Origin of the sequence: Streptomyces sp. NPDC006294 (genome assembly GCF_042870895.1) — a bacterium.
Taxonomy (GTDB): Bacteria; Actinomycetota; Actinomycetes; order Streptomycetales; family Streptomycetaceae; genus Streptomyces.
This window is the reverse complement of the sequence record NZ_JBIAHV010000002.1, coordinates 281569-394803: the sequence shown is the minus strand read 5'-3', so window position 1 is coordinate 394803 and position 113235 is coordinate 281569. Positions and strand designations below refer to the sequence as shown.

Here is a 113235-nt window from a genome sequence, read left to right as displayed (position 1 = left end):
GGCCCTGACCCGCGCCGCCCGCAACGGTCAGGCCGACCGGATCAGCATCCGCCACGCCGAACTGCCCGACGGGATCGAGGACCTGGGCGAGGCGGACCTCATCTGGGCGTCGGGGGCCGTTCACCACCTCGGCGACCAGCGCGCCGCGACCGGCGCGCTCGCCCGGCTGCTGCGGCCCGGCGGGATGCTCGCCCTCCTCGAGGGCGGACTGCCCGCCCGGCACCTGCCGCGCGACATCGGCCTCGGCAGGCCCGGCCTGGAGAGCCGGATCGGCGCGGCCGTCGACGAGTGGTTCGCCCGGATGCGGGCGGAGCTGCCGGGCGCGAAGGACGAGGGCGAGGACTGGCGCGCGATGCTTGCCGCCGCGGGGCTCACCCCGAGCGGTACGCGCTCCTTCCTCCTCGACATCCCGGCGCCCCTGCCGGCCGCGGTGCGCGAGCAGTTGGTGTCCGGCTTCGCGTGGCAGCGCCGCATGGTGGAGGAGGTGCTGCCGGCCGACGATCTCGCGGTCCTGGACCGGCTGCTGGACCCCGAGGACCCGGAGGGGCTGCTGCGGCGCCCGGACGCGTACTTCCTCACCGCGCGCACGGTGTTCACGGCGCGCAAGGACTGACCGGACGCGGGCGGCGGGCGGGTCCGGGCTCCTGTCCCGGCCCCGCCCGTCAGCCGCCCTCCGTGCCCGCGGCCACCGGCTCCAGCCGCCACCACTGGTTGGGGGAGTCGGTGTCCTCCCACTGCCGTACATTCGCCCCGTCGGCGGTGGACGAATCGGCCACCTCCAGCAGCAGCCCGCTGATGAAGCTGACGACCGTCACCGTGCCCGGCGAGTCGAGATGACGCTCGACGATCCACTCCTGGGCGCCGAAGTTGTTCGGCTTCCACTGCTGGACGTTGGCGCCGTTGTCCACCGCCGCGTTCGCCACATCGAGGCGTTTGCCGCTCGCCGCGTTGACGAAGTGGTACAGCCCGTTGCCGTTCGGCACCGGGGCGATGTGCCACCGCTGGGCCGGCGCGCCCGTCTCCATGCCCTGCTGGACGTTGGCCCCGCTGCCCCTGCCGCCGCCGTACACCTCGAGCAGCAGTCCGCTGCCGACGTTCCGCACCAAATAGAGCCCCGGCTCGAGTGGCCCGTTCACTGTCCCCGCCTTGTCCCCGTGTCCGCCCGGCTCCTCCGGGCGACCGACGCGATCATCGTCGCATCCGCCACTGACAACGACTCCGGTGCTTCGACGTGTCCGCTGTGCACGCCGGGCCAGGGACGGGATTCTGGGGGCGGTCCACCCGACGAGGACGGCGGAGGCGCCATGGAGCGGGAACAGGTGTGGCAGGCCGTCGACGGCGCCCGGCTGGGCGTGGCCGAACTGCTCGAGCAGTTGTCCGACGACGAATGGCGCCACGACTCGCTCTGCCGGGGCTGGACGGTCCGCGACGTCGCCGCGCACCTGACGCTGCAGCAGCTGAGCGTCGGCACGGCGGTCGTGGCGATGATCCGGGCCCGCGGGGACGTCGACCGGCTGATCCACGACATGGCCCGCCGGCGGGCGGCGCTCCCCACGCAGCGGCTGATCGCCGAGATCCGCGGCACGGTGGGCTCCCGGCGTCACAACCCGGGCGTCACGCACCTGGAGACGCTCATAAACATCCTCGTGCACGGCCAGGACATCGCCGTGCCCCTCGGGCGCCGGCTGGAGATGCCCGTGGACGCGGCCGCGACGGCCGCGTCCCGAGTGTGGGAGCTGGGCCGGCCCTTCCACGCGAAGAAGAAGACGGCCGGATTCGCGCTCACCGCGACCGACACGGCGTGGTCCGTCGGCGAGGGCCCCGAGGTCCGGGCGCCGATCGGGGACCTTCTGCTGCTGCTCACCGGCCGTACGGTCGTCCTGCCGCGGCTGGCGGGCGACGGAGCGGCCGGCCTCTCGGCGCGGCTGCGGGGCACGGCGGACGGCGCCGGCTGACCGGCCGGCATGCAGACGGCGCAGCCGCGGTGTCCGCTGCTGCGCCGTACCGGTGCCGGCGCGCCCGTGGCCGCCGTCCGGGTCAGGAGTCGACGTCGGCCCAGGAGTCGCTCGGGCGGCGCCGACGCCCGGTCAGGAGTTGACGTCCGCCGGCTCCGGGCCGAGGCGCTTGCCCTCGTCGAGGGCCGCCAGGGCGGCCATGTCGTCGGCGTCCAGCTCGAAGTCGAACACGTCGATGTTCTCCCGGATCCGCGACGGCGTCGAGGACTTGGGGATCACCACGTTGCCCACCTGGAGGTGCCAGCGCAGCACCACCTGGGCGGGGGTGCGGTCGTGCTTGCGGGCCACCGCGACGATCGTGGGCGCCTGGAGCAGGTCCTTGCCCTGGCCGAGCGGGGACCAGGCCTCCGTGGCGATGTTGTGCCGCGCGTGGAAGTCGCGGAGCGCGGACTGCTGGAGCTGCGGGTGCAGTTCGATCTGGTTGACCGCCGGGACGACCGACGTCTCGCCGATGAGGCGCTCGAGGTCCTCGGTCCGGAAGTTGGACACACCGATCGCCTTCGCGCGGCCGTCCGCGTGGATCTTCTCCAGGGCGCGGTACGTGTCCACGTACGTGCCCCTGGCCGGCATCGGCCAGTGGATCAGATACAGGTCGACGTGGTCGAGGCCGAGCTTCCCGAGGGAGGTGTCGAAGGCGCGCAGCGCGGCGTCGTAACCCTGGTCGGAGTTCCACACCTTGGTGGTGACGAACAGGTCCTCGCGGGCGATCCCGGAGCCGTTGACGGCCTTTCCGGTGCCCGACTCGTTCCCGTAGATGGCCGCGGTGTCGATGCTGCGGTAGCCGGCCTCCAGGGCCGCGGTGACCGTCTGCTCCGCCTCGTCGTCGGGCACCTGCCAGACACCGAAACCGAGCTGCGGCATCGCGACGCCGTTGTGGAGGGTGGTGAAGGGGACCTTGCTCACGAGCGGTCGATCCTTACGTCGTCGGTTGAGGTACTCCCAGCGTCAACGATCATCGCGCGCCGTGCATTCCCCGCGCCGCGGGGCGCGCCGCTCACCGGTACAGGGCTTCCACCTCGGCCGCGTACGCGTTCTCGATCGCCTTCCGCTTCAGCTTCAGCGACGGTGTGAGCAGCCCGTGCTCCTCGCTGAAGGGGTGCGCCAGGATCCGGAACGTACGGATCGACTCGGACTTGGAGACCAGGGTGTTGGCGGTGACCACGGCGCGGCGGATCTCCATCTCCAGCTCCCGGTCGCGGACCATCTCCGCGGGCGGCAGCGGCGGTCTGCCCTGGATGGCCAGCCAGTGGTCGACCGCCTCCGGGTCGAGGGTGACGAGCGCCGCGATGTACGGCCGGTCGTTGCCGACGACGATGCACTGCGCCACCAGCGGATGCGACCGCACCCGCTCCTCCAGGCCCGCGGGGGACACGCTCTTGCCGCCCGAGGTCACCAGGGTCTCCTTCTTGCGCCCGGTGATCGTCAGATAGCCGTCCTCGTCGAGCGCGCCCAGGTCGCCGGTGGCCAGCCAGCCGTCGTGCAGCACGGCGTCGGTGGCCTTCCGGTCGCCCAGGTACCCCTGGAAGATGTTCGCCCCGTGCAGCCACACCTCGCCGTCCTCCGCGATGTGCACCGTGGTGCCGGGGATCGGCAGCCCGACGGTGCCGTAGCGGGTGCGCTCCGGCGGGTTCGCGGTGGCGGCGGCCGTCGACTCGGTCAGCCCGTAGCCCTCGAAGACGGTGACGCCGGCGCCCTCGAAGAACAGCCCGAGCTGCCGGTCCATGCCGGAGCCGCCGGACATCGCGTGCCGCACCCGGCCGCCCATCGCGTCGCGGACCTTCGCGTACACCAGCTTCTCGAACAGCTGGTGCTGCATCCGCAGTCCGGCGGACGGGCCGGGGCCCAGGCCGAAGGCCCGGTGCTCCATGGCCTCCGCGTACCGCACGGCGACGTCGGCCGCCTTGTCGAAGGCGCCGAGTCTGCCGGCGCTCTCGGCCTTGCGGCGGGCGCTGTTGAAGACCTTCTCGAAGATGTACGGCACGGCCAGGATGAACGTCGGCCGGAACGCGACCAGATCGGGCAGCAGGGCGCTCGCCTGGAGCACCGGCTGGTGGCCGATCTTGACCCTGCCGCGGATCCCCGCGACCTCGACCATCCGGCCGAAGACGTGCGACAGCGGGAGGAACAGCAGGGTCGACGCCTCGTCGCCCGGCTTGGAGCGGAACACCGGCTCCCAGCGGCGGACCATCGTGTCCGCCTCGAACATGAAGTTCGAATGGGTGATGACGCAGCCCTTGGGGCGACCCGTGGTGCCCGACGTGTAGATGATCGTGGCGACCGAGTCGGGGGTGACCGCCCGCCGGTGCCGGTGCACCACCTCGTCGTCGATGTGCGCGCCCGCCTCGACGAGCTGTTCGACGGCGCCCGCGTCGAGCTGCCACAGCCGTTTCATCAGCGGCAGCCGGTCGATCACGGAACCGATCGTCATGGCGTGGTCCTCGTGCTCCACCATGCAGGCGGTGACCTCGGAGTCGTGCAGCATCCAGAAGACCTGCTCGACGGAGGAGGTCGGATACAGCGGCACGGATTGGGCCCCGACCGTCCACAGCGCGAAGTCGAACAGCGTCCACTCGTAGCGCGTGCGGCACATCAGGGCGACCCGGTCGCCGAACCGCACCCCGTGCGCCAGCAGCCCCTTCGCCAGCGCCAGGACCTCGTCGCGGAACTGTCCGGACGTCACGTCCTGCCATCGGCCCGCGCCGTCCTTGCGGCCGAGCGCGACGCGGTCGGGGTCGTCGAGGGCATGGTCGAAGACCGCGTCCGCAAGTCCGCCGACCTGAGGCGCTGCGGCCATGGGTGGGACAGTGAACTCGCGCAATGGCTGCTCCTTGTGGCGCTCCGCACAGCGCCGAGACCGTACCCCAGGATCCCGTCCGGCGGGAGGGTCTTCGTGAACCGTGGACGAATGGCGTAGACACAGGTCAGGGGCGGTGGTCGGGACGTGGAACGGACCGTGGGGCCCGATACCTGACTCGTCGGTAAGTAGTCCGGTGCGCAATCTCCACCGAATCTGTACGGCCCGATCACCTGGCCGTCGCTCCGCCCGGCGCGGACGTGGTCGAAGCCGGTGTGCGGCCCCGTGGCCGGGGCCGGGCGACCGGGGGCGCGGCCCCGCGGTCACGCCCCGGCCCCCGTCAGCCCGGCACCGGCGCGTGCAGCCGGTCGCCGGCCGCGAGCAGGGCGCCCGCCAGCGCCTCGGCGGCCTCCTTCGCCGCATCCCTGCGCCGGCCGTGCAGCAGGACGAAGTCGACGGAGCCCAGCTCGGGCAGGCCCGCCCGCTCAGGTACCGCGACCAGACCGGGCGGGATCAGCCCGCGGGTGTGCGCCATCACGCCCAGACCGGCGCGGGCCGCGGCCACCAGACCGCTGAGGCTGCCGCTCGTACAGGCGATCCGCCAGGACCGGCCCGTCTGCTCCAGCACCTCCAGGGCGCGGGCGCGGGTCAGGGCCGGCGGCGGGAACAGGATCAGCGGCAGCGGGCGGTCCGGGTCCACCCGCAGCCCCTCCGCCGAGATCCACACCATCCGGTCCCGCCACACCAACTCGCCGAGCGTCGCCCCCGGCCCCCGCTTCGCGAGCACCAGGTCCAGCCGGCCCGCCTCCAGCCGCTTGTGCAGGGTGCCGGACAGCTCCACGGTGAGCTCCAGGTCCACCTCGGGATGGTCGCGGCGGAACGCCTCCAGGATCTCGGGGAGCCTCGTCAGCACGAAGTCCTCCGACGCGCCGAACCGCAGCCGGCCGCGCAGCCGCGTACCCGTGAAGTAGGCGGTGGCGCGCTCGTGCGCCTGCAGGATGGTGCGGGCGAAGCCGAGCATCGCCTCGCCGTCCTCCGTCAGCTCCACGCCGTGGGTGTCACGGCTGAACAGCGGCCGGCCGGCGGCGTCCTCGAGCCGGCGCACATGCTGGCTGACCGTCGACTGGCCCAGCCCGAGCCGGCGCGCGGCCTGCGTGAAGTTCAGCGTCTGTGCCACCGCGAGAAAGGTGCGCAGCTGGGTGGGGTCGTACACCGCGCCGATCCTACGCCGCCATCGTGAATCGTGATGGCAGTCAGTGCGGTGTACGGGATTCCCGATCAGCCGGCGCGGCAGGAACATGGGGAGGGCACGACCCTGACCGAGAGCGAGTGGAGCACATGAGCCGCCGCCGTACCCCGCGCCTGCCGTCCTGGCTGCCGATCGACCCGTACATCCTGGCGCTCCTCGGGACGGTGGCCCTCGCGGCGCTGCTGCCCGCGTCCGGAGCGGCGGCCGACGTCGCGGGCGGCGCGTCGACCGCCGCGGTGGCGCTGCTGTTCTTCCTCTACGGCGCGCGGCTCTCGACGCGCGAGACGCTGGACGGACTACGGCACTGGCGGCTGCACGTCACCGTGCTCGCGGCCACCTTCGTCGTCTTCCCGCTGCTGGGGCTCGCGGGGCGGCTGCTCGAACCGGCGGTGCTGACACCCGAGCTCTCCACCGGACTGCTCTTCCTGTGCCTGGTGCCGTCGACGATCCAGTCCTCCATCGCCTTCACCTCGATGGCCCGCGGCAACGTGCCCGCCGCGATCTGCGCCGGCTCCTTCTCCAGCCTCGCCGGCATCGTGCTCACCCCGCTGCTCGCGGCCCTGCTGCTGGGCGGCGCGGCGGGCGGCTTCTCGGCCGACTCGCTGCTGCGGATCGTCCTCCAACTGCTCGCGCCGTTCCTGGCGGGCCAACTGCTGCGCCGCTGGGTCGCGGGCTTCCTGGCCCGCCACAAGAAGGTGCTCGGGTACGTCGACCGCGGCTCGATCCTGCTCGTCGTCCACACGGCCTTCAGCGAAGGCATGGCCGCCGGCGTCTGGCAGCGGGTCACCCCGGTGCGGCTCGGCGCGCTGCTCGCCGTCGAGGCGGTGCTGCTGGCGGCGATGCTGACCCTCACCTGGTTCGGCGCGAAGCGCCTCGGCTTCGACCGGGCGGACCGGATCGCGATCCAGTTCGCCGGCTCGAAGAAGAGCCTGGCGGCCGGACTGCCCATGGCGACCGTGCTGTTCGGCGCGCAGGCGAGCCTGGCGGTGCTGCCGTTGATGCTCTTCCACCAGATGCAGCTGATGGTCTGCGCGGTGATCGCGAAGCGCCGCGCCCACGACCCCCCGTGTGCCGCGGACCGGACGGAACGAGCCGGTCCGCCGCCCACCGCGCTGCGAACCCGGTGAGGCGCTCGCCGCCCGCCACACCCCCTCGGCCGGGGCCCACCCGCCGTGGGAAGATCGCCGGGTGACGACGTATCCGATACGACCCTTCGGGGCCCGGCCCTGCACGTTGGTCGTCTGCCGCGGCTGCTGCTGCGGTGACGCGCGGAAGAACCCCGGCACCGACCACGCCGGGCAGCTCGCCAGGCTGCGGGACGCCGCCGCCGCGTCCGGGGGGCGGCTCGCGGTGCGGACCAGTGACTGTCTCGGGCCGTGCGGGCAGGCCAACGTGATCGTCGTGCAGCCTTCCACCGAGGGCCGACGGCGTGGGGCGCGTGCGGCGTGGATCGGGTGGGCGCTCGACGACGACGCCACCGACGACGTGCTGGCGTGGGTCGCGGCCGGCGGGCCGGGGGTCGCGGAGGCTCCGGCGACGCTCACGCTTCAGATGATTCCGCCGCCGTCCGACGCCCGGCGCCGCGTCGGCCGCTGAGCGGCCGCGGACACGGAAGGACCCGGCCGGCGCAGGGGGTGCTCCCCGCCGGCCGGGTCCGTATCGGGGCGCCTCACACCTCAGTGCCGAGCGCGATGCGCTCGTCGCCCGCGTACACGTTCATGTTGGCGCCGCGCAGAAAGCCGACCAGGGTCAGACCGGTCTCCGCGGCCAGGTCCACCGCCAGTGAGGACGGCGCGGAGACGGCCGCCAGGACCGGGATGCCCGCCATCACCGCCTTCTGCGCCAGCTCGAACGACGCCCGCCCCGAGACCAGCAGGACCGCCCGGGACAGCGGCAGCCGGTCGTCCGTCAGCGCCCGGCCGACGAGCTTGTCGACGGCGTTGTGCCGGCCGACGTCCTCGCGGACGTCGAGCAGTTCGCCCTCCGGCGAGAACAGCGCCGCCGCGTGCAGGCCCCCGGTCCGGTCGAAGACCCGTTGCGCCGCCCGCAGGCGGTCGGGGAGGCCGGCGAGCAGAGCGGGCGTGACCCGCACCGGGGGATTGTCGGCGATCGGGTGGTGCGCGGTGGTGCGTACGGCGTCCAGGCTGGCCTTGCCGCACAGCCCGCACGACGACGTCGTGTAGACGTTGCGCTCCAGGGTGATGTCCGGCACCGTCACACCCGGCGCGAGGACCACGTCCACCACGTTGTACGTGTTGCCGCCGTCCTCCTGGGCGCCCGCGCAGTACACGATCGACCGCACCTGCGCCCCCGAGTGGATCACGCCCTCGCTGACCAGGAACCCCGCGGCCAGCGCGAAGTCGTCGCCCGGGGTGCGCATGGTGACGGCGAGGGGCTTGCCGTTCAGCCGGATCTCCAGCGGCTCCTCCGCCACCAGGGTGTCGGGACGGGCCGACACCACCCCGTCCCGGATACGGATGGTGCGGCGGCGCTCGGTGACCCGTCCCATGAGCTCAGACCCGATTCTGTACGTTTTGGTATGTATTGGTGTGCATTGGCGGCCGAAACGGCCCTTGGTGCGGAGGTGACCTCGACGATCTCATTCTCCTGCACCCGCACAGTGAGGTTGCGGCCGACGCCGCAGGGTCCGATCCGACGGAAGGCTCCAAAGTCCTGGCCCGGACGCTGTGGGATCACTTGCCGTCGTACCGGCCGGTAGCAGCCAAGACTGTGTGGTTCCTGACTTCTGATCGAGGAGAAGCCATCCATGACCGGCACACGTGTCGTCGCGCTCGGGCACTACCAGCCCGCAAAAGTGCTCACCAACGACGACCTGGCGGCCATGGTCGACACCAGCGACGAATGGATCCGCAGCCGCGTCGGGATCAGAACCCGCCATGTGGCGGGCCCCGACGAGCCGGTCGACGAGCTGGCCGCGCACGCCGCGGCCAAGGCGCTGGCCGCGGCCGGGCTCACGCCCGCCGACATCGACCTGGTCCTCGTCGCGACGTCCACCGCCGTCGACCGGTCGCCCAACACCGCCGCCCGGGTCGCGGCGCGCCTCGGCATGGGCTCGCCCGCGGTGATGGACCTCAATGTGGTCTGCGCCGGCTTCACCCACGCGCTCGCCACCGCGGACCACACCCTGCGGGCGGGAGCCGCCACCCGGGCCCTGGTCATCGGGGCGGACAAGATGGCCGACATCGTGGACTGGACCGACCGCTCGACCTGCGTCCTCGTCGGCGACGGCGCCGGTGCGGCCGTGGTGGAGACCGTCCCCGACGGGCAGGAGCCGGGGATCGGCCCGGTGCTGTGGGGATCGGTGCCCGAGATGGGGCACGCCGTACGGATCGAGGGCACCCCGCCGCGCTTCGCGCAGGAGGGCCAGGCCGTCTACCGGTGGGCCACCACCCAGCTCCCGCCGATCGCCCGCAAGGTCTGCGAGCGTGCGGGCCTCACCCCCGAGGACCTCGCGGCGGTGGTCCTGCATCAGGCCAATCTGCGGATCATCGAGCCGCTCGCGCAGAAGATCGGCGCCGTGAACGCCGTCGTCGCCCGTGACGTCGTCGAGTCCGGCAACACCTCGGCCGGGTCGATCCCGATGGCCCTGTCCAAGCTGGTCGAACGCGGCGACGTCACGTCGGGCGACCCGGTGCTGCTCTTCGGGTTCGGCGGGAACCTCTCGTACGCGGGCCAGGTCGTCCGCTGCCCCTGACGCCCCGGCCAGGTCATCTGCCGCCGGCGACCCGGGGCTGTCGTTCGCGGCCCCTGACGATCCGGCGCGGCACACTGAACGGCATGGTGACGAAGCGAAGCGCCGGGCTGCTGCTGTGGCGGCGCGGGGAGGCCGGTGTCGAGGTCCTCATCGCGCACATGGGCGGCCCGTTCTGGCAGGCGCGCGACGAGGCTGCATGGTCGGTCCCGAAGGGTGAGTACACCCCTGAGGAGGAGCCGATGGCCGCGGCGCGGCGGGAGTTCGAGGAGGAGCTCGGACTTCAGGCCCCGGACGGCGAGTGGCATCCGCTCGGTGAGGCGCGCCAGTCGAGCGGCAAGATCGTGACGGTCTGGGCGATGGAGGGCGATCTGGACACGTCGCTCGTCGTGCCGGGGACCTTCACCATGGAGTGGCCGCGGGGATCGGGTGAGCTCAGGGAGTTCCCGGAGGTCGACCGGGCGGAGTGGTACGGGCTGGAGGAGGCGCGGCCGAAGCTGCTCAGTGGCCAGCGGGTCTTCCTGGATCGGCTGATTCCGCTTGTCCGGCAGGACGGTTGAGGCGACTGGATCAAGGCGCCCGACGTGACCGGCGTCTCGGCGTCGGCGACGATCGCGCTCGGTGAACTGTAGACGATAGCCAATTTCGTGATCACTGTCGTCGTCCGTTGCTCGTCCGCACCATCGCCCGGAAGGGACCGCCGATGCTGTCCGCAGGACTGCCGCAGGGAACCGTGCCCAGTCGTGGATCGAGCACCGCGAGCTGATCGCGGCCATCTCCGCCCGCGACGAGCAGCGGGCCACTCAGGTCATGCGGGCCCACACGGAGCACAGCCGCAGGACCTGCCACCAGCACGAGCGCTCCTGACCCGGCGCCCGATCGGGCGGACGGCCGCATGTCGCCGCGCCCCGGTCTCCGTATCGGCGGTAGCACTGACTGCGCCGACGAAGGAGACCGTCATGGGAAGAATCGTGATCGGCGAGAACGTCTCACTCGACGGAGTCGTCCAGGACCCGACCGGTGACGAGGGCTTCGAGCGCGGCGGCTGGTTCGCCCGGATCGGGGACAAGGACCGCGCGGAGTGGGCGAAGGCCGGGTACGAAGAGGCGCTGCGCGCCGAGGCCCTGCTGCTCGGGCGGCGGAGCCACGAGTGGTTCGCCGCGTGGTGGCCGACCCGGAGCGGCGAGTGGGCGGACAGGCTCAAGAGCCTGCCCAAGTACGTCGTGTCCTGACCCTGGACGATCCCGGCCGGAACAACTCCTCGGTCCTGCGGGGCGACGTGGTGGCAGAGGTCTCGAAGCTCAGGCGGGAGCTGGACGGGGAGATCGTCGTCTACGGCAGCCGCCGGCTCGCGCACACGCTGATCGAGCACGACCTGGCGGACGAGCTGCGGCTGATGGCCCACCCGGTCGTCCTCGGCGCCGGCGAGCGGGTCTTCGGCGGGACCAGCGACGGGAAGGCCGTCCGCCTCCTCGGCAACCGGACCGTCGGTGACGGCCTCGCCTGCCTCACGTACGAACTCGTCCGGGACGCCTGACGCCCTGCCGTCGTCCGTATCGGCAGTCGCAAGGGCGCGTCGGGGCGGGCACGTTGGGGCGGCCTCACCGTGCGAGGCCCGAGCTGAGGAACCGGCGAGCGACCCTTTGTCCCGAGTGTGGAGAAAGTTGGCCCGGATCTGTGCGCAAGTTCTTCCCAGTTCGGTAAAGCGCTGCTACGTTCCCCTCCAAAGCCCGACGGAGACGGCCGACCGGGTCCCCAGCCGAAGGCCAGGGGAGGGGAGGGGCACGTGAGACGGATGACCGCTCGACCTGCGAACGCGCACCAGGCGCGACTGCTTCGCCTGTTGCGTGACGGCGGGCCCAACTCCCGTGCCCAGCTGGGCGATCAGGTGGACCTGTCCCGTTCCAAGCTCGCCGTCGAGGTGGACCGGCTGCTGGAGACCGGGCTCGTCGTCGCCGACGGGCTCGCCGCCTCCAGGGGCGGGCGCCGCTCGCACAACATCCGGCTCGCGCCCGCGCTCCGGTTCCTGGGCGTCGATATCGGCGCCACCTCGATCGACGTCGCCGTGACCAACGCGGAGCTGGAGGTCCTGGGGCATCTCAACCACCCCATGGACGTCCGCGAAGGTCCCGTCGCGGTCTTCGAGCAGGTGCTGTCGATGGCCGAGAAGCTCAAGGTGTCCGGTCTCGCTGAGGGGTTCGACGGCGCCGGCATCGGCGTCCCCGGCCCCGTTCGCTACCCGGAGGGCGTGCCCGTCGCGCCCCCGATCATGCCCGGCTGGGACGGCTTCCCCGTACGGGAGGCGCTCAGCCAGGACCTCGGCTGCCCGGTCATGGTCGACAACGATGTGAACCTGATGGCGATGGGGGAGCAGCACGCGGGCGTCGCACGCTCCGTCGGCGACTTCCTCTGCGTCAAGATCGGCACCGGCATCGGCTGCGGGATCGTGGTCGGCGGCGGCGTCTACCGCGGTACGACCGGCAGCGCCGGCGACATCGGCCACATCCAGGTCGAGCCGGACGGCCGGGCCTGCGCCTGCGGCAACCGCGGCTGTCTGGAGGCGCACTTCAGCGGCGCCGCCCTGGCCCGCGACGCCGAGGACGCGGCCCGCGCCGGACGCTCCCCCGAGCTCGCCGCCCGGCTGGAGGCGGCCGGGCACCTCACGGCCGCGGACGTCTCGGCCGCGGCCGCGGCCGGCGACGCCACCGCCATCGACCTCATCCGGGAGGGAGGCAACCGGCTCGGGCAGGTCATCGCCGGGCTCGTCAGCTTCTTCAACCCGGGTCTCGTGGTCATCGGCGGCGGTGTGACCGGTCTCGGCCACACGCTGCTGGCCAGCGTGCGCACCCAGGTCTACCGGCAGTCCCTGCCGCTGGCCACCGGCAATCTCCCCATCGTGCTGGGCGAGTTGGGGCCGACCGCCGGGGTCATCGGCGCGGCCCGGCTCATCAGCGACCACCTGTTCTCGCCGGCCTGACCGGGCCGGACGACACGCAACACGGCACCACCACCGCACCGCCCCGCAGCACCACCCGCACAGGCGAAGCACCCGCACTGGTCGCATGGCGCACCCGCCACGCCCGCTCCACCGGCTCCGTCCGCCACGCCCGCACCACCCGTACGCCCCGGCACGCACCACGCCAGGGGCGGCCGAGAGCCGCCCGTATCCGCACCAGCCCGCACCACCCGAGAACCATCCGCACCCCCGTACCCGTATCCCGACCCGCCCGGTCACCGGCCGCACCCGCCGAGGGGATCGTCATGGCACCAGAACCACCCCTGCTCACCATGTCCGGCATCACCAAGTCGTTCCCCGGCGTCCGCGCCCTGGACGGCGTGGACCTGGAGGTCCAGGCCGGCGAAGTCCACTGCCTCCTCGGCCAGAACGGCGCCGGCAAGTCCACCCTGATCAAGGTCCTCGCAGGCGCCCACCAGCCCGACGGCGGCGAGATCACCTGGCGGGGCGAACCGGTCTCCCTCAGGTCGCCGATCGCCGCCATGCGCCTCGGCATCGCCACCATCTACCAGGAACTCGACCTGGTCGAAGGGCTGTCCGTCGCGGAGAACGTCTTCCTCGGGCACGAGCCGACGTCCGCCGGCTTCGTCGTCCGCAGCGCCGCCGCCCGCGGTGCCGCCGCCGAGCTGCTGAAACGCCTCGGCCATCCGGAGATCGACTGCGCCCGGCTCGTCGGCGACCTGTCCGCCGCCCAGCAGCAGATCGTCTCCATGGCCCGCGCCCTCTCCCACGACGTGCGGCTGATCGTGATGGACGAGCCGTCGGCCGCGCTCGACCCCGACGAGGTCGACAACCTCTTCAGGATCGTGGGCGACCTGACGGCCGACGGCGTCGCCGTCGTCTACATCTCCCACCGCCTCGAGGAGATCCGGCGCATCGGCGACCGGGTCACCGTCCTCAAGGACGGCCGGGCGGTCGCCGTCGGACTGCCCGCGGAGACCACCCCGACCCGTGACGTCGTCGCGCTGATGACCGGCCGCAACGTCGAGTACGTCTTCCCCGAACGGCCGCCGGCCGCCGTCGCCGCGGCCAGGGAGCCGGTGCTGCGGGTCGAAGGTCTCACCCGCCGGGGCGAGTTCGCTCCGGTCGACCTGGAGCTGCGTCCCGGCGAGATCGTGGGCCTCGCCGGTCTCGTCGGCTCCGGCCGCAGCGAGATCCTGGAGACGATCTACGGCGCGCGCAAGGCGGACGGCGGCCGCGTCCTGATGGACGGCGCCGTGCTGCGTCCCGGCAGCGTCCGGGCCGCGATCCGCGCCGGCATCGGGCTCGCCCCCGAGGAACGCAAGGCGCAAGGGCTGCTGATGCTCGAATCCGTCACCCGCAACGTCTCCGTCTCGACTCTCTCGCGCTTCTCCCGCGCCGGCTGGCTCGACCACCGCGCCGAGCGCGCCGCCGCGAGGAAGGCCACCAGGGAACTCTCCCTGCGCCCCGACAACCCGGACGCCCGCATCCGCACCCTGTCCGGCGGCAACCAGCAGAAGGCGGTGCTCGCGCGCTGGCTGCTGCGCGGCTGCAAGGTGCTGCTGCTCGACGAGCCGACCCGGGGCGTCGACGTCGGCGCACGGGCCGAGCTCTACGCGGTGATCCGCCGCCTGGCCGACGAGGGCCTCGCCGTACTTCTCGTATCCAGCGAAGTGCCCGAAGTGCTGGGCCTCGCCGACCGGGTGCTGGTGCTGCGTGAAGGCAGCGTCGTGCACACGGCGGACGCCCGGGAGCTCGACGAGCACCGCGTACTCGATCTTGTGATGGAAGGGAGCTGAGACGGCATGACGCAGCCGGCCACCCCGGCGCAGCAGGACGCGCCGATGCCCGCCGCCAAGTCCGCACCGGACCAGGGAGGTCCCCGCCGTCCACTGGGACTGCGGCTGGACGTCCGCAACCTGTCGCTGCTCGGTGTCCTTGCCGTGCTCGTCGCGGTGGGCGGCATCACCAAGCCCGACGAGTTCCTCGCCACGAGCAATCTGCAGCTCGTCCTCACCCAGGCGTCCGTCATCGGTGTCGTCACCGTCGGCATGACCTTCGTCATCACCAGCGGCGGCATCGATCTGTCCGTCGGTGCGATCGTGGCCCTCGCCTCCGTGTGGGCGACGACGGTGGCCACCCAGGAATTCGGCTTCGCGGGCATCCTGTTCACGGCCGTGCTCGTCGGTGTGGGCTGCGGACTCGTGAACGGGCTGCTCATCGCGTACGGCCGGATGGTGCCCTTCATCGCCACCCTCGCGATGCTCGCCTCCGCCCGGGGTCTCGCCCTGCAGATCACGGACGGCAGGACCCAGATCGTCACCGTCGACTCGGTGCTCGACCTCGGCATCAGGGATGCCTACATCCTCGGCATCCCGCCCCTGGTGCTGGTCTTCGCCGCCGTCACCGCCATCGGCTGGCTGATCCTGGGCCGCACCACCTTCGGCCGCCGCACCGTCGCCGTCGGCGGCAACGCGGAGGCCGCGCGGCTCGCCGGCATCGACGTCCGCCGCCAGCGGCTCTACCTCTACCTGCTGTCCGGACTGTGCTGCGGCATCGCCGCCTTCATGCTGATCGTCCTCGCCGGCTCCGGCCAGAACACCAACGGCAACCTCTACGAACTGGACGCCATCGCCGCCGCCATCATCGGCGGCACCCTGCTCAGCGGCGGCCGCGGCACCATCGTCGGCTCCGTCCTCGGCGTCCTCGTCTTCACCACGATCACCAACATCTTCGCCCTCAACAACCTCGAGAGCGCCGTCCAGCAGATCGCCAAGGGCGCCATCATCGTCGCCGCCGTACTCGTCCAGCACCGCTCGACGCGCGGCTCCGGCGAGGCCTGACCCCGCCCACTTCCTCCACCCCGTCGCACCGCCCAGTTGAAGGGTTGATCCGTCATGCCAGAAATGCCAGCCACCAGCCGCAGAGGACTGCTGTTCGGCACCGCCGCGGTCTCCGCCGGCGCCCTGCTGACCGCCTGCACCAGCAACGAGCCCAAGACGGAGAAGCAGCCCAGCGCCAACGCCCCCGTCGCCGACGACAAGCCGGGCAAGCCCGTCACCATCGGCTTCGCCGGACCGCAGGCCGACCACGGGTGGCTGAACGCCATCAACCAGAACGCCAAGTCCCGCGCCGAGCGGTACTCCGACGTCACCCTGGAGATCACCGAGGGCTCCAACGACACGGCCGCCCAGATCGGCCAGGTCCAGACCCTGATCAACAAGAAGGTCGACGTCCTGGTGGTCCTGCCGGCCGACGGCAAGGCGCTCACCCAGGTCGGCCTCCAGGCCATGCGGGCGGGCATCCCCGTCGTCAACCTGGACCGGATCTTCGCCTCCCCGCAGGCGTACCGGTGCTGGATCGGCGGCGACAACTACGGCATGGGCCTCAACGCCGGCAACTACATCGGCGAGCAGCTCAAGGACAAGCCCGACGCCAAGGTCATCGAGCTGGCCGGGCTCGACAACCTCGAACTCACCAAGCAGCGCACCCAGGGCTTCGACGACGCCCTGAAGAACTACCCGAACATCAAGAAGGTCGCCCGGCAGGCGGCCGACTTCACCGTCGAGTCCGGCCAGGCCAAGATGGCGCAACTGCTGCAGGCCCAGTCGCAGTTCGACGCGCTGTGGAACCACGACGACGACCAGGGCGTCGGCGCGCTGCGCGCCATCGCGCAGGCGGGCCGCAAGGACTTCCTGATGGTCGGCGGAGCGGGCGCCAAGTCAGCGATGGACGCCATCAAGGCCGACGACAGCGTGCTGAAGGCCACCGTCCTCTACCCGCCGACCATGGCCGCCTCCGCCGTCGACCTCGCCCGCGCGCTCGGACAGGGCAAGGGCATCGGCGGCATGGCGGAGCTGGAGATCCCGGCCTCCCTGACCCTCTACTCGGCCGTCGTCACCAAGGACAACGTCGACCAGTACCTGCCCACCGGTTTCAACTGACCGGCGCAGGGACTGCCCGCCCCCACCGAGCACACCGACGAGATCGTGACTCCGACGAGGAGGATTCCGCAATGGAACTGAGGGACAGTGAGGCCGCACCGCCGACCATCGGCGTCGGCATGGTCGGCTACGCGTTCATGGGCGCCGCCCACTCCCAAGGGTGGCGCACCGCGGGCCGCGTGTTCGACCTGCCGCTGCGGCCGGTCCTCGCCGCGATCGGCGGCCGTGACGCCGCCGCCGTGCGTGCGGCGGCGGCCAAACACGGCTGGGCCGCGGCGGAGACCGACTGGCGCGCCCTCGTGACCCGCGACGATGTGCAGCTCGTCGACGTCTGCACGCCGGGCGACAGTCATGCGGAGATCGCGATCGCGGCCCTGGAGGCGGGCAAGCACGTCCTGTGCGAGAAGCCCCTGGCCAATTCGGTCGCGGAGGCGGAAGCCATGGTCGCCGCCGCCGAACGGGCACGTCGCAACGGGCAGTTGGCGATGGTCGGCTTCAACTACCGCCGGGTCCCCGCGCTGGCCTTCGCCCGCAGGCTGATCGGCGAGGGCCGCCTCGGCACCCTGCGCCATGTGCGGGTGACCTACCTCCAGGACTGGCTGGTCGACCCGGACTTCCCGCTGACCTGGCGGCTCCAGCGCGAGCACGCGGGGTCGGGGGCGCTGGGCGACCTCGGCGCGCACGTGGTCGACCTCGCGCAGTTCCTCACGGGGGAGGTGCTGGTCGGCGTCTCCGCGCAGCTCGAGACGTTCGTCAGGCAGCGGCCCCGGCTCGAGGGCGCCTCGGCCGGTCTGACCGCCTCCGGCGGCAGCGAGCGGGGGCCCGTCACCGTCGACGACGCGGCCGTCTTCACCGGCCGGCTGGCGTCGGGGGCGCTCGCCACCTTCGAGGCGACCCGGATGGCCACGGGCCGCAAGAACGCCCTGCGGCTGGAGATCAACGGTGAGCACGGCTCGCTCGCCTTCGACCTGGAGCGGCTCAACGAGCTGTCCTTCCACGACCACCACGAGCCCGCCGCGACCGCGGGGTTCCGGCGGATCCTCGTCACCGAGGCGGAGCACCCGTACCTGGAGGCGTGGTGGCCGCCGGGCCACGCCCTCGGCTACGAGCACACCTTCGCCCACCAGGCGCGCGACCTGGTGGAGGCCATCGCGTCCGGCACCGACCCGGTGCCGTCGTTCGCCGACGGGCTCCAGGTGCAGCGGGTGCTCGCGGCGGTCGAGGAGAGCGCCCAGAAGAACGCCGTCTACACACCCGTCCAGACAGCAGAGGTCTGAGGTCCGGCACGCACCGGTCCGGCAAGCAGCCCGGCACCGGTCCGGCAGCAATCCGGCACGGCCCGGCAGTAAACCCGGTTTGGAGGCACCATGCCACGCCCGTTCACCCTGTTCACCGGCCAGTGGGCCGATCTGCCGCTGGAGGAGGTCTGCTCGCTCGCCCGGGACTTCGGCTACGACGGTCTGGAACTCGCCTGCTGGGGCGACCACTTCGAGGTCGACAAGGCGCTGGCCGACCCGTCCTACCTGGACGGGCGGCACGCGCTGCTGGAGAAGTACGGCCTCAAGTGCTGGGCGATCTCCAACCATCTCGTCGGCCAGGCCGTCTGCGACCACCCGATCGACGAACGCCACCAGGGCATCCTGCCCGCCCGGATCTGGGGCGACGGCGAGCCCGAGGGGGTGCGGCGGCGGGCGGCGGCCGAGCTGAAGGACACCGCGCGGGCCGCGGCGGCGTTCGGCGTCGACACCGTGATCGGCTTCACCGGATCGTCGATCTGGCATCTCGTCGCGATGTTCCCGCCGGTGCCCGAGCGGATGATCGAGCGCGGCTACGAGGACTTCGCCGAGCGCTGGCACCCGATCCTGGACGTCTTCGACGCCGAGGGCGTCCGCTTCGCCCACGAGGTTCACCCCAGCGAGATCGCCTACGACTACTGGACCACCAGACGCGCCCTGGAGGCGGTGGACAACCGGCCGGCCTTCGGCCTCAACTTCGACCCGAGCCACTTCGTCTGGCAGGACCTCGACCCGGTGGGCTTCCTGTACGACTTCCGGGACCGGATCTACCACGTCGACTGCAAGGAGGCCCGCAAGCGCCTGGACGGGCGCAACGGGCGGCTCGGCTCCCATCTGCCGTGGGGCGACCCGCGGCGCGGCTGGGACTTCGTCTCCGCCGGGCACGGTGACGTGCCGTGGGAGGACGTATTCCGGATGCTGCGTTCGATCGGCTACGACGGGCCCATCTCGGTGGAGTGGGAGGACGCCGGAATGGACCGGCTCATGGGCGCGCCCCAAGCGCTTGCGGATCTGAAACGGTTCGACTTCGAGCCGCCGACCGCCTCCTTCGACGCCGCCTTCGGAGGCGGCGACAACTAGAACATGCCAGGTCCGGGCCCGGTGGGAACAGTTGCCGCCGGGCCGGTCCGGGCTGCCCGGGCACGTCTTTGTCCTGCACTGGGAAAAAGTTCAACTTCCTGGCTGCACAAGGGCTTTCCGTTCAGGACGAACCCGGCTACGGTCCCATCTCGTGTACACGACATAGGTGGTTCGGGAGTGACGGCGCACTCCGGTTCCACGGCACACCGCCCGTTCGACCGGATTACCGGAGGACATTCGTGCACAGAACAAGGCCCAGAGGCCGCAAGGCACTCGCACTGCTCACCGGCGGCCTGCTCGCCGCCACTTCGCTGGCCCTCACCTCGCCGACCCCCGCGTCCGCGGCCGACCCCGAAGCGGCCGTCTCCGCGGCCGCGGAGGACTTCCAGCAGGTCACGCTCGCCAAGGGCGGTGAGGAGACCGGCGAGCCCATGTCGCTGGCCGTGCTGCCCGACCGCAGTGTGCTCCACACCTCGCGCAGCGGCGAGCTGCGGATGACGGACGCGGCCGGCAACACCCGCGTCGTCGGCACCGTCCCCGTCTACTCGCACGACGAAGAGGGTCTCCAGGGCATCGGCCTGGACCCGGACTTCGCGCAGAACCGTTTCGTTTACCTCTACTACGCGCCGCCCATGAACACCCCCGCGGGCGACGCACCCAATGAGGGCACCGCGGCCGACTTCGCCAGGTTCGACGGCGTCAACCGGCTCTCGCGGTTCGTGCTCCGTGAGGACGGCACGCTGGACAACGCCAGCGAGAAGAAGATCCTGGACGTCCCGGCGACCCGCGGCATCTGCTGCCATGTCGGCGGCGACATCGACTTCGACGCCGAGGGCAACCTCTATCTGTCGACCGGCGACGACTCCAACCCCTTCGCCTCCGACGGCTATACACCCATCGACGAGCGCCCCGGCCGCAACCCCGCCTACGACGCCCGCCGCACCTCCGGGAACACCAACGACCTGCGCGGCAAGATCCTGCGCATCAAGGTGAACGAGGACGCCTCGTACTCGATCCCCGAGGGCAACCTCTTCGCCCCCGGCACGGAGAAGACCCGCCCCGAGATCTACGCGATGGGCTTCCGAAACCCGTTCCGCTTCAGTGTCGACAAGAAGACCGGCGTCCTCTACGTCGGCGACTACGGTCCCGACGCCGGCGCCGCCGACCCGAAGCGCGGCCCCGCCGGCCAGGTCGAGTTCGCCCGTGTCACCGGCCCCGGAAACTTCGGCTGGCCCTTCTGCACCGGCGACAACGACCCGTACGTCGACTACGACTTCGCCACCAAGACCTCCGGCGCCACCTTCGACTGCGCCGACCTGAAGAACACCTCGCCGCACAACACCGGCCTCGTCGACCTGCCGCCCGCGCAGCCGGCCTGGATCCCGTACGACGGCGGCTCGCTCCCCGAGTTCGGCAGCGGCTCCGAGTCCCCGATGGGCGGCCCGGTCTACCACTACGACGCGGAACTCGACTCCCCGGTCAAGTTCCCCGAGGCGTACGACGGCGACTTCTTCGCCGGTGAGTTCGGCCGCCGCTGGATCAAGCGGATCGACACGGCGGAGGACGGCACGGTCCGCTCCATCAACCCCGTCCCGTGGACCGGCACCCAGGTCATGGACATGGCCTTCGGCCCGGACGGCGCGCTGTACGTCCTCGACTACGGCACCGCCTGGTTCGGCGGGGACGAGAACGCCGGCCTGTACCGCATCGAGAACGCCACCGGCGGACGCTCGCCGGTCGCCGAGGCCGCCGCCGACAAGACGTCCGGCCAGGCGCCGTTGCGCGTCGCCTTCTCCTCCGCCGGAACCACCGACGCGGACGGCGACACCCTCACCTACAGCTGGGACTTCGGCGACGGGACCACCTCCACAGAGGCCAACCCCGTCCACGAGTACACCGAGAACGGCACCTACACCGCGACGGTCACCGCGCAGGACCCGACGGGCCGCACCGGCGCCGCAGGCGTCCACGTCGTCGTCGGCAACACCGCACCCGAGGTCAAGCTCGAACTGCCCGCCGAGGGCGCGCTGTTCGACTTCGGCGACGAGATCCCGTTCAAGGTGACCGTCACCGACCCCGAGGACGGCACCGTCGACTGCTCCAAGGTCACGGTCAACTACATCCTCGGCCACGACAGCCACGGCCACCCCATCACCTCGGCCACCGGCTGCGAAGGCGCCATCAAGACCTCCGCGGACGGCGGACACGACCCCAACGCCAACATCTTCGGAGTCCTCGACGCCGAGTACACCGACGGCGGAGGCGGCGGCCAGGCCGCGCTGACCGGCCACGACCAGGCGCAGCTCCAGCCCCGCCACCGGCAGGCCGAGCACTTCGACGACCAGTCGGGCGTCAACACCTTCGACAAGGCGGCCGCCCACGGCGGCAAGACCGTCGGCGACATCCACAACGGCGACTGGATCTCCTTCACGCCGTACAACCTGACCGGCTCCAAGAAGCTCACCGCCCGCATCTCCTCCGGCGGCGCCGGCGGCACCCTCGAAGTGCGCATCGGGTCCGCGGACGGCAAGGTCCTCGGCTCGGCGCCGGTCCCCGTCACCGGCAGCTGGGAGACGTTCCAGGACATCGACGTACCCCTACGAGGCGTGCCGGAGAAGACCACGAAGCTCTTCCTGGTCTTCAAGGGCGGCGCGGGAGCCCTGTACGACGTGGACGACTTCAAGCTCTCCGACACCCCCGTCGACCGCAAGGCCAAGCGGGTCCTGGTCTTCTCCAGGACCGCCGGATTCCGCCACGACTCCATCCCGGCCGGCGTCGCCGCGCTGAAGGAACTGGGCAAGAGCGGTGACATCACCGTCGACGCCACCGAGGCGGCGGGCCAGTTCACCGCCGCCAACCTCGCCCGCTACGACGCCGTCGTCTTCCTCTCCACCACGGGCGACGTGCTGAACGCCGACCAGCAGAAGGCGTTCGAGGACTATGTCGCCGCCGGCGGCGGCTACATGGGCGTCCACGCGGCGGCCGACACCGAGTACGAGTGGGAGTTCTACGGCGGCCTCGTCGGCGCCTACTTCGACTCGCACCCGCGCATCCAGCCCGCGACCGTCCGCGTGGAGGACCACGACCACCCGGCCACCGCGCACATCGACGGCCCCTGGGAGCGCACCGACGAGTGGTACAACTACCGTTCCAACCCGCGTGCGCAGGCCCGCGTCCTCGCCACCCTCGACGAGACCACCTACGAGGGCGGCACCATGAAGGGCGACCACCCCATCGCCTGGTGCCAGACGTACGAGGGCGGCCGCGCCTTCTACACCGGCGGCGGTCACACCAAGGAGTCGTACGCGGAGCCGGCCTTCCGCCAGCACCTCCTCGGCGGACTGCGGTACGCGACCGGGCAGGTCAAGGCCGACTGCAAGCCGCGCACCGGCTACCGCGCCCTCTTCAACGGCGAGACCCTGGACGGCTGGAAGCAGGCCGGACCCGGCCGGTTCGACGTCGTCGACGGCGAACTCCACACCGTGGGCGGCATGGGCCTGCTCTGGTACCAGGCCAAGGAGCTGCGCTCGTACTCGCTGAGGCTCGACTGGAAGATGGACGGCGACGACAACTCGGGCGTCTTCGTCGGCTTCCCCGCCTCCGACGACCCGTGGTCGGCGGTGAACAAGGGTTACGAGATCCAGATCGACGCCACCGACGCCGCCGACCGCACCACCGGCGCTGTCTACGGCTTCAAGTCGGCGGACACCGAGACCCGCGACCGGGTGCTGCGGCCGCCCGGCGAGTGGAACAGCTACGAGATCCGGGTCACGGGCGAACGTCTGCAGGTCTTCCTCAACGGAGAGAAGATCAACGACTTCACCAACACCGACCCGGCCCGCAGCCTGGCGGACGGCCACATCGGCCTCCAGAACCACGGCTCCGGCGACCAGGTGGCCTTCCGGAACATCCAGCTGAAGGAGCTGCCCTCGTAGGACAGCGGGGCCGCCCCATGAGCCGGCGGCGGGCGGGGAGGCGCCGTACCCCCCGCCCGCCGTCCTCCACCCCATCGCAACAACGACCTGGCAGGGAGGCAGCCCGTGACAGACGGGAACACACGCACCGGAGTCTGGTTCGTCGGAGCACGCGGTTCCGTGGCCACCACGGCCGTCGCCGGATGCGCGGCGGTCACCGCCGGACTGCACCCGCCGACCGGCATGGTCACGGAGACGCCGGCCTTCACCGGCACCGGGCTGCCCGCCCTGCCCACCCTCGTCTTCGGCGGCCACGACACCGCCCACTGCCCGCTGCCCAAGCGCGCGGAACACCTCACCGGGGCCGGCGTCCTGCCGCACGGGCTCGCCGCCGCAGTCCGCACCGAACTGGCCGCCGCCGACCGGGAGATACGGCCCGGCGGACCCGGTGCCGGCGACGCCCGCGGTGACGAGGAACTCATCGCCGCCTTCGCCGCCGACATGGACGCCTTCCGCTCGCGGCACGCCCTGGCCCGCGTCGTCGTCGTCAACGTCGCCTCCACCGAACCTCTGCCGGAGCCGGACGCCGTACGGCTGCCGCCCAGCTCCCTCTACGCGGCCGCCGCCGTGCGGGCCGGCTGCCCCTACGTCAACTTCACCCCCTCCACCGGCCTGCGCACCCCGGCCCTCACCGACGCCGTCGCGGCCGGTGGACTTCCCCACGCGGGCCGCGACGGCAAGACCGGCCAGACACTGCTGCGGTCGGTGCTCGCCCCGATGTTCCTGCAGCGCGCCCTGTCCGTCAGGGCCTGGTCCGGCACGAACCTGCTGGGCGGCGGCGACGGGGCGGCGCTGGCCGACCCGGCCGCGGCCGCGGCGAAGAACGCCGGCAAGGAACGCGTCCTCGCCGACACCCTCGGGACGACGCCGGAGGGCGAGGTCCACATCGACGACGTGCCCGCGCTCGGCGACTGGAAGACCGCGTGGGACCACATCGCCTTCGACGGCTTCCTCGGCTCCCGGATGATCCTCCAGACCATCTGGCAGGGCTGCGACTCCGCCCTCGCGGCGCCTCTGGTGCTCGACCTGGCCCGGCTGGTGGCCCGCGCCCACGAGGCCGGTCTGTCCGGGCCGCTGCCCGAACTCGGCTTCTACTTCAAGGACCCGGACGGCGGCCCGGCGGGCCTGTCCGAACAGTTCACCGCGCTGCTGTCCTTCGCGGACCGCCTGCGGGTCGCGCGATGACCCGCGCACGGCTGAGTGCCTGGGCCGAACTGCTGCGCGTCTCCGCGCTGTTCACGGTCCCCGGCGACGCCCTCGCGGGCGCGGCCTGCGCCGGGCTGCGGCCCAACCGGGGCACGGCGTACGCCGTCGGCGCCTCCCTGTGCCTGTACGAGGCGGGCATGGCGCTCAACGACTGGGCCGACCGCGAGGAGGACGCCGTCGACCGCCCCCACCGCCCGATCCCCTCGGGCCGCAGCACCCCCGCCGCTGCCCTGACCGCGGCCGCGGCCCTCACGGCGACGGGCCTGACCCTGGCATCCCGCGCCGGCCGCCCCGCCCTGGCCCTGGCCACGGCCCTCTCCACGACGGTCTGGTCCTACGACCTCCACCTGAAACACACCCGCGCGGCCCCCGCGACGATGGCGACGGCCCGCGCGCTGGACCTCCTCCTGGGCACGACGGCAACGTTGTCCGCGGCCCCCACGAAGCGGCCGGCCCGCCCGGCCCCGGCCCCTGCCGCGCCCCGGCCGGGCACGGTCCGGGCCACCGCCGGCCCGGCGGTTCGGTCGACCGGAACGGCCTCGCCGGTGGCGGCACCGGCACCCGCACCCCGGCGCGGGGCGTCAGGGAACCCGGCCGCGCGTCCCGCCTCCGGGGCGTTCGCCCGGTGGTTGCGGCGCGCAGCTGCCGCCGGGGGCTCGGGGGCGGTGCCTCCTGGGTCCCGTCAGGGTTTCGGAAAGGGGCGGGGTGGGGGACTTACCGCCCCCGCCCGCGCCACCCGCGCCGCCGCCGTGCTCGCCGCGCACACCTACGCCGTCACCGCCGTGTCCCGGCACGAGGCGCACGGCGGCTCCACCATCACCCCGCTCGCCGCGCTCGCGGCCACCGCGGCGACGGCCGCCGCCCTGGCACGCCCACCCGCCGGGCCAGGGCCCGGGCCCCGGCCCGGACCCGCCCTGCTCGCCGCCGCGTACCTCCGTACCGCCGCCACCCCCTATCTGCACGCCGCCCTCAACCCGTCCCCGCCGCTCACGCAGCGCGCCGTCGGCGGCGGCATCCGCGCCATGATCCCGCTTCAGGCCGCGCTCGCTGTCCGGTCCGGCGCGGGTGTCACCGGCCTCGCGGTGATGGCGCTCGTGCCGGTCGCCCGCCGGCTCGCACGGAAGGTGAGCCCCACATGAGTCCTGAGACGAACCCGGACCGACTCCGCCTCGGCTACGGCACCAACGGCCTCACCGACCTCCGCCTCGACGACGCCCTCGCTCTCCTCGCGGACCTCGGCTACGACGGGGTCGGGCTCACGCTCGACCACATGCACCTCGACCCGCTCGCCCCCGGCCTCGCCGCCCGCACCGGACGGGTCGCCCGCAGGCTCGGCGAGCACGGGCTGACCGCCACGGTCGAGACCGGCGCCCGCTACGTCCTCGACCCGCGCCGCAAGCACGGCCCGTCCCTGCTCGACCCGGACCCGGACGGCCGTGCGGCCCGTACTCGGCTGCTGGTGACCGCGGTCAAGGTCGCCGCCGACCTCGGCGCGCACGCCGTGCACTGCTTCAGCGGCACCACCCCGCCCGGCACGGACGCCGACACCGCGTGGAAGCGCCTGGAGGACGCGATCCTGCCGGTGCTCGACGCCGCCGCCTTCGCGGGCGTGCCCGTCGCGATCGAACCCGAGCCGGGCCATCTCCTCGCCACCCTCGCCGACTTCCACCATCTGCGCACGTCCCTCGGCAACCCCGCGCCGCTCGGCCTCACCCTCGACATCGGCCACTGCCGGTGTCTGGAGCCGGACTCGCCACAAGAGTGCGTCCGCGCGGCCGCGCCATGGCTGCGGCATGTGCAGATCGAGGACATGCGCCGTGGTGTGCACGAGCATCTGCCGTTCGGCGAAGGGGAGATCGACTTCCCGCCCGTGCTGGCGGCACTGGCCGCCACCGGCTACCAGGGCCTCACGGTCGTCGAGCTGCCCCGCCACTCCCACGCGGGCCCCGAACAGGCCCGCCGCTCCATCGACTTCCTCAGATCCGCGAGCCCCGCGAGCCCCGCGGACACGACCCGCGCCGAAGGCGCCCCCGCCCCGAAGGGAGCACCGGCACCGTGACGCAACCAGCCCCCCCGACCCGCGCGGCCGTCGGCGCCCGGCTGGCCGACGACGCCGCCCGGGCCTGGCTCGACGAGGCGCTGGCCGACGCCGGCCGCGCCGCGCAGGCGCCCCCGGCCGCCTCCTCCCCGTACACCGCGCACAGCTGGGAGCTGCGCTTCGCCGCCGCCGGGCGGCACTGCGGCCAGGACAACGCGGACGCCGTCCGTACGCTGCTGCTCGTCGCGGCGCGGGCCGGGGTCGAGACCCTGACGCGGCTCTACCAGCAGGGCAGCGCCGCCGAGCGCCGCGCCGTGCTCCTGGCGCTGCCGGCCCTGGTCGACGGCCCGTGCGCCGTGCACCTCGTCGACGACGCCCTGCGCACCAACGACACCCGGCTCGTCTCCGCCGCCGTCGGCCCGTACGCCGCCGCCCATCTCGACCCGCACGCCTGGCGGCACGCCGTCCTCAAGTGCCTGTTCACCGGCGTGCCCCTCGACGCGGTCGCGGATCTGGCCGTACGGGCGGCCGGCGACGGCGAACTCGCCCGGATGCTCACCGACTACGCCGCCGAGCGCACCGCCGCCGGCCGCGACACCCCCCACGATCTCGACCGCGCGCTCGCCCTGACCGGTGAGCGGGCCCGGCGGCCCCAGGAGCTGTGATGCGCATCTTCGACCCCCACATCCACATGACGTCCCGCACCACCGACGACTACGAGGCGATGTACGCCGCCGGGGTGCGCGCCCTGGTCGAGCCGTCGTTCTGGCTGGGTCAGCCCCGCACCTCGCCGGCCAGCTTCTTCGACTACTTCGACGCGCTGCTCGGCTGGGAGCCGTTCCGCGCCGCCCAGTACGGCATAGCCCACCACTGCACCATCGCGCTCAACCCGAAGGAGGCGAACGACCCCCGCTGCACGCCCGTACTGGACGCGCTGCCCCGCTATCTGGTCAAGGACTCGGTCGTCGCCGTCGGCGAGATCGGCTACGACTCGATGACCCCCGCGGAGGACGCCGCGCTCGCCGCCCAGCTCCAACTGGCCGCCGAACACGGCCTGCCCGCCCTCGTCCACACCCCGCACCGCGACAAGCCGGCCGGCCTCCGGCGCACCGTGGACGTCGTCCGCGCGTCGAACCTGCCCATGGACCGCGTCCTGCTGGACCACCTCAACGAGACGACCGTGCGGCCCGCCCGCGACAGCGGCTGCTGGCTCGGCTTCTCCGTCTACCCGGACACCAAGATGGACGAGGACCGCATGGTCACGATCCTGCGGACGTACGGGACGGAGAAGATCCTCGTCAACTCGGCCGCCGACTGGGGCAGAAGCGACCCGCTCAAGACCCGCAGCGTCGGCGACGCCATGCTCGCGGCCGGCTTCACGGACGACGACGTCGACCAGGTCCTGTGGCGCAACCCGGTCGCCTTCTACGGCCTCAGCGGCCGTCTCCAGCTCGACGTTCCGAAGCCGGAGAGCCTACACGAGGGCAACTCCGTGCTGCGCGGCGGGGAATGAGAGGAGACACGGATGCGCTTCCGTCACCCCGACGGCTCCACCGTCCACCTCTCCTACTGCACCAACGTCCACCCCGCGGAGACCCTCGACGGCGTCCTCGCCCAGCTGCGCGACCACTGCGAACCGGTCCGCAGACGCCTCGGACGCGACCGCCTCGGCATCGGCCTGTGGCTCGCCAGGGACGCCGCCCGCTCCCTGGTCACCGACCCGGCGGCGCTGCGAGGGCTGCGCGCCGAACTGGAACGGCGCGGCCTGGAGGTCGTCACGCTCAACGGCTTCCCCTACGAGGGCTTCGGCGCGGACGAGGTCAAGTACCGCGTCTACAAACCGGACTGGGCCGACGCCGAACGCCTCGCGCACACCACGGACCTGGCCCGTCTCCTCGCGGCCCTGCTGCCCGACGACGTCACCGAGGGCACCGTCTCCACGCTTCCGCTCGCCTGGCGCACCGACTTCGACGACCACGCCGCCGCGCTCGCCGGCGCCGCGCTGACCACGCTCGCCGGGCGGCTCGACGCGCTCGAGGAGCTGACCGGCAAGTCGATCCGTATCGCCCTCGAACCGGAGCCCGGCTGCACGGTGGAGACCACCGCCGACGCGATCGGACCGCTCAGCGCCCTGCCGGGCAGCCGGATCGGGGTGTGCGTCGACACCTGCCATCTCGCCACCTCCTTCGAGGATCCCGGCACGGCGCTCGCCGCCCTCGCCGCGGCGGGCGTCACCGTCCCCAAGGCGCAGCTGTCCGCCGCGCTGCACGCCGAGAACCCGCACCTGCCGGAGGTGCGCGACGCGCTCGCCGCCTTCGCGGAGCCCCGGTTCCTGCACCAGACCCGGACCCTCACCGCGGCCGGCCTGCGCGGAACGGACGACCTGGACCAGGCCGTCGCCGGCGACACGCTCCCCGACGGCGCCCCCTGGCGCGCCCACTTCCACGTCCCGCTGCACTCGCCGCCCGCCGAGCCGCTCGCCTCGACGCTGCCCGTGCTCCAGGACACCCTGACCCGGCTCGTGGGCGTGCCCGAGCCCCTGACCCGTCATCTCGAGGTCGAGACGTACACCTGGCAGGCACTCCCGCCCGAGCTGCGACCCCGCACCAGGGGGCAGCTCGCCGACGGTATCGCCGCCGAACTCACCCTGGCCCGCGACCTGCTGACCGACCTCGGCCTCAAGGAACTGCCATGAGCGACACGCGCCCCACCCCCCTTCTGGTCCTGGACGTCGTCGGCCTCACCCCCCGGCTCCTGGACCGGATGCCTCGCCTCAAAGCGCTCGCCGCGGCCGGCTCGCAGGCGAATCTGACCACCGTGCTGCCGGCCGTCACCTGCGCCGCGCAGTCCACCTTCCTCACCGGCGCCCTCCCGGCCGAGCACGGCATCGTCGCCAACGGCTGGTACTTCCGCGAACTCGGCGACGTACTGCTGTGGCGGCAGCACAACGGCCTGGTGGCCGGCGACAAGATCTGGGACGCGGCCCGCCGCGCCCACCCCGGCTACACCGTCGCCAACATCTGCTGGTGGTACGCGATGGGCGCCGACACCGACATCACCGTCACCCCCCGGCCGGTGTACTACGCCGACGGCCGCAAGGAACCCGACTGCTACACCCGCCCGCCGGCCCTGCACGACGAACTGACCGAGAAGTTCGGCACGTTCCCCCTCTTCCACTTCTGGGGCCCGGGCGCCGGCATCGCCTCCAGCCGGTGGATCGCCGACGCGACCCGCCACATCATGCGCACCCGCCACCCCGACCTGACCCTGTGCTACCTGCCGCACCTCGACTACGACCTCCAGCGCTACGGCCCCGACGACCCCCGCTCGCACCGCGCCGCCGCCGACCTCGACGCCGTCATCGGCCCGCTGCTCGACGACGCCCGGCAGGAGGGCCGCACGGTGGTCGCCCTGTCCGAGTACGGCATCACGGGGGTGAGCCGCCCGGTCGACATCAACCGCGCGCTGCGCCGGGCCGGTCTGCTGGAGGTGCACACCCAGGACGGCATGGAGTATCTCGATCCGATGGCCTCCCGCGCCTTCGCCGTGGCCGACCACCAGCTCGCCCACGTCTATGTGCGCCGGCCCGAGGAGCTCGCCGCCACCCGCGAGGCACTCGCCGGCCTGCCCGGGATCGAGCAACTCCTCGACGACGAGGGCAAGAAGGACCACGGGCTGGACCATCCGCGCTCGGGGGAGCTGGTGGCGATCGCCGAGCCGGACGCCTGGTTCACGTACTACTACTGGCTCGACGACGACCGTGCCCCCGACTTCGCCCAGCTCGTGGAGATCCACCGCAAACCCGGCTACGACCCCGTCGAGCTGTTCATGGACCCGCACGACCCGTATGTGCGCCTCAAGGCCGCCAAGGCCGTGGCCCGCAAGAAGCTCGGCATGCGCTACCGCCTCGCGGTCGTGCCGCTGGACCCGTCACCGATCCGCGGCAGCCATGGCCGCCTCCCCGCGAGCGACGAAGAAGGCCCGCTCGTCCTGTGCTCCACCCCCCGCGCCGTGTCGGGCCGCGTCGAGGCCACCGAAGTGAAGTCCCTGCTGCTCTCCCTGGCCGGCCTCGACCGCCAGGGCGACGGCGGGGAAGGCAGCGCGCCCGGCAGAAGTGTCCACTCGAAGTGAGAGGCAATCACGTGACCGCGTATCTCGAAGAGACCGCCACCGACGACTCGTTGCGCCGCAGTCTCGGCGTCAGCCGCCGCCGTTTCCTCAGCACCTGCACGGCCGGGGCCGCGGTGGCGATCGCCGCCCCCGTCGTCGGCGCCGCACCGGCCCTGGCGCTGAGCGAGCCGGACGCCGGCGCGGCGGACCACGGCCGGTCCGCGCTGATCCCGCCGCACAAGCGCGGCATCATCCTCTACACGGTCCGCGACGCGACGGCCCGCGACCCGCTGTCGACGGCCCTGCCGTCCGGTTTCCGCGAGGTCTTCAAGCAGCTGTCCCGCTACGGCTACGAGCAGGTGGAGTTCGCCGGATACCGCCAGCACCCGAACGCCCCGGGCGGCGCGAGCCTGGAAAGCGTCGAGGGCGCGCGACTGCTGCGGTCCTGGCTGGACGAGTACGGGCTGCGGGCGCAGGGCAACCACGGCTTCATCCCGGGCTCCTGGCCGCTGACCCCCGCCGACCTGGACAACTTCAAGCGCCATCTGGAGATCGCCAACATCCTGGGCATGGGCCACATGGGCACCGGTGGCGACCCCACCGGCAGCTCCTACCGGGCCGACTGGGACGTGGCCGCCGACAAGTGGAACGCCCTCGGCGCCATCGCCCGCCGCGAGGGCGTCAAGCTCTACACCCACAACCACGACTCGGCGTACGGCTTCCTGCTCGACGGCGGCCCGCTCGACGACCAGGGCCGGCCGACCCGCAGTTCGGGCATCCGCAAGCTGGAGTACTTCCTGGAGGTGACCGACCCGCACGCCGTCTGGCTGGAGATGGACATCTACTGGGCGCACGTGGCCCAGTACAAGTTCCACACGTACGCCGCCCACGACGGCTCGCAGCGCCAGCAGGTCTTCGACCCGGCCGGTCTGGTGGCCCGGCACACCATGCGCTATCCGCTGTTCCACGCCAAGGACGGCGCGGTCAACACCCAGAGCGGGCAGGGCTACGACATGGTGACGTTCGGCGAGGGCGACATCGACTACCGGAGGTTCTTCCGGCGGGTGGGGGCGAAGAACTACCACAACCCGATGATCGAGCACGACGGCGCGCCCAGCGCCACGGATCCGGGCCAGTCCCTCGAGGTCGCCCGCAAGAGCTACCTCAACCTGGCGGCGCTGCGCGCCCGCCGCTGATCCGGCGGCGGTCCTCCCGGTGGCCAGGGGTCCACCGGGCGGGCCGCCCGCCCGCCGTGCGGAGAAACGAAAGATGCTACCGACCAGTAGTAAGAACGTCGCCTGCCGTCCATCATTAAGCGCGAGCATGTCAACCCGTTCGTCCGATCACGGCCGAACGGACTCCCTGAGCTGCCTCCACACCCAGGAGAACCCCCCATGCACGCACGCATCTGGACGGTCCGCGCCACCGCGACCGCCGCCGCCCTGACCTTCGTCGCGGCCCTCCCCGTCGCCTCCGCCCACGCGGACACGACCACCGCCAAGACGGCGAGCGCCGTACAGGCGCAGAGCGTCGACTACGACACCTGGCTGCGCGACGTCGCCGCCGTCGTCGAGGAGGCCCGCCCCTACATCGAGCAGCGCACCGCCGACGCGGACGGGGAGAAGCAGGCGATCGTCCTCGACATCGACAACACCTCGCTGGAGACGCACTTCCACCCGTTCTGGGAGCTGCCCACCCCGGCCATCGACACGATGCGCGAGCTGGCCCGCTACGCCGACTCCCGCGGTGTCGCCGTCTTCTTCGTCACCGCGCGCCCCGGCATCATCCACTCCCTCACCGACTGGAACCTGAAGCGGGTCGGCTACCCGGTCGACGGCCTGTACGTCCGCGATCTGCCCGACCTGTTCCACGAGGTCAGCGCCTACAAGACCGAGAAGCGCGCCGAGATCGAGGCCAAGGGCTACACGATCATCGCCAACATCGGCAACAACACCACCGACCTGGTCGGCGGCCACGCCGAGCGCACCTTCAAGCTCCCCGACTACGACGGCCAGCTCTCGTAACGGCCCCGCGCACGAGGCAGGGTGGCCGCGGCGACCGGTCTCCCGGCCGCGGCCACCCGTGGCCGGACGCGGACCGACGTGGAATGACGCGGACGACGCGGACGGCGCGGACGGCGCCTCAGCCCGCGTCCCGGCTGACCGGCTGCGGATTGGCCGTGATCCGGCCCTACCGCGGCCGCCCCGGCGGGTGCGGGCACGTTGCCACACAGCCGGCGAACAGCGAGATCGAACCGGCGAGGACGAACGCACCACCGTAGCCGTCACCCTGCTGAACCCGCCCCCGTCCTCGCCGCTGCACCACGCGGAACCCTTCGGCCCGGTCGACACGATCGTCCTCGTCGACACGGAGGCGGAACTCCTCGCCGCGATGAACGCCTCGGGCGGCGCGCTCGTCGCCACGCTCTCGACGGACGACGCGGCGACGTTCGAGCGCCTCGCCCCCCAGATCCGCGCCTTCAAGACCGCCCACAACAGGCCCCGTTCGCGCGGTGACCGCGTTGAACTCGTCGGCGGCTTCGGAGCGTCGTGGCGCGGAGCGTTCGTCGGCGGCGAACTGCTGGTGCGGGCGGTGACGGACGGCCCGGCGGGGGAGCGCCTGCCGGGCAACTTCCCCGACTGCCAGCTCAACGCCTGAGGCCGCCGGCCGGGGGCGGGACGCGACCTCGCGGCCGCCGACCCGCACCCGACCGCCGCCGGGCGGGCTCTGGCCTGTCCGCCGTCCAGACATAGAGCCAGACCCCGAGACGGCCCACGACCAGGAAGACCCCGGCGCAGACCGCGGCGCCGACGGGACTGCCCTCGACGCCGTAGTCATGGCTCGTGGCGCCGCCCGCGACCATGCACGTCACCAGCCAGCCGCCGACTCCGAACGCGTTCACCCAGGACCGCACCGCGCGCTCCATGACGACGAGGAGGACGACGAACAGCCCCACGTAGAGCAGCCCGCGCTGATGGGGCGAGAGCGGCCACCACAGCGCGACGCCCGTGCCGTACGCCACCAGCGCGCTCACATGGGCCCACAGGCGCCACCGCCGGCGGCCCCGCGTCTCCGCTGCTGTCGTCGGCCCGCGGCCTCCGCCTCGTACTGCCGCCGCCGCTCGTCTCGCAACGCGCGCCGGGAGCGCGCCCCGTCCCCCACTGTCTGCTCCCCTGCGTCGTGGCTCCCCGGTACGGCCATGTGCTCAGCCGGCGACGGGCTCGAAGCCCGGGCCGCCCCCGCCGACGACCCCGGGGCCCCGGACGCCATCGTAGGCGGGCCCGGCCGGAGCGGCCTCGGTCATGGGCATGCCATACACCCCGGGCACAGCCCGATGTGCCGCCAGGGGCCAGGGCCCCCTCCCTCTGGCGCCCACTAGCCCGTCTGCGCCCGCCTTCCTGTGTCGTGCGCCGCGGTGACCTGCGGCGACGGGCGCGGAGGAGCGGGCCGTACGGCTCACCGGGCGACGGTGAGGTGTCGGTTCGTCCCGTTGCGGTGATCTCTAACTGTCGGCCGCCTCGTGCACCGGGCACGGCAAGGGGACTCGGCACAGGCGCCGCGCAGACAGGCCGGACACTGCTTCACTGGAGGACTTCATGCGTATCGCACCTGCCGGACTCCCGGCCGCCCTGATCCTCGGCGCCCTCGCCCTGTCCTCCCCGGCGGCCGCGGCCGCCGCGGCCGGAGAGGGCGACGCGAGCGTCAGCATCAGCGAGCAAAGGGCCATGCCGGGGACCACGGTCACCGTCACCACCACCGCCTGCGGGAAGGAGACGTACGGCAAGGGGGTGTCGGAGGCGGCGGGCCCGTTCCACCTCTTCGAGGGCGACCGGGCGGGGGAGTTGGTGGGCGAGTTCCAACTCCCCGCCGACGCGGCTTCCGGCAGCGACACCGTCACCCTGAAGTGCCCCCCGCGGGTCAAGGTCACCAGCACGTACCAGATCACCGGCCGCCCCAGCGGCGCGGTGGACGCGGGCTTCGGCGACGCCACGGGCAGGACCACCCAGTTCGCCCTGGGCGGTGTGCTGCTCGCCGGAGCGGCGGCCGGCACGGTGGCGAGGACGCGCCGTCGCGCGAGCAGCGTCACCACCTGACCGTCGCTGCCCCCTGCCCGCCTTTTCCCGCGGCCCCCGGCAGCGCCGACGCACCGGTGCCGGGGGCCGCGGGGATCGTCACGTCCGCCGCCGAAACAGCCGCCGCCGAAACAGAGGCCCCGCCACGATGGAAAACGGTCACCGGCCGGGGAGCGCCGAAGGACCGGCGTCCCCGGTCCCCTCGTTCAAGGTGCTCGCCTGCGCGGCGATCGCGGGAATCCTGCTCGTGGCCAACGCGGTACGGGACGAACAGCCGCCGCAGCCCTCGGCCGCCCAGGCCCGGTCCGCCGCCGCCCTCCCCGCGCCGCGCGCCACGCCGGCGCCCACCGCTGCCCCGGCCCTGCCGCCGTCGGACCCCGTCCGGATGCTGATCCCGGCCATCGGCGTGAACGCCCCCATGACGCCACTGGAACTGGACGACACCGGTGCGCTGCAGCCACCGCCCGCCGACGAACCCGCCCTGGCCGGCTGGTACGGCCGCGGCACCGCGCCCGGCTCGGTGGGCACGGCCGTCGCCGCCGGCCATGTGGACACCCCCATGGGCCCCGGCGTCTTCTACCGGCTCGGCGCCCTCACCAAGGGCGACACCGTAGAGGTCATGCGCGAGGACGGGCGTACGGCCGTCTTCACCGTCGACGCGGTGGAGGTCCACGACCGCGACGACTTCCCGGACGAGAAGGTCTACGGCGACTCCGGCCGGCCCGAACTACGGGTGATCACCTGCGGCGGCGCCTACTCCCGGGGCACCGGCTACCAGGGCAACGTCGTCGTCTACGCGACCCTGAGCGCGGTCCGGTAGCGGGGAGCCCGCCGTCGGCCCCTCCGCGCCCTCTCACCCGATGCCCTGGCGGTCGGGCGTGAGCGCGAACGCCCGCTCGGCCGCCTCGGCCACACCCCGCTCCACCGCCTGCACCAGCAGGGCGCGGTGCCGCTCCAGCGGCTCCCGCCGCCCGTCCGGCACCAGCCGCAGCAGATCGTCGAACGCGGCCATCAGCCGCCGCGACACCTGCGGGTCACGCACCGCCTGACCACGGAGCTCCGCGAAGCCGAGATCGACCAGATCCCCCCACTCGGGGCCGTCCTGCACCAGCCGCACCGCCCCGTCGCGGTCCCGGTGGTGCACGGCCCCCAGCGGCCGGTCCGCGGCGGCCGCCAGGAACTGCACGATCCGGTCGACGCACTGCACGGCGGTGGTCGGATCGTTCACCGCCGACGACAGCGCCCGCAGCCCGATGTCGGACAGCTGCCGCAGCCCGAACCCGAGATCCTGATGGAACGTCCGCTCCACGCCCACGGACACCGAGGACTGCAGCACCTGACGGGCCGGCAGCCCTTTCCGCGGGCCGCCGTTCCGCGGACCGTGCACGGCGATGACCGGCGTCCCGGGCACCACGAAGTCCCCGATCCGGGGCACCAGCCGCAGCACCACGTCCTTGCGGCGGGCGGCCCGCACGAGCCGCGCCACATGCACGTCCCGCAGCGTCCCCGACCGCCCGCGGTGGGGGACGGTCGCCACCACCTCGCTCAGCGGCGCCCGGTCGGACCCGGGCGCCGGCATCCGCTCCAGCACCCGGAACGACTCCCGCGCCACCCGCTCCACCACGGGCCCCACCTTCATCAGCTGCAGCGTCTGGGTCACATAGGCGATGAACAGCAGCAGACTGAGCCCCACCATCAGCAGCGTCAGCGCACTCTGCAGCAGCGGCACCGAGACGACCTTCTGGGGGTCCTTCTCGCTGTCGTACGAGGTCAGCACCAGCAGCGACAGCAGGAACGTCGCCAGGAAGACGGAGAACGTGGCCTTGCTGATCCGGCTCCGGATGAAGGTCCGCACGATGCGGGGACTGAAGTTCCCCGCCGCCATCTGCACCGCGACGAGCGAGATGCTGAACACCACACCGATGAAGGTCATCATCGCGGAGGCGATCGTGGTCACGATGGTCTTCGCGTCCTCCGCCCACGCGATCAGCGTGCGCACGGAGTCGAGGTCGCCGTCCTCCCGCAGCGCCTCCAGCAGCGCCGCGTCGAGAGCGTCGGCCAGCACCCAGAGCACGAAGACGAGCACGAGCGCCGCGCTGGGCGCGAACCAGAAGGTGTCCCGCAGATGCTCGCGCAGCGGGGACAGGGGCCGCGGCTGCCGATGGGTACGAAGGCTCACGGAGCCGACCGTAGTCTCACGGACCGCTTCCGTGCGGATACACGCTGTGCCACCCGTGATTAGCAGCCCCCGGCGTCCCTGACCACGCAATATGCGGGTGAGAGGCACCCCGGAGCCCTGGTATTGTTGTCCATGTCGCCGCGGGAGACCGGGGCGCATCACCTGAGTCCGGGTGGCGGAATGGCAGACGCGCTAGCTTGAGGTGCTAGTGCCCTTTATCGGGCGTGGGGGTTCAAGTCCCCCCTCGGACACCAGCGGGACCCCAGCTCAGCTGGGGTCTTTCTCGTTTTCACGGCTGGGCTGGAGTGACAACCGGTATGAGCAGTCGGGGCATCGGCGGACCGGGGCGCACTCGGCAGGCGGCGGCCGTCGCCGCGGGCCTCACCGTTGCCGCCGGGCTCGGCGTCCGGGCGCTGGCGCACGGGAGCGTCGCGAAGTACGCGGGGGACGCGCTCTACACCGTCCTGGTCCTGGCTCTGGTCGTGTGGATGGCGCCCCGGGTGCGGCCCGCGGTGGCCGCCGGTGCGGCGCTGGCGTTCAGCTGGGCGGTCGAAGCCCTGCAACTCACCCGGCTGCCCGCGGAGTTGTCCGCGCACAGCGTCGTCGCCCGACTCGTCCTCGGATCCACCTTCAACGCGCCCGACCTGGCCTGGTACGCCGTGGGGGCGGCGCTGGGCTGGTGCGTCCACGGGGTGCTCACCCGCCGGGCGGGCCGGTCGCCCGCTCCGTCCGCCGACCGCGCGTAACGGCGCTCGCCCGGGCCCCGAGCCGCTCCGCTCGTCCGAGCGCGCCCGTCACGATCCGATCTCGCCCGTCGCGAGGGTCTTGCGCTTCCCGGGATGTAAACGTTTCCATCTCCTCGTGTAAACGTTTCCATGGGTTCACCGGCCCATGGCGCGAAGGCTCATGGAAACCACAAGGAGGTGGTCCGGACATGGCCGGCATCAAGGATGTCGCCGCCGCGGCGGGTCTGTCCGTCGCCACGGTCTCGCGGGCGCTCAACAACCACCCGTCCGTCAGCCCCGACGCCAGGGCCCGCGTCCTCGCCGCCGTCGAAGCGCTCGGCTACCGGCCCAACGCGGTCGCCCGGTCGCTGCGCACCGACCAGACGCGCACCATCGGACTCGTCATCAGCGACGTCCTCAACCCGTACTTCACCGAGCTGGCCCGCTTCGTCGAGGAAGAGGCCCGCACCCTCGGCTACAGCGTGATCATCGGCAACGCGAACGAGGAGCCGGACCTCCAGGACCACCACGTCCGCACGCTCCTCGAACGACGCATCGACGGTCTGCTCGTCTCGCCCGCCGACGGCCGCTCCCCGCTGATGGTGGACGCGGCGGGCGGCGGGACGCCCATGGTCTTCGTCGACCGCTGGATCCCCGGCGTGGACGTCCCCGTCGTCCGCGCCGACGGCCGGCAGGCGATCCGCGACCTGGTCGCCCACCTCCACGGCCTCGGCCACCGCAGGCTCGCCATCATCGCCGGCCCGGCGGCCACCACCACGGGCCACGAACGCGTCGAGGCGTTCCGCGAGGCGCTGCGGGAGTACGGGCTGCCGCTGCCCGACGCGTACATCGGGCAGGGCGACTTCCAGGCGGCCAGCGGTCGCCGCGTCACCGAGGAGTTCCTCACTCTCCCCGAACCGCCCGACGTCGTCTTCGCCGCCGACAACCTGATGGCCCTCGGCGCCCTCGACGCGCTGCGCGCCCGCGGACTGCGCGTCCCGCAGGACATCGCCCTCGCCGCGTTCGACGACATCCCGTGGTTCGTGCACACCGACCCGCCGGTCACGGCGATCGCGCAGCCGGTCGCCGACCTGGCCAGAGCCGCCGTACGGGCACTGGTCGACCTGATCGAGGGCAGACCCCCGCAGTCCGTGACCCTCCCCGCCCGCCTCGTTGTACGCCGCTCCTGCGGCGAGACGCCCGCCGCCCCCTCCCGGAACAGGAGCAACGTGTGAGCAGCCAGGACGAGTTGCTGCGCATCGAAGGGATCCGCAAGACCTTTCCCGGCGTGGTCGCGCTCGACTCCGTCGATTTCGACCTGCGCCGCGGTGAGGTGCATGTCCTCCTCGGTGAGAACGGAGCCGGTAAGAGCACCCTCATCAAGATGCTCTCCGGCGCCTACCGCCCCGACAGCGGGCGCATCCTCGCCGAGGGGCGCGAGGTCCGCATCCACGGTGCGCAGGACGCCGAACGTCTCGGCATCGCCACCATCTACCAGGAGTTCAACCTGGTGCCCGACCTGACGGTCGCCGAGAACATCTTCCTCGGCCGCCAGCCGCGGCGCTTCGGCCTGATCGACCGGAAGAAGATGGAGGCCGACGCGGCCGCACTGCTCGAGCGCGTCGGCGTGCGGGTCTCCCCGCGGGCACGCGTGCGCGAACTCGGCATCGCCTGGCTCCAGATGGTCGAGATCGCCAAGGCCCTCAGCCTCGACGCCCGCGTCCTGATCATGGACGAGCCGACCGCCGTCCTGACCTCCGAGGAGGTCGACAGGCTCTTCGCCATCGTGCGGCAGCTGCGCGAGGAGGGCGTCGGCATCGTCTTCATCACCCACCACCTCGAGGAGATCGCCGCCCTCGGCGACCGCGTCACCGTCCTGCGCGACGGCCGCTCCGTCGACCAGGTCCCCGCCTCGACCCCCGAGGACGAGCTCGTGCGGCTCATGGTCGGCCGATCCATCGAGCAGCAGTACCCGCGTGAACGCCCCGAGACCGGCGAGCCGTTGCTCTCCGTGCGCGGCCTGACCCGCGACGGGGTCTTCCACGACGTCACCTTCGAGGTGCGGGCCGGAGAGGTCGTCGGCCTCGCCGGACTCGTGGGCGCCGGCCGCACCGAGGTCGCCCGCGCCGTCTTCGGCGCCGACCCGTACGACACCGGCACCGTCGACGTCCTCGGCCGGACCCTGCCCACGCACGACGTCACCGCCGCGATGAGCGCCGGCCTCGGCCTCGTACCCGAGGACCGCAAGGGCCAGGGACTGGTCCTCGACGCGTCCGTGCAGGAGAACCTCGGCCTGGTCACCCTGCGCTCCGCGACCCGCGCCGGCCTCGTGGACCTGCGGGCCCAGCGCACCGCCGCCGCGCGGATCGCCGAGCAGCTCGGCGTACGGATGGCCGGCCTCGGCCAGCACGTACGCACGCTGTCCGGCGGCAACCAGCAGAAGGTCGTCATCGGCAAGTGGCTGCTCGCCGACACCCGGGTGCTGATCCTCGACGAGCCGACGCGCGGCATCGACGTCGGCGCCAAGGTCGAGATCTACCAGCTCGTCAACGAGCTCACCGCCTCCGGGCACGCCGTCCTGATGATCTCCAGCGACCTGCCCGAGGTCCTCGGCATGAGCGACCGGGTCCTGGTCATGGCCCAGGGCCGGATCGCCGGCGAACTCGGCGCCGAAGAAGCCACCCAGGACGCGGTGATGGCCCTGGCCGTCACCACGTCCCCCACGACGCACACCGCGGTGAACGAAGAGGAGAGCCCCCGTGGCCACTGACACGCAGCTGAACCACAAGGGCGCGAGCGGCGCCTCGGCAGGAGGTTCCGCCCTGCGCCGCGTCCTCCTCGACAACGGCGCGCTCACGGCCCTCGTCGTCCTCCTCGTCGCGATGTCGCTGCTCTCCGGCGACTTCCTGACCACCCAGAACCTGCTCAACGTCGGTGTCCAGGCCGCCGTCACCGCGATCCTCGCCTTCGGTGTCACCTTCGTCATCGTGACCGCGGGCATCGACCTGTCCGTCGGCTCCGTCGCCGCGCTCTCGGCCACGGTCCTCGCCTGGACGGCGACGAGCGAAGGCGTGCCCGTGTGGATCGCCGTGATCCTCGCGGTCGCGACGGGCATCGCCTGCGGACTCGTCAACGGCGCGCTCGTCTCGTACGGCAGACTTCCGCCGTTCATCGCGACGCTCGCCATGCTGTCGATCGGCCGCGGCCTGTCCCTCGTCATCTCGCAGGGCAGCCCCATCGCCTTCCCCGAGTCCGTCTCCTCGCTCGGTGACACCCTCGGCGGCTGGCTGCCCGTCCCCGTCCTCGTGATGATCGCGATGGGCCTGGTCACCGCCGTCATCCTCGGCCGCACCTACATCGGCCGCTCCATGTACGCCATCGGCGGCAACGAGGAGGCCGCCCGGCTGTCCGGCCTGCGCGTCAAGCGGCAGAAGCTCGTCGTCTACGCCCTGTCCGGTCTCTTCGCCGCCGTCGCCGGCATCGTCCTCGCCTCCCGGCTCGCCTCCGCCCAGCCGCAGGCCGCGCAGGGCTACGAGCTCGACGCCATCGCCGCCGTCGTCATCGGCGGCGCCAGCCTCGCGGGTGGCGTCGGCAAGGCGTCCGGCACCCTGATCGGCGCGCTGATCCTCGCCGTGCTCCGCAACGGCCTCAACCTCCTGTCGGTCTCCGCCTTCTGGCAGCAGGTCGTCATCGGCGTCGTCATCGCCCTCGCCGTACTGCTGGACACCCTGCGCCGCCGCGCCGGGGCCACCGCAGGCGGCGCGGCCGCGGCCGGGACCGGCGGCCCGGGAGCAAAGAAGAAGGACGCGGTGAAGTTCGCCGTCGCCGCGGCGATCGTCGCGGCCGTGGTCGGCGCGGTCTCCCTCCTCAACCCCGGCGCGTCGTCCACCACCACCCGGATCGGCATGTCGCTGTCCACGCTCAACAACCCCTTCTTCGTGCAGATGAAGGAGGGCGCGCAGGCGGAGGCGAAGGCCGCCGGCATCGAACTCACCGTCACCGACGCGCAGAACGACGCCTCCCAGCAGGCCAACCAGCTCCAGAACTTCACCAGCTCCGGCGTGAAGGCGGTCATCGTCAACCCCGTCGACTCCGACGCGGTCGGACCGTCCGTACGCGGCGCCAACAAGGCCGACATCCCTGTCGTCGCCGCCGACCGCGGCGTCAACAAGGCGGAGACCACCGCCCTGGTGGCCTCCGACAACGTCGCCGGCGGCAAGCTCGCCGCGAAGACCCTGGCCGAGAAACTCGGAGGCAAGGGCAGGATCGTCATCCTCCAGGGCACCGCCGGCACGTCCGCCAGTCGAGAGCGCGGCGCGGGCTTCGCCGAGGGCCTCAGGGGCTACCCCGGCATCCAGGTACTCGCCAAGCAGCCCGCGGACTTCGACCGCACCAAGGGCCTCGACGTGATGACCAACCTGCTCCAGGCCAACCGCGGCATCGACGGCGTTTTCGCGGAGAACGACGAGATGGCGCTCGGAGCGGTCAAGGCACTGGGCATCCGGGCCGGGAAGTCCGTGTCCGTCGTCGGCTTCGACGGCACCCCCGACGGTCTGCGGGCCGTCGAGGCGGGCACCCTGTACGCGTCGGTCGCCCAGCAGCCCGCCGAGCTCGGCAGAATCGCCGTGCGGAACGCCCTCAGGGCCGCGCAGGGCAAGGACGTCGAGAGCACGGTGAAGGTGCCGGTCAAGGTGGTCACCGCAGAGAACGTCGCCGACTTCTCGTGACGTCCCAGGAAGGCGCGTCCCGTATGCACGACTACGACCTGCTGGTCGTCGGCTCCGCCAACGCCGACCTCGTCGTCGGTGTCGAACGCCGCCCCGCCGCGGGGGAGACCGTCCTCGGTTCCGACCTGACGGTCCACCCCGGCGGCAAGGGCGCCAACCAGGCGGTGGCCGCCGCCCGCCTGGGCGCGCGCACCGCCCTGCTGGCCCGTGTCGGCGACGACGCCCACGGGCGGCTGCTGCTCGACTCGCAGCGGGCGGCCGGCGTCGACACCACGGGCGTACGCGTCGGCGGAGCGCCCACCGGAGTCGCGCTGATCACCGTCGACCCGTCGGGCGACAACAGCATCGTCGTGGCGCCGGGCGCCAACGCGCGGCTCACGCCCGACGACATCCGGGCGGCGGCCGAGCTGCTGGGCCGGGCCCGGGTCGTCTCGCTCCAGCTGGAGATCCCACTCGACACGGTGGCGGAAGTGGCCCGCACCCTGCCGCCCGGAACCCGGCTCGTCCTCAACCCGTCCCCGCCGGCGCCGCTGCCCGACGACGTGCTCGCCGCGTGCGACCCGCTGGTCGTCAACGAGCACGAGGCGCGATACATCCTGGGGGAGACGGGCGAGACCGGCGAGACGGGGGAGACGGGCGAGACGGGCGAGGGCCCCGAGGAGTGGGCGGGGGCCCTGCTGGCCCTCGGCCCCCGCTCGGTCGTGATCACGATGGGTGCACAGGGGGCGCTCGTTGCCGAGGACGGCGCCGATGCCGTCCGTGTCGCCAGCCACAGGGTCGGCGCGGTCGACACCACCGGCGCGGGTGACGCCTTCACGGCCGCCCTTGCCTGGCGGCTCGGTCTCGGCGAACCCCTCGCCGTGGCCGCGGCCTTCGCCGTGCGCGTGGGCGCGGCGGCGGTGACCCGCAAGGGAGCGCAGGAGTCCTTCCCGACAGCGGAGGAGGTCGGAGCCCTGTGAAGAAGTCCGGCATTCTCAACCGCCATCTGGCGGGCGCGCTCGCCGAACTGGGCCACGGCGACGGTGTCCTCGTCTGCGACGTCGGCATGCCGATCCCGGTGGGCCCGCGCATCGTGGACCTGGCCTTCCGCTCCGGCGTCCCCTCGTTCGCCGACGTGCTGGACGGCCTCCTCGACGAGCTCGTCGTCGAGGGCGCGACGGCGGCGTCCGAGATCCTGGCCGCCAACGCGCCCGCCGCCAGGCTGCTCCAAGAGCGCCTCCGGGGCCTCCGGTTCGTCCCCCACGACGATCTGAAGGCCCTCACCGCAGGCGCCCGGCTCGTCGTACGGACGGGCGAGGCCCGACCGTACGCGAACGTCCTGCTGCGCTGCGGGGTCTTCTTCTGACGGCCGCCCCGCCGTATCAGGGCCGCCCCGCCGTGTCAGGGCCGCCCCCCTCGGGCCGCCGCCGATCCCGCAGGACCGCCGCCGCGCGGCGGCGGTCCTGCGGGCGCGCCGCCTCAGGGGTCAGTTCGCAGCGCGCAACTGATCCAGCTCACCGCTGATCGCCTTCCGCAGCGGGTCGTGGTGCGTGCCGAGGGCGAACCGCTCGTCGCTCCACCGAGCCCGCGGATAGAGCCACACCGGCATACGCACCAGCTCGGCGGGCTCCCACTCGTACCGAGGCCATACGTGCGCATGGAGAAACCCGTCGGCATTGCCGAGGATCTCCAGATTGACGCGCCGGAAAGCGGCGTCCGACGTGCGGCAGGCACGCTCGACGGCCTCTCCGAGCCGGTCCATGTCGGCCAGGAACGACAGCCGCCCGGCCCTCGGGAGGTCCGACAGCCTCTCCGCCCCCGGATCGTCCGTCAGCAGCACGCAATAGCCCGGCAGGAACTGCACGTCACCGATCACCGCGAACCCGGCGTCCAGGCGCCGCAGCACCGTCGGGTTCTCACCCCGCAGCGCGCTCCCGATCCGGTCCGTCCGCCAGTCGTCGGCCATGCCCGGAATCTACCGTGTCCCTCCCGGGCGCCGCCCAGCCGGCCCCGTGGCAGGCGTTCGAGGTCTCCGCGGAAGCCGGGTCAGGTCAGCAGCCGGATGCCGGATGCCGGGGGCCCGGGCGTCGGTCGCCAGCGGGGCGGCGCAGTGGGTGCAGACCTCGCTCACCGGGCGGACCATGTTGCTCTGCGTGCTGAAGGACTCGGGCTCCCGGGACAGGGGACAGTCGTATCCCAGGTACAGACGGACCCACGGGCCGCCGGTCAGCGCACTCGCCGGCCGGTCGCGTTCGGTGTCGTGGAACGGCGCCCACCAGTAGTCGACGACGGACCGGACCATCAGCCGGTCCTGCCCACTGGTGACGTCGAATCCGGCGATCCGGGCCGCGGTGGGGTGACCGGCTCCGTCGTTCCCCGTTCAGGCGGCGCGTTCCTCGCCACACTCGAAGCGCGTGGTGCGGCCGGTGCGCTCGCAGATGAAGCAGTCCAGGCGCAGGTCGAGTTTCATCTGCCAGTGGAGGTTGTGGAACTTCGGGCGGGGAAGCGGCAGTTCCGGCTCGGCGGTGATCTCGACGGTTCGCAGCACCCTGTGATCCTCCCAGGGGCCGGACGGACCGGCAGCCGCGGGTGGGTGCCTCAGCCCGTGGCTGCCCGCACCATGGCGACGGCCTCGTCCAGTCGCGCGATCTCGAGCCGGCTCAGACCGGGGTCCGCGGCCCGCCGCGCCGCCGCCTGCGGCAGATGGGCGAGCGCGTCGACCTCGTCGCCCCCGTCCCCGAGCAGAGCGGTGAGCCCCTTGCCGATGCCGGCGGCGATATCCGGCGGCGAACCGAGCGCCGCCTGCGCCAGGATCAGGGCCGACATCGCCCAGTCGAGCCCCGGCGGCCCCTCCTCCGCGTTGGACCAGTCGATCACGACCGGTCCGTCCGCGGTGAGCATCACGTTCTCCGGATGCAGGTCGAGGTGGAGTATGCGCGCTTCGAGGGTGCCGGATCCGCGCGCGGGGAGGCCGTGCAGCTGCCGGAGCAGCCGCGCGAGGGTGGTGCCGCCTTCCTCCGCGGGCATCGCGCCGGCCAGCATGGCCTGCGCCATCGTCGGCCCCGACAGCCGCCGCATCACCAGGTCGGTGCCGGGCTCCAGCGCAAGTCCGGCCGGGTGGTCCGGCCGGACTTGCGGGACGGGGTAGCCGCGACCGTACAGATACCGCATCAGCGCCGCCTCCGAGGCGACGTCCGCGACGTCCGCGACGTGACGGTAGCGCCTCAGCACCCACGCGTCGTCGATCGCGTACACATCCGCGCTGCGGCCGGAGCCCAGTGGATCCCCCGTCGTCTGCATCACCGAACCTTCCCTCGCGGCCCGCTAGGGGTGCGGTCGTCGCCCAGCCGGTGCGGGACCTGGGCGAGCAGCAGCCGGGCGTCCGCCCGGACGTTGCATTCGCTGATGGTGCGGGAGATCTGCCGGGTGGTGAGGCCGTCCCTGGACGCCAGCCGCATCGTCACGGTCACCTCCCCCAACCCCCGCCGCGGGCCGTCCTGTTCGGTGAGCTGCCGGTAGAGCGTGTTCGGCCAGCGCTCGGGGTCGTCGTCGTGCCACAGCCGTGGGCCGTCGGTGCTGAAACGGCAGTGCTGACCGCCGTGCGGCTCCTGGAGCAACGAGTGACTGACCGGCACGGTGCTGAACAAGGGCCCGAGTCTCGACGGCAGATCGTCGTCCTCGACCAGGCGGTGCTGCTGCCAGTGCCTGCCGCCGGGGGCCGTCATCCGCAACGTGGCCAGCACGTACGGGTGTCCGCCGGGCGCGGTGACGGGGTACGCGTCCTGCCACTGCGGCCAGGCGGGCGTACGGCCCGGGTGCTGCCCGGGCGTCGTCGGGTCGGCGGCGACCCTCCGCAAGGACGCTGCCTGATCGTTGTCCACGGCGGGGAGTATTTCAGGTCCGGCGTCCGTGCCGCAGCCGCAGCGTAGTTGTGGCCAAGGTCGTGATCAGGGCCAGGTCGGGGGCCGGGCCGGGCCGGGCTGGTCGCCGGAGCCGTATCGCGCACTTATGGCAGGGTCATGTCAGTCTGCTCACGGGTGTCGGCAGCGACCGGCTCCGTGTCGGCCCGGTCGCGTCGCGCCCGTGGAAACGGACGGTCATGAACGGATCCCTGCTCAAGGCCGTGTTCGCCGCCGCGCTGTCCGCACTGCTCGAAAGTACGGCGAGTACGGCGAGTTCGGCGAGTACGAGTCGGGCGGAGCCGGCGTCGGCCACGGCACCCGCCGCCGTACCGCCCGCCGTTTCCGACTGGACGCCCCCGCTGAGCACCCGCGGTCGCTATATCGTCGCCACCCACGGCGACCGCTTCACGCTCAAGTCGGGCAACTGGCGGGGGGCGAGAGGACTTGGACCGGTTGCGGCGACCCGGGACGACCCGGCGAACCGCCACGCGGGAAAGAAGGCCGACCGTATCCCGCTGGGCCTCGACCGCGCCCCCATGTCCGAGATCGTCGACGGCTTCCGCGAGCTCGGCCTCAACAGCGTCCGCCTCCGGCCGGTATCGCGTACACGGGCCGCGTCGGTTCGTCTCGCACGCCGCCCGGACTGCTGTGCCGGCCGCTCGGGTGAACAGGCCCGCGGCCAGTGCTGGGACTCGGCGGGCGGCCGCCGGACGAACCGGTGCGCCGGGAAGGTGAACGAACCGGAGGGTGAACGAACCGGAGGGTGAATAACCGGAAGGCGAACGAACCGGAAGGTGAGCGGAAAGAAGCGCGACTCGCAGTGAGTGCGCCGGGGCGGCGACTTGGCGATTATTGCGAGCCCCCTCCCGCCGAACCGGTCCTGTGCGGGAACGCATCGCAGCTCCGGATGCTTTTGCCGTCTCTGTTCCGTGTGCTTCTCTTCGGACGCGGCGTCATGTTTGAACGGTGATGGCTTTGCTGTTTCCCCGTTCTCTTTGATTAGTCATAAAATCTTGCTTCTTTGTATGGTCTTGCGCCTTCCCGGCCCCACGCAGTTAACGTCTGCCTATCGCTTCGCTCTCTGTTCCGGACTCCCGAAGAGCCTGGACACGGTGGCAGACGGGAGGCTTGCCGACCGCCTGCGCCACCAGGGGTGACGAAACGAAACCTGCATGAAGGAGACACCGTGAAGAAGGCATACGAGGCGCCGACCCTCGTCCGTCTGGGGTCGTTCCGCAAGAAGACCGGACTTCTCCAGCGGTCCGGAAACGACCGCCTCATCCTGAGCAAGAACTGACGGCCGACGGTCCGTTGAATCGAAGCCATGACTGAACTGCACGAGAGTGCGGGTCCGGGTCCCGGCGACGCGCATTTCGCGGTTTTGCCAGACTGCGCGGATGCCGCCGCCGTGGCCCGCTCCTTCGACCGCCCGGGGAGCCGGACCCTGACACACGCATCGGGCCGCCCCTGGCTGGTCGGGAACTGGCACGACTCCGAGGTCGTCTTCGCCCGAGCCGGCTCGGCAGCCATCGCCGTCGTCGGCTGCTGCCCCGTGGACGCCGCCGAACTGGAGCGCCGCGCCGGCCGCCTGCGTGACCTCGCGGAGCTCGACGCCCTGGCGCGCACGCTTCCCGGCAGTTTCCACCTCGTGGCAGCGCTCGACGGGCAGCTCAGGATCCAGGGCACCGCGTCGGGTCTCCGGCTGGTCTTCCACGCCACCGTGGGCGGCGTGCAAGTGGCGTCCACGAGTGCCGACACGCTCGCCGCGGCGGTCGGCGCCGAGCCCGACGAGGATCAGCTGGCCGTACGGCTGCTGTGGCCGGTGCCCCATCCGCTGGCGGAGACATCGATCTGGCGCGGCGTCACAGCCGTGCCCCCCGAGGACGCCCTGATCGTCGCCCCGGACGGCCGGGCCGTCCGCCGGTCACGCTGGTGGACACCGCCCGAGCCGGTCCAGGCACTGTCCGACGGCGCCTCCGTGGCCCGCAGCGCTCTCGCCGAAGCCGTCAGAGCCCGAACGGACCAGGGCGGCGTCGTCAGCTGCGACCTGTCCGGCGGACTCGACTCCACGTCCCTCCTCTTCCTGGCCGCGGGATCGAAGGCGAAGCTGGTGGCCAGCACCTGGCCGGGACGCGATCCGGCCGACACCGACCTCCACTGGGCGCGGAAGGCGGCCCGCCACCTGCCCGACGTCGAACACGTCGTGTGGGACGCCGACGCCTCACCACTGGTCTACGAGGGCCTCCTCGGCATCGACGACCTGCTGGACGAACCGACCATCGGCGTCATGGACCGCTCAAGAGTCCTGCACCATCTGCCCGGCCTGGCGGCGCGCGGCAGCAGACTGCACCTGACCGGCATCGGCGGCGACCACGTCGCCTGGTGTTCGGAGGCGTACTACCACCGCCTGGCACGCACCCGGCCGCTGTTCGCCATGCGGCAGCTCCGCGGCTTCCGGGCGCTGTGGCAGTGGCCGCTCGGCGGCGCCCTGCGCGCCCTCGCCGACTCCCGGCCGTACGGGACGTGGCTGGCGGAATCCGCGCACCGCCTGCGCGACCCCCTGCCTCCGTCCGTCAGCAGCGGCCTCGGCTGGGGAATGCCGCCGCGCCTGTTCGACTGGGTGACCCCGAAGGCCGAGCGGATGATCGAGCGGGCGCTCCGTGAGGCCGCCGCCACGGCGCTCCCGCTGCATCCGGACCGCGGCCTGCACGCCGATCTGGAACAGATCCGGTCCTGCACGCGCATCATCCGCCAGTGGGACCGCATGGCCGCCCGCGCCGGCGTGCCGATGGCCTCCCCGTTCCTCGACGACCGCGTGATCGAGGCGTGCCTGGCGGTCCGCCCCAGCGAGCGGGTGACGCCCTGGCAGTACAAGCCCCTCCTGACCGCCGCCATGCGGGGAGTGGTTCCGGAGGAGTGCCTCCGGCGCACCAACAAGGCCGCCGCTTCCATGGACGCATCGAACGGGCTGCGCGAACACCGCGGCGACCTGATGGCCCTCTGGGACGATTCACGGCTGGAGAGCCTCGGCCTGGTGGACGGCCAAGCGCTGCGCCGACTCGCGGGGCGGCCTTCGACCCCCGGGCTGCGCGACGCGATCCTCTATTCGACGATCGCCTGCGAGGTGTGGCTCCGCGGGCTGCCCCGACCCGTCACGACGCCCTCGCGGGCCGGCCCGTGAGCGGCCGGCGGGCCGGCCCGTCCGGCCTCTGCCGCGCGCCCTGTTTCGCGCCCCGTCTCTTGTCCGGTCCCTCGTCCGCTCAGGCTCAGGAAGGTACGCACCCATGGCACTGCGGTTCGGCGCCGACGTCTCCACCGCGGAGACCGACTACGGCACGGTACTTCTGGACGAACGCAGCGGCACCTACTGGGAGTTGAACCCCACCGGGACCGTGGTGATCAAGGCGCTCCTCGCGGGCGGCGACGAGGCGGCCGCCGTCGAGGCACTCCTCGGCGAGTTCGACATCGACAGGGCCCAGGCCGCGCAGGACGTCGACGCCCTCGTACGGGACCTGCGCACGACCGGGCTGGCCGCATGACGACACCGAGCGCTCTGGAGCAGCCGGCGGGGGTGCCCTTCGCGCGGCGGGCCGCCGCCAGAATCGTCCTCCTGCCCGCCCTCGCGCTGTCACTCCTTCCGCCACGCCGGGTTCGCGCCGTGCTCGGCGTCGTGTGCCGCGGAGCGGCCCCGGCCACCGAGGCACAGGCGAAGAACGCACGGGACGCGATGTGCGCGGTGAGCCTCCGCTGCGCGGGGCCGCGCGGCTGTCTGCCCCGCTCCCTGGGGGCCGCGCTGCTGTGCCGACTGGGCGGACACTGGCCGACGTGGTGCACCGGCGTGCGTGTCGTGCCCCCCTTCACGGCGCATGCCTGGATCGAGGCGGACGGCCGGCCCGTGGACGAGGGAGTGCCGGACGACTACTTCGCTCGGCTCATCACGGTCGCCCCGGCGAGGAGCCCGAACTCATGAAAGGCACCGTCACCGGCGCCGAACCGGACGCGAACGACGGCGCGCACGCCAAGAGTGCGCACGCGGGGAGCACGTCCGCCGACTCCAGTGCTGACGGGAGTCGCGACGCCGGGGCGGAGACGGGACGGGCCGCGAAGGGCTCGGCGTACGCGCCAGGGCGTAAGACCGGAGCGGCACGCAAGACCGGAGCGGTGCCCAGGACGGCCCGCCATGCGAGGAGATCGCCCGGGCAGGAGCGGTCCACCCGTGCCGCAGTCGCCACCATGTACCGGCTCACCGCCGCACACCGGGCATCGATCGCCGTGGCGACCGTCCTCACCCTGGGCGGTTCCGCTCTCGGGCTCGCCCAGCCGCTCGTCGCCAAGCAGATCGTGGACGCGAGCGCACACGGCCAGGCGTTCTGGCCCCTGTTGCTGCTGCTGGGCGGGCTGTTCGTCGCCGAGGCGGCCACCGGCGCATTCGGCCGGTTCGTCCTTGAACGCATGGGGGAGGGCGTGGTGCGCGGGCTCCGCCACAGCCTCGTGTCGAGGCTGCTCCGACTGGAGATGGGGGAGTACCAGCGGCACCGGAGCGGTGACCTCGTATCCCGGGTGACGGCCGACACCACCCTGCTGAGGGAAGTGGTGGCCCAGGCACTGGTCGACCTGGTGACCGGCGCACTCGTCGCCCTCGGGGCGATCGCCCTCATGCTGTGGATCGATCCGCTGCTGCTGCTTCTGGTCGCCCTGACCGTGGCGGCCGCGGCGGCAGTCGTCGCCTCGCTGCTCAAGGGCATCCGCGCCGCCTCGGAGCAGATGCAGAACTCCGTCGGCGCGATCGCAGCGGATCTGGAGCGAGCGATGGGCGCCCTGCCGATGGTTCGTGTGCATCGTGCCGAGCAACGGGAGGCGGCGCGCATCGGCGAACGTGTCGAAGCGGCGTACGGCGCCGGCGTACGGACCGCGAAGCTCGCCTCAGTGATGAGCCCCGCGGTCGAGCTCGCCGTACAGGGGTCCTTCCTGATCGTGCTCGTCATCGGCGGCCTGCGGGTGAACGGGAACGCCAACTCCCTCGGAGACCTCGTCGCCTTCCTGCTGTACGCCTCCTATCTGGTGCTGCCGCTGTCCTCGGTCTTCCGTGCCGTGGGCCTGATCCAGCGGGGCATGGGCGCCTACCAGCGGATCGAAGAAGTACTGGGTCTGCCCGCCGAGCCCGGTCCGTCGTCGGCGTCGGCGGCGGCCGGGGTGGCTTCCGGGGTGGCTTCCGGAGTGGCTTCCTGGTCTCGCGCACGGCATCCCGGGGCTGTGGCCGCCCCGGCTCCGGCCCTGGTCCTTCAAGACGTCCACTTCGCCTATGCGCCGGACCGGCCGGTGCTGCAGGGGGTCTCGTTCACCGTTCCGTACCGGAGGCAGGTCGCCCTGGTCGGTCGGTCGGGCGCGGGCAAGAGCACCGTGTTCTCCCTGGTGGCCAGGTTCTACGAGCCGGACTCCGGGCGCCTGCTGTTCGACGGGCATCCGGCGACGGAACTGAGCCGCACGGAGTGCCGCGCACGTATCGCGGTGGTCGACCAGAGCACCCATGTGGTGCAGGGCTCGCTGTGGGACAACATCACCTACGCGGTGCCCGAGGCCACCGGGGCGGAGGTCCGCAGGGTCGTCGAACTCGCCCAGTTGGAAACCCTGGTGAGGCGTCTGCCCGGCGGGCTCGACTGCCCGCTCGGCGAACGCGGCGGAACTCTGTCGGCCGGCGAGCGGCAGCGCGTGGCGCTGGCCCGCGCCCTGCTCGCCCGCCCGGCACTGCTCCTGCTCGACGAGCCCACCTCCCACCTGGACGCCGTCAACGAGAAGGCGCTCACCACGGTGATGCACGACGTCGCCCAGGAGTGCTCCGTGCTGGTGATCGCCCACCGGCTCTCCACGGTTCAGCATGCCGACCGGATCGTGGTGCTGGAGGACGGGCGGACGGTGGGCTGCGGACGGCACAAGGAGCTGCTGTCGACGAGCTCCGCCTACCGTGAACTGGCCTCAGGCCAGATGCTCCGCCCACCGGCACCGGCACCGGCACCGGCACCGGCACCGGCACCGGCACCGGCACCGGCACCGGCACCGGCACCGGCACCGGCTTCGGCACCGGCACGGGCCTCGGCACCGGAACCGGCCTCGGCACCGGACGAGTCAGACGTCTGAGCGCGCCACCGGCACGGACGGCCGTCCTCCGCGTCCCCATGGCAGCTTCAGGACACGCCACGCTTCATACGGGAGTTGCGGGGCAACGTTGTCATACCGGGCCGAAGGCATGGCGCGGACAACGTACGCCGGACGCAAGGACGGGAGACGCCAGTGATGCACGGCACGAGGAAGACCCTGCGGAGGCTTGCCGCTGCCGCGAGCGCGGTAGCGGCCGTGGCGGGGCTCGGCCTGGCCGCGGCCCCGCCGGCCGCCGCAGCCGACTACTACTACGAACTGCCGTACCCGGCCGGAGAGTCCTACCTGGTCACCCAGGGGCCCGAAGGCACCTACTCGCACACCGGGCCGTACAACGAGTACGCCTGGGACTTCGGGCTCCCCGCGAACTACGAGGTCTCCGCCGCCCAGGGCGGCACGGTCCTCGTCTCGGACTGGTCGCCGTACTGGCAGAACGGCATCGAAGTGATCATCCGCCACTCCAACGGCCGGTGCACCCACTACGCCCACCTCAACCGTGCCATCTACAACACCGGCGACTGGGTCCCGCAGGGCCGCGTCATCGGCTGGTCGGGCAGCACCGGGGCGTCCACCGGAGCCCATCTGCACTTCCAGGTCATCGACTGCAACACTCGCGTCGGCATCCCCGCCACCCTCCAGGGCTGGACACCGTGGACGGGCACCTGGCCGGTAAGCGTCAACTCGCGTGCCTGACAAGGCCGCGCCGCTTCCATGTGGGGGCGGCACGGCCGTTGACTTCTGACGTTGCGTCAGTCACCGTCCGCTGTCATGGCGAAGATGCGCGACGCACGTCTGCCCGGTCCGTTCGGACTGTCCGGTCTGCCGGCGCTGGCCTGCGCTCTGGCCCTTGCCGGCGCCTCGCTCACCGCCACGGGCACCCCGTCGCCCGCCGGAGCGACCGCTGTCGCCGAGGCGGGCGCCGGGGGTGCGCTGCCCGGCTCCCTGTGGTTCGACGAACAGGCCGCCGTCGACTTCACCGTCAAGGACGGCCGTTTCACCGACGGACTCGGCCGCGAAGTCGTGCTGCGCGGCTACAACGTCTCCGGCGAGACGAAACTCGCCGAGAACGACGGCCTGCCCTTCGCCTCCGTCACCGACGCCGAGAAGTCCGCCTCCGCGATGCGCGCGCTCGGCGGCGCCAACACCGCCCGGTTCCTGCTCTCGTGGGCGTACGCGGAACCGGTCCGCGGCCAGGTCGACGAGCAGTACCTCGCCGCCGTCACCGGCCAGCTGCGGGCGTTCCTGCGGGCGGGCATCCGCGTCTACCCGGACTTCCACCAGGACCTGTACTCCCGCCACCTCTTCCACGAAGGCAGTTGGTACACGGGCGACGGCGCGCCCCGGTGGGCCGTGGAGGCCGGGGGATACCCGCGTGAATCCTGCGGCATCTGCCTCTTCTGGGGCCAGAACATCACCCAGAACAAGGCCGTGACACAGGCGGCGCACGACTTCTGGCACAACGCGGGCGGCGTCCAGGACGCGTTCCTCGCCACCGCACGGACCACGATGGCGTACCTCGCCGAGCACCTCACGCCCGAGGAGTTCGACGGCGTCATCGGTTTCGACCCGTACAACGAGCCGCACGCGGGGACATACGACTCCGGGCAGAACAGCCGCACCTGGGAACGGGACCTGCTCTGGCCCTTCTACGAGAAGTTCCGCGCCCGCATGGACGCCGCCGGCTGGCGCGACAAGCCCGCGTTCGTCGAGCCCAACCTCTTCTGGAACGCCAACCTCGACTTCCAGCGGCAGGAGGGCGGCCTCCTCGACGCCGGCTCCGGCCTCGGCCCGCGCTACGTCTTCAACACCCACTTCTACGACCAGAAGGCCATCTCCGGCGTCTTCATGTGGGGCAGGGCGAAGGACGGCCAGTACGCGGGCGACTTCTCCGCCGTCCGCGACCGCGCGGCGGGCGCTGGCACGGCGGGCATCGTCAGCGAGTTCGGCCATCCGCTGGCCGGTGCGGTCGCCGACAAGGCGCCGACGGTCATGAAGGCCATGTACCAGGCACTCGACTCCCGTCTGCCGGGAACCACTTGGTGGTCGCGCCCGCAGGACTCCGGACCCGTCCTCTCCGGCACCCAATGGCAGTGGGACATCTACAACGGCCGCCACCACGAGCTGATGAACGGCAACCCCGGCAAGGTCCTCACGGAAGGCGACGCCTGGAACGACGAGGACCTGTCGGCCGTCCGCCTCGATGCCGCGGGCGCTCCCGCACTGCGCCAGGACGCCCGTCTCCTCGACCGCCTCTACCCGAGCGCCACCGCCGGCCGGCTGCTCGCCTTCACCTACGAGGACCGCTCCCGCGACGGCTCCACCACCCTCACCTGGAACCCGGTCCCGCCGTCCATGCCACGCCTGTCGGAGCTGGTGGGCGCCGGCCGCTACGGAGTCCTGCTGTGGCACTCGAACGGCTCCCCGGCCCCGACGGAGCTCCACCTCCCGGCATCGTTCGACCCGGCGACCACGACCGTCGTCTCCGACCTGGCCACCGTCCACGGCCCGCCGGCGTACGAGAAGGGCCTACCGGTCGCGGCGTCGGCAGAACCCGGCGGCACGGACAGCCGCCGCCTCCTCCTCACGGCGCCCGCCGGGGCGCACTTCGCACTGGTCACGGACGGTGCGACGGCCCCTTCGGAAGCCCTGCTGCGGGCGGCCCGGGCGGAGTTGGCGACGTGGGCGTCGAAGGCCGAACGGATCGCGGAGACCGCCGCGGTGCGGTGACTCGCTGTCCGAACTCGGGGGGCCGCCGAACCCGGGCGAGTCCGGGCCACCCGTACGGTCGGCCCGCATCGTGGCTCCGGTGCCCGCGCACACGCGCAGGCCCCTCATACCGGGTAGCCCATCTCCTTCGCCTCCTTCGCGACGTCCGTCAAGGATGCCGCCGGATTCAGCCGGGCCACCACGTCCTGCGTCAGCGGTCGCCAGTCGTATATGTGGCGCACAGCCTCCAGGTCGACGGGCTTCTCGTAGTAGTCCTCGGCGAACGACTGGAAGGCATCCGGCGTCGGATCGAGGAGAAGGTCGAGCATCCACCCGGAACCGTCCGGGTCGTCTCTGTCGTCAGGAAATTCGATCCGGCCGGCGTGCCAGTGACCGTCGTCCGTGCGGCGCCACAGACAGAAGGTCACCGCCGGCATGTCGCCGTCCATGAAGGCGGGCTCCTCGACGCAGCCCCTGAACACGTCGGGGACGGCGTCCAGCACGCCCGGCCAGACCGTGCCGTCGGCGTACGGACTCATCAGGGACTCGTGGTCGAAGCCGCGTATGTACACACCGGCGGGCGAGAACACGATGTCGGACTCGTCGCCGCTGCCGTTCCGCATGGTGAAGACCTCCTCCGTCTCCGACCAGGCGGCACTGAAGGAGTAGTACCTGTAGTCGCTCTGCCACGGCTCCGCAGCCTGCGGGACCGCGCGGTCCCGGTCCGGCGCGATGGCCGAGGTCGCGCGGTGCTGCGGCCGCCGCACGCGAGGAAGCCACACAGCAGCTGCTGTATGCGGGACTCGCGCCCACCCCTACCCGAAGCAACTGGCCCCGCCGCAGCGGCAACCTTTGCCTGCCCGGTGGCGACTGGGGGAGAAGCAATGCCCCGAACATCGCTTCCTCACCCCCCAGGAGTGCACGTGCGAACAGGACAAGGCGGGCGTCGCAGGCGCCCGAGCCGTATGCCGAGACTTGTAGGGGTCGCCGCGTCCGTGGCGGTCGGTTGTCTGACGGTCGGCAGCCTCGCGGTGGCCGCGTCGAACGGGACCAGTGAGAGCGCGAAGCCGGCCGCGCCCCGCCCGGCCGCCGCGCTCGGCGCCGCCGCGGGCGTCACCGTGCAGGCGGAGAAGAACCTGAACCGCGGGCTGGTCAGCGTCCACGACGGCGACGACAACCTCGTCAGCTGGCGGCTGCTGGCCACCGACCCGGCCGACGTCGCGTTCAACGTCTATCGCGGCGGTACCAAGGTCAACTCCGCGCCGATCACGGGCTCGACGAACTTCCGGCACCACAACGCACCCGCCCACGCCGACTACCAGGTGAAGGCCGTCGTCAACGGGCAGGAACAGGGATTCTCCGAGCATGCCGTCCAGCTCCGCGGCGGCTACCTGGACGTGCCCATCTCGCGACCGCCGGGCGGCTCCGGCTTCAGCTACGCCGCCAACGACGCCTCCGTCGGCGACCTCGACGGCGACGGCGACCTGGACATCGTCCTCAAGTGGGACCCCTCCAACGCCAAGGACAACTCGCAGTCGGGCGTCACCGGGCACACCATCGTCGACGGCTACACGCTCCAGGGCGACCGTCTGTGGCGCATCGACCTCGGCCGCAACATCCGCTCCGGCGCGCACTACACGCAGTTCCAGGTCTTCGACTACGACGGCGACGGCAGGGCCGAGGTGGCGATGAAGACCGCCGACGGCACCCGCGACGGCCGAGGCACGGTCATCGGCAACTCCGGGGCCGACCACCGCAACAGCGAGGGCAGGGTCCTGAGCGGCCCCGAGTACCTCACGATGTTCAGCGGCTCCACCGGCGCCGCGCTGTCCACGGTCGACTACGTGCCGGCGCGCGGCGACGTGTGCAGTTGGGGCGACTGCTACGGCAACCGGGTCGACCGATTCCTGGCCGGCACCGCCTACCTGAACGGCAGCACCCCGTCCCTCGTCATGGCCCGCGGCTACTACACCCGCACCGTCATCGCCGCATGGGACTTCAGGAACGGGCAGCTCACCCGCCGCTGGACCTTCGACACCAACAGCTCGACCAACGTCGGCAAGGGGTACGACGGCCAGGGCAGCCACAGCCTGTCCATCGGAGATGTGGACGGCGACGGCAGGGACGAGATCGTCTACGGCGCGATGGCCGTCGACGACAACGGCCACGGACTGTGGACCACCCGCACCGGCCACGGCGACGCACAGCACCTGGCCGACCTCGACCCCCGCGACCCGGGCCTGGAGTACTTCAAGGTGTCCGAGTCGCGCAGTCAGCCCTCCTCGCTCTACATCGACCCGGCCAACGGCAGCATCTTCTGGAGGACCGGTTCCGGCACCGACAACGGCCGCGGCGTCGCCGGTGACATCTGGGCCGGCAACGCCGGTGCGGAGATGTGGTCGGCCGCCGACTCCTCGATCCGCGACACGAGCGGTGCCACCCGGGGCCGCAAGCCGTCGTCCGCCAACTTCCTCGTCTGGTGGGACGGGGACACGACCCGCGAACTGCTGGACGGCACACGCATCGACAAGTACGGCACCGGAGGCGACACCCGGCTGTTGACCGGCTCGAACGTACACTCCAACAACGGCACCAAGTCCACCCCGTCGCTGTCGGGCGACATCCTCGGCGACTGGCGCGAGGAGGTCATCTGGCCGAGGAGCGACGACAACGCGCTGCGGATCTACTCCACGCCCATCGAGACGGACCGGCGGTTCGTGACGCTGCTCCAGGACCGGATGTACCGCACCGGCCTGGCGTGGCAGAACACCGCGTACAACCAGCCGCCGCACCCGAGCTTCTTCCTCGGCGGCGGTGCCGGCTGACCTGAGGCGAGGCTTGGGTTCTGAGACCTGAGACCTGAGACCTGAGACCTGAGACCTGAGCACAGGCTGCCGCCCACGGCTCGACGGGGCGGGTGTGGGCGGCAGCGGTCGGTTCCGGTCAGGGGGAAGAGGGCCCTCAGGTCCGCGTCGGCGCCCTCGTAACCGGCGGGAGCCGCGCGTCGCCTCGCTCCGCCGGCCAGTCACCGTCAGCTCGTCAGGCCGCCCGCCGCCAGACGGTCGCGTACATCGTCGATCAGCCTCATGCCCAAACCTTGCGACCGCGTCAGCAGTTCCTGGAGCGAGCTCAGGCGGCGGAAGGTTTCCGCATAGACGGTCTGCTCCTCCAGCGGCAGTTGGAGCACCTGGAGCCGCCGGACGTCCACACGGGACGAACTGGACGCGTGTGTGCCGGCCTGGCGGCCGTTGGACGGGGCGCGCAGACACCCGGCGAGGAAGTGGGCGTCCAGCTTCTCCGGGTCCATCCGCAGCACGTAGAGCTGGGGACCCAGAGCCAGGGGAGGCCCCTGATGCACCCACGCCCGGAACGCGCGGACCACCCCGGCCACCACGACGTCGCCCTCCTCGACCACGGTGTGATCGGTGTCGGCTGCCGCCGTTCCGCTGGGCGCGCTGCCCATGAGCAGGTCGGCAACGGTCAGCAGGGGAACGTCCTTGCCCGGTACCGAACCGGCCGGTTCCGCCGGCTGCTGTCCGGCCCGCAGTGTCAGGGCGCCGGCCTTGACCAGGTCGCCGACGGTGGTGGCCGTGCGGGTCTCGCCCTCCTCGAAGTCCAGCTTCGACAGGTGCTGCGTCAGCCCGGTGAGTTCACCCAGCGCTCCCGCCAACTCGGCCCAGGCTTCCGCGAGTTCGACGCCACTGGTCTCGGCGCCGGACGCGGTGTAGCGGCCAGGGGTGACGTCGACTTCGTCGTCCAGCAGATCGAGCAGGGAGACGCGTACGGCGCTTTCCGGCAATTTCGCCGCGGGCCTGTCGAGTTCGGCGACGGCCCGCAGTACGAAGGACGACAACGCCTCCCAGTCGGGACCGGTTTCGCGCGCCCCCGGGCGGCCGAACCGGGTCGCGTCGACGAGAAGCGCGTCCTGGCCGACCGGACCCGCGGAGCCGCCTTCCCCCGCCGCGCGCAGCACCCACAACTGCAGCGAGACGCTGTGCGGTTGCGCGCACCCGTGCGGCAGGGCGACCACCGCCCGGAGCAGACCGGTACGCAGCAGGGACCCCCTGATGCGGCGGCCCGCCTTGCGGGAGGCGACGGCGGGCGGGAGGACGACCACGGCTGACCCGCCCGGCCGGAGATGGGCCAGGAGGTGCTGCACCCAAGCCAGTTCGGGCTCGGTGCGCGGCGGCAGCCCGTGCGTCCAGCGCTGGTCCGTGGCCAGTTGCTCGTAGCCCCAGTCCCGCTCGTTGAACGGCGGATTGCACAGGGCGATGTCGGCCCGAAGCCCCGCGAACGGATCGTCCCGCAAGGCGTCCGCCGTGGCGACCTCCGCCCGTACGTCGCGTCCATCGACGGCGAAGCCGAGCCGGGCGGAGGCGAGGGCGGCGAGAGCCGTGTCCTTCTCGCAGCCCAGCAGTGCCAGGTCCGCGCCGCCGTACTCCTCGGCGGCGGCTGCCATCAGGTGCCCCGTGCCGCATGCCGGGTCGAAGACGGTGAGCCCGTCCGTGTCGCTCCCGTCGACGCGGGTTCGGAGCGCGAGCCGGGTCATCAGTGACGCGAGCTGCGGCGGGGTGGTGCTCAGCTGGCGGACGTGGGTGTCCAGCCAGCGCTGCAGCAGGAACTCGAACGTCTCCCGTTGCCCTTCCGACCGCCCCAGCCGGGCCGCCTCGCCGACCAGATCGACAGCCGGGGCGGTGAGCCCGGTGCCCGTCGTACGCGAGCGGGGGCTGCGCATACGACGGGCCGCCTCGGCGATGGCGAGCCCCGACTCGTCGCGACTGCCCAGCGCCTCGAAGCGCGGCCAGAGCAGTTCACGTCCGCCGACGCCGTCGAGCTTCCCGTGATCACGCAGCCACTGCTCCACTTGGGAGAGGGAGAACTGCGGGCTGACGTCGGTACCCCCGATGCGGGACGGGAAGGAGGCGTGGCGGCGGCGCCAGTTGCTCACTGCCGCGCGTCCCACCCCCGCGATCCGGGCGATTTCGGCCAGGCTGACGGGTACGGCGTTGGGTGTGCTCATCTGGGGAGGCTCCGGGTTCATCGGGCCACCGGACTGGTCGATGTCCCGGTGGCCGTAGTCATAGTCAGGCTACTACGATGATTGACTTTGTTCACAGTGTCGATGTGTGGGGCGGTTGTGTGAGAAGTGTGGAGGGTGGGGGGTTTGTGGCCCTTCATGTCAGGGATAGTGCTGTGTGACCGATACGGGTACCGTCCGTGAATCCCCGGCCGATGCCGACCCTTCTCTGGTCGGGGCGGAAACGGCATCGGCGACATCCTGTACGCGTCGCCGTGGCTGCTCGCGGTTCCGGTCGACGCCCAGGGCCAGCCGGACTGTCTCGCCCACGCCCCGGACCGGGCGCACCGACCCCCGTAGGCGCCCAGTGCGCCGAAACCCCATCGAGACCCGCCTGCCGCCCGCCTACCCTTGCCGCATGTCCTACGCGAAGACCTCGTACGTCTGCCTGCCCTGCCGGGCCTCGTACAAGCAGCCCTACGACCGGGACAGACCGCAGCGGATCTGCCCACGGTGTGCGGAGCCGCTGATCCACGTGGGCTCCGCGTTCGCGGCGCCCCGTCGCCGGGACACCGCCGCCTGGCGGACGCTGTCCGTCCTGCTGCGCGCGGGCGTCCGCTTCCACAAGGGCTGCTGCTGCGGGCCCGGTTACCGTCCGCGCACCTTGCACGAAGTGCGCGAGCGGATGACGTACGCCGAGCGCACGGGTGAGCCGATCGCCACCGCACTCGTACGTCCCGACGTGCCGTGACGTGGGGAGCCGGGTCGTCGGCGTCGCCCTCGACCGGATCGCTGTCGACGGCTCCGTCGTCAAATGCTCTGCCTGGACGACCCACCGCTGGGTCCGACGCCCGAACCACCGCTCATGAGTGCCAGTATATAAGCCTTGGCTTAAATAAGTGGGTAGTGGCATAGTGGGGCACATGAACGCGTTCGATGTCCTGGGGGATCCGGTCAGGCGCCGGATATTGGAGCTGCTGGCATCGGGCGAGCGGGCGTCGGGCGAGGTCAGCGCCGTGATCCGGGAAGAGTTCGGGATCTCTCAGCCGGCCGTGTCGCAGCATCTGCGGGTGCTGCGCGAGAGCGGGTTCGCGTCCGTACGGGCGGAGGGCACCCGGCGGCTGTACGCCGTCGAGCCCGCGCCGCTGCGCGAGGTGGACGCATGGCTCGACCGGTTCCGGGGCTTTTGGGAGCAGCGGCTGGACGCGCTGGGGACGGAGCTGGCGCGGGGTCGGCGCGAGCGCAGGCGGAGAGAGGATCAGTGAGTGGGATGAGCGAGATCGTCGAGGAGATCGACCGGGTGCACCGGGAGGTCGGTGCGCGGCAGGTCGAGGCCGGCGGGGCCAGTACGGTGCTGCTGCGGCGTACCTACGCCGCGGAGATCGCCGACGTGTGGGACGCGGTGACCTCTCCCGAGCGGATCGGGAGATGGTTCCTGCCGGTGAGCGGGGAGTTCAAGGTCGGCGGGCGCTACCAGTTGGAGGAGAACGCCGGGGGCGAGATCCTGGAGTGTGTCCCGCCGGAACGACTGCGGGTGAGCTGGCTGTTCGGGCCGGATCCCGGGTTCAGCGAGGTCGAGCTGCGCCTGACGCCGGAGGGTGCGGGGCGGACCGTGTTCGAGCTGGAGCACGTGGCCGTGGTGCCGGAGCAGTTCCGGGGGCAGTTCGGGCCGGGGGCGGTCGGGATCGGCTGGGACCTGATGCTCCTGGGGCTCGGCAAGCACCTCGCGGGCCGCGGGATCAGCGGGGTGGATGCCGCCGACTGGCAGACCTCGCCCGAGGCGAAGGACTTCATGACACGGTCGGGCGAGGCATGGGGCGCCGCGTACGCCGCCTCGGGGGCGGGTGCGGAGATCGTGGCGGCCACGACGGCGGCGACGATCGCCTTCTATACGGAAGGGTGAACGACAGGCCTTGCCGAGCCCAGTAGGCAGACTTCGCAGGACCGTAGGGGCACGGCCGCACAGGAGCGTAGCCACGGGCGAGGCGGGGCGCAGGACCACCGGCCTTCACCGCTGCCGCGCCTGGCTGCGCCCCTTCCAAGCCGCCCCGGTGCCGGGTAGGGTTGGGATCTTCGGGCGGCGTAGGTCACGGCGGCCACCCGGCGTCCGAGGCCGGGCCGGCCGGCTGGAGCACCATCGGCCGTGCGATGTGGACTCCGAAGGGCAGGCTGCCCAGCGCCCCGCTGGAAGGGTGCACCGCCGCGACCGAGGGCGACCAGGTGTGGCTGGTCTGGTACGCGGGCGACGGGTCCGGCACCTTCTTGACCCGCATCATCCGTACCACGGGCGAAGTGACCACTACCCGAGCCCCGTCGACTCCCCGGACGGGTTCGCGGTCCGCGGCAACCGTGCGGTGCTGAGCCGCCGCGACCACAACCAGCGGACCGTCGAACTCGTATGCGCCGAACTCGGCGGTACGGACTGGGTCGTGACCGGCCGTCACGGCATCGAGGGTCCCCGGACGCGTCGTCCTGCGGTGCGGCCAGGGCCGCGACGGCGTCCTGCGGCTCCGCACCGGCGACACCTGGCTGCGCATGGAGGCGTGACGAGTCGGCGTCTTGAAACCCATCCACCCCGGACGGCGCCTGCCCCGACCCGGTCGGAGCGTGGTGTCACCTCGGTGGCTTGCGACTGCCGCGGGCGCTCAGTGCGCGGATCGGGCCGATCAGCGCCCGGTAGACCGGCCGCACCACGCGGCCGGGGAGGTAGCGGTGACGCTCCTCCTTCCAGACCCTCGCCCTGTCATGCCCCGCCAGGGGAGACCACCGGTCGGTCACCGGGGGTTCGGACGCGTGGAACTCGATGCGGCAGAGGTGCTTGATGTTGACGTAGCCGTACTGCCCGGGGCTGACCAGCCGCACCGGAGCGCCGTGGTCGCCGTCGAGCGGCCGCCCGTCGAGACGGTCGGCGATGAGCACGTCGTCGGCCAGGGCGTCCTCGAGCAACACGACCGACCGGTAGCCGTCGAGACCCTCGAAGCTGACGTGGCTGACCGGCGCGTCCGCCCCGAGTAGCGGCTCCACCCGGGCGCGGTAGAGGGTCTGGAACGCGACTCCTTCCCACAGCAGGTCGGTGGCCGACCATCCGGCGACACAGTGGAAGTCGGCTCGGACCTCCCGCCGCGACAGCTTCGCGATGTCGGTCACGGACAGGGTGACGCTCTCGGTGAACGCCCCGCAGAGCTCGATCACCGGGTCGGCGGGCACAGGCGGAGGCGGGCGGTGGAGGTGCGTGCCGAAACGAGGGAACCCGTCCACGGCGCGTTGGCCGGGGGGAAGTGTCATGTCGCTGCTCCGTTGCGTGTGAAGCGAACCGGGTAGGCCGTGCGTCGATGACCTGGTGGCAGCCGTCGGAGAACTCCTCTTGGTGCACGGGAGCCGGCGGTGGAGAGCGGTACGACTGCTCCTTCGCGTCGCCCCCTGACGCGTTGTACGGTGGCGTACATATCGAGAGTAATTGGTTATACGGACCCGCACAACGCGGCGGGGGAGTGAGATGAGGCACAGGATGGGTGCGTTGCGCACACCGCGTGAGCGGTGGGTCGAAGAGGGGCTGCGGGCGCTGGCCGCGGGCGGGGTGGACGCCGTGCGCGTCGAGGCGCTGGCCAAGGCGCTCGGCGTGACCAAGGGCGGGTTCTACGGCTACTTCGCCGACCGCGGCGCGCTGCTGACCGAGATGCTGGACGCCTGGGAGCGGGAGTGCGTCGACGACGTCTTCGACCGGATCGAGAAGGAGGGGGGCGACGTGCTGGACAAGGTCCGGCTGGCCGGGCAGCTCACCTTCTCCGGCGACCGCCTGCTCCCCATCGACCTGGCCGTCCGCGACTGGGCCCGCCGCGACCCGGCGGTCGCCGACCGCCTGCGCCGGGTGGACAACCGGCGCATGCAACTGCTGCGCGACGCGATCAGCACCTTCTGCTCCGACCCGGACGAGGTCGAGGCCCGCAGCCTGCTCGCCTTCTGCATGGCCATCGGCAACCACTTCCTCGCCGCCGACCATCCCGGCCGCACCCGCGACCAGGTCAAGGCCCGCGCCGGCGACCTCCTCCTCAACCGTTCGCCCGGCAGCCCCGCTCGCGACGTGGTCCGCGATTGAGGTTCGGGCGCTGGTCTGGCGGGTCGGCTGACGGCTGATCAGCAGGCCTCCTGCCGGGCCGGCATGAGGCTCGGTGCTCGGTGCTCGGTGCTTGGTTTGCGGCGGTGGTCGGCGAGCCGAACGGTCCGAAACCCATGAAGCGATCGCCCGGTGGATTGCGGCGTCGTCCTCGCGTGGGCCGGTGTCGCGCTGGCCGGCGCCGGCGCCTGGCCGACATGGCCGGCGGGAACGACATCTCCGCCACCACGGTGCGCCGCTGCCGGGACGGACTGATCGGCTTGCTGGCCGCGAAGGCCCCACGCCTGGACCGCGCCCTGAAGAAGATCGCCCGGCGGGGCGGTGAGGTCGTCCTGATCGACGGCGCCCTCATCCCCACCCAGCGCCGCACCGGGAAGGCGAACCGGCCGACCTGGGCTTCCTCGGCCTGGACGACGATCCGGACAACCCCGTAGTCGTCACCGGATTCAAGGCCACCCGCGCCCGCAAGCCGACCCCCGGCCAGAAGGACGCCAACCGGGCACTTGCCGCCGGACGCGTCCCCGTCGAACGCGGCTTTGCCCGTCTAAACGAACTGGCGGATCCTCACCAAGCTCCGTGATGACCCCGCCCGCGCCACCCACCTGTTTCGCGCGCTGCTCGTCCTGACGAACATCGAGGCCACTTCCGACCATTGATCTCTACCGCACGTAGCCCACGATCAGCACATGCCACCGGAACCGCGTCACCGGGCCGGGATCGGCTGAGTGAGGTTCACCGGGTTGCCGTCGGGGTCCTTGATGTGGGCGACGCGCTGTCCCCACGGCATGTCCTTGGGACCTCCGCTGACCGAGCCGCCGAGCGCCTCCACCAGGGCGAGCGTCTCGTCGACGTCGTCGACACCGATGCTGAGCAGGATCCGCGGCGCCGCCCCGGTGCCCGGGTTCGCCTTGGCCACCAGCCCGAGGTCGGTGTCGCCGATGCGCAGGCCGAGGTAGAAGGCGGCGCCTTCCTCCGGTATCCGGAAGATCTCCTCAGCGCCGAACAATTTCGTATAGAAGCCGAGCAGAACGTCCTGGTCGGCAGTCAGGATCACGGGCTGGATGGTGGACATGGCACTCCTGTCGAGAACGGTCGTGTGGCTGGGTAGACCGTTCGAGGACGGTGAACTCATCGGCAAAACCACCCCGCCGGACGATCTACAACACAGACTGCCGCCCACGACCAGCACGAGCACCCCAAAACGAGCACACGCCACCGCCCTGACCAGCCACTTCAAGATGGCGCGGCTTCAGGGACTCAGTAGTCCACCCACCCACCAGTCGTGCGGCTGGCCATCGTTGGCAATGCCGCGATTGCGCAGCGTCCCTTCGACGGTGAAGCCGAGTTTCTCGGCGACGGCACGCGAGCCGGTGTTCCCGGCCATGGCCCACCACTCGATGCGGTGCACGTCGAGAGTGGCCCAGCCCCAGTCGCACAGGGCCCGAGCGGCCTCCACGGAGTACCCGCGTCCGCGCTCCCCCTTGACTGCCCAGTAACCAAGCTCCCAGACGCCGGAGCTGATCAGGGTCAGGCAGTACGAGCCGACCAGGGCGCCGGTGTCCTTGCGGAACGCGCCGAGGGTGTAGTCCCTGTCCTCGGCCCACTGAGCGGGCAGCTTCTCGCCGACGAGCTTCTCCGCGTCCGCACGCCGGTACGGCACCGGCACGGGGGTGTAGAACTGGATGTCCTCGTCCTGGCAGGCTTCGTACACCGCATCCACGTCGGCAGGTGTGAAGGCCCGCAGCACCAGACGGTCGGTCTCGAGAGTCACTGGATCCATCGCGGCAGTATGACCACCATCAACAAGCGGCGACCAGCGAATATCCCGACCGGGCACCGCCCATCACAACACCCGGGCTGGTCAACGGCCGCCGCAACACTCCGGACCAGCCGCCCCAGAGACGGGGCGACTTCGATGTAGCCGGTGGTCTCCGTGCCGAACATGGAGGCGGCGTTGTGCAACCACTGAAGGTGTGCGTCGGCCATGCCCAACGAGCGACGACGGCAGGCGCGCCCTTGCGGCCCGGACACGGAAACCGTGTCCGGGCCGCAAGGGCGAGCGCCGATCGCAAACCGCTGGGTCAGTTGTCCAGACGGACCGGCATCAGGAGCGAGTACGTGTCCTCGTCGTCGGGCCGGCGGATCACGACCGGTGCCGTCGGGGCGCCGAGCTCGAGGGTGAGCCGTTCGCGGGCTCCTGCGGCGAGCGCGTGGAGCAGGAACTCGCGGTTGACCGCGACCTGGCTCTCGTCGTCGTCCCCGTCCTCGCAGACGGCCACCGCGCCGTCGGCCGTCACCTTGAGCACGCTGAGGTCGCAGGCCACGCCGTCCTGCTCGCGTACCTCGCCCGCACGGACCGGACCGGTCTCCAGAGCCTTCCGGAACGCCGCCACGTCGACGAGGGCGCGACGCCCGGTCGGCAGGCGGACGAGGCGGCGGTAGTCGGGGAAGTCGTGGCCGAGACACCGACCGGCCACCTGACGGTCCCCGGCCTCCAGCGTCACGCGGTCACCCTCCAGGGTCAGCTGGACGGGCGTCTCGCCGTTCAGCAGGGACCGCATCGCGTCCACCAGCGGGACCGGGACGAGGGCCTGGACGCGAGACCCGCCGTGTCCGGTGGTACCGGTCTGCGCGATGGCCATCCGGTACCGGTCGGTGGCCACGAAGCCGAGGGCGTCTCCCTCGACGTCGAACAGGACGCCGCCGAGCATCGGCAGCTCCGGGTCGCTGCCGGTGGCGAACCGGACCGCGTCCAGCGCGGCGGCCGCCTCGGGTGCGGAGACGGACAGCCGGACGGCGGCGGTGCGGAGCGTTGTCATGGGGATCTCCCTGCGTTCGATGAGAGTTCGGAGCGTGGAGAACTCACTGCGGGCATCGGCCAACCCCGCTTCCAGACGGTGCAGATGGTCCTGGAGCAGCTTTCGCACCAGGTCCATGTCCGCGCCGGACCACCCGGCCAGCACCAGCCGGATGTCCGGCAGCGGCATGGCGGCTCGGCGCAACCGGGCCAGCAGCCGGGCCTCTTCGAGCTGGTCGGAGGCGTACCAGCGGTAGCCGGTCGCGGGATCCACCCAGGCCGGGACCAGCACACCGGCGCGGTCGTAGAACCGCAGGGTGCTGATGCTCAGGCCGCTGTCCCGGGCGGTCTCTCCAATGCTGTGCATGTCGTTCTCCACGCCCAGGACTCTGCGCCCTTGACCATGTCGAGGGTCAAACATCGGTCCCAGTCCGCCGATACGTTCCGGGGTGATGACGCCCCGGCCCGCCCCGGTCCGCCCCGGTGTGTTGGCCGTATGGGGGCGCCGGTGAACTGTCAGCGGCTGGCGAGGTGCCTCGCCGGCCGCTTGATCTCCTCGATCCACAGCTCCGTGTCGTCACCCGGGCGCTTGTAGGGGCTACGGCGGGCCAGCTTGAAGAAGCCGCCGGACGGATGGCCGCTGTCCTTCAGCAGTACGAGGGCGGAGAGCAGCGGCGGCGATCCGTCGGGGCTCTCCCGGACAGAGGCGTCCTCCAGGAGGCAGGACATGGGTCCTTCGTGGGCGGGGACGTGATGACCGCGCCGGGCCAACTCGCGGCTGAGATCGCCGTACGGCAACGGTGCCCCACCGGCACCTGCGCGTTCCCGCAGGATGTCGACCACAGCGTCCAGCGCCTGCTCGTACTCCGGCGTGTCCTTCTGCATCGTTCTCTCCCCGCCTCGGCGCCCGGTGTTGAGCCGGCTCAGAGCCTATGGGGCCCGGCGTGGCCGCGCGTGACGGGAGAAGACGAGAGGATCCGTCGAGCCCGAGGTCGGGCCGTGTCCGGTTACCGGCCGCGCCATACGTTCTGCCCGGTCGTCACCACCGCCGGTGCACGGTCGCTTTGGTGCCGGTCACCAGACTGGCCGGTGGAACGTCATCGGCCACGACCGCACCGGCGGCGATCACGGCATCACGGCCGATGCTGACGCCGGGCAGGATGGTGGCGCCGGCACCGATCCACACGTTCTCCGCCACGTCGATGGGCGCGCCCGTGAGGTACAGCCGCCGCTCCGCAGGATCGACCGGGTGGCCGCTGGTGATGAACGTGACCTTCGGGCCGACCATCACGCGCTCGCCGAGCCGGATACCGGCGTAGTCCAGGAACGTGCAGTTCTGGTTGATGAACACGCGTTCGGCGAGGTCGAGGTTGAGACCGTGGTCCGTGTAGAAGGGCGGATAGACCGTGACTCCCGGCGGCAGCGGCCTGCCCAGGATCTGCTCCCACAGTTCGGCCTTGCCGGCTTCGTCTTCGAAGGGCAGGACGTTCAGTCGGGAGGTGAGTTCGGTGACCCGCAGGACCCTCTCTGCCATGGCCTGGAACTCGGCGCTGTGGATACGCATGAGACGGTCGCTGGACATGCCACGATCCTTTCTCTCAACGGCTGCCTGGGCAAGATCCAGCACCGGCCTCCGAACCGGCGGATGGAGACCCGGGGGAGGTGGCGGCTGCCGGGACAGCAGGAATGGGGTGGCTGCTCCTCCAGCCGCCGGATCCAAGGAGACCGCGCGGGTGCACACCGGGCCGGCGCAGGACGCCGGGGTGCTGAACCCGCGACAGCGATGTGTCTCGCGACACCGCTGATCCTGGCGCGGAACAATGAGGGCGGTGAGGCAAGCCCTGGTCTCCCGATTTCACGTCCTGTCCGCCGATCGAGGGCCGCGCCTGTGCGGGACTACGCGGCCGTGGTCCGCCACCACCGGCGGCGCCGCAGACGCTGCGGGAGTGGCCCACTGCCGAGCGCCGCGCCCCGTCAGACCGACGTGCCGACCGTGTCCACCAGTTCGGCCAGCGCCTGCGCCAGCGCCCTCAGGCCGGGGCCCGCGGGACCGCCCGGCTCGGTCATGTAGACGTCGCGGCGTATCTCGATCATCAGCGCGCCGACGCGACGGTCCTTCCCGTAGTGCCGCAACGGCACGTACGTGCCGGCGAACGGGCTGTCCAGGCCCGTCCCGCCGAAGCCCGCGAACGCCTTCTGCGCCGCGGCCACCAGCTCCGGCGGAGTGTGGAAGGAGTCCGTGCCCAGGCAGACCGGCGGCCGCGGGCCGTCGCCGTGCAGCTCGTACGGGAGGGGGTCGGTCGGATACGAGTGCACGTCGATGACGACGGCACGCCCCACCGCCCCGAGACGCTCGTCCACGGCCGCGGTCATCGCCGCCGCGTAGGGGTGGAAGTAACGGTCGATCAGCGGGCTGCCGTCGAAGCCGGTGGCGCGCAGGGCCTCGCGATGGGTCGTCCGCGTGTACACCGCGCCCATGCCGACGGCGAGCATCTCCTCCCGCTCGTCGGGGAAGCGCTCCGGGTCGATCACCAGGCGGGACAGCTCGTTGACGAACCGCGAGGGCGCCACGCCCGCGGCTGCCGCGGCCTCAGCGGCTATCTCGGCCGTGTGCGAGTCGGTGATGTGGTCCAACTCCCGCTCCAGCGCGGCGTCGTCGAGCAGGATGCCGCCGCGGACGCCGGCGGGGACGGTGCGTGAGGAGTGCGGGACGTGGAGGATGACGGGGGAGTCGGCGGCGCCGGGGAGGAGCCGGAAGGGCGCCGAGGTGTCGGTCACGCGTAATTCCTTGCTGTGTGCGGATCGAGCTCGGAGAGGCAAGCACGCCTCCCCGCCAGGTGGGCGGGCCTGCCCCGAGACGTGAGGGCGACCCGGAAATGACTCTAACGCGAGGGTCTGGCCGTGGATCCGACCAGACCGTCCGGGATCATGGCCTGTTCACGCTGCTGAATAAGAATCGAGTACGCGTCTCTTGACGGTTGCCGACAGGGAGTCCTAGGTTCCGGGGAAAGCGCTTACCGCGCTCACCGCTCGTACCGGCGCGATCCTCGGCCGCCCGCTGGGTTCATGTTCTCGAACACAGCCGATTATCGCGTCCGGACCGCTCGAACGTCAGCCCCGCGCAGTTGCTCGACCCCCATGTACCGGCCCTTCGGGGCCGGACGAGCGAACCCACCTGGAGACGAACGATGCAAACAAGAGCCGCCATCGCAAGCGCCGGCCTGCTCGCCGGCGCACTCGTCGCGCTGTCCGGCAACCCGGCGCAGGCCGCGTCCGTCCGCTACGAGGCGGAGAACTCCCCCGCGGTCTGCACCGGCACCATCGACTCCGACTGGACCGGCTACTCCGGCAGCGGATTCTGCAACGGCACCAACCAGACCGGCGCCCACGTCCAGTTCACCGTGAACGCGCCCGCCGCGGGCACGGCGACCCTGCAGATCCGCTTCGCCAACGGAACCGGCACCGCGCGGCCCGCGAACGTCACGGTGAACGGCTCGACGGCCGAATCGGCGTCGTTCGAGAGCACCGGCGCGTGGGACAGGTGGGCGACGAAGACCCTCACGGTGCCGGTGCGTTCGGGGAGCAACACCATCCGGCTCAGCCCCACTTCCTCCGCGGGCCTGCCCAACATCGACTACCTCGACGTCGAGACGAGCGGCGACACCACACCGCCGCCGTCCGGCTCGGCGCTCTACGTGTCGCCCAACGGCAGCGACAACGCGTCCGGAACACAGTCCGACCCGACGTCGCTCACCTCAGCGATCAACCGCGTCACTCCCGGCGGAACGATCGTCATGCGAGGCGGTACGTACCGCCCCTCGCAGACGATCACCATCCCCCAGGGCAACAACGGCACCGCGAGCGACCGCACGGAGCTGTCCGCCTACCCGGGTGAGACCCCCGTGCTCGACTTCTCGGCCCAGACCGAGAGCTCGTCGAACCGCGGGCTCGCCGTGAACGGCTCGTACTGGCACCTCAAGGGCCTCGTCGTCGAACGCGCCGGAGACAACGGCATCTTCGTCGGCGGCAGCAACAACGTCATCGAGCGCACGGTGACGCGCTTCAACCGCGACACCGGGCTGCAGCTCTCGCGGATGGCCTCCACCACCCCCCGCGACCAGTGGCCGTCCAACAACCTCATCCTGAGCGCGGAGTCCCACGACAACGCCGACTCCGACGGCGAGGACGCCGACGGCTTCGCCGCGAAGCTCACCTCCGGACCCGGGAACGTCTTCCGCTACGCCGTGGCCCACAACAACATCGACGACGGCTGGGACCTCTACACCAAGACGGAGACCGGACCCATCGGCGCGGTGACCATCGAGGACTCCCTCGCCTACGAGAACGGCACCCTCTCCGACGGCACCCAGAACTCGAGCGGTGACCGCAACGGCTACAAGCTCGGCGGCGAGGACATCGGGGTCGACCACGTCATCCGGCGCAACATCGCCTACGACAACGGCAAGCACGGATTCACCTACAACCGGAACCCGGGCACGATGACGGTCTCCGACAACATCAGCATCGACAACGCCCAGCGGAACTTCTCCTTCGACGCCGGCACCTCGGTGTTCCGCAACAACGTCTCGTGCCGCAGCGGCAACGGCTCCAACGACAAGACCATAGGGAACGCCGACAGTTCGAACCAGTTCTGGACCGGCTCCAACGGCTCCCGGTGCTCCTCCTACGCGGGCACCATGCGCTGGTCCTACGCCTCGGACGGACGGCTGACGGTCACCTTCGGCGGCAACGCGATCACGCCGTAGCGCGCCGCCCCGTTCCCTTGCCCAGGCCCGTCCGGTTCAGCCGGGCGGGCCTGGCCCTCACGCGTCGAGGGGACCTTGACGCGACCCACCCGTACGCCCGTCCGCGTACGACCGGAACGCACCTTCGGCCAGGCCGAGTTCGGGAAACCACGACCGCAGTACGGCCGCCGACGGCGCGAAGAGTCCGGCCGGCAGCACGTCCGTCTCGAACCACTGCCAACGCACGATCTTGTCCGGCTCCCGGACCTCGGCCGCCCCCGTGAACCGCTCGACGTACGCGGCGGCCGTGACGTGCGCGAGGTCCGCGGCCACGCCGACCAGCACCGCACCGATCCGCACATCGGCGGAGTCCGCGATCAACCCGGTCTCCTCGGCCAGTTCGCGGGCCGCCGTCTGCTCGAATCCCTCCCCGGCATCGACCTTGCCGCCGGGCAACTCCCACTGCCCGTCGTGCCCGAGCCCCAACAGCACCCGCCGCCGGGCGTCCCGCACGACGACACCGACCCCGACGAGCCCGTTGGGCGACGGACGCGCCCGCGCGGAACGTTCGATGGGAGAAGGGCTGCCGGGGGCCATGTCCGAACCTCCATGCCGGGGTCGATGTCAACGGCTCGATCATGCCCCATGGCGGGCGGAAGCCTCGGCGGGACGCCCCCGGGCGGGGAGGAGCCGGAGCTCCGCCGCGAGGGAGCCGTATGCGACGCGGTGACCCTTTGCTTCGCAGAACAACCGGTCTCATCACGGCTGTCGCCGGTCTCGGCGCGATGTCAGTACGAGCTGCAACGATGGAGCGCAGAAGCATCGCCGTCACATGGGCGGTGCTCTCAAGACCCTGTTCAGCTGGTCGGGACCGTGACGGTGCTCCTCGTCCGTCCGTCCGATCGATCGAGAAGGAAGGCGTGACCTGTGCCCAAGGCGCAGAGGTTCGATCAGCGAGCGGTGGCGCTCATCGAGCTGAGGGGTACCCGGATCGAGTGCGACATGTTCGAAGAAGCGCTGGCGGGACGCGGATGGCCCGTGCTGGAGAAGCATGGGGGCCCATCGTCCGGGCACACCGAGGCAACGTCCCGGTACACCATCGAAACACGCTTTCCGGGCAGCGACTTCAACGCGGTGAGGGGGGCGCGCGAGCGGATAGAAGCTCTCTGCGACGAACTGATGCTGGACCTGAACGTCGAGGTGGTCGACCGCGTGGTCCGCGACCCCGTCGACCGGCCCCACTGGTTCGTCTACGACCGCCCCGCGGCACCGCCCCGTACGTCCGCCTTGCCCGCGTGGCGGCGCTGGGTCGCCTCGGCGAGGCTCTGGCAGGCGCGGAATCTGGGGACCCGGGACACCGGACGACTGATCACTGCCACGTCGGCGCCGGCGGCTCAGCGCCTGGCTGTCCGCCCGCTGCCGGGAGCCGAGACCCGGCCGGGGAGAGTCGCTGCCCGCCCGCCGATGGGTGCCGGCCGCCGTACTCGGTTCGGGACCCGGCGTGAATCCGGGCGGATGCTTCAACGGCTGATCATGCTCTTGACCTTGACGCTGTGGGCCGGGGCGGGCATCGCCGACCGTCACTCGCAGGGGTTCGGCTCGTGGTGGCTCTTCGCCGTGATCGGGATGGGAGCGGTCCTCGCCATGGCTGCGGCGTTCCGCCGTGCCATTCCTTCCACATCGAAGGTGACCGCCCTCGTCGCAGGCGTCCTCCTGGGGACGCTGGGCGCCGCGCTCGGGGCCCGGATGGTCTTCACCGAGCCGGGCTCTGGCTGGGGCACCCGTGTCATCGTCTACGGCTTCGCAGCAGCTCTGGTGTTCAACGGTATCCGGCTGCTCGTCCGGCAGTGGAGCTGGCAGCGCACCGCGCCGTGGCTGCTGCCTGCTCTGTTGCCCCTCTCGCTCGGCCTGCTGCCGTCGCTCGGGCTCGGACTGCACACCTTCTACCTGGACGCATTCGGACTCAATGTCGAGGATGTCGAGGTCCCGCGGGCCCACCAGCTTCTGGCGTCCGTGAAGTTCACGGCCTGCATGAGCCTGTGGCTCGCTGCCCTCGCTCTCCTCGGTTACATGAAACATCTGCACCTGTATGTGAAGGACCGCTGGTTCGGCAATGTCGTGCTCGTCTTCCTGAGCCTCGCGCTGCTGCTTCAGGGTGCTCTGGACCTCGGCATGCTGTCCGCCGCCAGAGCCGGCAGCGAGGCGGTGGCGGCGGCGGCGGACGGCCGCACTCCTGGGGCCTACTACGGGATCGTCCCCGAGTGGGTGTGCGCTCGCCCCGTCGGCAAGGCGGAGGAAATCCCCGTCGAGGGCGGCGAGTTCGTTCCCGCGCACCCGTACCTCAAGCTGGGGGACGCGGGCGGCACCGTCGTCCTGTGGGATGCCGGTCGCCGGCAGGCCCTCAAGCTGGCCAAGGACCAGTTGCGCATCGTCCCTGAGGACAACCGCCCGGCTTCGTGCGGGTAGAGCACGGAAGCCCGTGGCGATGCCCGATGTCCGGCAAACCGGTCTACGACCCCGCCTCCGTAGCCGCCGGCCAGCCGCGCCGTCGGCCGCACTTCCGCTGCCCCCGGTCGCTCTGCCGGCGACGGGCCGCACGGCGGTAGGGCTGCCAGAGAAGAGCCACTGGCAGCACAGAGAGTTCATCGAGCTGCTGCTCGGCGGGTGGGTCGGCCATGAATGGGACCCGGCGCGCCAGCGCTGGGCGGTGGCCAACAGCCACTTCATCGCCCTGACGGCCGGACTCCTCAGGCGGTACGGGCGGATCTCGGTGGGACGAGAGTTCAACTGCCGTGAGGTGTGCAACCCGAGCTGTCGCAACGCGCGCGGCCCTCTGTGCACCTGCTCCATCCGAGCACGGAACCACGGCGGCGGTAAATGGATGCGCGGCTGGGACATCCAGGGAGAGGCCACGCGGGTCGAGCAGGGGCGCGACTGGAGCCGGCCGGCGGTCGCGCCGAAACGGCCGTAGGGCGCGTGGTGAGGCCCGATTGGCGTGGCGGCTGACGGAGCGGCAGCTCGCCGACTGGCAGCCGTCCGAGTCGGCCGAGCACATCGTGGCCGAGCTGGCCGCCAACGCCGTCCAGCACGGGCGCGTACCGGGCCGCGACTTCGGGCTCACTCTGTCGCTGGACGTTCGGGGCGTGCTGTGAATCGCAGTGACCGACGTGTGCGGCGAGCGGCTGCCGCTCATGGCGGTTGCCCCCCGCCTCCGGGGACGAGGTCGGCAGGGAGGGAGGGCGAGGTCTCCTCATCGTGGACGCGCCGGCGACCCGCTGGGGCGTGGAGCTCTCCGCGGAGCCGCCCGTGCGGAAGGCGGTTCGGGCGACACTCGAATCGGCCCTGGCGCCCGGCGTGGCACCAGCTTCGTCGTCGGCGGACTGAACCGCGCCCTGGCCATCGGGCGGTGCTGAGGCCGCATCAGAGCACGTACGGGTAGAGGCTGATCCGCTCGCGCTCCACCCGGAGTTCGATCCACGTGCCGGGGACGCGCGCGGGCACCGGGTCGGTGAGGTCCAGCAGGATCAGCGCGCCGCCCAGGTCCAGGACGCCGGCGCCGTCCTCCTCCACGTTCAGTCGGCCCCGCAGGATGACGCAGTGTCCGCCTGCGCGGATGCCGGGGCTGTGGGTGCCGGCCGGTGTGGCGTTCCGGCCCCAGGTGAGGTCCTGGTCGACCGTCCACTCGACGTGGTACCCGCCCGGCTCCGCGGTCCGCTTGCCGCACCAGCGCACCGCGGTGTGGCCGTACGGGGTGCGGATCTGTGCGAGCCATGGGCTCCAGGGGAACTTCGCGACCTTCACCAGTTCGACCAGCATCGCTTCATCATGACCCGCATGGGCGATGACGTATGTCTGTGATGTGCAACCGGTCGGTTGCGACTCGCGAGGCGATGTGCAACTCTGGAGTTGCACGATTGCACTCGATGGTGACGGACGAAGGAGCCACTCATGAGCGAGGACCGGATCGAACGGGAAACACTGATCGCCGCACCCGTGGAGCGGGTCTGGCCGCTGGTGGCCGAGCCCGGCTTCTGGGTGGACGACACGGACGGCCTGGCCGGCACCGTGGCCGAGGAGGGCGCGTCGATCGTGGCCAGGAACGCCAAGTACGGCGACTTCCCCGTACGCGTGGAGAAGGTGGAGCCGCCCGCCTACCTGGCGTACCGCTGGGCCAGCGCGTTCCCGGGGGAAGAGCTGCGCGAGGACAACAGCACCCTCGTCGAGTTCACCCTGACCGCGGAGGGCGACAAGACGCGGCTGCGCGTCGTCGAGAGCGGGTTCGCGGCGCTGGTCGGCTCCGAGGAACTGCGAAGCAAGGCGCTGGAGGACAACGCCGGCGGCTGGCCCCAGGTGCTGGACGCGTTCAGGAAGCGCGTCGAGGAGCCGGCGTCCGCGTGACCGACCAACCGCGGCGCGGCGCGGCCGAGGACGTCGACGGTGTCCTGGCCGCGCTGGCCGACCCGACACGCCGGCAGCTGCTCGACCTGCTGGCCGAGCAGGGCGAGGTCACCGCGACGAAGCTCGCCGAGCGGCTTCCCGTCTCCCGGCAGGCGGTCGTCAAGCACCTCGCCGTCCTGGACGCCGCCGGGCTGGTCTCGGGCCGCCGGGTCGGACGCGAGGTGCGGTACGCGGTACGGCCCGCGGCGCTGAACGTGACGGCACGCTGGATGGCCGCACTCGCCTCCGACTGGGACCGGCGGCTGGCGAACATCAAGCGCATCGCCGAAGCGGCGGAGCGGGGGGACGGAGCACCTGACGGGTCGCAGGACGAGGGGCGGGATCAGAGCTAGCTGTTCTGTCCCGGGAGGTTGTGGACGGGGGAGGCAGATCTCGGCTGAGGGATCTTTGTCCGGGGACCGGGACCGGCTCCGGTCCCCGGCCGGCGGCAGCGGCTCGTCCCCCGGCCGCCGCACGCTGCTTCCCCCTCCCTGGCGGGCAGCGGGCGGGGAGGCCGGGTCCCGCGAAGGATCGATCCGCACGAGCGATGAGTTCCGCCGGGGGCGCGGGTCTCTACTCGTGACAGCAAGGATCTGAGGAGACGCACATGGCCGAGATCGAGACCCGCACGCTGGACGCCCCCGGTGCCACGCTCCAGTACGACATCCGGTACGCCGACCGAGCCGGGGAGCCCGCCCTGTTCCTGGTCGGCTCGCCCATGGACGCCGGCGGGTTCGTCACGCTTGCCTCGCATTTCACGGACCGTACCGTCGTCACCTACGACCCCCGGGGAACCGCGCGCAGCGTCCGCACGGACGCCGCGCCGGAAGTCGGTCCGGAGGAGCACGCCGACGACCTGCGGCGCGTGATCGAGGCGCTCGGCGCCGGCGCGGTGGACATGTTCGCCAGCAGCGGTGAGGCCGTCAACGCGCTCGCCCTGGCGGCGCGGCGCCCGGAACTGGTGCGGACCCTCGTCGCGCACGAGCCGCCGGCGGCACAGGTCCTGCCGGACCGCGAGGCGGCGCTGGCCGCCTGTGAGGACATCCACGCGACGTACCTCCGTGACGGCATGGGACCGGCGATGGCCAAGTTCATCGCGCTGACCAGCCGGCAGGGACCCTTCCCCGACAACCCCGACAACCCCGCCGACGAGCCGGCCCCCGACCCGGCCGCCTTCGGGCTGCCGGCCGAGGACGACGGCTCCCGCGACGACCCGCTGCTGGGCCAGAACCTGCGCCGCTGCACCGGCTACCTGCCCGACTTTCCCGCTCTCCGTACCGCCTCCACACGCATCGTCGTGGCGGCGGGCAAGGAGTCCGAGGGCCAGTTCTGCGCCCGCACCGCGGCGGAGATCGCCGCCCGGCTGGACATCGGGGTGACCGTCTTCCCGTCCCACCACGCGGGGTTCCTGGGCGGGGAGTTCGGCCATGCGGGCGCGCCGGAGGAATTCGCCCAGCGGCTGCGCGAGGTACTGGACGGCACCGGCTGACGTCGAGGAGGCACCCGTGCGCCGCGACGGCGCGACGCCACGGAGTCGCCGCAGCACAGAGGCACCGCAACACGGCGGCACAGGCCCTCGAGCGGTCGGTCACGCACCGGGCCCCGAACGGCCCTCGCACCGGGCCCCGAACGGCCCTCGCACCGGGCAAGCCCCCGCACCGGGCGTGACCCCGTGCGCCGGGCGCCGGCGCCTCCAATACCGACCATGGGCCCGCCCGCCCGCCCGGCCGCCGGTGGCCCGCGCCGGCGGCCCGGGTGTCGGCAAGCGGCTGATTCGGCAGTGATCCTGGCAGGGACCGTCGCGTTCGCCACGTCGCCTGCGGGGCCCGCCCCGGCGCCGATGAGGGACCGGCCCCGGCCGCGGTCGGGGCCGGTCTCGGCCGCTCACCGGGATGTCGGGGGCGGCCGGTATCCTCGCGGGCAGCGCTGCCGGTGATCACGCCGGTGCGCACAACTCGCCACGGGGGGAAGACTGTTGGGTTCCGCGCTGACGGCAGAGGACCCTGAGCGGGTCGGCGGGTACTGGCTGGCGTCGCGTCTCGGGACCGGCGGGCAGGGCGTGGTGTACGAGGCGTACGACGCCGCCGGTGACCGCGTCGCCCTCAAGGTGCTCCACCCGGGGGCCGCTCCGTTCGTGCGGAGCCGGTTCACCAAGGAGGCGGAAGCGGCGCGCAGGGTCGCCTCGTTCTGCACGGCGCGTGTTCTCGACGTGTCGTCCGACGGGGAAACGCCGTACCTGGTGAGCGAGTTCGTGGCGGGGCCCACACTCGGTGACCGGGTGCGCTCGGGCGGGCCGCTGGACGACGACTCCGTCGTGCGGCTCGCGACCGGCGCCGCGACGGCTCTCGCCGCCATCCACGGTGCGGGAGTCATCCACCGCGACCTCAAACCGGGCAACATCCTGCTGGGGCCCGACGGGCCGCGCATCATCGACTTCGGCATCGCCCGAGCGCCCGACATGTCCCTGACCGCGACCGGGGCGATGATGGGCACCCTCGGCTACATGGCGCCCGAGGTCCTGTCCGGCGGGAGGGCCGGCGCGGCGGCGGACGTGTTCGCCTGGGGCGCGGTCGTCCTCTACGCGGCGAGCGCCACGGAACCGTTCCGCGGGGAGAATCTGGCCGAGGTCGCCTACCGCACGGCGTCCGTCGAGCCCGACCTGTCCGCGATACCCGAGCCCATCCGCCCGCTGGTCTCGTCGGCACTGGCCAAGGAGCCGTCGTCGCGGCCCACGGCCCAGGAACTGCTCCTCGGTCTGGTCGGCGGGGCGAACGGCACTCCCGCGGCAGAGGAGGGCGGCGCCACCGGACTCCTGCAGGCCGGCACGCGCCGCGCCGCGTCCCCGCCCGACGGCGGCGTCGGCGTACGGTCCGGGTCGACGGCCGTGGTCCCTCCGCTCGGCGACCGGGCCGAGGCCGCCTTCCTGGAGCTTCCCGCCCAGGCGCAGTTCGCCGCCGTGGAGGTGCTGCTGCGACTGGTCGTGCCGGGCGACGCCGCCGACGGCTCGCAGGACTCGGTCCGTACGGCCACGGCGGACGAGTTGTACGGCGAGCGGCCGCAGAACGAGCACCGCTCCCTGTGGCAGGCCGTCGCAGGGCTCGCCGCCGCCGGGGTCCTGGTCGTCGGCGGCGACGACTCCGTGCGCCCCGTCAGCGCCGCACTGCTCCCGGCCTGGCCCCGGCTGCGCGGCGCGGTCGCCGCCGAACGGGTGGGCCTGGCGGTCCACCGCACTGTCGGACAGGCGGCACGGGCCTGGAAGGACCACGGGGAGCGTCCCGAGGATCTGATGCAGGGCACGGCCTTGCGTACCTGTCTGGACTGGCTGGCCGCCCCTTCCTTCGGGCTGCGCCCCAACCCGCTGGAGCTCCGCTTCCTCACCGCGGCCCGGGAGCGAGGCGCCCGCACCGCGCGGCGCAGGCGGCAGGTGCTGTCCGCCACCGCCGTTCTCGCGGTGCTGGCCCTCGTGGCCGGCGTGCTTGCCTGGTCCCAGCTCCAGGAGAGCGAGCGGCAGCGTGCCGAGGCCACAGCCCGTTCGGTCGCCCAGGCCGCGGACAACCTGCGCGGTTCCGCCCCTGACACGGCCCTGCTGCTCAGCCTGGCCGCCTGGCGTGTCTCGCCTACTCCGGAGGCGCGTTCCGCGCTGTATTCGGCGGCCACCCAGCGCGAGTCGGCCTTCGTCCAGCTGCCCGCGCACGGTCCGGGCGACAGCGTCGGCACGGTGCTGGCCTCGAACGGCGGCCGGGTCCTGAGCTACGCGCCGTCGGTCACCCGCTCCTGGAATCTCACCGCGGACGCGGAAGCCGCGCAGCGCCCGGCCTTCACCCACGAGGGTTCGACCGGCGCCAGTAGCGCGCAACCGCCCGTGGTCAGTCCGGACGGCAGGCTGCTGGCACTGATCGAGGAGAGCGGCGCCTACCGGATCGTGTCCACGGACGACGGCAAGGCCGCCGGCAAGGCATTCCCCGGACGGCGCGGCTGGCGCCCCGTGCAACTGTCCGACAAGGGGCATGTGCTTCTCTCCGACAGCAAGGGCGAGGCGTACCGCCTGCTGTCGCCGTCCGGCACCCCGATCGTCACGTCGGACCGCTTCGCCCGTGGTTTCGGCAAAGGGGTCCTGTCGCCGGACGGCACCCGATACGCCGCCTGCACGGTGTCGGGGCTGATGCTCTGGAGCTTCGTCGGCGGCCGTCCGGCCCCCATCGGGAACAGCGCCCCGTCCTGCAAGTCCGTCCTCGGATTCAGCGGGGACGGCGGCCGCGTCCTGCTGCGCTCCGACGGCCGGTTGCATGTCGTCGACGCGCGGGACGGCCGTGCGGTGGGCGACGCCGACATCGACCTGGACCGGGTCCGGCTCAGTGCCCAGGGACGGTTCGTCGTCGGGCACTCCGCCGAGAAGGGCGTCGAGGTCTGGCCGAGCAGCGGCTCGCGGGAGCCGCTGCTCACGGTCACCGAGCGCGGCGGCCGTGACGGCAGCCGCTGGGACGTGAACCAGGCGGCCCTCGACGAACCGACCGCCACCCTGACCTACACCACGCGGGCCAGCAGCCAACTCCACCGGCTCGATCTGACCTCCGCGCTGCAAGGCGCCGAAGAACACGCGGACAGCGAAGGCGTCGGGCTCTCCCCGGACGGCGGTGTCGGGCTGGTCAGGAGCGGGGAAGCGGCCGCCGACGACCACGACTACGACGCCCCGCTGAAGCTGTCCGTGGTGGACATGCGCACCGGCCGGACCATGGGGGAGCCGTTCGTCCAGACACGTGGTCCCGGCCAGGCGGTGGCTGCCGTCCTGCCGAGCGCGGCGAGCGACCGGGGCGACCGGATCGCCTACGCCACGTGGCGCGGACCGGAGAGCGCCAGGGAACTGGTCGTCGTCGTGCACGACACCCGGACCGGGAAGGAGACGGCCACCCTGCCCACGCCGAAGAATCACGACGTGCATCATCTGGTCCTCTCGCCCGACGGGCGGCATGTCGCCTTCGCCCATTTCCCGGTCGGTGTGCCGAGCGGCGCGGACGGCTACGTCGACGTCTGGGACGTGAGCACAGGTGAACGTGTCCACCGGTCCAAGGCGTACGACGCACGGGCCCGCTTCAGTCCCGACGGCAAGCTGCTCGTCACCACCGCCGGCGAGGTGCTCGACCTCGGGAGCGGACGCGTCCGCCGGGCGCCCTTCGGCGCCGGTCCCACGACCGACCTGGCCTTCTCCCCCGACGGCAGCCGTCTCGCCGTCCTGAAGGACTCCGGCTGGATGGAACTGTGGGACGGCCGTGCCCGTGAGCGGGTCGCCGTCCTGCCGGGCCCCACCGTCCACGGCGGTTCCCGCTCCGGCGACCGGGCGACCAGCCCGTCCTTCTCCGCCGACGGCACGCTGCTCGCCGCGGTCGTCGGTGGTGAGTCCGTCCAGCTGTGGGACGTCGAAGCCCTCATCGCCCTCGGTCTCCCGGTCACGCCCACGGGGCGCCGGATCGACGCCATGTCTCTCGGCAACGGGGCGCTGCGCGTCCTCAGCGACGCCGACGTCACGACCATCGACCTGTCGCCCGACCGGATCGCCGCCGGTATCTGCGAAAGGACGGGCCGGGACATCACCCGCGAGGAGTGGGAGACCTACGTGCCGGACGCGTCCTACCGCAGCCTGTGCTGACACCACGCGGTGATTCCGCGGGGTCCGAATGCCCGCGGGCGCGGCCTGCCGGATCAGGCCGGCCGGTGCCCGGCCGCCTGTCTTCTCCGGCGTGGGGCGCATGTGCGGTGGCTGGTGGCGTCGCCGGTTGTGCGACCACGAGAATACGACCTGGGTTTCCGGGAGCGGGCCTGGAGAACACGCAACTGGGGCATCGGCCTGTGGTCACTGGCGACGATCCTGTGGGCGTGGTGCGCCGTGCTGCTGCTCACGCCGTACCAGGTCGCCGAGGATCCGGACGACCGTTCGCCCCATCAATGCCGGTCGCGCCTGTTTACGGAGTGGGGCACGGCCAACGAGGGGCTCCAGCGGGGCGATTGGTGCGAGAACGAACGCGACCGGCCCGAGGCCGTGGCCGTGCTCGGCCTCTCCGTGCCCGTCTCTGCCGCCGGTGTGACGCTGCTGACCGTCGGCCTCCTGAGCTCCCGGATGAGCGCGCACTCCGAAGCCATGCGCGAGCTGGACCGGCCGGCCGACGCACGGGAGTCGTGACGCCGCGGTAGAAGTCTCAGTCCGACCTCCGGACTATCGCGTCGGCGTTCCGGATGGTGGCACCGGCATGTCCAGCGCGCGGGCCAGGGCGGCGGTGACGGGGCCCGCGTGGCCCGGGAGTCGGGCGGTCGCCCAGTCCGCGGCCAGCATGAGGAAGGCGGCCAGGTCGCGCTCGGCGCCGGCGAGCAGGACACGCAGGTCGCCGACGGGAACCTCGATGACGGGGCTGTCGTCCCGCTCCGCGTCGACCGTCAACCGGACGACGTCGCCGACGCGTTCAGCCATCGGCGACGGGTCGTGGCCGAACCATCCCAGGCCACCGTCACGGTCCGCCTCGACCACGTCGAACCACTCGCGCCAGTCCTCCAGCCCGGTGCAGCAGCCCGGCACCAGGGTCGTGCCGACGACGGTGTCGGTCACGCGCAGGCCCCCGGCCGCGAAGAGGGGGTCGGGCATCGTGAGCAGTCCGTGCAGAAAGCCCCCAGCGGGTCGGCGGGGCGGGGCGGACGGCCGTCCTGCTCCGGGTCGACGTCGTTGCAGGAGGCGATGCGCATCACCGCCGTGCCGACCTGGGTGGGGCCGAGCGTGCCGTCGAGGGCGAGGAAGCCGTACGGCGCGGAGTCGGCCACCGGCCAGAGGTCGAACCCGGCGGAGGAGTACGTCTCGAGAACGGGCTGCAAGGAAATCACGAGAGAACGTGTGGGACGTGTCCCGGCCACGCCGCATTCGGATTTACGGCCCCGGGAGCGGGAGGAGCCGCCGAGCGGGCGCACTCCCTCCCACGGCGGCCATGAGCGAGCCCTCTCTCACACCGTCGCCGCGTACCGCCAGAAGTCCCGCATCGGCTCCGGGAACGACGGGCCCGACATCTGTACCTGCGTCAGCAGGATCGTGATCGCCCCCGTCGACGGCGTGATGTGGGCGGCGGTGCCCGTGCCGCCGACCCAGCCGTAGCGGCCGGGGACGCTCCACGGCTCGATCGCCTCGACGTCGACCGCGCCGCCGAAGCCCCAGCCGAGGCCCTCCAGGAACAGGCCGCCGGCCTTGCGCTGGTCCGGGGTGAGGCAGTTGGTGGTCATCTGACGTACCGACTCCGGGGTGAGCAGGCGGCGGCCGTCGGCAGCGGCGCCTTCGGCGAGGAGCATGCGGGCGAAGGCGTGGTAGTCGTCCACGGTCGAGACGAGGCCGCCCGCGCCGGACGGGAAGGCGGGCGGGCTGCTCCACTGGCTGCCGGCGTCGGCGGGGTCGGCCGGTGCCAGTCCGCCGTCCTGGCCGGGCAGGTAGTAGCCGGTGAAGCGGTCGAGTCGGTCGGCGGGGACATGGAAGCCGGTGTCCGCCATGCCGAGCGGCGCGAAGACCCGCTCGGCGAGGAAGTCGGGCAGCGGGCTGCCCGAGACCCGGGCGATCAGCATGCCCTGGATGTCGGAGCAGATGTTGTAGAGCCATGCCTCGCCCGGCTGGTACAGCAGCGGGATCCGGGACAGCGCCGCCAGCCACGCGTCGGGCGCCGGGACGGCCTGCGGCTGCGGCGGGCCCTGCTTCAACTCGTCGACCAGGGGTGCGAGCGCCGGCAGGGAGAAGTCGGACGGAAAACCGTACCCGGCGCGGGACGTCAGCAGATCGGACACGGTGATCGGCCGGACCGCCGGGACCACGTCGTCGACAGGGCTCTGCGGCGTGCGGACGACCATCCGGTCGGCCAACTCCGGCAGCCATGCGTCGACGGGATCCTCCAGCCCGATCCTGCCGTCGTCGACGAGCATCATGACCGCCGCGGCGACGACGGGCTTGGTGATCGAGGCGATACGGAAGATCGAGTCCCTGGCCATCGGAGCGGTGCCGGCCACGTCGACCTGGCCGGCGGTCCGGACCTCCACCTGGTCGCCACGGGCGACGAGGGCCACCGCGCCCGGCACCGACCCGCTGTCGACATGCTTGCTCAGCACCCCGCCGAGGCCGGTCGCGGTGTCGGTCGCGGGAGGGGTCGTCGGGTCGGATGCGGGGTCGGTCCCGGGGTTGGTCATGAGGCCACCTTCTCGCTGTGCGCGGACGTAAGCGAGGACCGCCACGGCGCCGAGAACTCATCGGTCCGACCCCGTGCGGGACTCGGACAGGGGCCCGCCCCGAGGCCCGCGAGCAGCCGGTGACCGCGGCCGCTCGCGGGCAACACCCGGTGTCCGACGGGGGTGTCTCAGCTCCGCAGATGCCCCAGCACGGAGGCCACCGCGCGGGTCACCGCGGTGCGGGCCGCATCGGTGTGGTCGATCGTCTCGAAGCCGTGGTGGCCGCCGGGCACGTCGATGATCTCGATCGCGGCCTCGCAGTCCTCGGCCGCGGTCAGGAACTCCTCGACCGTCGCCGCGATCTCCGCGATCTCCAGCTCCACCCGGGTCAGCACGATCGGCAGCCGTCCCGCGTCCCGCACCGCGGTCGCGGGCCGGAAGCGGGTGTCGGAGAGTCCCCAGCTCGGCAGCGGCGCGAGGACGGGGTACGTCGCGGCCACGCACCGCAGCCATGCCGGAGGAGACGCCAGCCAGTCCGCGGACAGCGGGCTGCCGGCGGAGAAGAACCAGAGCGCGACGCGTTCTCCGTCGACGCGCGGATCGGCCCGTACGAGAGCGACCGCCGCGGCCAGGTCCTCCGCGGCGTGCCCGTAGTCGGCGAGGCTGTGCAGGCCGTGGTCCAGGGTCACGCCGATCACGCCCTGGCTCGCCAGGTACTGGGCGTAGCCGGTGAAGCCAGGCCAGTCGCGCGGGGTCGGCCGCACCTCCGCGGGTACCGGGCCGCCGTGGACGAGGATGACGGCGGGGCGCGGGCCGTCGGCGTCCGGCAGATGGAGGTCCACCTTGCCCAGCCGCTCGCGGCGCTGCTCGGGCACGTCGAGGAGGAAGGGCCGCAGATGGGCGGGGATTTCGCCGGCCCGCCCGGAGACGCGGTGTCCTTCGCCGGCGGCGGCCTGGAGCAGCGCCTCGGCCAGTTCGCCGGGGGAGGAGAGCATCGGCCAGTGCCCGGTGCCGAGTTCGAAGAACGTCACCCTCGGGTCGGTGAGCGCCTCCAGGCGGGGGTCGCCCAGGCCCACCATCGCCTCGACGAGGGCGATGCTCGACCCGTTCTCCGTGCACAGGACACCGGTCGTCGGCAGCCGGGACGCCGCGCCGGTCAGCCGGAGGGGCTGGGTGAGGGTGGCCCGCGGCTGCGGAGCGGCCAGATCGGTGAGCCGGGCCAGTGCCGCGTCGGAGAGCCCGGCGGTGCTGCCCCAGCGCTGCCACCCGCCGGCGGCCGGCGGCAGGACCCGCCGGTCGTCGTCGGTGGCGGCCGGCTGCGACAGGTGGTCGCGGACCGCCTGGTCGGTCACCAGCCGGAGCGCCGGGTCACCGTCCTGTGGCATGCCCGCGTCCAGATGGACGACGCGGGCGATCCGCTCCGGGCGCCGGTCGGCCGCGCCGAGCACCGGATGGATGCCGTAGTCGTGGCCGACGAGCACCACCTCCGGCGCGTCCACCTCGTCGATCAGCCGCACCACGTCCTGGATGTGCGTCTCCAGATCCGTGCCGGGGCCCGCCGACTGCCGGCGGTCGCCCATGCCGGTGAGCGTCACCGGATACGCCCGCGTCCCCGCCTCCTGGAGCCGGCCGGCCACCTCCCGCCAGACCCAGCCGCCGGTGAAGGTGCCCGCCACCAGGATGAATGCCGTCATGAACGTCTCCTCGCATACCTCGGTCCCGCACGGCCGGCCGCCCGGGCCGTCCGTCCTGCCGGGTACCGTAGGAACTCCCCCTGAGGGAGGTTCAAGTCTTGTCCGACGACGGCCCGCTCCTTGACGTGATGCCCGGCGACCGCGGGCCCTGGCCCGGTGGTCCCACGGCCTCGCCCGACGGCCTGTGGAGCATCGGAGAACTCGCCGAGCGGACCGGCGTCACCGTCAAGACGGTCCGCTTCTACTCCGACCGCGGCCTGCTGCCCGAAGCGGCCCGCAGCAGCGGAGGCCACCGCCGGTACGGGCCCGAGGCCGTCGAGCGGCTCCGGCTGATCCGCTCGCTGCGCACCCTCGACCTGCCGGTCCCCGACGTGGGCCGGGTCCTCGACCAGGAGGACGCGCTGGAGGATGTCGTCGCGAGGCAGCTGCGGGAAGTCGGCTCCCGGCTGGCCGAGCTGCGCTGGCGGGAGGCCGCCCTCCAGCTCCTCCAGGACTGCGCCCCGGACGAGCGCGTCGAACGGCTGCGCCTGATCGGCGCGGTGTCCGCCCCGCCGAGCACCGCGCCGGTGGCGCGCTTCTGGCGTCGCTGGCTGCTGCCCGCGCGGCTCCCGGCCCGGCTGGTCTCCGCGATCGTCGAAGAGGCGGTCCCGCATCCGCCGGCCGACCCGGCCCCGGAACAGGTACTGGCCTTCGCCCGGCTGCACGCCCTCACCTCCGGCGACTGCTCGGGCACCGGGCCGTGCCAGCCCGCGGCACACCAGCCGGAAGCCGGGTTCCGTCCGGCCGTGCTCTACGACGGGCTCGCCGAGGCGTACGCGCTGGCGTCGGCGGAACTGCGTTCGCAGCGGGCGCCGCGGCCGGGGGAGGCGCTCGACTGCTTCGTCTCCGCCTACGCCCACGCCTGCGGCGCCCGCGACACGCCCGCGTTCCGCCGCGGGCTCAGCGGCCGGCTCGCCCAGGACCCGCGAATCGACCGGTACTGGGAGCTGGCCGCCGAACTCCGCGGCCCGTCGGAACCGACCGCGGGCGCCGCCCACGACTGGCTCTGCGCCGCCCTGGACACCCGCGCGGCCCGGCCCGCGGCCTGAAGCCCCGCCCGGGGACCCCCACCGCCCGTCGGCCGACCGGAACCCGCCCGGGGCCGGGCGCGGCCCCGCGGTCAGCAGGCCGCTGATGTCGTCGTGGCCCTCGAGCGGCCGGCCGCACATCGCACCGCTCGGCCGCCTCGCCCGCCAGGTCGCGGCTCACCCCCGGCTGCCGCGGCCCGAACTCCCGCCCGCCCCAGGGACCGACGACCCCTGGGGCCGACAGGCCTCGTCAAGTGAACTGCCCAGCTCAAAGCCGGAGTTGCTTGCCGCGCACGGGTGCCTCCTGCGAGGATCACGGGACCGTCCGGCCGGAAGAGACCGGAAGAGCGCGGACGCAGAGCATCCAGGGAGCCTCGTATGACCGGGACAGAGCCGGCCGCCGTACGGATCGACACGACCAGGCCGCACCCGGCCCGGGTGTACGACTGGTTCCTCGGCGGCAAGGACAACTACCAGGTCGACGAGGAGCTCGGCCGGCACATCATGGGCGTCGACGGGACGGCCAAGCACGTGGCCAGGACGAACCGCTGGTTCATGCAGCGCGTCACCCGCTGGCTCGCCCGCGAGGCCGGGATCCGGCAGTACCTCGACATCGGCACCGGAATCCCCACCGAGCCCAATCTGCACCAGGTGGCCCAGGGCATCGCCCCCGAGTCCCGCGTCGTCTACACCGACAACGACCCGATCGTGCTGAAGCACGCCGAGGCCCTGCTGCGCAGCACCCCCGAGGGCGTCACGGACTATGTCCAGGCCGATGTCCGCGAGCCCGCGCGCATCATGGAACAGGCCCGCAAGAGCCTGGACTTCACCCGCCCCGTCGCTCTCTCCCTGGTGGCGCTGACGCACTTCCTCGGGGACGACGACGGTCCGCACGACCTGGTCGCCCGGCTCGTCGACGAGCTGCCCTCCGGGAGCTACCTCGTCCTGTCGCAGCTCACCGCCGACTTCGACCCGGACGCCGTCGGGCGCGGTGTGGCCATGTACGCGGCGGGGGGCGTCACCCTCGCGCCGCGCACGCGTGACGAGATCACCCGGTTCTTCGACGGCCTGGAGACCGTGGAGCCCGGTCTCGTCCAGCTCACCGACTGGCACCCCGAGCTCGCCGTCGACGAGGCCGTCGACGAGAGCGCGGTGATCTCGCTGTACGGCGCGGTGGCCCGCAAGCCGTAACCCGACAGAGCTCGACGCACCCCGGCCGACTGGGGCGGGGGCAGGCCCTTACCGGCCCCCAAATTCGGCTTATGATGCACCGGTGTTCGATTCCCGGCACATCAAGACGTTCCACGAGGTGGTCAAGGCCGGTTCCTACTCGGCCGCCGCCCGCGCCCTGGGCTATACCCAGCCGGCGATCACCCAGCAGATGAAGGCCCTCGAACGGGACGTCGGCACGCCCCTGTTCGTCCGCGTGGGCCGAAAGATGCGGCTCACCGAGGCGGGCGAGGCGCTGGCCGGACACGCGACGACCATCCTCGACTCCATGTCGGCCGCCCAGGAGCAGATGAACGCGCTCACCCGGCTGCGTGCCGGCCGGGTCCGCCTCTGCGCCTTCCCGAGCGCCAACTCCACCCTCGTACCGGAGACGCTGGCCCGGCTCACGGTGGCGCATCCGGCCATCCGTATCGACCTGCTGGAGAACGAGCCGCCCGAGTCGCTGCGCCGCCTCGCACGCGGCGAGTGCGACGTGTCCCTCGCCTTCACCTACCCGGGTCTGCACGAGCAGGTCCCCGACGACCTGGTGGAGATACCGCTCCTCGAGGACCAGCTGACCGTACTGCTGCCCGCCGGGCACCAGTTGGCCCGGCGGCGGGTCGTACGGCTCACCGACCTCGCGGGCGAACGCTGGATAGCGGGCTGCCCGCGCTGCCGCGCCAACCTCCTCCACGAGTGCGCGGAGGCCGGATTCGTACCGGACATCGCCTTCATGACGGACGACAACCTCGCCGTGCAGAGCCTGGTCGCGGCAGGGCTGGGGGTCGCCATGGTCCCGTCGCTCGTACTGCACTTCATGCGCCACGCGCATGTCGCCGGGCGTCCGCTGCAGCCCGCCACGCGGCGCAAGATCTCCGCGTATGTGCTGCGGGAGCATCTGCGCGTGCCCGCGACGGCGCTCGTGCTCGACGAACTGCGGACGGTCGCCGCGAACAAGACCGGCTGCTGACACCGGCCTTCCTCCCGGGCCCGTCGGCCCGCCCGCACCCATAAGCACCGCTTGGGATCTGCGAAGAAGGCGTCGTTGGACGTCATGGTCGCCGGGTCCGACGCTGCCCCTATGACACCGGCATCCACCGCACCGGGCGCCTTCACCGCCGCCCGCACCACCGAACGGCTCGACGCCCTGATCGCCGACGTGCGCGAGGCGGTCGGGCGCGGACTGCCGCCCGACCTCACGGCGTACCTGGTCGGCGAGCGCCTCGCGCCGCACCTCGGCGCCGCCGACCTGCTCACGGACGAGCAGCGCGAGAGCGACCCGGTCCGCTACCGCCAGCATCTCCTGCACGCCGAACACGACGGCAGTTTCTCCGTGGTGGCGCTCGTCTGGCTGCCCGGCCAGGGGACGTCCGTCCACGACCACGTCTCCTGGTGCACCACGGGCGTCCACGAGGGACAGGAGCACGAGCGCCGCTACCGGCTCGTCCCCGCGGCGGGCACGGAGCGCACGGCACGGCTCGTCGCCACCGCCGACGTGGTCAACGCAGAGGGCGAGTTCTGCGGGTTCGCGCCCCCCGGGGACATCCACCGGGTGTGGAACGCCGGGCCCTCGGCCGCGATATCCCTGCACGTCTACGGCGCCGACATATCCCGCCTCGGCACCAGCGTCCGGCGCGTCTACGACATGCCGGCCGACCGCTGATGGCCCTCCTGCGGGAGCGCCCGGCCGCCCCGGCGCGCAGCGGCCGGTCAGCCGCCCGCCGCCGGCACGGGCTCGCGCTCGCGGTGCTCGGCGTCGCCCTCGCCTGGTCCGTCCACCGGCTGGCGCCCGCCGTGCCCCTGCTCACCGCCTCCGTGGTGCTCGGCGTCCTGGCCGCCCATCTGCCCCGGCTGCGGGCGGCGGTGCGCGGAGCGGCCCGGCCCGGCCTGTCGTACGCCGCCAAGCGGCTGATGCGCGTCGGGATCGTGCTCCTCGGGCTGCAACTCGGCCTCGACGACGTACGCCGCCTGGGCTGGGCGACCGTGGCCATGGTGCTCGTCGTCGTGACGGCCACCCTGCTCGGGACCTGGTGGCTCGGGCGGCGCCTGGGGCTGCCCGGCGATCAGCCGCTGCTCGTCGCCACCGGATACGCGATCTGCGGGGCCTCCGCGATCGGCGCGGTGAGCGAGGCGACGGACAGCGAGGAACGGGACGCCGCCACCGCCGTGGCGCTGGTGACCCTCTGCGGGACCCTCGCTATCGTCGTACTGCCCGTGCTCCAGGGGCCGTTGGGGCTCGGCGACGCGGAGTTCGGCCGCTGGGTCGGGGCCAGTGTGCACGACGTCGGCCAGGTCGTCGCCACCGCGCAGACCGCCGGCGGCCCGGCGCTCGGCGAGGCCGTGCTCGTGAAACTGATGCGGGTGGCGCTGCTCGCACCGCTGGTCGCCGTCGTGGCGCTGTCCGTACGGCGTCGCGGGCGGAGCGGGACGGCCGGCTGCCGCGACACCGGCCGCAATCGGGTGCCGCTGGTGCCGCTGTTCGTCGTCGGCTTCCTCGTCGCGGTGGCGGTGCGCAGCACCGGGATGGTGCCGGCGCAGGCACTGGACGCCGCACGCACCGCGCAGGAACTGCTGCTGGCCGCCGCCCTGTTCGGGCTGGGCAGCGCCGTCGACCTGCCCTCGCTCACCCGCACGGGCGGCCGCGTGGCGCTCCTCGGGCTGTCCGCCTGGCTGGTCGTGGCGGGCGTGTCGTATGCCGGGGTGCTGCTCGTCGCGAGCTGAACCAGAGGTGTCTTCTGTTGTGCCCGGGGCCGGGACTCCCATGGCGTCACGGCTACGGTCGCATGTGGGGTACGACGTGGCCGGTCGGCATCCCGGCTGCCCCGGGCACACTCGGAAGCTATGCCCGCCGTACGGGCGACGCCTATAGGGAACCGGTGATGTACCTATACGCAAAGAATCGGCCGGACCGCCCGGCCCGCTCCGCCCGGCTCATTCCGGGCGCTGCGAGCGGGTCCGCGAAATACTCTGCCGGGACTGCGACTCCAGCTTCCGCCGGGCGCGGGACACATGCTGCTCCACCGTACGCGGCGACAGATGGAGCGTCGCCGCGATCTCCCGGTTGGTGAGCCCGGTCGCCGCCAGGTCCGCGACCTCCTGCTCGCGTGGCGACAGCTGGTCGCCGTAGCTGGGGCGGCCGCGGGGCCGCTGCTCGTCGGCGGGCTGGTGGGACCGCAGCTCCGCACGGAAGCGGGCCGCGTCCCACACCGCGCCCAGCTCGGTCAACTGATCGACGCACGAGGCCAGTTCGGTGACGGCGGCCGCGGTGTCCGTCCCCGACGCCACCTGGCAGCGCGCCGCACCCTCGGTGGCCAGGACGGTCGCGTACGGGCGGGGGATGCCCGCGTAGAGCAGGGCCGCCCGGCGGTACAGCTCCGCGGCCTCCCGCTGCTCGCCGTCCGCCTCGGCGAGCAGCGCGCGGCACCAGTTCAGGGCCGCCGACGACGCGGGCGCCTGGCGCCCCTCGAGACCCACCTCGTACTCGAGGACCATGCCGTGCGCCGTGTCCCGCCGGCCGGCGCGCAGCGTCGCGTCGACGGCCCAGGGCGCGAGTTCGGCGGCCCACACCCACACGCCCTTGTCCCTGATCCTGTCCCAGGCCATCGACGCCTCCGCCACGGCGGACTCGACGTCGTCACGGACGAGGGCCATCCGGATCAGCGCCCCGGACGCGGTCGCCACATGCGGCACGGCGGTACCGTCGGTCTCCCGCGAGCCCTCACCGGCCAGCCAGGCCGTCGCCTGCTGCCACTCGCCCCTGGACAGCGCCATCAGCCCCAGCACCGTACGGCCGTCGACGGCCTGCCCCGGCATGGTGTCGGCCTCGGCCACGAAAGCGCGGGCCCGGGCCGGGAGTCCGGACCAGTTGCCCTCCGCCCAGTCGAGCAGCAGCAGGGTGCCGCGGGCGCCCTGCTCGACATACGAGGCGCCGCTGCGGGTCGCCAGCTCCACACCCTCGGCGAGCAGCCCGCGCGCCGGGCCGAGCTGGCCGAGCCAGAGCGCGCCGTCCGCCGCGTTGCACAGGCCACGGGCGACATGCTGGCGGCAGGCCGGGTCCTCCGTCTCCCTCGGCAGCTGCTCCAGCACCTGCCAGGCCGACGGGTCGCCGATGTACATCAGCGTGCCGGCCCGGTTGGCGGCGACCGCCGTGGCCGCCTCCTCGTCGCCGCTGTCCGCGCCGGCCTTCTCCGCGCGCTCCAGCCAGTACAGGTTCCGCTCCAGCGGGACCGTCGACAGCAGCGGCATGGCCAGCGCCGCCATGGCCCTGGCCGCCATCAGCGGCCGTTCCTGAAGCTCCTCCACCGCCTGCTGGAGCTCCAGCCAGCCCTGTATGCCGGCGACGGCCTGGTTGCAGAGCAGCAGCCCCAGGTCGAGCCGGATCTGGCCGCGCACGGCGGGCGGCAGCGACTGCTCGTCGAGGATCTGCCGCAGCACCGACACCGTCTGATCGCTGCGCAGCCCCAGCACCGCGCTGTGCGCCAGCAGCGGCGCGAGCCTGGCACGGGCGGCCGGCGGCACCGTCGGACGGGACAGGGTCCGCTCGAGAAGGTCGATCGCGGCCTGGTGGTCGCCGGCCGCCGCGCACTGCACCGCCGCGTGCTCCACGGCCCGCAGCCACGCCTTCACCTGGCCGCCGTGGCGGCGGTGCCGGGCCAGCGGCACCCACGGCACCGGATGCCGGCGGCCGAGCGCGGTGGCCGCCCTGCGGTGCATCTCCCGGCGGACCGGGCCGGGGACCTGCCCGTACACGGCCGCCGCCGCCATCGGGACGAAGAACCCGTACCGGCCTTCGCCGTCCTCCCGCAGCACCCCCGCGCGCAGCGCCACGACGAGGGCGTCCCTGCCGTCGTCGCCGCCCAGGCCGGCCACCGCGGACAGCTCCTCCGCCTCCACCGGTTCGTCCAGCACGGCGGCCGCCCAGGCCACCGGCCGTATGTGCTCCGGGAGTTCGGCGGTCCGGCCGAGGGCCAGCTCGGCGAGCCGGGGCGGTACGCCCGCCGCGTCCAGGTCCCTGACCAGGAACCGCTCCCGGCCGTCGCCCGACTCGCGCAACAGCCCCACCACGTCGGTGACGACCTGCGGCACACCGCCGGAGCGTTCGGCGATCCGCGCGATCAGGTCGGCCGGGCAGCGGCTCTCGCCCAGCCCGTCCGCCACCAGTGCGCGCACCTGCCCGGCGTCGAGCGGTCCGAGCCGCAGCCGCAGCACGGCGAGGCACGCGGGGAAGTGGGCGCCCCTGCCGAGTACGAGGCCGGGCTCCGGCAGTTCCTCGGGGCGGTAGGTCACGACGGCGGTGAGACCGTCCGGCGGCCGGTCCATGAGCCTGCGGAGCAGCTCGAGGGCCGCGCCGCCCGCGCGGTGGACGTCCTCGGCGAGGAGCAGGAACCGCTCACCCCGTCCGAGCAGCGGGGCCAGGGCGGCGGACAGTTCGGCGGCCCGGGCGTCTTCGGGGCAGCCGGTCGGTGGAGTCCTGACCTGCGAATTCGCGGCCTGCGGGTTCATGGTCCGTGGCGCGGCCCCGGGCGCCGGGCGGCCGACGGCGACGCCGTACGACGAGAACGAGACGGTCACGGTGGGTACCGGGCGGTTCACGGCGGCCCCGACGAGACGGCTCGCGAGCCTGGTCTTGCCCGTCCCGGCCGCCCCCTCGATCAGCAGCAGCGCGGGACCGCCCGGACCGGACCTCCGGCCGGCCGGCGCGGACAGCGCCCGTTCCAGCCATCGGTCCGCCGATTCGTCACTCGACGTGTCCACCGAATCACTCTCCTCGGCGTTTCCCGGGCATTTCGATTCTTTACGTATACGGGTTTCAGTGTCCCTGATTGCACACGAGGTGTCCGGATACGAGTGTTGGGGTGCCGCAGAAGATCTGCATGGCTTTCGACGGCCCGGTGAGATCGACGCTCCCGGCCGCTGGACCTGATCAGGGCGACGCCGCCCGACCGAACAGGAGCCCAAGTGATTGCCATAGAACGTGCCCCGAGCCCCGCCCCCCGGCGGCCCGGGCCCACCTCCGCGCTGCGAAGCCTGGCCCACTGTGCCATGCCGGCTTCGCCGGAGGCCGCGCGCGCACTACGGTGCTTCGCGCGGGCGGTCGCACGCCGATGGCGGCTGGCCGAGCACTTCGACGAGGCACTGTCCGTCATCGTCACCGAACTGGTCACCAACGTGGTGCTGCACAGCGGCAGCCCCTGGGTGTCCACGGTGATCGCCGTCCGGGGGGACGCGCTGACGGTCGAGGTGATGGACGGAGGGTGCTGGAAACACCGGGTGAGCCGACGGCAGGAACCGCTCGACGCGGACGTACCCTGCGGGCGCGGGCTGCGCCTGGTCGACGCGTACGCGACACGGACCGTGACCCACCGGATGGAGCGGGGCAGCGTTGTGCTCGCCGAGATCGCGCTGCACGGAACGCCGCCGCCGGCACTGCGCGGCCCGCTGCACGCGTTCGACCCGCATCGGTGACCGCGCCGGGCCCGCCCGGCGGCCCCCGGAGCCGCCCCGACCCGGTCGGAGCGGCCCCGCGAGCGTGAGGGGCCGGCTCAGCGGGCGCCGAGCAGGTGGTCCATCGCCAGCTGGTCGAGGCGCTCGAACGCCATACCGCGCTCGGCCGCGACGTCCACGTCGAACTCCTCGAACGCGGACCGGTCCGCCAGCAGCTCGGCCAGTCCCTCGCCTGCCGTCGGGCGCGCCAGCTCGTCCAGGCGCGAGGCCAGCAGCGCCTCCCGCACCTCCGGGTCCGCGCGGAACGCGGCGGCGCGCTCCTTGAGGATCAGGTAGTTGCGCATGCAGCCGGCCGCCGACTCCCACACGCCGTCGAAGTCCTCGGTGCGCGGCGGCTTGAAGTCGAAGTGCCGCGGGCCCGCGTACCCGGCCGTCTCCAGCAGGTCGACCAGCCAGAACGCCGAGCGCAGATCACCTGCGCCGAAGCGCAGGTCCTGGTCGTACTTGATGCCGCTCTGCCCGTTCAGGTCGATGTGGAAGAGCTTGCCCGCCCACAGCGCCTGCGCGATGGAGTGGGTGAAGTTGAGCCCCGCCATCTGCTCGTGACCGACCTCCGGGTTGACGCCGAAGAGCTCCGGGCGCTCCAGGCGCTCGATGAACGCCAGCGCGTGGCCGACCGTCGGCAGCAGGATGTCGCCGCGCGGCTCGTTCGGCTTCGGCTCGATGGCGAACCGCAGGTCGTAGCCCTGCTCGGTGATGTACTCGCCCAGCAGGTCGAAGGCTTCCTTCATCCGGTCCAGCGCGACGCGCACGTCCTTGGCGCCGCCGGACTCCGCGCCCTCGCGGCCGCCCCAGGCGACATACGTCTCGGCGCCCAGCTCGACCGCCAGGTCGATGTTGCGGATGGTCTTGCGCAGCGCGTAGCGGCGCACGTCGCGGTCGTTGGCGGTGAAGCCGCCGTCCTTGAAGACCGGGTGGGTGAAGAGGTTGGTCGTCGCCATCGGCACCACGAGGCCGGTGGCGTCGAGCGCCTCGCGGAAGCGCTTGATGTGCGCCTCGCGCTCGGCGTCGCCCGACCCGAAGGGGATCAGGTCGTCGTCGTGGAAGGTCACACCGTACGCGCCGAGGTCGGCGAGCCGCCGGACGGACTCCGCGGGGTCCAGGTGCGGCCGGGTCGCGTCCCCGAACGGGTCCCGGCCCTGCCAGCCGACCGTCCAGAGGCCGAAGCTGAACTTGTCCTCGGGGGTGGGGGTGAAGCGTTCCGTCATGGCCATGTCCGCCTTGGATCACTGGTTTGTTCTCTGACCTTACTAATAATGCACGGATGACCCCGATGACAGAAGACCTCCGGGGCCTGTTCTCGCGTGGGCGCGTGGCGTAATTTGTTTCCGCTCGACCAAATGGTGGGGCGAGACGCTGACGGAGAGGTGCGCAATGCCGGCGAACGCGGTCGTCATCGGGGTGGACAGCTCCACCCAGTCCACAAAGGCGGCGTTCACCGACGCCGTGACCGGACGGCTGCTCGCCGTCGGCAGGGCGCCCCACCAGGTCACCGGCGCGAGGGGTGCCCGGGAGACCGACCCCGAGGTGTGGTGGACGGCCCTCGCGGAGGCGGTCCACGCCGGTCTCAAGGAGCTCGACGGACTCGGCGTCGCGCCGTCCGCCGTCACCGGCATCGCGGTCGCCGGACAGCAGCACGGGCTCGTCGTCCTCGACCGTGCGGGCGCGCCCCTGCGACCGGCCCTGCTCTGGAACGACACCCGCTCCGCCCCGCAGGCCGCCGCGCTCACCGAGGCGCTCGGCGGCCCCGACGCCTGGACCGCCCGCACCGGGTCCGTCCCCGTCGCCTCCATGACCGCCGCCAAGTGGCAGTGGCTGCGGGAGAACGAGCCCGCCGCCGCGGACGCCGCCGCGGCGGTGCGCCTGCCGCACGACTTCCTCACCGAACGCCTCGCGGGCGTTGCCGCCACCGACCCCGGCGACGCGTCGGGCACCTGCTGGTACTCGACCGCGACCGGCGGCTACGACCCCGGCCTGCTGGAACTCGTCGGCCTGGACGCCGCACTGCTGCCGCCCGTCGCCCCCACCGGCGGCACGCGTGTCGGCACGCTCACCACGGCCGCCGCCGCCCGGCTCGGCCTGCCCGCCGGGATCGCCGTCGCCGCCGGCACCGGCGACAACATGGCAGCGGCGGTCGGCCTCGGACTCGGCGGGGCGGGGCTGCTCGACCATCCGGTGCTCAGTCTCGGCACCTCCGGCACGGTGTTCGCCGCCACCCGCACCCGGCCCGCCTCCGCCGCGCTCGCCGGGTTCGCGGCGACGGACGGCACCTACCTGCCGCTCGCCTGCACCCTCAACTGCACGCTCGCCGTCGACAAGATCGCCTCCCTGCTCGGTCTTGACCGGGAGGCCGCGGAGGCGGGCGGCGAAGTCGTCCTCCTGCCGTACCTCGACGGCGAACGGACCCCGGACCTGCCGGGCGCCTCCGGCATGCTGACCGGGCTACGGCACACGACGACCCGTCAGCAGATCCTCGGCGCGGCCTACGAGGGCGCCGCCGTGACCGTGCTGCGCGCGCTCGACGAAGTCCTGCGCGCCTGCGGCGAGGACCCGGCCGCGCCGGACACGGCCTCCCGGCCGCTCCGGCTCGTCGGCGGCGGCGCGAACGGCCGCCACTGGGTGGAGACCGTCCGCCGCCTCTCGGGCCGCCCGCTCCTGATCCCGTCCAGCGGCGAACTCGTCGCCCTGGGCGCGGCGGCCCTCGCCGCGGCGGCGGCGACGGACGAGGACGCGGTGGCCCTGGCGGCGGGCTGGGGCGCGGGATCGGGGACGTCACTGCCGGCGGTGGAGCGGGACGTGGAGACGTGGGAGCGGGTGTCGGCGGCGGTGGAGGGAGCGAGGGGCTGACGTTTCCCCTCCCCTCCCCCCGCGGCCTGGCCGCCGCGGGGGGACCCCCCTTCCCGAACCGGGCTCCGCCCGGGCCCGGTACCGCCCGGGCCCGGTACCGCCCTCCGGGCGGTGGGCGGGACTTCGGCCAGGCCCGTTCTCCGCGCTGCCTGCGGGTGCTCGGGGCTCTGCCCAGGGTCCGTGCCGCTGGGTGGGCGGGCCGGCTTCGCCCGCGCGCCGGTGCCGCGTTCCGCGCGCCGGCCTCAAACTCCCCCACACCCTGGCGGCCGTGGGTCGGGGGCACCTCCCACGCCCCCGGGCCCGGCTGGAGTCGCCCGGCTGCCGGATTGCGGCCGCGCCCCCGGTTCCGGTACCTCCCGTAGGGGGCGGGACGCGCCGCACGTCGGCCCCGCCGGCCCCCGGGGACGCCGGCGGCGAGAGTCGACCGGAGCGGCCTCGGCGTGAAGAAGACGGCGGCCCGGAAGACCTCGAGGTCCAAGGCCTGCGCCAAGTCCTCGGGCGTCAAGGGGTCTTCCTCCAAGTCCTGGCCCTCCGCGACAGGCCGGAATGCTTCTGTTCGTTTTCGCCGGGCCGTTCCTGAGCGCTATCTTCTCCCCGTCCGAGAGGGCAACCCTGTGCGGCGGGGGGCGCGTAGCTTCGCTGCTGTCCGAAGGAAGAGACCGCCGAACTCGTCGAATCAGCCACTCGAGTCCACGCTCGCCCTCGCACACGGATGTGACAGCACATGGGACGACGTCTCGGGAGCCGGGACAGCAAACGGATCGACGCCTTCATCTCGTACAGCCGGGCAGCCGACTCCCGGCTCGCCCCGTCGATCCAACGGGGTCTCACTCGCCTTGCCAAGAAGTGGTACCGCATACGCGCACTGAACGTCTTCCGGGACCAGACGGACCTGTCCGCCTCCCACGCCCTCGGTGCCTCGATCGAGCAGGCGCTCACCGACGCGCGATTCTTCGTGCTGCTCGCTTCGCCGACCGCCGCGGAGTCGAAGTGGGTGCGCCGGGAGATCGAGTTCTGGCAGCGAAACAAGGGAAGCGACACCTTCATCATTGCGCTGACCGACGGAACGATCAAATGGGACGACGAAGCGGGAGACTTCGACTGGACGCTGACCGATGCCCTGCCGCGAAATCTTTCGGGATACTTCGCAACGGAACCTTTGTGGCAGGATCTCACCTGGTCCCGCGACGCCGACCGCCTCTCTTTGAGGCACGGAGGTTTCCGTGACGCGGTGGCAACGCTGGCTGCTCCGATTCACGGCTCATCGAAACGCGAACTGGACAACGAAGAGGTCAAAGAACATCGGATACTGACGCTCATAGGTGTGCTCGCCACCGCATTGATCGTCATGCTGACCATTGCCTTCGGGGTCCAGGCCTGGCTGGCGACGACCGAGAAGAACCGGGCCAACGAAAACGCCCGCGAGGCCACGGTGATGAGCGCGATCCGGCGGGCACAAGCCGAATTGGCCGACGTCGAGACGGGGTACGACGTCAGAGCCTATAAATGGCTGATGGCGGCACAATCCCTCACCGCGAACCCTTCAACGGAGGGCGCAGTCTACGATGCGGCGCTCAATGCCGCCTATTCCCGCCCCAATCTGCTGCGCGTCACCGAACTCGACGGTATTGCCGACAGCATCGCCGCCATGACCGTCGACGGTCGTCGGGTCGCCTTTGCAGGAAAGGGGCAGCCGGTGCTCTGGAGTCCCCGCACCGGCCGCCCTTCCGGACCTGCACTGGAGCCCAGGAAAACCAGGGATTCCAGGATCCTCGCCCTCGCGTTCACCAGCGACGGAAACCGCCTTGCCGCTGCCTACGGCACCGTCATCGTGCTCTGGGACGTGAAGACCGGAAGAAGAATCAACGAATTCGCCAAGGACGACCGCACGACCGTGTCCATGGCGCTCAGCCCCGACGGGAAGACCGTCGCCGTGGCCGGGGGAGGTCTGCGTCTCTGGGACACCAGCAGCGGACATCCCGTCGGAGAACCCCTGAAAGCGACGGGCGACCGGGTCGTCTTCAGTCCTGACGGCCGGAAGCTGGCCTTCGACGCACTCAACAACGGGGGATCAGAAGTCCATGTCCGCAGCCTCGAACCGGATGATGCCGGTGAGGTGAGCATCCCGTATCGGCACAACCGGATCAGCAGTATCGCTTTCGCACCGAATGGACGTGCCCTTGCCGTCGGTACCGACGACGGCGGACTGCAACTCCGGGACCCGGACTCCGGAGAGCCGGCAGGCCAGGTCATGTCCGGTCACCAGGGCGATGTCAGGGCCATCACCTTCGGCGCGGACGGATCCCGCATCGCCACGGCAGGGGCCGACAAGACGATCCGTCAGTGGGACCCGGCGACCGGGGCCATGATCGGCTTTCCGCTCACCGGTCACGCGGGCCCGGTCGACTTCATCGCATTCTCGCGCGGCGGGAGGGAACTGACGTCGATCGGGGAAGACACGACGTTGCGCCGCTGGGACGCGATGAACGGTCTCCGGCGGACCCGGCTCGTCGGCACAAGCACCCCGGTGGCCCTTGCCGTCGACCCCCGCGGCACGAACGTGGCGGTCGGCAGCCGGGACGGGGTGCGCATCCGGAACCCGGAAACCGGCGCGCACGTGGCGACCCTGCCGGTCCCGCAGGGCGTCCAGAGCCTGTCCTACTCGCCCGACGGCACATACCTGCTGATCGCTGGCGCCGACGGTGTGCGCCTGTGGGACGGGACCGCGATCCGCGCAGTGACCCTCGCTCCCTCCGTCGGTCCGGTCAGCAGCGCGGCTTTCACGCCCCACGGCAGGCAGATCGTGCTCGGCACGTTCTCGGGGAAGCTCCTCTTCGAGGACCTCGATGCCGATGCGGTCGGCACGCCCAGCGCCTCGATCGACATCGCCTGCCCGGCGCAGCACCTGGCCGTCAGTCAGGACGGGATGCGCGTCGCGTATGCCTGCGACGACAGAGGCGGCATCGCCGACGCGAAAGCCGGAAAGGTTCGGACCTTCAGCCTGCAGGACAGAGTCACGTCCATGGCGTTCAGCCCGGACGGTCGCACTCTGCTCCTCGGATCCCTGGACGGCACGGTCTGGCGGCTGGCGGACGGTGTCGACACCTTCGTCGCGGTCGGCGTGCACCGCGGCAGGGTGCGTTCGGTCGCCTACAGTCCCGACAGCCGCTGGTTCGCCTCAGCGGGCGACGACGGCTCCGTCGTCATCCATCCACACGGAGCCAGACTGATTTCCGCCAGGATCTCCGCGCACACCGGTCCCGTCGCGGCAGTCGCCTTCAGCCAGGACAGCGGTCGTCTCATCTCCCTCGGCGAGGCCGACAACACGGCCCACATCCGGCACGTCTTCCAGGACCCGTTGGGCGACCTCTGCAGACGCGTCACGTACAACATGTCCGAATCCGCCTGGAAGAAATGGATCTCGGCGGGCATCGGCTACCAGGACCAGTGCGCGGGCAAGCCACGAGCGGAGGAAGTCGGTGAGGACCGGTGAGGGGGAGCCGGGGCGCGGGGCCCCGCAGTACGGCCGTGGAAGGTGCCCCGGCCGGCCGGCGGCACCGACGGCCTCGCGCACATGCCGCGGCAGCGGAGCGTCCGAACCACCCCTCGCCGCCGGCGGCGGGGCAGGCGGGCCTCAATCGCCGGCCGGGCTGGAGGTGCCCGGCCGCCCCAGCCTCGCCGGGGCACCTTCCACGGCCGCCAGGCCGTAGGGGAAGACGGAGGCGCCGGGTTCGGGGTGGAGCCTCCGACGAGACCGGCCGACCCAGCCCCGCCGGCGGAGCCCGACGCACCAGGCCCTGGCGGCCTCAGCGCGCGGCGCGCGGCGCGTACGCCACCGGGTCCGCCAGGACGTCCTGGACCACCAGCGCCGCCGCACCGCGCGCGGCGTCCGCCGCGGGGGAGGAGGGCCGCAGCCGGGTGCCCGCCGCCGGCCACAGCCCGGAGACCACGCGGGTCTCCAGCTCCGCGCCCACCGGCGGCGCCAGCCACGGCAACAGCGGGCGGTAGATGCCGCCCAGCACGACCGCGTCCGGGTCGAAGAGATTCACCGCGCCGGACAGCGCGCGGCCCAGGGCGCGCCCCGCCCCGGACAGCGCCGCCAGCGCGCCCGGGTCGGCCGCGCGGGCGCGGCGTTCGAGCTCGGCGACGCCCGCCGCGCCGGCGTGCTCGTCGAGGCCGGCGGCCCGGAGCAGTGCGGACTGGCCCGCGTACTGCTCCAGGCAGCCGCGGGAGCCGCAGCGGCAGCGGGGGCCGTCGTCGGAGACGGAGACATGGCCGATCTCGCCGGCGAACCCGTTCGCGCCGCGCAGCAGTTCGCCGCCCAGCACCAGCGCGCCGCCGACGCCGATCTCGCCCGTCAGATACAGGAAGCTCCGGATGTCGCCGAGGCCGCCGAACCACAGCTCGGCGAGCGCCGCCAGGTTCGCCTCGTTCTCCGAACGCACCGGCAGTGCGGGCGCCCCGGGCCGCAGCGCGGCCAGAGCGCGGGCGAACGGGGCCTCGGCGGGGACGGCCGTCCAGCCGAGGTTCGGGGCCTGGCGGACCGCGCCGCCGGAGACCAGGCCCGGCAGGGCCAGCTCCGCGCCGACCGGCCGCAACTCCTGTTCGGTGGCCGACCCGAGGGCCCGCGCCGCGATCCGGGCGGCCCGCTCGAACACCTCGGCCGGTGCGGAGTTCCGGTTGTCCAGGTGCTCCACGAGCCGTACCCGGTCGGTACCGGCGAGGTCGACGACGCACACCGACACGTAGTCGACGTTGATCTCGACCCCGATTCCGGCGACCCCGGTGCGGGCGATCTTGAGCACTGTGCCGGGGCGGCCGGCCTGGCCGCTGAACGTCTTTCCCGACTCGGAGAGGAAGCCGCTCTCGAGCAGCTGCTCGACCAGGGAGGAGACGGCGGCACGGGTCAGCCCCACACGGGCGGCGACGCCGGCGCGCGTGGCCTCGACCTGGTCGTGGACCGCCCGCAGCACCAGGCTGAGATTGTGCCGGCGCACCGTCTCACGGTCGGCCTTCGCTCCCAGCGGGGCATGGCGGGCCGCCGCGCCGACGCGGGCGCTGCCTGATTGATTGCCGTTCATATTGCCGCCGAGCCTATGGGATGCGCCCCGGCCCCCGCCCCGCGCCTTCCGTAACGGCGCTCCGGCCCCCGCGGGGCGCTCACGGAGGCGGCGCCCACCGGCCGCGAACCGGCCCTACGCGGCGGTGCGACCACGGTCCCGACCGTTGCCGGCCGGCGGCCGGCATCCGGCGGACCGGCCCGCCGGATGCGTACCCGCCGGAGCGGGTCACGCCCCCGCCGGGTCCGCCTCGCGTTCCTCGTGGGTCTCTTTCGCGATCCTGAGTTCGTCGTCGCTCAGCGGCGGTCCGGGCAGCGGCGGAAGTTTGGGGCCGCGCAGGACCGCGAGGGCGATCTCCGGTCTGACGAGGGAGGCTGTCGGCGCGGACAGCGTCATCACGTCGAACAGGGCCTTGGCGACCAGGGGCCGCCCCGTCGCGGTCAGCATCAGCCGGTCGACGTAGGTCCGCAGGGCCCGCACGCCGGCCCCCGGGGCCTTGCCGATCGCGCCCGGGTAGAGGATGTCCTGCCCGGTGGCCAGGTCCCAGGCCGTGGCGACCGGCCGGGCGACCGCGCGCTGCACGCGGCGGGCGAGGCCGGGGGAGTCCACGCCCCCGGCCGCCTCCAGCGCCCCGCGCAACGCGAGGACGCCCTGCGCGGCGACCGACATACCGTGCCCGTAGACCGGGTTGTACGTGGCGACGGAGTCGCCGAGCGCGACGAAGCCCTCCGGCCAGTCGCGGATCTTCTCGTAGTAGCGGCGGCGGTTGACGGTGCTGCGGGAGACGACGACGTCCGTCAGCGGCTCGGCGTGCGCGATGAGGTCGGCGACGACGGGGTGCCGGATGGAACGGGCGAAGTCCTCGAACTCGTCGGCCGCGTTCGTCGGCTGCCCGCCGCGCGTGCCGGACAGCGTCACCAGCCACCGCCGGCCCTCGATGGGCACGATCGTGGCAGTGCAGCCGGGACGCGGCTCCCGCGCGTCGGCCTGGACGTTGACGACCGGGTACTCGTCCGAGCCCTCGGGCGCCCGGAAGATCCGGCTCGCGTAGGCCAGGCCCGAGTCGACCTTCTCCTCGCGCACCTTGTCCACGCCCAGGTCCCGCAGCCACTCCGGGGCCCGGGAGCCGCGGCCGCTGGTGTCGACGACCAGATCGGCGGGGAGCACCCGCTCGCCCCCGTCGTCGCCGCGCACCCGTACGCCGTCGACGCGTCCGGCGGCGCCCCGGAGGCCCAGCAGTTCGGTGCGTTGGAGGAGGGTGACCCGGGGGCCGGTGAGCATCTGCTCGCGTACGACCCAGTCGAGCAGGTCCCGGCTGCACGCGACGAGGAACTGCATCTCGGGGAAGCGGCGGAACCAGCCCTGCGACGACATGGACACCAGTCCGGTCGGCAGCGGGATCCGGCGCGCGCCGGCGGCGAGCCAGCGGTCGGTGGTGCCGGGCATCAGCTCCTCGATCGCCCGCGCTCCGCCCGACCACAGCAGATGGGCGTGGTGGGCCTGGGGCAGGCTCTTGCGGGAGCGTGGCCCGTCGGGCAGCACGTCCCGCTCGACGACGGTGACCTCTTCCACGTACGCGCCGAGGACCTCGGCCGTCAGCATGCCGGCCAGACCGCCGCCGATCACCACGGCTCTGCTGCCCGGATTCGGACGACTTCTCAAGGGACCGCTGCTCATAGGGTGCCGCTCTCTGACCTGGCCGCACGCGTGCGCGCTGCTTCGACGACGGGGGACTGGCGCAGCGCGAGGGACATGCGCACGAGGTCGCGCGGTCCAGCGGCTGCCACGGGTGTGTAGGCCTCGGCGGACCTGACGATCTGCCCCTCAGGGTCGGCCGCCCGGGCCCGCAGGGCGGCGGCGACCATCGCCGCGTCCGCCACCGCGTGGGCCTGCCGGGGGTCGGCTCCGGCGGCGAGCGCCTCGGCGTAGGAGTCCTCGCGCAGCACACGGTCGAAGTACGGGTCGAGCTGCAGCATTCCGTCGTGGATGTCGGACTCCCGCTGGATGACGCGCAGTTCGGCCGGGGAGAACAGCGAGATGCGTACCGAGGGCGTGCCCTGCGGTGCGGCGGAGCGCAGTTCGCGCCAGAGTGTGCCGAGGCGGCGGTAGACCGCCCAGGTGTGCCAGCTGTCGGACACGCGCTGTCCGACCAGCGGCAGGATGAAGCCGACGGCGCTCAGCAGCGCGCCGGCCGAGGCGAGCGGCGGCGCGGCCAGCGTGGACAGGTCGTCCCAGTCGTGTCCGGCCCAGCGGGCGGCCACGGCGGCCGACTTGGTGACCCCGTAGGCGAGATTGAACAGCGATCCGACGACGATGGTCACCAGGCCGCCGCGGAGCCAGCCGCTCACCTTCAGCGACCAGCGCCAGCACAGCACGGTCATGCCGACCGCGGCGACGCTGTGGGCGGCGAGGTAGAGCGCGATCATCTCGCGGATGTACGGGGTCCTGGCGTAGTACGTGTCCAGGTCCCGCAGCCGCTCCACGGGGGCCTCGCCCAGCAGGAAGAACAGGACGAGCGCACCGACGACCACGCTGTACGCGGCCATCCAGCGCAGCGAGATCCGCCGGGTCTCCTCCGGCGGGCCGCCGCGCCAGTTGACGAGGAGCACCAGGCAGGACGCGCTGAAGGCGGAGAGGATGCAGTAGACCAGCGGCGCGGAGAAGTTGGGGACGCCGGTGACACGGTTGACCGCGGCGATGGTGGGCGGCGCGGCGAAGAAGAAGGTGGCCGCGCCGAGGATCAGCAGGGCGCACACGGACCGCAGCATCGGGTCGCGCCAGTCGCGCCGCATCCCCGGTATTTTGAACGCGAGTGCGATTCCCAGTGCGGCTGCGGGGATGTAGTAGTCCGGTCCGTCCACGCCTCAGCCCTGTGACCCGCGGTATCCCAGGGACGCCTCGATGCGGCCCGCGAGCCCGTCCCGCCGGACGGGGCCGCGGCCGCCGGAACCGGCGAGCCAGGCGCGGCACTTGCTGCCGAGCAGCAGTCCGAAACTCTCCGCCTCGTTCTCCTCGGCCTGGTCGAAGCGGGTGCGCGCGGCGACCTTCAGGACGGTCGCCTGCAGATCGGCCTCGTCGGACAGCAGCCGGGCGGCCACGGCCGCGCCCTCGACATGGTGGCTGCAGTGGCCGGCCTTCATGTGCCACAGCTCATGGCCGAGAATCACCAGTTGGTGGTCGGGCGCCGTGCGCTCCTCGATGACGACGAGGTCCTGCTCCGCCATGTCGAGCCACAGCCCGCTGGCGGTGCCCGGGGGGAAGGACGCGGTGCGGTAACGCACGGGCCTGCCGCGGTGTCTGCTCATGCCCTTGCACAGCGCGGAGTAGAGGTCGGCGGGTTCGGCGGGGGCGGGGAGATCGATTCCGCCGACCAGCTCGCCGCACAGTCGGCGCATCTCTTTGCCTATGCTCACCGCTCTCCTCTCCCCGTCAGAACCTTCACAGACACGTCCCAATCCAAGCCTGTCCGGAAATCAGGGCTCCGTGGGAGTGTCCGGGGCGGGCTTCACGCTCTCGAGGAGCATGTCGAGCCATTCGGTCACTTTGTCCCGGTGCTTGTCGCTGGGCAGTTGGGCGGCCCGCCAGGCGATGCCGCGTACGCCGTGGTCCTGCAGCAGCCGCTCCAGCGGGTCGCCGGCGTCGCCCGCGTAGTCCTGGAGCAGGCGCTGCTCGGTGCGCCGCAGGGCGCCGTCGAGCGCGTCGGCGTCGTCGGCGGTGAGGAAGCCGGCGTGCACCTTGAAGAAGCGCTGAATCGCGTCACAGTGCTCCATCGTCGGCCGGCGGTCGCCGTTGATGAGCGCGCCCGCCTGCTGGCGGGACATGCCCGCCCCGTCGGCTATCTCCTGCTGCGTGTACCGGCGGCCGTTGGGCTTGAGCCGGGTGCGTCGCAGCAGGTCGAAGCGTTGCAGAAAGCGTGCCTGGAGGTCGGGTTCGCCTGCCGGGCGCCCGTCGAGGAGGGCGCGCACGACGTCGGCGGGGACGCCGGACGCCTCGGAGAGCTTCTGGGCGTCGAAAACCTCGCCGTGGCTCATTCCGAGCTTGTCCGCAAGTTCGGTGACCCGGGCAACCGATGCCGCCAGAGGGCCTGTGGCCGTTGGACCCGGAACCGAGAAGCCGTCTGTCACCAGTAGGTCTCCTAGATCACGCGAGGCGGCCCCGCATCCTGTGGGGCTGCCGGAAGTTAACCCTATTCATGCCCTGGCAGCCAAGGTCTTGCCACAGCTGTGGCGTGATTTGAGCGCTCAGCGACGTGGAATGCCACGATAGTTGACATCCCGGTGTCCGCGGTAGCAGGATCGCCACGCGGTGTGAAGATCCAAAGGGAGCCGGCGCAGCGGGACTTGCGGCAGGCTCCGAGAAGGGTGGCGTTCTCGATGACACACGAGGTGGGAGTCGGGCGCCGGGGTGTCCGTGGACGCCCGAGCCCGGCCGGCGCCGCGCGGGCCGCGGCCCGCACGAAGCGGCTCGGCGACGCCCTCAGAGCACGCCGCGAGGAACTGGGCCTCAGTCTCGAGGAGGTGGCCGCCCGCCTGGGCGTCACCGCCTACACCTACGCCACCTGGGAGCGCACACCCGGCCGCGAGTGGCCCGAGGACACGCTCTGCGCCCTCGTGGACGCGCTGGAGCTGAACGACCAGCAGGGCGGCCGGCTGCTGCGCCTCGCCGCCGACCCGGAGGCGGCCGCCGTGGTGCACGGCGCCTTCGACAGGCACACGCCCGTCCGGCCGTCGGGCCCGGTGCCGCCCTCACGCCCGGCACACCGGCCCGCTCCGGAGCGGCCCCCGGTCCCCGTCCCGCCGCCGGTGCCCGTACGGCCACCGGAGCCGGCGTCGGAGCCGCACTCCGGGCCCGACGCGCCGGCGGACCCCGAGACGCAGTCCTACCTGCGGGACTACGCCGCGGTGATGGACGCGGTGCCGCTGCCCTCGGTCCTCTTCGACCGGCACTGGGACGTCGCGCACACCAACCCCGCCTTCGACGCCCTCTTCCGTGGCATCGGGCCGCACCCCACGGCCATGCCGGACCGCAACTTCCTGCGGTTCGTGCTCTTCCACCCCGATGCCCGCACAGTGCTCGGGGAGCACGAGACCAGTTGGTGCCTGCCCCTGATGGCCCAGCTCGCCGCGGCGCTCGACCGGCACGGCGACGACGGAGCGCTTCAGGCCATTCGTGACGACATCGCCGACGATCCGATCATGGACGTCGCCTACCGGTGCGGCCTGCCGCACTGGATGAGCGCGGTCGGGGCCGCCGCGATCCACCACGACGGGGTCGTACGGCCGGTGAACCACCCCGATCCGCGCTGGGGCCGCACCGACTGCCGGATCATCGACGAGACCCCGGCGACGCTCCAGGGCAAGGGCTTCACGCGCATGACGCTGGCCCTCCGCGAGAACCGCTCGGCCGGCGCGCCCGGCGTGCGCCGGGGCAGGAGCCACCTGCGCGCCGTCTCCGGCGGCTGACGAGGGCGCGGAGGTCCGATCCGTACGCCCCAGACGCTTTCCCCCGCCCCGCTCAGCCCATCGACGCGACGGCCCACTCCGCGACGACCGCCACCGCCACGCCGATGCCGAGGACCAGCGTGGCCCACCGGGTGCGCCCGGCGCGGCTGAGGACGAGCGCGCTCCCGGAGAGGATCAGTGCGATGCCGTAGAAGCCGACGGTGAGCACCGACTGCGTACTGCCCAGCCGCAGCGCCAGCGTGGCGGCCACCGCGGTCATGATGGCGGCCGAGAGTGCTATCCGCACGCCGCGGGCCTGGCGCGGTGTGAGGCCCTCTCGTTCGGGGCCCGTGTTCGCTTCTGACATGCGCGGAAGCCTATCCCGGCGGTTCGCCTCGCGGTCCGTGGGGACCGGGTTCCACCGTCCGGCGGGTCAGACCGTTTCCCGGCCCGGGCCGCCCACCCCGGCGGGCCAACGCGGCTGTGTGCCGGTGAGTTGACAGAGCATCAGGTAAAGCGGAATCGGCGGCGTGTACGGGCTCGGGCACGCCGGCCGGTGGATCAGCCGGGCGTCGGCCGCGGGCACCCGGGCGCCGGGGGCGTAGTGGGAGGGGAGCGGCCACGTCAGGTCCTGGTCGGAGCCGGCGGGGAGGATCCACCACCACCAGGCGCCGTCGGCGAAGACGCAGCCGGCGCCCGGAATCCGGCCGAGCAGACGGAACCCGTGGCGCGCGGGTATGCCGACGGCGTCGCACCCCAGATCCGTCCGGAGTCCGGCCGGGACGTCGAGCCGGGTGAGGCGGTCGGCGCGGTCGTGGCGCACGCTCCAGGAGCGGAGGGGCGCCAGGTCGCTCAGCACAGCCACTCCGTCGTCAGCGGCCGGTCGCCGAACGGCGGCCGGGGGGTGTACGCCAGCTCCGCCCACACCACGCGGCCGGTGCCCGGCGCGGCGTCGTACGTGCCCCAGGCGCGGCTCACCGCCTCCACGAGCAGCAGCCCGCGCCCGCGCTCGCCCGCCGCGCCGTGGCACACGCGCGGGCCGGTGGCCGCGCAGCCCTGGTCCTGCACGGTGACGCGCAACCGATCGGCGCCGACCTGGACTTCGCAGGCGACCAGATGGCCGTCGGTGTGCACGATGGCGTTGGTGAACAGTTCGGAGACGACCAGCAGGGCCGTGTCGTACGGGTCCCCGTCGACGCCCCATCCCGTGAGCCGCGCGGACACCAGCCTTCTCGCCCGTGAGACGTGTTCGACGCGCGCCGGCAACTCGAAGGAGTACCGGGTGAGATCGGACCCCGCGGAGGGAGCCAGGAGCTCTGGGGCGAGCGCGTCACGGTTCACATGAACACTCTCCCGCTGCAACCACCACCTTGGCAACCCCCACTCTGAAAAATGCAGACTGGAGATATTCATCGGCCGGAGTGCGTGGCACACTGCTCGCAAACAGCACGTGGGGAGGTCTCGAAGTGAGTGAACCGCGGTCCGCCCCCACCGTGGGTCAGGTCGTCCTCGGCAAGCGCCTGCAGGATCTGCGGGAGCGCGCCGGCATGAAGCGCGAGGAAGCGGCGCAGGTCCTGCGCGTCGCCCCCGGCACCATCCGCAGGATGGAGACCGCCGAGGTCGCGCTGAAGATCCCGTATGTGCAACTGCTGCTCGGCGCCTACGGCATCGGCGACGAGGAGGCCCGCGGCTTCGTGGAGCTGGCCGAGGAGGCCAACAAGCCCGGCTGGTGGCAGCGTTTCCACGACGTCCTGCCCCACTGGTTCAGCATGTACGTCAGCCTGGAGGGCGCCGCGAGTCTCATCCGTGCGTATGAACCGCAGTTCGTGCCCGGTCTGCTCCAGACGGAGGACTACGCCAGAGCGATCATGCTCGGCGGAGCCATCGGCCACACCGAGCCCGACGACGTCGAGCGGCACGTGGCGCTGCGCATGGAGCGCCAGTCCCTGCTGACCCGGCCGGACGCCCCCAGGCTCTGGGCGGTCATGGACGAGACGGTCCTGCGCCGCCCCGTCGGCGCACCGGGCGTGATGAAGGCCCAGGTCGAGAAGTTGCTGGAGGCCGCCCGGCTGCCGAACGTCACCCTCCAGCTCGCCGAGTTCGCGAGCGGCCACCACCCGGGGACGTACGGGCCGTTCGTCCTCTTCCGATTCGCCGTGCCCGAGCTCCCGGACATGGTCTACAGCGAGTACCTGACCGGGGCCGTCTATCTCGACGCGCGCCCCGAGGTCGCCACACACCTCGAGGTCATGGACCGCATGGCGGCACAGGCCGCATCAGCACAACGCACGAGGGAGATCCTCGACGATCTCCGCAAGGAGCTGTGAATGGACCGCATATACAACGGGATGCCGGCGGCCGAACTCGGCGAGACCGGCTGGCACAAGCCCTGGAGCGGTGGCAACGGCGGCAACTGTGTCGAGACCATGAAGCTGGCCGACGGCCGGGTGGCGGTGCGTCAGTCCGCCGACCCCGACGGCCCCGCCCTGATCTACACCTCCGGCGAGATCAAGGCGTTCATAGAAGGAGCGAAGTCCGGCAAGGCGGACTTCCTCGTCAACTGAGCTGCTGCCGCGGGGACAGCAGCTCAGTTGGCCGAGCCGCCGGGCGTGGCGGTGGCGGCGGTCATTCCACCGCAACCGCCCGTCCCGGCGCGCCCTCCCGCTCCGCCGCCCCCGCCCCCGCCCCCGCCTGGGCGGCCGGTGCCTTCGTGCCGCGCCGGCGCCGCAGGACATGACCGGCGAGCACCGCGGCGGCCGCGAGAGCGTACGCGGTCGTGCCGATGGTGTCCCCGTCGGCGTCCAGGCGCCCCGTGACGTACTTGGCCGCACCCGCCGCCGCGACGCCCAGCCACTCCCACCGGCCGTCGAGCGCCACCAGCGCCACCAGCAGCAGCGCGTACCAGGAGTACCCCGGAGTCATCAGCAGGAACGCCGTACCCGTCACCAGCAGCGCCCCGCTCCACGGGCGTTCGGGATCGCCACGCCGCAGCACGTACCCGACGACGGCCAGCATCACCACCACGACCACGGGCAGCGCCCAGGCGTCCGGCAGCACCAGCCGCAGCAGCGCGTACCGGTTGCGGGCGGACGGGTCGTCGTACCCCTCCTCCTTCGTGTAGCCGCTCAGATAGCCGAACACCGAGCCTTCCGACAGCAGCACGTGCGGCAGATACGACAGCCCCACGACGGCCGCGGCCGGCACCAGGACGGCCGCCGCGTCCCGCCCGCGCCGCACCCCCGCCAGCGCGCCCGGCAGCACCACCGCCGGCAGCAGCTTCGTCGCGATCGCCGCACCGAAGAGCACACCACCCTCGAAACGCCGGCGGACCACCACCGCGAGCCCCACGACCGCCAGCAGCACCCCGAGCACATCGACATGCGCGTTGTTCACCGCCTCCAGCGGCACGGCGGGACACCACGCCCAGTAGACCGCCGTCCGCGGATCGCCGCGCCGGCGCAGCACCAGCACCAGGGCGACCGTCGTGCCGACGGCGAGCAGCGCGCCGCCCACCTGCAGCGCCTTGTGCCGTGCGTCGTCCGGCGCGACGGCGTGCACCAGCAGGAAGTACCCCTCCGCGAACGGCGGATAGATCGTGTGGACGTTCGGCCGGTTGATCCGGGTGCAGTGCGCCTCGCCCTCGGGCCCGGCGATCCGCGCCCGCCCGAACGGCTCGCACCGCGCACCGGTCGGGAAGAGCCAGTCGTCACGCAGATCCACGAGCGACGGATCCGCCGGCGCATGGTCGTACGGAGAGATCCCGGCGGCCTGCACCCTGCCGTCCCAGGCATAGCGGTACGAGTCGGTGCTGGTACGCGGCGGGGCGAGCAGCCCGGTCGCGGCGACCGCGACGCCGCCCGCCAGGATCAGCACCACCGCGTGCCGCACCGGCGCCCGGCGCACCGCGAGGGCCGCCGCCGCGAACAGGATCCAGCAGACGGCGTACCACCGGGAAAGGCCGCCGGGATCGCTCACGTAACCGTCCTTGAGGACCGTCACGGCGAGTACGGCGATCAGGCCGGCGACGAGGACGCCGGTCAGGAGCGAGCGCATGTTGATCACGGCGCCCAGCCTGGCAGCCGAACCGCCCGGAACGGCGCGGACGCGTCCCGGCGTCCGCATTCCGTAAGGTGTCGGACCCGTCCCCGGCATGGCTCAGGGGGTTCTCATGGAGGGCATGAGGATCAGGAGGGCCGGAGCGCCGGCCACCTTCCGGCTGCCGAGGTTCGCCGGCCGGCTGCACGACGCCCGCACCGCCACCGCGATCGGCCGGTGGCTCGCCGCGGCGATCACCGTGTGCTTCGTGACCGGAGTGCTCAGCCACTACGTGCAGCGGCCGCCGGACTGGCTCGCCGGGGCGCTGCCGAGCCGCCCCGCCTGGGGCTACCGGTTCACCCAGGGACTGCACGTCGCGAGCGGCATCGCGGCGATCCCGCTGCTGCTGGCCAAGTTGTGGACCGTCTACCCGAGGCTGTTCGTGTGGCCCGCGCTGCGGTCGCCGCGGCACGCCCTCGAACGGCTCTCGGTGGCGGTGCTCGTCGCGGCGTCCGTCTTCCAGCTCGGCACGGGTCTGCTGAACACCGTCCAGTGGTATCCGTGGCCGTTCTCGTTCGTGCCCGTGCACTTCGCGGTGGCCTGGCTGCTGCTCGGGGCGCTCGTGCTGCACATCGCCGTCAAATATCCCGAGATCAAGGCGCATTGGAGTCGCCGTTCGCCCGGAACGCTCGAACTGCCCGCCGAGGAAGGGCCCGACCGGCGCTCCCTGCTCACCGGGGTGGCGGTGGGCGTCGGGGCGGTGACCCTGACGACCGTCGGCCAGTCGTTCACACCGCTGCGGCGGCTCGACCTGCTCGCGCCCCGCCACCCCGACCACGGCGAGCAGGGCCTGCCCGTCAACCGCACCGCCGCGGCGGCCCGCGTCGGCGGCGAGAGCCTCGACGGCTGGCGGCTCACCGTCACCGGTCCCCGCTCCTACGCCCTCACCCTCGACCAGCTCGCCGCCCTGCCGCAGCACACCGCGACCCTGCCCATCGCCTGCGTCGAAGGCTGGAGCAAGTCCGCCCGGTGGACCGGGGTACGCGTCCGGGACCTGCTGGAGAGGGCCGGCGCGCAGCCCGGCGCCGCGCTGCGGGTCGTGTCCCTGGAGAAGCGCGGCGCCTACCGGGTGATGGAGATGGGCGGCGGCTACACAGACGACCCGCTCACCCTCCTCGCGCTGCGCCTGAACGGCGAGGTCCTCTCCCTCGACCACGGCTACCCCGCCCGGATCATCGCCCCCAACCGGCCG

General features: G+C 72.4%; 105 protein-coding genes, 1 tRNA gene and 1 pseudogene (2 of these 107 cut by a window edge). 69 read left to right on the top strand and 38 right to left on the bottom strand.

The window, feature by feature from the left end:
- Nucleotides 1-613: the 3' portion of a class I SAM-dependent methyltransferase gene (locus tag ACFYOP_RS04780; protein WP_356890484.1), read on the top strand. Its footprint begins 251 nt before the window's first position; 613 of the gene's 864 nt are visible here — the last part of the coding sequence; the start codon falls outside the window, past its left edge; the stop codon is at nucleotides 611-613.
- Nucleotides 614-662: 49 nt separating this feature from the next.
- On the opposite strand, the gene ACFYOP_RS04775 is transcribed toward ACFYOP_RS04780, so the two are convergent.
- Complete coding sequence (locus tag ACFYOP_RS04775) at nucleotides 663-1136, bottom strand: RICIN domain-containing protein (RefSeq protein ID WP_356890486.1); 474 nt, start codon at nucleotides 1134-1136, stop codon at nucleotides 663-665.
- 168 nt (nucleotides 1137-1304) lie between these two features.
- Here ACFYOP_RS04775 and ACFYOP_RS04770 point away from each other — a divergent pair, with 168 nt between their 5' ends.
- The gene (locus ACFYOP_RS04770; protein WP_356890488.1) at nucleotides 1305-1955 is read left to right on the top strand and encodes a maleylpyruvate isomerase family mycothiol-dependent enzyme; all 651 of its coding nucleotides are present in this window, start codon (nucleotides 1305-1307) and stop codon (nucleotides 1953-1955) included.
- A gap of 132 nt (nucleotides 1956-2087) precedes the next feature.
- Here the strand turns inward: ACFYOP_RS04770 and ACFYOP_RS04765 are convergent, their stop codons facing one another.
- The 3 genes from ACFYOP_RS04765 to ACFYOP_RS04755 form a co-directional block, all read right to left on the bottom strand.
- Complete coding sequence (locus ACFYOP_RS04765) at nucleotides 2088-2918, bottom strand: aldo/keto reductase (RefSeq protein WP_356890490.1); 831 nt, start codon at nucleotides 2916-2918, stop codon at nucleotides 2088-2090.
- A 91-nt stretch (nucleotides 2919-3009) separates the two neighbouring features.
- Entirely contained in the window at nucleotides 3010-4809 is a 1800-nt protein-coding gene (locus tag ACFYOP_RS04760; RefSeq protein WP_356890492.1) for an AMP-binding protein, read from the bottom strand.
- A gap of 340 nt (nucleotides 4810-5149) precedes the next feature.
- Complete coding sequence (locus tag ACFYOP_RS04755; RefSeq protein WP_356891167.1) at nucleotides 5150-6031, bottom strand: LysR substrate-binding domain-containing protein; 882 nt, start codon at nucleotides 6029-6031, stop codon at nucleotides 5150-5152.
- Nucleotides 6032-6147: 116 nt separating this feature from the next.
- On the opposite strand from ACFYOP_RS04755, the gene ACFYOP_RS04750 reads away from it, so the two are divergent.
- Nucleotides 6148-7185, top strand: a complete 1038-nt coding sequence (locus ACFYOP_RS04750) for a bile acid:sodium symporter family protein (RefSeq protein ID WP_356890494.1) — start codon at nucleotides 6148-6150, stop codon at nucleotides 7183-7185.
- A gap of 61 nt (nucleotides 7186-7246) precedes the next feature.
- On the top strand, nucleotides 7247-7654 hold the full coding sequence (locus ACFYOP_RS04745) for a (2Fe-2S) ferredoxin domain-containing protein (protein ID WP_356890496.1): 408 nt from the start codon (nucleotides 7247-7249) through the stop codon (nucleotides 7652-7654).
- A 73-nt stretch (nucleotides 7655-7727) separates the two neighbouring features.
- Here ACFYOP_RS04745 and fdhD read toward each other — a convergent pair whose 3' ends face one another.
- Nucleotides 7728-8567: a formate dehydrogenase accessory sulfurtransferase FdhD gene (fdhD, locus tag ACFYOP_RS04740; protein WP_356890498.1), complete on the bottom strand. Its 840-nt coding sequence runs from the start codon at nucleotides 8565-8567 to the stop codon at nucleotides 7728-7730.
- Between the two features lie 258 nt (nucleotides 8568-8825).
- Here fdhD and ACFYOP_RS04735 point away from each other — a divergent pair, with 258 nt between their 5' ends.
- From ACFYOP_RS04735 to ACFYOP_RS04630, 22 genes and pseudogenes are all read left to right on the top strand, one after another.
- Nucleotides 8826-9773 carry a beta-ketoacyl-ACP synthase III gene (locus ACFYOP_RS04735; RefSeq protein ID WP_356890500.1) on the top strand — a complete coding sequence of 316 codons (948 nt, stop codon included), beginning with the start codon at nucleotides 8826-8828 and terminating at the stop codon, nucleotides 9771-9773.
- Between the two features lie 83 nt (nucleotides 9774-9856).
- Complete coding sequence (locus tag ACFYOP_RS04730) at nucleotides 9857-10330, top strand: NUDIX domain-containing protein (protein WP_356890502.1); 474 nt, start codon at nucleotides 9857-9859, stop codon at nucleotides 10328-10330.
- A gap of 94 nt (nucleotides 10331-10424) precedes the next feature.
- Nucleotides 10425-10637: an FCD domain-containing protein gene (locus ACFYOP_RS04725; RefSeq protein WP_356891169.1), complete on the top strand. Its 213-nt coding sequence runs from the start codon at nucleotides 10425-10427 to the stop codon at nucleotides 10635-10637.
- A 92-nt stretch (nucleotides 10638-10729) separates the two neighbouring features.
- Nucleotides 10730-11002, top strand: a complete 273-nt coding sequence (locus ACFYOP_RS04720; protein WP_356890503.1) for a hypothetical protein — start codon at nucleotides 10730-10732, stop codon at nucleotides 11000-11002.
- Nucleotides 10921-11307, top strand: coding sequence for a dihydrofolate reductase family protein (locus ACFYOP_RS04715; protein WP_388450843.1), 387 nt, complete (start codon nucleotides 10921-10923; stop codon nucleotides 11305-11307). The genes ACFYOP_RS04720 and ACFYOP_RS04715 overlap by 82 nt, the downstream gene beginning before the upstream one ends.
- Before the next feature lie 258 nt (nucleotides 11308-11565).
- Entirely contained in the window at nucleotides 11566-12747 is a 1182-nt protein-coding gene (locus ACFYOP_RS04710) for an ROK family transcriptional regulator (protein WP_356890505.1), read from the top strand.
- Between the two features lie 284 nt (nucleotides 12748-13031).
- Nucleotides 13032-14546, top strand: a complete 1515-nt coding sequence (locus tag ACFYOP_RS04705; RefSeq protein WP_356890507.1) for a sugar ABC transporter ATP-binding protein — start codon at nucleotides 13032-13034, stop codon at nucleotides 14544-14546.
- A 6-nt stretch (nucleotides 14547-14552) separates the two neighbouring features.
- Nucleotides 14553-15590, top strand: a complete 1038-nt coding sequence (locus ACFYOP_RS04700) for an ABC transporter permease (RefSeq protein ID WP_356890509.1) — start codon at nucleotides 14553-14555, stop codon at nucleotides 15588-15590.
- Between the two features lie 54 nt (nucleotides 15591-15644).
- On the top strand, nucleotides 15645-16691 hold the full coding sequence (locus tag ACFYOP_RS04695; protein WP_356890511.1) for a substrate-binding domain-containing protein: 1047 nt from the start codon (nucleotides 15645-15647) through the stop codon (nucleotides 16689-16691).
- 71 nt (nucleotides 16692-16762) lie between these two features.
- Complete coding sequence (locus ACFYOP_RS04690) at nucleotides 16763-17968, top strand: Gfo/Idh/MocA family oxidoreductase (protein WP_356890513.1); 1206 nt, start codon at nucleotides 16763-16765, stop codon at nucleotides 17966-17968.
- Between the two features lie 90 nt (nucleotides 17969-18058).
- Complete coding sequence (locus ACFYOP_RS04685; protein WP_356890515.1) at nucleotides 18059-19066, top strand: sugar phosphate isomerase/epimerase family protein; 1008 nt, start codon at nucleotides 18059-18061, stop codon at nucleotides 19064-19066.
- Nucleotides 19067-19305: 239 nt separating this feature from the next.
- Nucleotides 19306-23001: a ThuA domain-containing protein gene (locus tag ACFYOP_RS04680; protein ID WP_356890517.1), complete on the top strand. Its 3696-nt coding sequence runs from the start codon at nucleotides 19306-19308 to the stop codon at nucleotides 22999-23001.
- A 105-nt stretch (nucleotides 23002-23106) separates the two neighbouring features.
- On the top strand, nucleotides 23107-24225 hold the full coding sequence (locus ACFYOP_RS04675) for an inositol-3-phosphate synthase (RefSeq protein ID WP_356890519.1): 1119 nt from the start codon (nucleotides 23107-23109) through the stop codon (nucleotides 24223-24225).
- Nucleotides 24222-25385 (top strand): UbiA family prenyltransferase, encoded by a 1164-nt coding sequence (locus ACFYOP_RS04670; protein WP_356890521.1) that lies wholly within the window; start codon nucleotides 24222-24224, stop codon nucleotides 25383-25385. Before ACFYOP_RS04675 ends, ACFYOP_RS04670 begins: the two co-directional genes overlap by 4 nt.
- Nucleotides 25382-26305, top strand: a complete 924-nt coding sequence (locus ACFYOP_RS04665; RefSeq protein WP_356890523.1) for a sugar phosphate isomerase/epimerase family protein — start codon at nucleotides 25382-25384, stop codon at nucleotides 26303-26305. Before ACFYOP_RS04670 ends, ACFYOP_RS04665 begins: the two co-directional genes overlap by 4 nt.
- Nucleotides 26302-26949, top strand: coding sequence for an EboA domain-containing protein (locus ACFYOP_RS04660; protein ID WP_356890525.1), 648 nt, complete (start codon nucleotides 26302-26304; stop codon nucleotides 26947-26949). The genes ACFYOP_RS04665 and ACFYOP_RS04660 overlap by 4 nt, the downstream gene beginning before the upstream one ends.
- Nucleotides 26949-27797: a TatD family hydrolase gene (locus ACFYOP_RS04655; RefSeq protein ID WP_356890527.1), complete on the top strand. Its 849-nt coding sequence runs from the start codon at nucleotides 26949-26951 to the stop codon at nucleotides 27795-27797. The genes ACFYOP_RS04660 and ACFYOP_RS04655 overlap by 1 nt, the downstream gene beginning before the upstream one ends.
- A 12-nt stretch (nucleotides 27798-27809) precedes the next feature.
- Nucleotides 27810-28979, top strand: a complete 1170-nt coding sequence (eboE, locus tag ACFYOP_RS04650) for a metabolite traffic protein EboE (RefSeq protein WP_356890529.1) — start codon at nucleotides 27810-27812, stop codon at nucleotides 28977-28979.
- Nucleotides 28976-30415 carry a nucleotide pyrophosphatase/phosphodiesterase family protein gene (locus ACFYOP_RS04645; RefSeq protein WP_356890531.1) on the top strand — a complete coding sequence of 480 codons (1440 nt, stop codon included), beginning with the start codon at nucleotides 28976-28978 and terminating at the stop codon, nucleotides 30413-30415. The genes eboE and ACFYOP_RS04645 overlap by 4 nt, the downstream gene beginning before the upstream one ends.
- Nucleotides 30416-30426: 11 nt before the next feature.
- Complete coding sequence (locus ACFYOP_RS04640) at nucleotides 30427-31590, top strand: sugar phosphate isomerase/epimerase family protein (RefSeq protein ID WP_356890533.1); 1164 nt, start codon at nucleotides 30427-30429, stop codon at nucleotides 31588-31590.
- A gap of 198 nt (nucleotides 31591-31788) precedes the next feature.
- Complete coding sequence (locus ACFYOP_RS04635; RefSeq protein ID WP_356890535.1) at nucleotides 31789-32418, top strand: HAD family acid phosphatase; 630 nt, start codon at nucleotides 31789-31791, stop codon at nucleotides 32416-32418.
- A gap of 253 nt (nucleotides 32419-32671) precedes the next feature.
- Nucleotides 32672-33052, top strand: a pseudogene (locus ACFYOP_RS04630) (aldehyde dehydrogenase family protein); the annotation flags it as partial.
- On the opposite strand, the gene ACFYOP_RS04625 reads toward ACFYOP_RS04630, so the two are convergent.
- A complete protein-coding gene (locus tag ACFYOP_RS04625; protein WP_356890537.1) occupies nucleotides 33042-33428 on the bottom strand; it encodes a hypothetical protein in 387 nt (128 codons plus the stop codon). The pseudogene ACFYOP_RS04630 and the gene ACFYOP_RS04625 overlap by 11 nt on opposite strands.
- A gap of 562 nt (nucleotides 33429-33990) precedes the next feature.
- Between ACFYOP_RS04625 and ACFYOP_RS04620 the strand changes: the two genes are divergently transcribed.
- Complete coding sequence (locus ACFYOP_RS04620; protein ID WP_356890539.1) at nucleotides 33991-34488, top strand: sortase; 498 nt, start codon at nucleotides 33991-33993, stop codon at nucleotides 34486-34488.
- Between the two features lie 127 nt (nucleotides 34489-34615).
- On the top strand, nucleotides 34616-35287 hold the full coding sequence (locus ACFYOP_RS04615; protein ID WP_356890541.1) for a class F sortase: 672 nt from the start codon (nucleotides 34616-34618) through the stop codon (nucleotides 35285-35287).
- Between the two features lie 33 nt (nucleotides 35288-35320).
- Here ACFYOP_RS04615 and ACFYOP_RS04610 read toward each other — a convergent pair whose 3' ends face one another.
- Nucleotides 35321-36646, bottom strand: coding sequence for a DUF2254 domain-containing protein (locus ACFYOP_RS04610; RefSeq protein WP_356890543.1), 1326 nt, complete (start codon nucleotides 36644-36646; stop codon nucleotides 35321-35323).
- 166 nt (nucleotides 36647-36812) lie between these two features.
- Between ACFYOP_RS04610 and ACFYOP_RS04605 the strand changes: the two genes are divergently transcribed.
- From ACFYOP_RS04605 to rbsD, 7 genes are all read left to right on the top strand, one after another.
- Nucleotides 36813-36900, top strand: a tRNA-Leu gene (locus ACFYOP_RS04605).
- Nucleotides 36901-36963: 63 nt separating this feature from the next.
- Nucleotides 36964-37392, top strand: coding sequence for a DUF2809 domain-containing protein (locus ACFYOP_RS04600; protein ID WP_356890545.1), 429 nt, complete (start codon nucleotides 36964-36966; stop codon nucleotides 37390-37392).
- A gap of 188 nt (nucleotides 37393-37580) precedes the next feature.
- Nucleotides 37581-38606, top strand: coding sequence for a LacI family DNA-binding transcriptional regulator (locus ACFYOP_RS04595; RefSeq protein WP_356890547.1), 1026 nt, complete (start codon nucleotides 37581-37583; stop codon nucleotides 38604-38606).
- On the top strand, nucleotides 38603-40141 hold the full coding sequence (locus ACFYOP_RS04590; RefSeq protein WP_356890549.1) for a sugar ABC transporter ATP-binding protein: 1539 nt from the start codon (nucleotides 38603-38605) through the stop codon (nucleotides 40139-40141). Before ACFYOP_RS04595 ends, ACFYOP_RS04590 begins: the two co-directional genes overlap by 4 nt.
- A complete protein-coding gene (locus tag ACFYOP_RS04585) occupies nucleotides 40131-42098 on the top strand; it encodes a substrate-binding domain-containing protein (protein ID WP_356890551.1) in 1968 nt (655 codons plus the stop codon). The genes ACFYOP_RS04590 and ACFYOP_RS04585 overlap by 11 nt, the downstream gene beginning before the upstream one ends.
- A gap of 23 nt (nucleotides 42099-42121) precedes the next feature.
- A complete protein-coding gene (locus ACFYOP_RS04580; RefSeq protein ID WP_356890553.1) occupies nucleotides 42122-43057 on the top strand; it encodes a ribokinase in 936 nt (311 codons plus the stop codon).
- On the top strand, nucleotides 43054-43443 hold the full coding sequence (rbsD, locus tag ACFYOP_RS04575; RefSeq protein ID WP_356890555.1) for a D-ribose pyranase: 390 nt from the start codon (nucleotides 43054-43056) through the stop codon (nucleotides 43441-43443). Before ACFYOP_RS04580 ends, rbsD begins: the two co-directional genes overlap by 4 nt.
- 120 nt (nucleotides 43444-43563) lie before the next feature.
- Here rbsD and ACFYOP_RS04570 read toward each other — a convergent pair whose 3' ends face one another.
- From ACFYOP_RS04570 to ACFYOP_RS04555, 4 genes are all read right to left on the bottom strand, one after another.
- Complete coding sequence (locus ACFYOP_RS04570) at nucleotides 43564-44043, bottom strand: diadenosine tetraphosphate hydrolase (RefSeq protein WP_356890557.1); 480 nt, start codon at nucleotides 44041-44043, stop codon at nucleotides 43564-43566.
- Nucleotides 44044-44457: 414 nt separating this feature from the next.
- The gene (locus tag ACFYOP_RS04565) at nucleotides 44458-44625 is read right to left on the bottom strand and encodes a hypothetical protein (protein WP_356890559.1); all 168 of its coding nucleotides are present in this window, start codon (nucleotides 44623-44625) and stop codon (nucleotides 44458-44460) included.
- Between the two features lie 50 nt (nucleotides 44626-44675).
- Entirely contained in the window at nucleotides 44676-45377 is a 702-nt protein-coding gene (locus ACFYOP_RS04560) for a phosphotransferase (protein ID WP_356890561.1), read from the bottom strand.
- On the bottom strand, nucleotides 45377-45958 hold the full coding sequence (locus ACFYOP_RS04555) for a hypothetical protein (protein ID WP_356890563.1): 582 nt from the start codon (nucleotides 45956-45958) through the stop codon (nucleotides 45377-45379). The genes ACFYOP_RS04560 and ACFYOP_RS04555 overlap by 1 nt, the downstream gene beginning before the upstream one ends.
- A 218-nt stretch (nucleotides 45959-46176) precedes the next feature.
- On the opposite strand from ACFYOP_RS04555, the gene ACFYOP_RS04550 reads away from it, so the two are divergent.
- The 8 genes from ACFYOP_RS04550 (at nucleotide 46177) to ACFYOP_RS04515 (ending at nucleotide 54859) form a co-directional block, all read left to right on the top strand.
- The gene (locus tag ACFYOP_RS04550) at nucleotides 46177-46746 is read left to right on the top strand and encodes a hypothetical protein (RefSeq protein ID WP_356890565.1); all 570 of its coding nucleotides are present in this window, start codon (nucleotides 46177-46179) and stop codon (nucleotides 46744-46746) included.
- Nucleotides 46747-47165: 419 nt separating this feature from the next.
- The gene (locus tag ACFYOP_RS04545; RefSeq protein ID WP_311688311.1) at nucleotides 47166-47276 is read left to right on the top strand and encodes a keywimysin-related RiPP; all 111 of its coding nucleotides are present in this window, start codon (nucleotides 47166-47168) and stop codon (nucleotides 47274-47276) included.
- 27 nt (nucleotides 47277-47303) lie between these two features.
- Nucleotides 47304-49160, top strand: coding sequence for a lasso peptide isopeptide bond-forming cyclase (locus tag ACFYOP_RS04540; protein WP_356890567.1), 1857 nt, complete (start codon nucleotides 47304-47306; stop codon nucleotides 49158-49160).
- Between the two features lie 103 nt (nucleotides 49161-49263).
- Nucleotides 49264-49518 carry a lasso peptide biosynthesis PqqD family chaperone gene (locus ACFYOP_RS04535; protein WP_356890569.1) on the top strand — a complete coding sequence of 85 codons (255 nt, stop codon included), beginning with the start codon at nucleotides 49264-49266 and terminating at the stop codon, nucleotides 49516-49518.
- Complete coding sequence (locus tag ACFYOP_RS04530) at nucleotides 49515-49949, top strand: lasso peptide biosynthesis B2 protein (protein WP_356890571.1); 435 nt, start codon at nucleotides 49515-49517, stop codon at nucleotides 49947-49949. Before ACFYOP_RS04535 ends, ACFYOP_RS04530 begins: the two co-directional genes overlap by 4 nt.
- A gap of 263 nt (nucleotides 49950-50212) precedes the next feature.
- A complete protein-coding gene (locus tag ACFYOP_RS04525; RefSeq protein ID WP_356891173.1) occupies nucleotides 50213-52114 on the top strand; it encodes an ABC transporter ATP-binding protein in 1902 nt (633 codons plus the stop codon).
- A gap of 156 nt (nucleotides 52115-52270) precedes the next feature.
- Entirely contained in the window at nucleotides 52271-52825 is a 555-nt protein-coding gene (locus tag ACFYOP_RS04520; protein ID WP_356890573.1) for a M23 family metallopeptidase, read from the top strand.
- Nucleotides 52826-52909: 84 nt separating this feature from the next.
- A complete protein-coding gene (locus ACFYOP_RS04515) occupies nucleotides 52910-54859 on the top strand; it encodes a cellulase family glycosylhydrolase (protein WP_356890575.1) in 1950 nt (649 codons plus the stop codon).
- Between the two features lie 104 nt (nucleotides 54860-54963).
- Here ACFYOP_RS04515 and ACFYOP_RS04510 read toward each other — a convergent pair whose 3' ends face one another.
- Complete coding sequence (locus ACFYOP_RS04510) at nucleotides 54964-55620, bottom strand: hypothetical protein (RefSeq protein ID WP_356890577.1); 657 nt, start codon at nucleotides 55618-55620, stop codon at nucleotides 54964-54966.
- A gap of 102 nt (nucleotides 55621-55722) precedes the next feature.
- Between ACFYOP_RS04510 and ACFYOP_RS04505 the strand changes: the two genes are divergently transcribed.
- Nucleotides 55723-57663, top strand: a complete 1941-nt coding sequence (locus ACFYOP_RS04505; RefSeq protein ID WP_388450829.1) for a rhamnogalacturonan lyase — start codon at nucleotides 55723-55725, stop codon at nucleotides 57661-57663.
- Between the two features lie 206 nt (nucleotides 57664-57869).
- On the opposite strand, the gene ACFYOP_RS04500 is transcribed toward ACFYOP_RS04505, so the two are convergent.
- Nucleotides 57870-59858, bottom strand: coding sequence for an N-6 DNA methylase (locus ACFYOP_RS04500; protein ID WP_356890581.1), 1989 nt, complete (start codon nucleotides 59856-59858; stop codon nucleotides 57870-57872).
- Nucleotides 59859-60273: 415 nt separating this feature from the next.
- On the opposite strand from ACFYOP_RS04500, the gene ACFYOP_RS04495 reads away from it, so the two are divergent.
- From ACFYOP_RS04495 to ACFYOP_RS04485, 3 genes are all read left to right on the top strand, one after another.
- Nucleotides 60274-60606: a deoxyxylulose-5-phosphate synthase gene (locus ACFYOP_RS04495; protein ID WP_356890583.1), complete on the top strand. Its 333-nt coding sequence runs from the start codon at nucleotides 60274-60276 to the stop codon at nucleotides 60604-60606.
- A gap of 172 nt (nucleotides 60607-60778) precedes the next feature.
- The gene (locus ACFYOP_RS04490; protein ID WP_356890585.1) at nucleotides 60779-61120 is read left to right on the top strand and encodes a metalloregulator ArsR/SmtB family transcription factor; all 342 of its coding nucleotides are present in this window, start codon (nucleotides 60779-60781) and stop codon (nucleotides 61118-61120) included.
- Between the two features lie 5 nt (nucleotides 61121-61125).
- Nucleotides 61126-61758, top strand: a complete 633-nt coding sequence (locus ACFYOP_RS04485) for an SRPBCC family protein (protein WP_356890587.1) — start codon at nucleotides 61126-61128, stop codon at nucleotides 61756-61758.
- A gap of 184 nt (nucleotides 61759-61942) precedes the next feature.
- On the opposite strand, the gene ACFYOP_RS04480 is transcribed toward ACFYOP_RS04485, so the two are convergent.
- Nucleotides 61943-62155 carry a hypothetical protein gene (locus ACFYOP_RS04480; RefSeq protein ID WP_356890589.1) on the bottom strand — a complete coding sequence of 71 codons (213 nt, stop codon included), beginning with the start codon at nucleotides 62153-62155 and terminating at the stop codon, nucleotides 61943-61945.
- A 313-nt stretch (nucleotides 62156-62468) separates the two neighbouring features.
- Nucleotides 62469-63140, bottom strand: coding sequence for a molybdopterin-dependent oxidoreductase (locus ACFYOP_RS04475; RefSeq protein ID WP_356890591.1), 672 nt, complete (start codon nucleotides 63138-63140; stop codon nucleotides 62469-62471).
- A 223-nt stretch (nucleotides 63141-63363) separates the two neighbouring features.
- Here ACFYOP_RS04475 and ACFYOP_RS04470 point away from each other — a divergent pair, with 223 nt between their 5' ends.
- Nucleotides 63364-63951 (top strand): TetR/AcrR family transcriptional regulator, encoded by a 588-nt coding sequence (locus tag ACFYOP_RS04470; RefSeq protein ID WP_356890593.1) that lies wholly within the window; start codon nucleotides 63364-63366, stop codon nucleotides 63949-63951.
- Nucleotides 63952-64166: 215 nt separating this feature from the next.
- Nucleotides 64167-64403, top strand: a complete 237-nt coding sequence (locus ACFYOP_RS04465) for a hypothetical protein (RefSeq protein WP_356890595.1) — start codon at nucleotides 64167-64169, stop codon at nucleotides 64401-64403.
- Nucleotides 64404-64672: 269 nt separating this feature from the next.
- On the opposite strand, the gene ACFYOP_RS04460 is transcribed toward ACFYOP_RS04465, so the two are convergent.
- From ACFYOP_RS04460 to ACFYOP_RS04435, 6 genes are all read right to left on the bottom strand, one after another.
- A complete protein-coding gene (locus ACFYOP_RS04460) occupies nucleotides 64673-65041 on the bottom strand; it encodes a VOC family protein (RefSeq protein WP_356890597.1) in 369 nt (122 codons plus the stop codon).
- 177 nt (nucleotides 65042-65218) lie between these two features.
- Complete coding sequence (locus ACFYOP_RS04455; RefSeq protein ID WP_356890599.1) at nucleotides 65219-65749, bottom strand: GNAT family N-acetyltransferase; 531 nt, start codon at nucleotides 65747-65749, stop codon at nucleotides 65219-65221.
- Between the two features lie 301 nt (nucleotides 65750-66050).
- On the bottom strand, nucleotides 66051-67133 hold the full coding sequence (locus ACFYOP_RS04450; RefSeq protein WP_356890601.1) for a MerR family transcriptional regulator: 1083 nt from the start codon (nucleotides 67131-67133) through the stop codon (nucleotides 66051-66053).
- Between the two features lie 149 nt (nucleotides 67134-67282).
- Nucleotides 67283-67651 (bottom strand): hypothetical protein, encoded by a 369-nt coding sequence (locus ACFYOP_RS04445; RefSeq protein ID WP_356890603.1) that lies wholly within the window; start codon nucleotides 67649-67651, stop codon nucleotides 67283-67285.
- A 154-nt stretch (nucleotides 67652-67805) separates the two neighbouring features.
- Nucleotides 67806-68348, bottom strand: a complete 543-nt coding sequence (locus tag ACFYOP_RS04440; RefSeq protein ID WP_356890605.1) for a DapH/DapD/GlmU-related protein — start codon at nucleotides 68346-68348, stop codon at nucleotides 67806-67808.
- A 392-nt stretch (nucleotides 68349-68740) separates the two neighbouring features.
- On the bottom strand, nucleotides 68741-69544 hold the full coding sequence (locus ACFYOP_RS04435; protein WP_356890607.1) for an N-formylglutamate amidohydrolase: 804 nt from the start codon (nucleotides 69542-69544) through the stop codon (nucleotides 68741-68743).
- 410 nt (nucleotides 69545-69954) lie between these two features.
- Here ACFYOP_RS04435 and ACFYOP_RS04430 point away from each other — a divergent pair, with 410 nt between their 5' ends.
- Nucleotides 69955-71532 carry a carbohydrate-binding protein gene (locus ACFYOP_RS04430; protein ID WP_356890609.1) on the top strand — a complete coding sequence of 526 codons (1578 nt, stop codon included), beginning with the start codon at nucleotides 69955-69957 and terminating at the stop codon, nucleotides 71530-71532.
- Nucleotides 71533-71589: 57 nt separating this feature from the next.
- Here the strand turns inward: ACFYOP_RS04430 and ACFYOP_RS04425 are convergent, their stop codons facing one another.
- The gene (locus ACFYOP_RS04425; RefSeq protein ID WP_356890611.1) at nucleotides 71590-72108 is read right to left on the bottom strand and encodes an NUDIX domain-containing protein; all 519 of its coding nucleotides are present in this window, start codon (nucleotides 72106-72108) and stop codon (nucleotides 71590-71592) included.
- A gap of 330 nt (nucleotides 72109-72438) precedes the next feature.
- Here ACFYOP_RS04425 and ACFYOP_RS04420 point away from each other — a divergent pair, with 330 nt between their 5' ends.
- Both ACFYOP_RS04420 and ACFYOP_RS04415 read left to right on the top strand, forming a co-directional pair.
- Nucleotides 72439-73977 carry a hypothetical protein gene (locus ACFYOP_RS04420; RefSeq protein WP_356890613.1) on the top strand — a complete coding sequence of 513 codons (1539 nt, stop codon included), beginning with the start codon at nucleotides 72439-72441 and terminating at the stop codon, nucleotides 73975-73977.
- Nucleotides 73978-74501: 524 nt separating this feature from the next.
- Complete coding sequence (locus ACFYOP_RS04415; protein WP_356890615.1) at nucleotides 74502-74663, top strand: hypothetical protein; 162 nt, start codon at nucleotides 74502-74504, stop codon at nucleotides 74661-74663.
- Nucleotides 74664-74931: 268 nt separating this feature from the next.
- On the opposite strand, the gene ACFYOP_RS04410 is transcribed toward ACFYOP_RS04415, so the two are convergent.
- The gene (locus ACFYOP_RS04410) at nucleotides 74932-75327 is read right to left on the bottom strand and encodes a hypothetical protein (protein WP_356890617.1); all 396 of its coding nucleotides are present in this window, start codon (nucleotides 75325-75327) and stop codon (nucleotides 74932-74934) included.
- Nucleotides 75328-75459: 132 nt separating this feature from the next.
- Between ACFYOP_RS04410 and ACFYOP_RS04405 the strand changes: the two genes are divergently transcribed.
- The 5 genes from ACFYOP_RS04405 to ACFYOP_RS04385 all read left to right on the top strand — a co-directional run bounded on the left by ACFYOP_RS04405 (nucleotide 75460) and on the right by ACFYOP_RS04385 (nucleotide 82123).
- Entirely contained in the window at nucleotides 75460-75909 is a 450-nt protein-coding gene (locus tag ACFYOP_RS04405; RefSeq protein WP_356890619.1) for an SRPBCC domain-containing protein, read from the top strand.
- Nucleotides 75906-76301 (top strand): metalloregulator ArsR/SmtB family transcription factor, encoded by a 396-nt coding sequence (locus ACFYOP_RS04400; protein WP_356890621.1) that lies wholly within the window; start codon nucleotides 75906-75908, stop codon nucleotides 76299-76301. Before ACFYOP_RS04405 ends, ACFYOP_RS04400 begins: the two co-directional genes overlap by 4 nt.
- Before the next feature lie 254 nt (nucleotides 76302-76555).
- Nucleotides 76556-77437 (top strand): alpha/beta hydrolase, encoded by an 882-nt coding sequence (locus tag ACFYOP_RS04395; protein WP_356890623.1) that lies wholly within the window; start codon nucleotides 76556-76558, stop codon nucleotides 77435-77437.
- Nucleotides 77438-77923: 486 nt separating this feature from the next.
- Nucleotides 77924-81592 carry a WD40 repeat domain-containing serine/threonine-protein kinase gene (locus tag ACFYOP_RS04390; protein WP_356890625.1) on the top strand — a complete coding sequence of 1223 codons (3669 nt, stop codon included), beginning with the start codon at nucleotides 77924-77926 and terminating at the stop codon, nucleotides 81590-81592.
- Nucleotides 81593-81721: 129 nt separating this feature from the next.
- Entirely contained in the window at nucleotides 81722-82123 is a 402-nt protein-coding gene (locus ACFYOP_RS04385) for a hypothetical protein (RefSeq protein WP_356890627.1), read from the top strand.
- 33 nt (nucleotides 82124-82156) lie between these two features.
- On the opposite strand, the gene ACFYOP_RS04380 is transcribed toward ACFYOP_RS04385, so the two are convergent.
- From ACFYOP_RS04380 to ACFYOP_RS04365, 4 genes are all read right to left on the bottom strand, one after another.
- Entirely contained in the window at nucleotides 82157-82579 is a 423-nt protein-coding gene (locus ACFYOP_RS04380) for a hypothetical protein (protein WP_356890629.1), read from the bottom strand.
- On the bottom strand, nucleotides 82540-82812 hold the full coding sequence (locus ACFYOP_RS04375; RefSeq protein ID WP_356890631.1) for a hypothetical protein: 273 nt from the start codon (nucleotides 82810-82812) through the stop codon (nucleotides 82540-82542). Before ACFYOP_RS04375 ends, ACFYOP_RS04380 begins: the two co-directional genes overlap by 40 nt.
- 117 nt (nucleotides 82813-82929) lie before the next feature.
- Nucleotides 82930-84147 (bottom strand): serine hydrolase domain-containing protein, encoded by a 1218-nt coding sequence (locus ACFYOP_RS04370; RefSeq protein WP_356890633.1) that lies wholly within the window; start codon nucleotides 84145-84147, stop codon nucleotides 82930-82932.
- Between the two features lie 167 nt (nucleotides 84148-84314).
- Entirely contained in the window at nucleotides 84315-85820 is a 1506-nt protein-coding gene (locus tag ACFYOP_RS04365) for an alpha/beta hydrolase (RefSeq protein WP_356890635.1), read from the bottom strand.
- Nucleotides 85821-85948: 128 nt separating this feature from the next.
- Between ACFYOP_RS04365 and ACFYOP_RS04360 the strand changes: the two genes are divergently transcribed.
- The 5 genes from ACFYOP_RS04360 (at nucleotide 85949) to ACFYOP_RS04340 (ending at nucleotide 90817) form a co-directional block, all read left to right on the top strand.
- The gene (locus ACFYOP_RS04360; RefSeq protein ID WP_356891175.1) at nucleotides 85949-86908 is read left to right on the top strand and encodes a MerR family transcriptional regulator; all 960 of its coding nucleotides are present in this window, start codon (nucleotides 85949-85951) and stop codon (nucleotides 86906-86908) included.
- Between the two features lie 357 nt (nucleotides 86909-87265).
- Entirely contained in the window at nucleotides 87266-88078 is an 813-nt protein-coding gene (locus tag ACFYOP_RS04355; protein WP_356890637.1) for an SAM-dependent methyltransferase, read from the top strand.
- 82 nt (nucleotides 88079-88160) lie between these two features.
- Nucleotides 88161-89066, top strand: a complete 906-nt coding sequence (locus ACFYOP_RS04350; RefSeq protein ID WP_356890639.1) for a LysR substrate-binding domain-containing protein — start codon at nucleotides 88161-88163, stop codon at nucleotides 89064-89066.
- Between the two features lie 111 nt (nucleotides 89067-89177).
- Nucleotides 89178-89759: a cysteine dioxygenase family protein gene (locus ACFYOP_RS04345; RefSeq protein WP_356890641.1), complete on the top strand. Its 582-nt coding sequence runs from the start codon at nucleotides 89178-89180 to the stop codon at nucleotides 89757-89759.
- On the top strand, nucleotides 89759-90817 hold the full coding sequence (locus tag ACFYOP_RS04340; protein WP_356890643.1) for a putative sulfate exporter family transporter: 1059 nt from the start codon (nucleotides 89759-89761) through the stop codon (nucleotides 90815-90817). Before ACFYOP_RS04345 ends, ACFYOP_RS04340 begins: the two co-directional genes overlap by 1 nt.
- A 210-nt stretch (nucleotides 90818-91027) precedes the next feature.
- Here the strand turns inward: ACFYOP_RS04340 and ACFYOP_RS04335 are convergent, their stop codons facing one another.
- Complete coding sequence (locus tag ACFYOP_RS04335; RefSeq protein WP_356890645.1) at nucleotides 91028-93850, bottom strand: LuxR C-terminal-related transcriptional regulator; 2823 nt, start codon at nucleotides 93848-93850, stop codon at nucleotides 91028-91030.
- A 288-nt stretch (nucleotides 93851-94138) separates the two neighbouring features.
- On the opposite strand from ACFYOP_RS04335, the gene ACFYOP_RS04330 reads away from it, so the two are divergent.
- On the top strand, nucleotides 94139-94561 hold the full coding sequence (locus tag ACFYOP_RS04330) for an ATP-binding protein (RefSeq protein WP_356890647.1): 423 nt from the start codon (nucleotides 94139-94141) through the stop codon (nucleotides 94559-94561).
- 77 nt (nucleotides 94562-94638) lie between these two features.
- Here ACFYOP_RS04330 and xylA read toward each other — a convergent pair whose 3' ends face one another.
- A complete protein-coding gene (gene xylA / locus ACFYOP_RS04325) occupies nucleotides 94639-95808 on the bottom strand; it encodes a xylose isomerase (RefSeq protein ID WP_356890649.1) in 1170 nt (389 codons plus the stop codon).
- 166 nt (nucleotides 95809-95974) lie between these two features.
- Here xylA and xylB point away from each other — a divergent pair, with 166 nt between their 5' ends.
- Complete coding sequence (xylB, locus tag ACFYOP_RS04320) at nucleotides 95975-97447, top strand: xylulokinase (protein WP_356890651.1); 1473 nt, start codon at nucleotides 95975-95977, stop codon at nucleotides 97445-97447.
- A gap of 724 nt (nucleotides 97448-98171) precedes the next feature.
- Nucleotides 98172-100940, top strand: a complete 2769-nt coding sequence (locus tag ACFYOP_RS04315) for a TIR domain-containing protein (RefSeq protein WP_356890653.1) — start codon at nucleotides 98172-98174, stop codon at nucleotides 100938-100940.
- Between the two features lie 313 nt (nucleotides 100941-101253).
- Here the strand turns inward: ACFYOP_RS04315 and ACFYOP_RS04310 are convergent, their stop codons facing one another.
- The 5 genes from ACFYOP_RS04310 to ACFYOP_RS04290 form a co-directional block, all read right to left on the bottom strand.
- On the bottom strand, nucleotides 101254-102528 hold the full coding sequence (locus tag ACFYOP_RS04310) for an ROK family protein (RefSeq protein ID WP_356890654.1): 1275 nt from the start codon (nucleotides 102526-102528) through the stop codon (nucleotides 101254-101256).
- Between the two features lie 207 nt (nucleotides 102529-102735).
- The gene (locus ACFYOP_RS04305) at nucleotides 102736-104184 is read right to left on the bottom strand and encodes an FAD-dependent oxidoreductase (RefSeq protein WP_388450815.1); all 1449 of its coding nucleotides are present in this window, start codon (nucleotides 104182-104184) and stop codon (nucleotides 102736-102738) included.
- Nucleotides 104181-105368 (bottom strand): MAB_1171c family putative transporter, encoded by a 1188-nt coding sequence (locus ACFYOP_RS04300; protein WP_356890656.1) that lies wholly within the window; start codon nucleotides 105366-105368, stop codon nucleotides 104181-104183. The genes ACFYOP_RS04305 and ACFYOP_RS04300 overlap by 4 nt, the downstream gene beginning before the upstream one ends.
- Before the next feature lie 3 nt (nucleotides 105369-105371).
- Nucleotides 105372-105902 carry a toxin-antitoxin system, toxin component gene (locus ACFYOP_RS04295; RefSeq protein WP_356891179.1) on the bottom strand — a complete coding sequence of 177 codons (531 nt, stop codon included), beginning with the start codon at nucleotides 105900-105902 and terminating at the stop codon, nucleotides 105372-105374.
- Nucleotides 105903-105980: 78 nt separating this feature from the next.
- The gene (locus tag ACFYOP_RS04290) at nucleotides 105981-106631 is read right to left on the bottom strand and encodes a helix-turn-helix transcriptional regulator (protein ID WP_356890658.1); all 651 of its coding nucleotides are present in this window, start codon (nucleotides 106629-106631) and stop codon (nucleotides 105981-105983) included.
- A gap of 249 nt (nucleotides 106632-106880) precedes the next feature.
- On the opposite strand from ACFYOP_RS04290, the gene ACFYOP_RS04285 reads away from it, so the two are divergent.
- Nucleotides 106881-107969 carry a helix-turn-helix domain-containing protein gene (locus ACFYOP_RS04285; RefSeq protein WP_356890660.1) on the top strand — a complete coding sequence of 363 codons (1089 nt, stop codon included), beginning with the start codon at nucleotides 106881-106883 and terminating at the stop codon, nucleotides 107967-107969.
- 52 nt (nucleotides 107970-108021) lie between these two features.
- Here ACFYOP_RS04285 and ACFYOP_RS04280 read toward each other — a convergent pair whose 3' ends face one another.
- The 3 genes from ACFYOP_RS04280 to ACFYOP_RS04270 form a co-directional block, all read right to left on the bottom strand.
- The gene (locus ACFYOP_RS04280) at nucleotides 108022-108315 is read right to left on the bottom strand and encodes a hypothetical protein (RefSeq protein ID WP_356890662.1); all 294 of its coding nucleotides are present in this window, start codon (nucleotides 108313-108315) and stop codon (nucleotides 108022-108024) included.
- Between the two features lie 66 nt (nucleotides 108316-108381).
- Complete coding sequence (locus ACFYOP_RS04275) at nucleotides 108382-108804, bottom strand: hypothetical protein (protein WP_356891181.1); 423 nt, start codon at nucleotides 108802-108804, stop codon at nucleotides 108382-108384.
- Nucleotides 108801-109289: an ATP-binding protein gene (locus ACFYOP_RS04270; RefSeq protein WP_356890664.1), complete on the bottom strand. Its 489-nt coding sequence runs from the start codon at nucleotides 109287-109289 to the stop codon at nucleotides 108801-108803. The genes ACFYOP_RS04275 and ACFYOP_RS04270 overlap by 4 nt, the downstream gene beginning before the upstream one ends.
- A gap of 125 nt (nucleotides 109290-109414) precedes the next feature.
- Between ACFYOP_RS04270 and ACFYOP_RS04265 the strand changes: the two genes are divergently transcribed.
- Both ACFYOP_RS04265 and ACFYOP_RS04260 read left to right on the top strand, forming a co-directional pair.
- Nucleotides 109415-110275 (top strand): helix-turn-helix transcriptional regulator, encoded by an 861-nt coding sequence (locus ACFYOP_RS04265; protein ID WP_356890666.1) that lies wholly within the window; start codon nucleotides 109415-109417, stop codon nucleotides 110273-110275.
- The gene (locus tag ACFYOP_RS04260; RefSeq protein ID WP_356890668.1) at nucleotides 110276-110512 is read left to right on the top strand and encodes a DUF397 domain-containing protein; all 237 of its coding nucleotides are present in this window, start codon (nucleotides 110276-110278) and stop codon (nucleotides 110510-110512) included.
- A gap of 61 nt (nucleotides 110513-110573) precedes the next feature.
- On the opposite strand, the gene ACFYOP_RS04255 is transcribed toward ACFYOP_RS04260, so the two are convergent.
- Nucleotides 110574-112001, bottom strand: a complete 1428-nt coding sequence (locus tag ACFYOP_RS04255) for a glycosyltransferase 87 family protein (protein ID WP_356891183.1) — start codon at nucleotides 111999-112001, stop codon at nucleotides 110574-110576.
- Nucleotides 112002-112116: 115 nt separating this feature from the next.
- Between ACFYOP_RS04255 and ACFYOP_RS04250 the strand changes: the two genes are divergently transcribed.
- On the top strand, nucleotides 112117-113235 hold the 5' portion of the coding sequence (locus tag ACFYOP_RS04250; RefSeq protein ID WP_356890670.1) for a molybdopterin-dependent oxidoreductase. Its footprint extends 45 nt past the window's final position; 1119 of the gene's 1164 nt are visible here — the first part of the coding sequence; it begins with the start codon at nucleotides 112117-112119; its stop codon lies beyond the right edge, outside the window.

Excerpts from the sequence above, each read along its gene's own strand:
- xylA (WP_356890649.1), bottom strand. The coding sequence starts at position 95,808 with ATGACGGAACGCTTCACCCCCACCCCCGAGGACAAGTTCAGCTTCGGC.
- ACFYOP_RS04360 (WP_356891175.1), top strand. The coding sequence starts at position 85,949 with ATGCCCGGCGACCGCGGGCCCTGGCCCGGTGGTCCCACGGCCTCGCCC.
- fdhD (WP_356890498.1), bottom strand. The coding sequence starts at position 8,567 with ATGGGACGGGTCACCGAGCGCCGCCGCACCATCCGTATCCGGGACGGG.
- ACFYOP_RS04495 (WP_356890583.1), top strand. The coding sequence starts at position 60,274 with ATGTCCTACGCGAAGACCTCGTACGTCTGCCTGCCCTGCCGGGCCTCG.
- ACFYOP_RS04305 (WP_388450815.1), bottom strand. The coding sequence starts at position 104,184 with ATGAGCAGCGGTCCCTTGAGAAGTCGTCCGAATCCGGGCAGCAGAGCC.
- ACFYOP_RS04490 (WP_356890585.1), top strand. The coding sequence starts at position 60,779 with ATGAACGCGTTCGATGTCCTGGGGGATCCGGTCAGGCGCCGGATATTG.
- ACFYOP_RS04460 (WP_356890597.1), bottom strand. The coding sequence starts at position 65,041 with ATGTCCACCATCCAGCCCGTGATCCTGACTGCCGACCAGGACGTTCTG.
- ACFYOP_RS04330 (WP_356890647.1), top strand. The coding sequence starts at position 94,139 with ATGCCGGCTTCGCCGGAGGCCGCGCGCGCACTACGGTGCTTCGCGCGG.
- ACFYOP_RS04470 (WP_356890593.1), top strand. The coding sequence starts at position 63,364 with ATGGGTGCGTTGCGCACACCGCGTGAGCGGTGGGTCGAAGAGGGGCTG.
- ACFYOP_RS04560 (WP_356890561.1), bottom strand. The coding sequence starts at position 45,377 with ATGCAGACGACGGGGGATCCACTGGGCTCCGGCCGCAGCGCGGATGTG.
- ACFYOP_RS04450 (WP_356890601.1), bottom strand. The coding sequence starts at position 67,133 with ATGCACAGCATTGGAGAGACCGCCCGGGACAGCGGCCTGAGCATCAGC.
- ACFYOP_RS04635 (WP_356890535.1), top strand. The coding sequence starts at position 31,789 with ATGCACGCACGCATCTGGACGGTCCGCGCCACCGCGACCGCCGCCGCC.
- ACFYOP_RS04455 (WP_356890599.1), bottom strand. The coding sequence starts at position 65,749 with ATGGATCCAGTGACTCTCGAGACCGACCGTCTGGTGCTGCGGGCCTTC.
- ACFYOP_RS04285 (WP_356890660.1), top strand. The coding sequence starts at position 106,881 with ATGACACACGAGGTGGGAGTCGGGCGCCGGGGTGTCCGTGGACGCCCG.
- ACFYOP_RS04340 (WP_356890643.1), top strand. The coding sequence starts at position 89,759 with ATGGCCCTCCTGCGGGAGCGCCCGGCCGCCCCGGCGCGCAGCGGCCGG.
- ACFYOP_RS04355 (WP_356890637.1), top strand. The coding sequence starts at position 87,266 with ATGACCGGGACAGAGCCGGCCGCCGTACGGATCGACACGACCAGGCCG.
- ACFYOP_RS04500 (WP_356890581.1), bottom strand. The coding sequence starts at position 59,858 with ATGAGCACACCCAACGCCGTACCCGTCAGCCTGGCCGAAATCGCCCGG.
- ACFYOP_RS04380 (WP_356890629.1), bottom strand. The coding sequence starts at position 82,579 with ATGCCCGACCCCCTCTTCGCGGCCGGGGGCCTGCGCGTGACCGACACC.
- ACFYOP_RS04345 (WP_356890641.1), top strand. The coding sequence starts at position 89,178 with ATGACACCGGCATCCACCGCACCGGGCGCCTTCACCGCCGCCCGCACC.
- ACFYOP_RS04445 (WP_356890603.1), bottom strand. The coding sequence starts at position 67,651 with ATGCAGAAGGACACGCCGGAGTACGAGCAGGCGCTGGACGCTGTGGTC.
- ACFYOP_RS04295 (WP_356891179.1), bottom strand. The coding sequence starts at position 105,902 with ATGCGCCGACTGTGCGGCGAGCTGGTCGGCGGAATCGATCTCCCCGCC.
- ACFYOP_RS04310 (WP_356890654.1), bottom strand. The coding sequence starts at position 102,528 with ATGAACGGCAATCAATCAGGCAGCGCCCGCGTCGGCGCGGCGGCCCGC.
- ACFYOP_RS04520 (WP_356890573.1), top strand. The coding sequence starts at position 52,271 with ATGCACGGCACGAGGAAGACCCTGCGGAGGCTTGCCGCTGCCGCGAGC.
- ACFYOP_RS04720 (WP_356890503.1), top strand. The coding sequence starts at position 10,730 with ATGGGAAGAATCGTGATCGGCGAGAACGTCTCACTCGACGGAGTCGTC.
- ACFYOP_RS04700 (WP_356890509.1), top strand. The coding sequence starts at position 14,553 with ATGACGCAGCCGGCCACCCCGGCGCAGCAGGACGCGCCGATGCCCGCC.
- ACFYOP_RS04695 (WP_356890511.1), top strand. The coding sequence starts at position 15,645 with ATGCCAGAAATGCCAGCCACCAGCCGCAGAGGACTGCTGTTCGGCACC.
- ACFYOP_RS04540 (WP_356890567.1), top strand. The coding sequence starts at position 47,304 with ATGACTGAACTGCACGAGAGTGCGGGTCCGGGTCCCGGCGACGCGCAT.
- ACFYOP_RS04485 (WP_356890587.1), top strand. The coding sequence starts at position 61,126 with ATGAGCGAGATCGTCGAGGAGATCGACCGGGTGCACCGGGAGGTCGGT.
- ACFYOP_RS04770 (WP_356890488.1), top strand. The coding sequence starts at position 1,305 with ATGGAGCGGGAACAGGTGTGGCAGGCCGTCGACGGCGCCCGGCTGGGC.
- ACFYOP_RS04705 (WP_356890507.1), top strand. The coding sequence starts at position 13,032 with ATGGCACCAGAACCACCCCTGCTCACCATGTCCGGCATCACCAAGTCG.
- ACFYOP_RS04600 (WP_356890545.1), top strand. The coding sequence starts at position 36,964 with ATGAGCAGTCGGGGCATCGGCGGACCGGGGCGCACTCGGCAGGCGGCG.
- ACFYOP_RS04580 (WP_356890553.1), top strand. The coding sequence starts at position 42,122 with ATGCACGACTACGACCTGCTGGTCGTCGGCTCCGCCAACGCCGACCTC.
- ACFYOP_RS04750 (WP_356890494.1), top strand. The coding sequence starts at position 6,148 with ATGAGCCGCCGCCGTACCCCGCGCCTGCCGTCCTGGCTGCCGATCGAC.
- ACFYOP_RS04475 (WP_356890591.1), bottom strand. The coding sequence starts at position 63,140 with ATGACACTTCCCCCCGGCCAACGCGCCGTGGACGGGTTCCCTCGTTTC.
- xylB (WP_356890651.1), top strand. The coding sequence starts at position 95,975 with ATGCCGGCGAACGCGGTCGTCATCGGGGTGGACAGCTCCACCCAGTCC.
- ACFYOP_RS04505 (WP_388450829.1), top strand. The coding sequence starts at position 55,723 with ATGCCCCGAACATCGCTTCCTCACCCCCCAGGAGTGCACGTGCGAACA.
- ACFYOP_RS04655 (WP_356890527.1), top strand. The coding sequence starts at position 26,949 with ATGCGCATCTTCGACCCCCACATCCACATGACGTCCCGCACCACCGAC.
- ACFYOP_RS04465 (WP_356890595.1), top strand. The coding sequence starts at position 64,167 with ATGGCCGGCGGGAACGACATCTCCGCCACCACGGTGCGCCGCTGCCGG.
- ACFYOP_RS04665 (WP_356890523.1), top strand. The coding sequence starts at position 25,382 with ATGAGTCCTGAGACGAACCCGGACCGACTCCGCCTCGGCTACGGCACC.
- ACFYOP_RS04735 (WP_356890500.1), top strand. The coding sequence starts at position 8,826 with ATGACCGGCACACGTGTCGTCGCGCTCGGGCACTACCAGCCCGCAAAA.
- ACFYOP_RS04395 (WP_356890623.1), top strand. The coding sequence starts at position 76,556 with ATGGCCGAGATCGAGACCCGCACGCTGGACGCCCCCGGTGCCACGCTC.
- ACFYOP_RS04615 (WP_356890541.1), top strand. The coding sequence starts at position 34,616 with ATGGAAAACGGTCACCGGCCGGGGAGCGCCGAAGGACCGGCGTCCCCG.
- ACFYOP_RS04710 (WP_356890505.1), top strand. The coding sequence starts at position 11,566 with ATGACCGCTCGACCTGCGAACGCGCACCAGGCGCGACTGCTTCGCCTG.
- ACFYOP_RS04730 (WP_356890502.1), top strand. The coding sequence starts at position 9,857 with ATGGTGACGAAGCGAAGCGCCGGGCTGCTGCTGTGGCGGCGCGGGGAG.
- ACFYOP_RS04690 (WP_356890513.1), top strand. The coding sequence starts at position 16,763 with ATGGAACTGAGGGACAGTGAGGCCGCACCGCCGACCATCGGCGTCGGC.
- ACFYOP_RS04370 (WP_356890633.1), bottom strand. The coding sequence starts at position 84,147 with ATGACCAACCCCGGGACCGACCCCGCATCCGACCCGACGACCCCTCCC.
- ACFYOP_RS04405 (WP_356890619.1), top strand. The coding sequence starts at position 75,460 with ATGAGCGAGGACCGGATCGAACGGGAAACACTGATCGCCGCACCCGTG.
- ACFYOP_RS04430 (WP_356890609.1), top strand. The coding sequence starts at position 69,955 with ATGCAAACAAGAGCCGCCATCGCAAGCGCCGGCCTGCTCGCCGGCGCA.
- ACFYOP_RS04525 (WP_356891173.1), top strand. The coding sequence starts at position 50,213 with ATGTACCGGCTCACCGCCGCACACCGGGCATCGATCGCCGTGGCGACC.
- ACFYOP_RS04620 (WP_356890539.1), top strand. The coding sequence starts at position 33,991 with ATGCGTATCGCACCTGCCGGACTCCCGGCCGCCCTGATCCTCGGCGCC.
- ACFYOP_RS04645 (WP_356890531.1), top strand. The coding sequence starts at position 28,976 with ATGAGCGACACGCGCCCCACCCCCCTTCTGGTCCTGGACGTCGTCGGC.
- ACFYOP_RS04315 (WP_356890653.1), top strand. The coding sequence starts at position 98,172 with ATGGGACGACGTCTCGGGAGCCGGGACAGCAAACGGATCGACGCCTTC.
- ACFYOP_RS04595 (WP_356890547.1), top strand. The coding sequence starts at position 37,581 with ATGGCCGGCATCAAGGATGTCGCCGCCGCGGCGGGTCTGTCCGTCGCC.
- ACFYOP_RS04550 (WP_356890565.1), top strand. The coding sequence starts at position 46,177 with ATGAACGGATCCCTGCTCAAGGCCGTGTTCGCCGCCGCGCTGTCCGCA.
- ACFYOP_RS04535 (WP_356890569.1), top strand. The coding sequence starts at position 49,264 with ATGGCACTGCGGTTCGGCGCCGACGTCTCCACCGCGGAGACCGACTAC.
- ACFYOP_RS04260 (WP_356890668.1), top strand. The coding sequence starts at position 110,276 with ATGGACCGCATATACAACGGGATGCCGGCGGCCGAACTCGGCGAGACC.
- ACFYOP_RS04515 (WP_356890575.1), top strand. The coding sequence starts at position 52,910 with ATGCGCGACGCACGTCTGCCCGGTCCGTTCGGACTGTCCGGTCTGCCG.
- ACFYOP_RS04410 (WP_356890617.1), bottom strand. The coding sequence starts at position 75,327 with ATGCTGGTCGAACTGGTGAAGGTCGCGAAGTTCCCCTGGAGCCCATGG.
- ACFYOP_RS04570 (WP_356890557.1), bottom strand. The coding sequence starts at position 44,043 with ATGGCCGACGACTGGCGGACGGACCGGATCGGGAGCGCGCTGCGGGGT.
- eboE (WP_356890529.1), top strand. The coding sequence starts at position 27,810 with ATGCGCTTCCGTCACCCCGACGGCTCCACCGTCCACCTCTCCTACTGC.
- ACFYOP_RS04440 (WP_356890605.1), bottom strand. The coding sequence starts at position 68,348 with ATGTCCAGCGACCGTCTCATGCGTATCCACAGCGCCGAGTTCCAGGCC.
- ACFYOP_RS04685 (WP_356890515.1), top strand. The coding sequence starts at position 18,059 with ATGCCACGCCCGTTCACCCTGTTCACCGGCCAGTGGGCCGATCTGCCG.
- ACFYOP_RS04280 (WP_356890662.1), bottom strand. The coding sequence starts at position 108,315 with ATGTCAGAAGCGAACACGGGCCCCGAACGAGAGGGCCTCACACCGCGC.
- ACFYOP_RS04670 (WP_356890521.1), top strand. The coding sequence starts at position 24,222 with ATGACCCGCGCACGGCTGAGTGCCTGGGCCGAACTGCTGCGCGTCTCC.
- ACFYOP_RS04530 (WP_356890571.1), top strand. The coding sequence starts at position 49,515 with ATGACGACACCGAGCGCTCTGGAGCAGCCGGCGGGGGTGCCCTTCGCG.
- ACFYOP_RS04425 (WP_356890611.1), bottom strand. The coding sequence starts at position 72,108 with ATGGCCCCCGGCAGCCCTTCTCCCATCGAACGTTCCGCGCGGGCGCGT.
- ACFYOP_RS04255 (WP_356891183.1), bottom strand. The coding sequence starts at position 112,001 with ATGCGCTCGCTCCTGACCGGCGTCCTCGTCGCCGGCCTGATCGCCGTA.
- ACFYOP_RS04760 (WP_356890492.1), bottom strand. The coding sequence starts at position 4,809 with ATGGCCGCAGCGCCTCAGGTCGGCGGACTTGCGGACGCGGTCTTCGAC.
- ACFYOP_RS04365 (WP_356890635.1), bottom strand. The coding sequence starts at position 85,820 with ATGACGGCATTCATCCTGGTGGCGGGCACCTTCACCGGCGGCTGGGTC.